Below are 115,343 nucleotides of genomic sequence, written 5' to 3'. Positions count from 1 at the left end.
TGATCACCGGCTGCGACGATGACTTCGTCTATCTGCACGACCCTGATGTCGACCACAGCCGCCAACGCGGCAGCCTGGACTGCCAGCACATGCCGGTGAGCCACACCGAGTTCCAGCGCATGAGTGCCTTTGGCCGCCAACGTGTACGTGCCGCGGTGTTGTTGCGAACGCGATGAGGCGCATGGGCTAAGACGACATTTTTACGCGCTTCTTACGGGGGAGGCGCTGGGCAATTGAGAGGGGAATGGTTTGCGCAAGGCTAGCGGCCTGGTTGATGTGTACCGCACGACGAGGCAACGCCAGGGAATGAAGGTGACGCGCTCACCGAGTGCCACCTTCATTCATCAGCAGGCCGGGGGCTGCCACGGTCTAGACGGTTCCTTTTTCTGCGTTGAAGCCGTCGAAGTTATCAAAGACGCCCATGAAGCCCGCAACGGTCGCCTCCCGCGCCCAGTCGCGCTGCAGTTCGCAGTACATCTGCACGCGGCTGATCATTTTTGCGCCCGCCTGTTCCATTCGACGCAATGCGGCTTCATGCGCGGAAGTGGAAGTTCCCCCAACCGCATCAATCGGGACATAAACCTCAAAACCTTCCTGGATCGCGTCGAGAACCGGAAAGGTCAGGCAGGCTTCAGTCCACAGTGCAGTCATGATCAATTTGCGACGCCCACAGGCTTTCACCGCTTGCTTGAATTCGGTGTCTTCCCAGCTGTTGATCGAGGTGCGGTCGTAGGTCGGCAAGTGACCGAGCACGTCTTGCAACTGCTCAATAGGCGGCTGGTTGCGACCGGTGCCGACATTGACCGTGGAGTGGATGATAGGGAGGTTGAAGTTAACGGCCGCCTTGGCCACGCTGGTTATGTTGAACACCAGTTCGTCGCGAGGCATGGAACGGATCGAAGACACTTGAATCGGCTGGTAGTCGATAAGGATAAACGCCGAGTTCTCAGGCGTCAGGAGTGCGTCGGTGTGGGGGTTACGGATCGTTTCGCTCGTCATGGCAGGTCCTCATTATGACGGTGGTCCAAGCGCTCGCTTGGGCTGGATATCGCACGCATCAGGCAACGATCGCGAACTGGCTGTGGCGAATGGAGCATGAGCCGTCAACCGGCAATACATCCGTGGCGTCGCTGCCTGTGATCAGCATTCTGTTGTTCCCTAACCCCCTTAGGTAGTGGCATCGTTCGGTTAACTGTGTCGCACAAAGGGGAACGCCAAGTTGGATATCGAAGCGCTCGAGACGTTTGTCCAGGTTGCTGATGCCGGAGGCGTTTCGCCTGCTGCATTGAGGCTGGGGGTATCAAAATCAATCATTAGTCGCAGGCTGATACGCCTGGAAACGGAGCTTGGGGTGCAGTTGCTTACACGCACCACCCGCGGCGCAGCATTGACAGAGGCCGGAGCTACGTTCCGCGACCACGCGGCCAAGGTATGTGCCGAAATGGAAATGGCCAGAGAGGCCATTCTGCCTGCTGGCCCCTTGCGTGGTCGCCTGCGAGTGGCCGCACCACTGTCTTTCGGCCCGACCCATTTCGCCCCTGTCATTGCGCAAATGGCCCGCCGCCATCCACAGTTGCAGATTCAAACCTGCTACAGCGATCGCTTTGTCGATCTCATTGCCGAGGGGTACGACTGTGGCATCCGGGTTGGCTACCTGCCTGACTCCAACCTCATTGGCAGGCGTATCGGCCCGATCGGCGTGAAACTGGTCGCAAGCCCGTCCTACATCAAGGAACATGGGTCGCCACAACGGCCGGAGGACCTGGCCTCGCATCAAGCATTGATGCAGAGCACGGAGGCCTGGCAATTTGTGGATGGCGACAGGGTCGTTTCGGTTCGCCCCCAAGGGCAATTCAAAGCCGACAACGGCGTTGCGCTCGTCGCCGCCGCAGTAGCAGGGCTCGGTGTAGCTTACCTGCCGGATTGTCTCACCCATGAAAACATCATGTCCGAGGCGTTGGTGCCAATCATGACAGCTTATCCTCCGCCTCCAGCCGGAGCGTATCTGGTGCGTCCACCAGGTGCGCATCCGGCGCGAAAAATCCGCGTCCTCACCGAGCTTCTAATCGAGCATTTCGGCACATCTCCCCATTTTGCCGGGGGCGCTTCCAACTGACCCAACGGGGGTCGCTCGTTGCCGTTTCTATTGAGGCGGCCATATTTACGGCACCTCGAAATTCTCATAGCCCAGGGAAATCGAATCGCTTCTGGGATAGCTGACATACACCATCTCGCCATAATTGCTGGCGACCAACACGTAGGGCCATTTGCCGTTGGCCTTTCGCAGATCCTCATACAAAGGCAGGAAGAAGTCCTTGGTCTGACCCTGTGGATCGTAGGGGACCTCACCGATAAAGATCGGATAACGCCCGCCGTTGCACAGCTGTACCCGCTCCAGCTTGATGCCGCTTTTCTCCAAAACGGCGCGGGCAGGGTGTTGCCAGGTGGCGAGGTCGACATCCTGGCAATCGTGGGTCTTCTGGGTGTAGAGCTCGGTGTCCGGGAGGGCTGGGTACGCCAGGGCCTGGCCGGTCAGGAGCAGTAGAACCAGGGGCAAAAGACGCTGCATGAAGAGGGTCCGAATGAGGGGAGGGTGATTGTAAGGGCTTTTGCGCGAGATCCAAGGCTTGAACCGTCGCGCAATCGCCTGTTTCCAAAGCCATCATCGATCAGTGTGCGTCAGCGTTGAAGAAAAAATCCTCCTGTTCTACGGCCGTAAACGCGGCGCCCTCGATGTGGTAGACGGTGGGCTCTTCAGAAAAATACGGCTCCAGCCCCCTCATGAATAGCCGATGGTCTTCACTCGCTTCGAACCCCGGCGTGTGATCCTCAAGTGAAGCCCAACGCACGATGAGGTTGAATTGGCCGGGGTTCTCGATACCTTGCGCGAGCAGGTGGCCGCCGTAGCCTTTTGCACGAGACAGTAAAGGCGTGACATCGGCAAAGGCGCGCCTGAAGGTTTCGATGCGGTCCTGGTGTACGGGGAGCAGGGCGATCTCATAGATCATGATGTTCATCCATTGTGATTTGAACGGTTAGTGACAGCCATTCAGGCGATCAGCGATGGCTCGACGGCAATCGCAATTTTCCCTTGGAGGCCGTTGTTCGGGCTTTCCAGCCGGGCATGAGCAAGGGGGATGTCTTCAAGTGAATAAACCGCTCCCACGTGTGGCCGTAGCTGACCGCGGTTGATCAAGGCACTCAACTCATCGAGCTTGCCACGGTTTTGTCGGGTGAAAACGAAGTGGTAGCTGGCGTTCTTGCCCCAGGCCTGGATGAGGTTCTGTGGCTGGGCAATGTCTACGATCGAGACCACGCGGCCCAGTTGAGCCAACACGTCGGGGCTGCGCGACAGCGTGTTGCCGCCGATGGTGTCAAACACCACATCGACGCCTTGGCCGGTCGTTTCGCGGTTGATGACCTCGACGTAATCCTCTTTTTCGTAGTCGATGACCACATCGGCTCCCATGGCACGGGCGAACTCGGCGTTAGCTTCGCGCACGGTGGTGAACACCCTCGCGCCGATGGCCTTTGCCAACTGGATCGCTACATGGCCAACGCCTCCCGCACCGCCATGGATGAGGATGCTTTCACCCACTCTCAGGCCTGCGCGGACGACCAGGGCCTCCCACGCCGTCCCGCCAACCAGGCTCAGGCTCGCCGCCTCAAGGTGGTTCAACGCAGCTGGCTTCTTGCCGATGATGCTTTCGGCGGCGACGTGGTACTCGGCATAGCTGCCGGGACCGTCGAATATCTGCGGGGTGTACCAGACTTCATCCCCCGGCACGAAAGACGTGACGCCAGGCCCGACGCTTTCAACGACGCCAGAGATGTCGTGGCCGGTGATGGTCGGCAGCGCCACCAGGTCGGGGTAGTCGCCGCGCCGGACCTGGTAATCCAACGGATTGATGGAGGTCGCATGCACCCGGACCAGGACGTGTCCGGGCCCCGGCACTGGCTTGGGCAACTCGCGAAGTTCGAACGATTCCGGGCCGCCAAATGAGGTGAGCATCATCGCTTTCATTGCAAAATCCTCTAATCGATAAAATTAGATATCGAGATATTTCGATATCCTATGATAAAAAAAACCTACAACTCTTTCCCAATCAGCTCGGAGAGGGCGCTGATAGTGGCTTCGTTGCGCTTGTAATAGGTCCACTGACCGATACGCCTGACCTCGACCAGACCCACCCGTTGCAGCGTTGCTAGATAACCAGACACCGTGGACTGAGACAGGCCGATGCCTTCCTGGATACTGCTGACACAGACACCCACCGTGTGAACGTCACCTTCATCCTGTGGAGGGAAGTTCTTTACGGGGTCCTTCAAGCCTTTCAGGATTTGCAGGCGAGTAGGGTTCGAGAGGGCTTTGAATATGTCGAGTAGTTCCATGCGCCCAGGATATCGAGATTTTTCGATATGTCAATACGCGAATTGCAGGCACATCAGTCAGGCCTGTCGGCGGCTGTGATAGCGCCTGTTTCAGACCGGGCCTGGGGCACACCTGGTCGGTCCTCGGCATCAAAGTTCATCCGTGCACGGCGAAAACACTCCGCGTTTTCCAACAGCCAAGTCCACAACGGCACCATTCGGACCAGAAAACTGCGCCCCAGCGGGGTCAGCTCGTAATCGACCCGGGGCGGCGTTTCGCCGTGGTCGAAGCGAGCAATCAGACCGTCACGCTGCAGTTGTCGCAAGCTACGGGTCAGCATCCGCTGGGTGACACCCGGCAGGCGTCGACCAATTTCGGCGTGACGCAGCGTGCCTGCCACGCCCAAAACATGAACGATACCCAACGACCAGCGATTGCCCGCGTGGGTCAGCACCTCGCGCTTGAGTTCACCGTCTTCGGCACCGAGGGCGTCGCACACGGCCTGGGACTGGCGGATGACTTCATCTTCACTCATTTCGTCGTGCGGTATCACGGGTGTGCCTTCTTCAGCGCGTTAACCAGGGCTGGCAGGATGCAGACATTCATTGCCGACCAACATTTGGGAGCTACAGATGCAACCGCACAATCCTGCAAAAAACCAGAAGATTCTCGTCTTAGGCGCTGGCGAGTTGGGCCTGGCGGTGGTTCGCGCACTGGTGCTCAATCCAGCGGCGGAGGTGGCGGTGATGCTGCGTCCGGTCGCACCAGAGGCGATATCCAGCGAGAGACACCAGGCTCTGCGCGAGCTGGAAAGCCTGGGTGTCGAGGTATTGGCGGGGGATGCCGTCAATGACAGCGAAGAGCACCTCGCGGCGAGCTTCAATGCCTTCGATACGCTGGTCAGTTGCCTGGGTTTTGTCGCCGGCCCCGGCACGCAACGAAAACTCACCCGTGCCGCTTTACAGTCCGATATCAAGCGTTACGTGCCATGGCAATTCGGCGTCGACTACGATGCGATCGGCCGAGGCAGCCCGCAGGATCTGTTCGACGAACAACTGGACGTACGCGATTTGCTCCGCGCTCAATCCCGGGTGCAATGGCTGATCATCTCGACTGGCATGTTCACCAGTTTTCTGTTCGAGCCGGGCTTTGGCGTGGTCGATCTGGACAACAACACCGTACGTGCATTGGGCAGTTGGGACACAGCCGTGACGGTAACCACCGCGCACGATATCGGCCGGCTGACAGCGACGATCCTGTTCGATTCAACCTTGCGTAACCAGGTGGTCTATATCGCAGGTGACACGCTCACGTATGGGCAATTGGCCGACACTGTGGAGCGGTTGCTGGGCAGAACACTTGAACGTGTCGAATGGACAGTGCCTGCGTTGGAGGCAGACCTGCGTGCCGAACCTGACGATCAACTGCGCAAGTACCGTGCGGTGTTCGCTCAAGGCAGAGGCGTTGCGTGGGATAAAGCGCGGACATACAACGGCGAGCGGAAAATCGAGACGACCAATGTGGTGCGGTGGATTGAACAGAATCTGCTTTGACAGGGGTTGTTTTGTATAGAGGCGGTCTGGAGGTGGAGGGTTTTATGGTCGCAGCTGGTTGAATTTCTGTGGGGTGTGGCGTGGTAGGTGTAATATCTTGTTACGCATAATGTATATTATGTTAAACGTCGTGTGTGCGTGCGTTTATATCGGTTTGTCACCTGCCGGCGTTACGCGACCGGCCGGGCCTGCTCCTACGGTTGCAACCTTTGTCCGCTCTGCTCATCTTTTCCGGGTAATGAGTTCACTCATGTACTGATTCAAGTCACGCAGATCGTTGATGCTCCAGGCGTGCGGAGCAATCTTCACGTTGTTTTCTCGCAAGGTTTTTGGAATCAGGCTTCCACTCGGGCGAAGAATGACCGATGAAACAATCACGCCGGGATAATCATTGAGTCGCTTCTTGAAGGCGGACGTGGTCAGGTCAGGCGTCGGCGGATTGCTCTTTTTCGCCAACGGCCCTGTTCCTTTGACGTCGGCGCCATGGCACACGGCGCATCGCTGTGTATAGAGATTCTTTCCATTGGCATTATCCGCATAGGATAACGACGGCTGAAAAGCAGATAAAAAGCCAAGCAGAACAACAGGTAATATCTTCATTTGCATTTATTTTATTCAGACGAAAAAACTATCCGCTCTTCTCGGAAGTCATGAGCGGCGCACAGTTGCTCACGACAAAGACATGCCGTGGATCATCAATCACTACACCCACCGCCACACAGGCTCACTTAAACGCTCGGCAAAAAAGTCCGACAGCGCCTTGATTTTTACCGGCCGGGTGCGCGCCGAGGGGGTGACGAAATACAAGCCGCCACGTGTCATGCTCCATTCCGGCAGCACCACGACCAAGCGCCCATCGGCCAGGTATTCGCTGGCTATGAATTCAGGCAGTTCGGCAATGGCCTGTCCCTCAAGCAACACTGGCAATAACGCATCCGAGTTGGTCACTCTTAACGGGCCGCTGGGCACCACGTCTTCTTCGGTGCCGTCTTTGTGGGTGAACCGCCACACTTGGCTGCGAGCTCGATAGGCATAGCTCAGGCATGTACGGGTCGCCAGTTCGCGGGGATGGCTGGGGTGGCCGTGGGCAGCTAGATACGCCGGTGAGGCAACCAGGTATTGGGTGACCGCGCACAGATGCCGCGCAACCAGCGATGAGTCCGGCAGTACGGCAATGCGCAGTGCCGCATCGAAGCCCTCGGCGATCAGGTCTACCGAGGCGTCTGAAAGGTGCAGGTCAATCGAAAGCTCAGGATACAGCCGGATCAATTGCGGCATCAGCGGTGCCACCCAACGCAGTCCAAACGACATGGGGATGGCCAGGCGCACCTGGCCGCGGGGCTGGATCGATAACGCCTGAGCCTCGCTTTCCACCGCTTCAGCCTGCCGATAGATCTCCCCTGCCCTGACTGCCATGCTTGCGCCGAATTCAGTGAGGGCCAGTTGCCGCGAGGTGCGGTTGAACAAGCGTCCACCCAGGCGCTCCTCCAGCCGCGCGACCGCACGCGATACCGTAGGCACCGACACGCTCATGACACGCGCCGCGCCGGCGAACGAGCCCTCTTCGGCCACCTTGGCAAACATCGCCAACCCTTCGAAATCTGGAAGCTTGCTCATTTCATTTCTGCAACGATAGGTTTCAGACAATTCTATTTTGAAACTCTTACCTCGTCGATAAGCTTCTCCCACACCACAAGTCACTCAATCGAAATACGGGAGAAACACCATGACGAACAAACTCGAAGGCAAAATTGCATTGGTGACCGGCGGCACTACCGGCATCGGCTTGGCCACTGCAAAACGCTTCGCTCAAGAAGGCGCCCACGTCTATATCACGGGCCGTCGCCAAGCCGAACTGGACGCTGCCGTCGCCGCTGTCGGCAACGCCACCGGCGTGCAGGTGGATTCCTCCAACCTCGACCAGTTGGACGCGTTGTACCGCCAGATTGGCGCGGCCCACGGCCGTATTGATGTGCTGTTCGCCAATGCCGGCGGCGGGTCCATGCTGCCACTGGGCGAGATCACGGAACAGCAGTACGACGACACCTTCAATCGCAACGTAAAAGGCGTGCTGTTCACGGTGCAAAAGGCGCTGCCGCTGCTGGCCCCCAAAGCCTCGGTGATTCTCACCGGCTCCACGGCAGGCAGCTCGGGCACCGCCGCCTTTAGTGTGTACGCCGCGTCCAAGGCCGCCGTGCGCGCATTTGCACGCAACTGGATTCTGGATTTGAAAGACCGCCAGGTACGCATCAACACGATCAGCCCCGGCGCCACGCGCACGCCTGGCCTGGTTGAATTGGCCGGCCCCGATGCCGCTCAGCAACAAGGCTTACTCGACTACTTGGCATCGCTGATCCCAATGGGACGTGTCGGCGAAGCCGAAGAAATCGCCAGCGCAGCGTTGTTCCTGGCCTCGGATGACGCCAGCTTCGTCAACGGTATCGAACTGTTTGTCGACGGCGGCCAGGCGCAAATCTGACCACTCAGCGAGCGACTCCCCCGGGACGGCGCTTATAACCGTTCATCAAACGCGGCCCACTGCTATCAACGAAACAGCGTTATTGGCGTTAAACCACAAGCAGTGGACCAACCGCAGGTAAGGAGCACGCATGACCCAAGCTTTCAACATCAGCGATCTCACCAAGCACTCCGTGCCTGACGATTTGCAGGTCACGAGCGCCAGTAGCCGGGTCAGCAAGAACCCGATCGAACTCATCGTGCAGGGTACCCCTGGCAGTGATTACCTGCGCGGTGGGCTGGCCAACGAGCTGCTGATGGGCGGGGCCGGCAACGACCAGATAGTCAGCGGGGGTGGCAATGACGTGATGGTCCCCGGTGCCGGATTCGACACCTTGTACGGTGGCGCCGGCAGCGATGTATTTCGCTTCGACCGCCTCGGCGACAGCTATATCAAGGCCGGAAGCGAGTTCACCGATGCCATCAGCTATTTTGATCCCGCCCACGATGTCCTCGACCTGTCAGCTCTGGGCTTTAGCCATCTGGGCAATGGCTACGGCGATACCCTGCACATACGTAGCGAGCCCCTGCGCGGCATCTACATTTTGGAAAACTACGAGCAAGACCATAATGGCCGGCATTTTGCCGTGCAGTTCCTGTCCAACAGCGGCCTGATTACCGATGCCAACTTGCAACCGCTGATCAACGGTACCTCGCACGACGACCTGCTGGTGGGAACCGACGCTGGCGAATCCATCAAGGCCGGCGCTGGCCGCGACACTATCGAAGCGGGTGCAGGCAATGACCGGCTATTTGGAGGCGCCGGCGGCGACACACTGAGCGGCGGCGCGGGTGCCGATACCTTTGTGTATAACCAGCTCAGCGACAGCTACCGCAACGATGCCAGTGGCAACTACAGCCGCCGCGACCTGATCACCGATTTCAATGGCAACGACCATGACATGATCGACGTGTCCGCGCTGGCCTTCACCGGGTTGGGTAACGGCTACAACGGCACGCTGAAGGTGGTCCTCAACCTGGCGGGCGACACCACCGCGCTTAAATCACTGGAGGCCGATGCCAACGGTAACCGCTTCGAAATCCTGCTCAGTGGGAACCACGTCAGTGAACTTAATGCCAGCAGCGTGCTGTTCGCCCCGCCCAGTAATGCGACAACTGTGACCACCCCGCAGCCGATCACACCGGTGAATCTGGCCGGCGACGATAAGGCCAATACCCTGTATGGCTACTGGGGCGACGATACTCTGGCCGCCGGTGCCGGAAACGACACCCTTGAGGGTAACGCTGGCAACGACGTGCTGACCGGTGGGTTGGGCGCGGACAAGCTCACCGGCGGCACAGGCAACGACCGTTTCGTGTTCACCAGCAGCGGCGACAGCTATGCAGGCAGCAGCGACCTGATCACTGACTTCATCTGGGGCGAAGACAAGCTCGACGTCTCCGCGCTCGGCGTAACCGGTTTGGGCGACGGCCGTAACGGCACCTTGCGCATGACCTACGATGAAATCAACGAACGCACTTACCTGCGTAGTAGCGAGCCAGGTGCCGATGGGCACGCCTTTCAGGTCACGCTAGCCGGATTCGATTACACGCACTTGATCACCAATGCCGACCTGGTGGTTGCCGATACGACAGAGATCGGGCTCATTGGGCACGCCACTGTTGACTACTTGAGCTAGCACTTCCCTCACAGCCGGCCATCAGCACCCACCTTTAGTTATGCAACGGCTACGGTGTGAGGTGCTGACCGCAGCTACGAGTCGAAAGCAGGCGTCTGAAATCGTCCGTTTTTTGGCCAGAAGCGGCCTTTGGCAATGGCGGCTATCGGCCAATAGCCAACATTCCATTTGGCCTGAAGTGCTACCCTCCACCGGACTTTACTTAAGACCAAAATATGGACATATCGCCTCGCTTTATCATTCATGAATCCCCCTATTGGGTTATTAACCACCGCATCGACAGTTCGCTGCCTGGCTACCTGATACTCAGCGCGAAAGAAATGACGAACTCACTGGCGGCGCTACCGACCGAAGCACTGGCGGAGTTGGGGGAGTTGCAGGCGAGAATCCAGGCATCCATCGAAGCGCACCTGCAACCAAAACGGCTATACATCGGCCGTTTCGGTCATGACGCGGGCCACTCCATCCACTTCCATTTCATCCCGATTTACCACTGGGTCGAGGCATTATTCTGGAGCGATGACAGGTACAGAGTGCTGCAAAGTTTTGGCTCACTCGACAGTAGCGCGCCCCAGACCGACGGCGCGGAACTGACGTTCTATGTTTGGCGAGAGTTTTGTGAGCGTCCTGATCCACCTATGATTGAAGGCCCAACCATTGATCACGTCATTGCGACTCTGCGCTCCCGAATCAGGGACGATGAATGAAACTGATCGAGATTCAACAGATTACGCACCTACCGGAAGAAGTTCTTATCTTGGAGAAAGAGGCGGTTGCAGAAGATTTCAGGTTTCTGACGCGCCTGATTTCGGAATGGCAATCTGGAACGAATCGCTTCGATGCGCCCGGTGAATGCCTCATGGCAGCGTATTCGGAACAGCAGCTGATGGGAATTGGAGGCCTATCAGTTGATCCCTATATCAAGCCCGGTATCGCAAGGCTACGGCGAGTGTACGTGTCACCTGCGGCAAGGAATCAATACGTCGGTCAGGCGCTGGTAAAAGTATTGGTTGCACGCAGCTCTTCACTTTCAGCAGGTGCGTCTTTGCACCGATACCTCGGGAGGCGACGCGTTTTACTTGCGCTGCGGCTTCATCCGAATAGAAGATATCCATGCCACCCACATCATGGATCTGGTCAACGTCTGATCAGGCAGCTTTCGGCCAGAAGCGGCCAGTTCCAGTTGGCGCGCAGTAAACAGGGCATGTTCAAGCCTTCCCAGGGATGCAGAAAGACTCAATCTACTGGCGTGAAAGGGACGCCACCGCAGCTAACTCACCTACCTATACCTATGCCGGTGGAGACAATCAGTCCCAATCGCGCATGGACCGTCAGGCGTTCATTAGTGGTATTTGAACCTACGGTTATCAAATGCAGGCTTCGTCCCTTCCAGAACCTTGACCACGTGGCCGTTGATGACGGGGCTTTCAATGGCACCTGCTGTGTATGAGATTTTCTGGCCATTCGCCCAGTCGAAATGGGGCCAGATGATCTGCTCTCCATCACAGACCACGGCAAGATTCGAGTTATGGGTGACCATGATGATCTGCCGACGCTTCTTGGCCTCCGTGAGCACCGGCACCAAAAGGCTCACCACAGTTTCGTTGTCGAGATTTTCTTCCGGTTGGTCGAGGATAATTGGGGTGCGTCCTTTGTCTACCAGCAGATAGAAGATCAGGAGCAAAGCTCCTCGCTTGCCTGGAGAGAGCTGCTCAATCTCCGCGTCTTGGAACATCAGAAGACAAAAGGGGGACGGATTTATTAATCGGGAGGACTGCCCGCTTCTGGCCGATTTCTGCCAATATTTATCCGCCCAAAACGACCAATTCATATCGGTCACGAATAGCACCCAGGCAAAATCTCGAGCGCCCCCCACTCTTCAGTGACGTATTTCAACACCACAAACCGGCCCTACCCTAAAACCACTCAGGAATCGCGCTGAGCCTCTTGGCGCAGCGCATCAAGCTGTTGCTGTGCATGGGCAGCCTGGCAGTAGGCGTTGAGGATATCTGCAATCTGGTCGCAATCCAGGGTGATGCCTTCATGCACCAGGCCGGCAGACAGGATGCGAATCTGCGGCTGGGGCTTTTTGAGGGCCATGGCCTGGTTGCCGAATATCTGTCGCGCGGAGCGATGAACAGGCAGGGGCGCATCGGCACGCAACATCAGTTTCTGCTCCGTCAGCCAGCCTTCGTCATTGATGGAGACGTCGACAATGTCCAGCAGATCCACCGGTGCGCTCAGCGTGTCCGCAAACAGCTGGCGGCGGGTCAAGCGCATAAACACGTGTTGCCCGGCGTTGCGGTGCTGCCAGGTGATCAATGCAAACACCACCGCCATCACCGCAGCACACACGGCCAGGCTAGTGGCCCCGCTATTCAGGGCGTACCCCAGCAAGCCTAGGGCAACCAGCAAAAACAGCGGGCTGCGCACCTTGTAGCGGCGCGAGTTAGTGAATTCGGTCTGCTCGGGTACGCGCTGGATAACCTGCTCGAGTTCGGCGATCGCACGCTCGCGCTGGGCGTCGCGGGAGTCGGCGTATTCCTGGCTGAGTGCGCTGGCGAGATCCGACAGCGGATCCGAAGGTTGGGTCATGGATCATTCTCCTTGGACAGTGGGTATCGGCGGTGATACGGGCTGCGTGGCAGCCGACGACGCCGTATGGGTGAGTTGGCTGAACCAGTGTCGGTCGTGTTCGGTGGGTACGCGGGTGGCCTCGGCCAGCAGCGCGTCATCCAGGGTTACGCCCAGTTGCTGGAGGCGGAGTGCCGTCGGCGGGTGTGTATCGAACGGGTGCGCGATGGTGTGGTTCAGCGCCGCGTCGTTCAGGCGCAGTGGCGTGTGTCGCAGGTGGTCGGCCAGGGCCTGGATCAGGTTGGAGTGGCGCTCGGCGAGCAGCGTGTTGATTTCAGCGTCCAGCGCGATCACCCGCAACAGCGCCTGGCAGAACAGGCGCTCACCGCCGATGTTGCCGCCCACCCGATCCGCCGCCAATTCCTGAGCGCGGCCCCAGTGATGCACCGCCAGTTGAAAGTAATGCAGGAAACGTTGCGTCATCCAGATCGCCGGGCGCTCGATCCAGGCCGGGTCGGCATCCTCGGCACGGATAAACGCAAAGTGCAGGCACATCAGGCTGAAATGCGCACCGATCTCGCTGCCCCGCTCGGTGTCACGGCTACAGAAATGGCCCAGCTCATGACCGATGATCGACGCGGCCTCGGCCTGGCTCAGGGTCGAGAGGTAGGTCAGCGGCAGGTAAAGGGTGCGCCCGCGGAGCAAGTCGCCGGCCGGTTGCAGGGCCACATCAACGCTGGTGACGAAAAACGATTGGTCGATGCCCACCACTATATGGTCGGGCACCGGCGCACCGGTGACTGTGGCCAGTTGCTCAATCCATGCCCACAAGGCCGGGGCTTTGTCACGCCCCATCCGGTGCCCCAGGAACGCCGAGGATGGGCTATCCAGCGCGTGCCATTGCTGGCGCAGACGCCCGATCAACAGGCAGCCCGCCCATAGCACGGCTATCAGCGGCACCGCCACCAGCAGTATGAGCCAGCCACCGGCTTTCAAATGGCTCCAGCCCCAGCTCAGCTCATACAACAGACTCAGGGCCAACGCGCCCATCAACAGCCCGGCGTAAGCCGCCAGCCAATGCCCCAAGGCACGCCAGCAGAGGAACAGGCGGTCGTAGAGAAAATCCCTGGACTTCAGCGCACGCCAGGCATCCAGCCTCAGCTTGAGCCACGTCGCAGGCCCGGCCACCAACGCGGCGAGGGCCAGCCAGTAGGCCAACCCTGCCAACACCTGACGCACGCGGAGCCAGGCGTAGTAGCCGCCGATATTCTGTGCTTCGCGCAGCACGTCATCGACGCGTCCGCTTTGCACACTGGCCCAGGTCATGAGCACCACCGGCAGCAGCAATATCGTCAGCGGCCACGACCACCGCGCGAACCGGCTCATGGCTCAATTGGCCTGCAAATAATCGGTCAAAAACGCCTGTGCATTGCCTTGGCTGGACAGGAACTCGTCATAGCCGACATTCAGCGCCTGCGATTCGCCAGGCAGGTACAGCTCGCCCCAGCCTTGTTGCAGCACCAGTACCACGAATTTCTGGCCGTCCACGGTGGTGGAATAGCGGGTGTCCTTACTGGTCTTTTCTACGGTCATCTTCTGGATCTTCATGTTCCAGTCGTGGTCGACACCCTCCAGCTGCACCAGCGCCTGATTGTCATTGCGCGCACCGATGCGCAGAGTCCAGACTTTCACGCCGCCTTCGCCGGCATAGGCCAGCACTTTTTCTGCGACTTCCGGGCGGTTTTCAGCCTGGGCGCCACCCGCGATCACGGCCAGAGCCAGGCACAGCAGCGCTGCCCACTTGCGATACATCAACATTTAGGGTTTCCTCGGCAGTTCAAAGGCCACCATTGAAATCAACGCTCAGGCGCCTGCCAAGCGGCGTGGCCGTGGCGCACAACAATAAGGCCGTGACGCACAACAAATGATCGGGCTGCCCAATGTCGATATCATGCAACGCTGCCCACCAGCCCTGACGGACACTTTGCCAATGGACCGCCGCAACCCCTATCTGGACACGCACTTCTGCTTCGATCACCCAGAGGCCCTGAACCAGGCCGGTGTATTCGATGAAAGCGCGCGGCAGGTCATGGGCAGCGCGATCGGCCATTACCGCGCGCAGACGCTGCGGTCGCAGCTGCAGTATTTCGATTGCGATCTGCAATTCCCCGAACCGTTGCGCATTCACAAGGTGCTGCCCGACAGCGTGTGCATCGTGCAGGTACTGGGTGGGCAATGGCAGCATCGGGTTGACGGTCGGCTAAATGAATACACGCCCGGCGCGCCGCATGTGCTGGGATTGAGTGAAAGTATGGAAGCCATGGACCAGATGCCTGCCGGCAGCCGTGCGCGCATGGCCGGGCTGCGCATCGGCGGCGACTATCTACGCGAATTGGCTGAAGAAGACCCGTCACTGCAATCGCTGGCCAGGCTGCTCGACGATGGCATGCACTTTTCCGAACTGCGCGGCTGTCGCGCCATCGGGAGTTTGTTCGAGCGCCTTTATCACTCACCCTACCAGGGCGCCTTGGAACGGCTCAATCAGGAGAGCCTGAGCCTGGCCGTGCTGGTCGAGCTGGCGATGCACCTGGCGCCACAGCCAGCTGAGCAGGTGGCCACGTCGCGCAGCCATTCGGACCTGGCACACGAAGCACGCTTCAAGCTCGACGCCAACCTGATGAACCCACCCGGCACTCCGGCGCTGGCACGGGAACTGGGCGTGGGTGAAACCACCCTGAGACGTGCCTTTAGCCGGGTGTACGGCCAGTCGATGCTCGATTACGTGCGCCAACAGCGCCTGGAACTGGCGCGCACTCTGTTGCGCCAGCGCAAATGGCACGTGGCGCAGATTGCCCACCGCCTGGGCTACTCCAATCCTGCCAATTTCAACCATGCCTACAAGGCGTATTTCGGCCATCCGCCAGGGGCTGAAGTCTGAGGTCGGCGACACTTGCTCTGTCGCCCTGCGCATCCATACGTCCGCTTTTGGCCGGTTAGCGACCGTCGCTCTGATTAGCCATCCTTTTCTTTCCACACGTGGAGGACTTGTCATGAACATCATCGCTACCTGCAGCCGTCAGCCCTGGAACCCGAGCTTGTACTCCTCGCGAGTGAGTCAGGATCAGCGTCACCGCTCACACGGCCCAGAGACCATCGCCTAAGCTGATACTACGCGAATGAGTGACCGGACCAGCGTAGCCGAAAGATGCCAGCGGTTATCCCTTTCCATCTCGGCGCCCTACTTGCCCAGCACGTACTGACCGAAATTATTGATGTGATCATCCAGGTTATCCTCAAGCATCATCCGGTACTGATCACAGAAATACTTCAGCAATGCCTCCCTCGCATCGGCCATTTCCGCAGCAGATTTGAAGTTCTGCGCGCTGGCCCAGGCGTTGAAACGTGATGTGCCAAACAGCATCGACGCGCTGATCTCGCCGAGGTTTCCATAGGTTTTCAGCTGTTCGTTGGACAGCTCAATATGGGCGTCTGCGCGGTCGTAGAAGGCGTGGTCGGTGGCGTCGGCCATGATAAGACTCCGATAAGCAAATGAGGGGCGTCATTGGAGCATATCCCACGGCTGGATTGCAGATGCCTGACCTCTACGCGAAGGAACGGTGAAGCCCGCCTGATCTAAGTGCCCCCCTCTCCTGCCTTCCATGCAGCCACATCAGAAATCAACAGTGGCCGATACCTTCAGCGTGCGCGGCGCCCCTTGGGTCAGATAACCACCGTTGGCCGAGGCCCAGTAATTTTCGTCGGCGACGTTCTCCAGCATTGCGTTCAAGGTCAGGGCGCGGCCATCCAGGTGCGTCCGATAGCGGGCGCCCAGGTCGACGCGGGTCCAGGCGGGGATGCTGTATTCGTTGGCGCTGTCCACGAATTGGCCGCCGGTGCGCAGTAGCAGGCCGTTCAGGCTCACCCCGGGCAAACCTGGCACATCCCAGTCGGCGCCCAGATTGAACTGGAACAGCGGCACACCCACCGCCTGGTTGCCATCGTCGCGACCGCCAGCGGTGCCGCGCAGCTCGGCTTTGGTCCAGGTGGCGCCGCTCAGCAGGCGCAGGCCGTCCAGCGGCTCGCCGAACATGCTCAGTTCCACGCCGCGATTGCGCTGCTCGGCATCCACCCGGTAGTAGCCGTCGCCGCCGAGCACGCCCTGGGGCTGCTCGATGCGGAACAGGCTAAGGCTGCCGCCGAAGGTGCCCCAATCCAGCTTGGCGCCCACCTCCGTCTGCTTGGAGCGATAGGGCGCGAACATCTCGCCGTTATTGAGCGCGGCGACCGGTGCGGTCGGCCCCTGTTGCAGAGACTCGACGCGGTTGGCATAGAGCGACAGGTACTCGGTGGGCTTGATCACCAGGCCATAGGCCGGCGTGGTGATGCTTTCCTGGTAGCTGGCGGTGCGGGCACCGCTGGCCGCGCTCCACGCATCAGCGCCGATGGATTGGCGGCGCAGGCCCAGGGTCAGCAGTACGCGGTCGTCGAGAAAGCCCAGGGTGTCGGACACCGCCAGGCTGCGGTTCTGTACTTTGGCGACAGTGTCCGGGTCGTGGATGTCGCCGGAAATGCTGGTGGCCGGCGGCTCGGCGACGGGCTGGCCCGCATACAGATTGCCGAAGCCACGACTGCCCGCCGCGGTGGACTCGAACGCGTTACGCTTCTCCTGCCAGATGCCGTTGGCGGCCAGGTTGATGCGATGGCTGACCGGCCCGCTCATGAGTTCGCCGCGCAGCCCCGTGACGGCGCTCAGGGTCTCTTGGTCCAGCGGCGAATAGAGGCGGCCGATACGTGCGTCGCCATTTTCGCCGTAGACGTAGTTGGAGGCGTATACCCCGTTCTCCCGCGTGTATTTGCCGCCTGCGCTCAGGTAGGCGGTCCAACTGGGCGACAGGTCGTATTCGGCGCTGAACATGCCATAGGTGTCTTCCAACTGCGACCAGCTCCAGGGCTGCGCGTAGTTGTGGTCTGAGTCCGGTGCCGACGGCGTCTTGCCGTTGAGCGTGCTGGTAGGCCCCGTCGTAGTCAGATAGACCACCGAGCGCCCCTCATTGACCCGTTGCTTCTGGTACCCGACATCCGCAGACAAACGTAGATCGTCACCGCGGTAGTCCAGGCCGAGGGTGGCCAGGCTGAAGCGTGAGTGCTCATCGTCCACCGCCGTCTCGCCCTCACGCTGGGCCAGGTTCACCCTTACGCCAAAGCGGTTGTCCTCGCCGAAGCGCTGGCCCAGGTCGAGGTGCCCGCCCACTCGGCTGTCGCTGGCATAGTCCAGGGTGGCGCTGCGGGTAGGAGTGTCCTCGGCGCGCTTGGAGACTACGTTGATCGCCCCGCCGACACCGCTGCCCGACGGCGATACACCATTGACGAAGGCGTTTGCGCCCTTGAACACTTCGACCCGCTCGACCGACTCGGTGGAAATGATCTGGCGCGGCAAAATGCCGTACAACCCGTTGAAGGCAATGTCGTCGCTGAACAGCTGAAACCCGCGCACGACGAACACCTGGGAGAAGTTGCCAAAGCCGAACGACTGCCGCACGCCTGGATCGCTGGCCAGCACATCGGCCAGGGTCTGCGCCTGGCGCTTCTCGATCAGCTCGGAGGTGTAGCTGGAGAAAGCGAAAGGCACATCCTGCATGTCCTGGTTGCCCAGCACGCCGATGCGCGCACCCCGCGCCGCTTCCCCGCCGGCGTACTCGGCCGGCAGGTCGACACGGCCTTCGGCGGTCCCACTGATAGTGATCGATCCCAGCTCCAACACGCCCTGCTCCGGCAGCGGTACTAGCGTGAAGGTGCCGTCATCGCCGTTCTGGAAGGTCAGGCCGCTGCCCGCCAACAACCGCTGCAGGCCGTCGACCACCGAATAATCGCCCTTGAGCGCCGGCACCACACCGCTACCACGGGTCAGGCCGGCGTCATAGAGCAGACGCACGTCGGCCTGCTCGGCAAAATCGGTGAGCGCCGCGTCGAGCCGCTGGGCAGGCACGTCGAGCGCGACGGCGTGCGCCTTTGCAGCAGCCATGGCCAGGGGTAGAACGGCTAGCGCCGCGAGGAAGGAAGTCGACCGCATGCTGATGTCCTTGGCTATCAATACGAAGAAGTCGCATTTGCAGGAACGGAAGACGAAGGCGGCGATGATTTCTGAACCATCGCCGCCTAAATATTTGCTTTTTTTCTTGAGGGGCCAGGTGCGACGCGGGTCTCAGTGGCGTGAGGCGACCAGAATCAACCCCGGCAAGCGCACCAGGCGCACAGGCAAGGTGCTCTCCACGGCACTCAATACGGCCTGTGGATCGTCCAGGGCGAATACACCGGTCACCTGGAGTGTGCGAGCGGCTTCGTCGACAAACAGCACCCGTGCAGATTGGCTGCGCTCAAGCTCAGCGAACACTTGCTCCAGGGGGCGGTCGCGCAATACCAGCTTGCCGCGCTGCCAGCCCAAGCGCTGGCGCGCGTCCAGTGCCTGCGGCGCCTGCAACTCCGCGCCGCGCCACTGCACCTGCTGCCCGCCGACCACCGCCAGCGGCTCGCGCCCGTCGCTGGAGGCCAGCACTCGGCCCTCGCTGACCGCGAGGTCGACACCGCCCTCCTCCAGCCGCACATCAAAGCGCGTGCCGGTGACGCGTATACGCGCCTCGCCGGCCCTGACAATGAACGGCCGGGCCGGGTCATGGGCGACCTGGAAGTCCGCCTCGCCGCGGTACAGCCTGACCTCGCGGCGACCGTCGACAAACTGCCAGTCCAGTGCCGAATCGCCGTTGAGGGTCAACAGCGAACCATCGGCCAGGCGTAACTCGCGCACCTCGCCCGGTCGGGTGCTGATATCGGCATACAGCCCGATCCAGGTACCGCGCGGTAACCACAACGCGAGCAACAGCATCGCGGCGCAGGCCAGCGGCGCCGCCCAGCGTCGATGGCGACGTACCACGCGTGCCTGAGGTTGCTCCGCCGGACGTTCTATCTGGCCGAGCAACGACCACAGCTCTTCCACCTCACGCGCCGCCTGCTCGTGCTCGGGCGCCGCCTCGCGCCAGGCTTGCGCGGCATTGCGATCGGCAGCGGTGGCACGGCCGGAATGCAGCAGCACCTGCCATTGCCGGGCCTGATCGAGTAGTGAAGGATGAGTCACGGCTGCGGGTCCATTTGCTGCTGGCAGTGTTCAAGGGCCTTCAAGATATAGCGTCCGGCCATGCTTTCCGAGACCCCCAGGCGTTCACCGATCTCACGCTGGGTCAGCCCATCCAGGCGATTCCACAACAACGCCTGGCGCAGGTGCGGCGGCAAATCCTGAACGACGCGCTGCAGTCGCTCCAGGCGCTGGGCGTCGCTTACCGCTCGCTCCGGACCCGGCTGGGCACTGACCAATTCGATGGATATCTCCTCCTCGATGGGGCGCGCTTTCTGCTGACGGCGGTAGTCAATGATCAGGTTGCGTGCGATGCGATAGAGGAAGGCGCGAAGATTGCCGATCTCCTCGCCGGACGCTCGCCGGCGGAAGCGCAACCAGGTCTCCTGGCGCAGGTCGGCCGCCAGCTCTTCGCACTTCACCTGTCGCGTAAGGAAGCGCAGCAGTTCGCTCGAATGGTTTTCGAACTGGCCGTCGGCAGAATGAGGATCGGAGGGCCGGGACACGCAAGCGACTCGAACGGGAAAGAGCCGCGAGGTTATATAAAATGATAATGATTTGCAATTGCTGCGATGTTCGCGCCTCGCCCTTTACCTGCCGCGATGGGCGAAGCTTATTGCACTTAGGCTGAAAATTCTCGTGCCAACGTCTATGGTAGACAGTTGCAGCTGCGTTCAGCGTCTGAATGGCGCGTCGCAGTGGTGGCACTTTGCGGACTTCACGCCTGACTGGAGCATTTCATGACCCCGCATAGCACGCAGGCAACTCCCAGCGAACTTGCAGCGTTCGTCAACGACCACTTTTCGGGGCGCGGGATCCGGCCGGACGGCGTCATCGCCCAGTCCTGGTACCGCAGCGTCGTTGAGCACCGCCTCGACCCTGGCGCGGCGAGCCGCAAGAACATCCTCAGCGCCGAAGACATCCGTCGCCATCAGCAACACCATCAGCAATACCTGGCCATCGCCAGCCAGGGCGTCAGCGGACTGGCGCGGCGTGTGGTGCCGGCCGGCTTTGCGGTGCTGTTGAGCGACGAATACGGCATTACCCTGGATTCTCGGTTGCCTAGCCAGCACGATGCCTACACCCAATCAGGCTTGGTGGTGGGCGCGAGATGGGACGAATCAGTGGTGGGCACCAACGGCATCGGTACCACGCTGGCAGCGACGCAGCCATTGATCATCCACCGTGACGAGCATTTCCTGGCGGCCAATTCCCGCCTGAGCTGCTCGGTAGCGCCCATCTTTGATGCCCAGGGCCTGTTGCGCGGTTGCCTGAATGCGACCTGCATGAACAGCGACGGTCCTCGGGAAAGCCAATACCTCACCTTGCAACTGGTGATCATGTACGCGCGCATGATCGAGAATGCACACTTTCGCCAGAGCTACCGCGACCGTTTGACCCTGTCTCTCGTACCCATCGATGAGATCGCCGACCTGGGCAATGAACAATTGCTCGCCCTGGATGAAAGCGGGCGCGTCATTGGGGCCAACCGGGCCGCGTTTATCGCCCTGGACGCGACCGACACACCAACATTGATCGGTGCCTCCATCGAGCGCCTGCTCTCGATCACCGTGGATGAGCTGCTCCAGCTCACCAACGGCGGCGCCCGAGGCGTGCGTCTGCGGGGCCCTCGGCACGAATCCTTGCTGGACGTCGGCCTGCGTATCCCCTCTGAACGGCACCGCCCGCTCCCCGTCGCCCGCCCCGCTCTTCGGGCCCACCCGGATCTTCAGCAACTCGCCGGCCTGGATGCCCGGCTGCAGCAAAACACCCAGCGCGTGCGCAAGGTGATCGACAAGGGCATACCGATCCTGATCACCGGTGAAACCGGCACCGGCAAGGAGGCGTTTGCCCGTGCGATCCACCATGCAAGCCATCGCCGCGCCGGGCCTTTCGTGGCGTTGAACTGCGCGGCGATCCCCGAGACGCTGATCGAGAGCGAGCTGTTCGGCTATCGCGCCGGCAGCTTCACGGGCGCTAACCGAAAAGGCATGAAAGGCAAGCTGGAACAAGCCAACGGCGGGACGTTGTTTCTCGATGAGATCGGCGACATGCCTGCCCATTTGCAAACCCGTTTGCTGCGGGTGCTGGCGGAGCGAGAAATTTCGCCGCTGGGGGCCGAGGCGCCGGTGACGCTGGATGTTCAGGTGATCTCGGCCACTCACCAGGATCTGCATGCCATGATCCGCGACAAACACTTTCGCGAAGACCTGTTCTACCGCCTGGCCGGCATGAACCTGGCGCTGCCGGCCCTGCGCGAGCGCAGTGACCGAGCCGAACTGATCGATACGCTGCTCGCGGCCCAGCCCGGCGCCCAAGGGTTACAGCTTGACGCCGATGCCCGCCAATGCCTGCTTGATTACGCCTGGCCCGGCAACATTCGTCAGTTGCTCAATAGCCTGCGCTACGCAGTAGCCCTGGCCGAAGGCGGCGTGATTGATCGGGAGTGCTTGCCCTGTGAATTGCTGGCGCCGCAAAAGCCGTCGCCGTCAATCAGCGCCGTGGCGCAGGCCAGCCATCTGGAAGCGCAACTGGACGGTGAGGAGTCCCGCCACTTGCTCGGTACTCTGCGCCGGCATCGCTGGAACATCAGCGCCGCCGCGACGGACCTGGGCATCTCGCGCTCGACGCTGTATCGCAAGATGAAAAAGCACGGTCTTGTCGCGCCCAACGACCTGCCCTGACAGCGGGTCCCGCGGCCAATGAAAATGCCGGCGCCCGTTGCAGGCGTCGGCATTTTCCAGGGGCAGGCTATGGATCAGATCTGAATGTAGACCACGTGGGTGTGGGTGTACTCATACAAGCCGTGTTTGCCGTCCGCGCCGCCAATGCCGGATTTGCGCGCCCCCGCATGGAAGCCCTGCATCGCTTCAAAGTTCTCGCGATTGATGTAGGTCTCGCCGAAATCCAACTCATTGCTGGCGCGCATGGCCGCGCTCAGGCTACGGGTGTAGACCGAGGATGTCAGGCCGTACTCGCTGTCATTGGCCAGGGCGATGGCTTCGTCCAGGTCCTCCACGATCTGGATCGGCAACACCGGGCCGAAGATTTCCTGGCGCATGATCGCCATGTCGCTGCCACAGCCAGCCAACACCGTTGGCTGATAATGAAAGCCCGCGCCCTTGTCCGCCACCGCCCCGCCCGTGACCACTTCAGCGCCCTGCCCTGTGGCGGTCCTGACCATCTGCGCGACTTTGTCCAGCGCGGCCTGGTTGATCAGCGGCCCCATGTCCAGGTCGTCTTCAGCCAGCGGGTCGCCGTACCGGGTCGCGGCCATCGACGCGGCCATCTGCTCGATGAACTGATCGGCGACCTTGCGTTCGACGTACACCCGCTCGGCGCAATTGCACACTTGTCCGGTGTTGATCACCCGCGACGCAGTGACGGCCTTGACCGCCAGCTCCAAGTCGGCGTCCGCGAGCACGATGGCTGGCGCCTTGCCGCCCAGCTCCAGGTTGAGCTTGGTGATGTTCGGCGCCGCCGCGGCCATGATCCGCGAGCCCGTATCGACGCTGCCGGTGAAGCTGATCAGGTCGACGCCGGCGTGACGGGTCAGGCGTTGCCCCACAGTCGCTCCCGTACCGCTGACCACATTGAATACCCCAGGCGGCAGGTCGGTCTCGGCCACCAGGCGGGCAAACTCGAAGCAGTTGATGGGGGTTTCTTCGCTGGGTTTGATCACGATGGTGTTGCCGGTCACCAGCGCGGGCGCCATCTTGCGAGCGATCAGGAAGAACGGGAAATTCCACGGCAGAATGCCGGCCACTACGCCCAAGGGCTTGCGCAGCAGGAAGATGTTTTCGCCGACACGGTCGCTGGTCAGCACCTCCCCTTCAAGACGCCGTGCCCATTCGGCCATGTAATCCAGGTAATCGGCGGTGAAGTTCACCTCCACCCGCGCCAGTCCCAGCACTTTGCCTTGTTCGGCAGTGATGAGGTGGGCAAGTCGTTCGGCGTTGTCGCGCACTTTGCTGGCGATCTTGCGCAGGTAACCTGCGCGCTCGATGGCCGGACGGGCCGCCCAGTTTTTCTGCGCGTGGCGCGCCGCGGCAATGGCCGCTTCAACCTGCTCGCCGCTGGCTTCGGGCACGCGTGCCAACAGTTGATTGTTGGCCGGGTTGCGCACTTCGATGCTGGGGTCGCTGGGAACGAAGGCATTGGCGATGAAGTTCTGGTAATGGATGATTTCGGTCATGTGCTTGCTCTCGCGGACAGTGTCGAAAACGATGCAGGGGCGCCCCGCCCCTGCATCACGGGTATTCATTGGGCGCTGAAGGTCTTCCAGACACCGCCTTCCTGCTGCAGGTCGTGGGCGCGCTTGATCAGGTATTGGTGGATCTGCTCCACCTGCTCCGGCGTGAAGGCGTCGGCAAAGGACGGCATGCCGTCAGGCACCCGGCCGCCGTAGAGAATGCCGAGGAACATCTGGTGTTTTTTCGGCGTCAGCTTGCGCAGGTCCGGCAGCACGCCACCGCTGACCGCATGAATGCCATGGCACTGCGAGCAGTAGCCGTCATAGAGCTTGCCACCCGCGTCCACCGCGACGGTGTCACCGGTCAACGGCGGCGGCTTAGGGGTCTCGGCAAGCGGTGCCGGTTCGTTGAGTTTCGCGGTGCCACCCAGTTTGTAGGTCAATACCTGGGAAAACGGACGGACCCCGGCGCGCAGGGACAAGGCACCGGCAAAGGTCGAGAAGGCTCCGCCCCAGCCGGCCATGAAGGTGACGTATTGCTCACCGTCGACACTGTAGGTAATCGGCGCGGCCATGACGCCGCTGGCCGCCGGTTGTTCCCACAGTTTCTTGCCGGTATCGGCGGCATAGGCTATTACCCGGCCATCGGCGCTGCCCTCGAACACCAGGTTGCCGGCCGTGCTCAAGGTGCCGCCGTTGAAGATCGTCACATAGGGCACTTCCCAGGCCGGCTGCTGCTTGACCGGGTCCCAGGCGATCAGCTTGCCAGACCAGCCCTTGGCCATTTCCAGCAGCCCGTCAGCGTTCTCCGGCATCATCCCGGTGCGCAGGCCCAACTGGTACATGCTCTTGAATGGGTTGCGCTTCGGCGCCTCGGGGATGTGCTCGTAATAGGCGGACATGATGTGCGCCGGGATGTACACCAGCCCCGTGTTCGGGTTGAACGACATCGGCTGCCAGTCATGGGCGCCCCAAAACGCAGGCGTCACCAGTTTGCGCTTGCCGTCCTTCCAGTAGGCGGCGTTCTCGTCATCGACGATGGGCCGGCCCGTCTTCATGTCCATGCCCTTGGTCCAGCTCTGCGGCACGATGCCCTTGGCCGACAACAGCTCCCCCGTGGCGCGGTCGATCACATAGAAGAAGCCGTTCTTGGGCGCTTGCATCAACACCTTGCGCGGTTTTCCATTGATCGGCAGTTCCGCCAGGATCATGTGCTGGGTGGCGGTGTAGTCCCAGGCATCTCCCGGCGTGGTCTGGTAGTGCCAGACGTACTCTCCGGTATCGGCGTTGACCGCGACGATCGAGGACAGAAACAGGTTGTCACCCTTGGCCTGGCTGCGCCATTTCGGGTCCCACAACGAACCATTGCCCACGCCGATGTACAACAGGTTCAGCTCAGGATCGAAGGCAAAAGAGTCCCAGGCGGTGCCGCCGCCACCCTGCTCGACGAACGCGTCGCCGTGCCAGGTCTTGGCGGCGATGGCCATGGCCTTGTCTTCCGGCGGCAGCTTGGGGTCGCCCGGTACGGTATAGAAGCGCCAGGCCTGCTTGCCGGTTTCTGCATCGTAGGCGGTGACGTAGCCACGCACGCCGAATTCAGCGCCGCCGTTGCCAATCACCACCTTGCCGTTGACCACCCGAGGGGCACCCGTGATGGTGTAGCTGCGCGCGTGATCGGCCCGGGTGTCCACCGACCAGGCGCGCTGGCCGGTCCTCGCATCAATGGCTTCCAGGCGCCCATCGAGCACGCCCACGTAGACCTTGCCCTTCCACACCGCAACACCGCGGTTGACCGCATCACAGCAAGCCTCACCGGCGCGGTTGCGGTCGGACTGTGGGTCATACTTCCAGATCAGCTTGCCATTGCGTGCATCCAGGGCGTACACCACCGAAAACGGCCCGGTGGTGTACATCACGCCGTCGACCACGATGGGCGTGGCTTCGACACCACGGTCAAGATCCAACTTGTAGCTCCACGCCAGGCCGAGCTGGCTGACGTTCTGGTCGCTGATCTTGTTGAGCGGGCTGTAGCGTTGCTCATCGTAGGTACGACCGGTGCTCATCCAGTTACCGGGTTCCTGGTTGGCGGCAATGATCCGCTTGCCATCGACATTGGCCGGCATGTCCTGCGCCCAGGCCGGCATGACGCTCAGGTTCAGAGCTAACGCGACGAACAGGCTCTTGAGCGGAGCGCCGATGGGCGCGGTTCGGGGGGCGGGAGGCACGGCGAGACCAAACTGTGTCATGGGGAACTCCTGATTCTTATTAGTAGCGAAGCCATTGCGCTGCGCAGGGGGACAAGAGCAACCCCTGTGCCAGCCTTCGCCAAAGACCTGCAAGCCACGTCATACAAGGCTTGCAAGCCGGATCGCTGACTGCGTCAACCTGCGACAGGTGTCGCACCCATGGGGCATCTGTCCCACCCTTGGCACACTTGGGTTTTATTAATAGGAATGTGGTTAAAATCCGATCGCCCCACGACAGTCGCCACAGGAACCCGCTAAATTAGCGCCTCCAGACCTGATGAGGTTCTGCGTCATGCCTTTAGAGTCCGATGTCTTTCTCAACCGCCGCGGGCAACGCGGTGCAGACCTGTTCGTAGAAGTGCTTCGCAGCGAAGGTGTGCGCTACGTCTTCGGCAATCCGGGAACAACCGAGCTGGCTTTGCTCGACGCCCTCTCAGGCGCCCCGGACCTCCAATACATCCTCGGCCTGCAGGAGGCCTCAGTCGTCGCGATGGCCGACGGTTATGCGCAGGCATCCGGTCGCCCCGCCTTCGTCAACCTCCATACGGCCGGTGGACTGGGCAATGCCATGGGCGCCATGCTCAACGCCAGGATGGCGAACACGCCGCTTGTCATCACCGCCGGTCAACAAGACACGCGACATGGCGTGACCGACCCGCTGCTCCACGGAGACCTCGTCGCTCTCGCCCAACCGAGCGTCAAATGGGCGGAGGAAATTCATCATCCCGAACATATTCCGATGCTGCTGCGCCGTGCGTTTCAGGACTGTCGCACGGGGCCGGCCGGCCCGGTTTTCCTTTCCCTGCCGATTGACGTGATGGAGCAACACACGGATGTCACGGTCGGCCCGCCATCGCGAATCGAGCGCGGTGCCGTGACCGGGGCGATTGAGGAATTGGCCGCTGCCCTGGCGAACATCACCCCCGGTCGCCTGGCGATTCTCGTGGGAGAAGAAGTGATCCAGTCGCGCGCGGAAGTTGAAGCCGTGAGGCTTGCCGAGGCACTCGGCGCTCCGGTCTACGGGCCTTCCTGGCCCGGGCATATTCCGTTCCCGACGGCCCATCCGCAGTGGCGGGGAACGCTGCCTGCAAAAGCTTCCGATATCAGGGAGACGTTCTCCGACTTCGACGCGGTCTTCCTGCTCGGCGGCCATTCGTTGATCAGCTATCAATATTCCCAGGGCCCCGCTATCCCTTCTCACTGTCGCCTTATCCAATTGACCAGCGATGGACACCAACTGGGCAGAGTCCACGAGACTGCGCTAGGGCTGATCGGCGATGTAAGACTTTCCTTGCAAACGCTGTTGCCGATACTGGACAAGCGATTGGCCCCACACCGGGAGACCATCGCGACGCTGCGATACGTCGCGAGCCAAGCACGCGATGCACGTCGCGCCGACGTCGCGGCTCGCTTCAGTCGCGAATTCAGCGCGCCGGTGACAACACCTTTCGTGGCTGCCCACGAGGCCGTCCGGGCCATCGGGCCAGACGTCTGGATTGTCGACGAAGCACCCGCCACGATTCCCCATGTCCGCGCGTGCCTGGATTCCCATTCGGCCCGCCAATATCTTTTTACCCGCAGCGCCATCCTCGGCTGGGGCATGCCGGCGGCTGTCGGAACATCGCTTGGCCTGGACCGCAGCCCGGTCGTTTGTCTGGTCGGTGATGGCTCTGCCATGTACTCACCGCAGGCACTCTGGACGGCGGCGCATGAACGGCTGCCGGTCACGTTCGTTGTGATGAACAACGGCGAATACAACATTTTGAAGAACTACGCTCGTGGCCAGGCGCACTACCTGAATGCGAGCACTGACCAGTTCATCGGCATGGACCTGCGCGATCCGGCGATCGACTTCCTGGCCCTCGCCTCTTCCCTGGGGATCACTTCGCGCAGGATCGAGCGCGCCAGCGATATTGCCGGCGCGGTGGAAGAAGGCATTCGTTCAGGCGTCCCGAACCTCATTGAATTACCGATCATGGCCTGAAGATTGCCCAACCTCGAAGCGAATCCACCGCTGAAGAAAACGACATCAAGCTGGAGGCGCCTAGTGTTGTGCAACGGCCGGCGCCCCCCCGATCGTTATTGGTGAAGCTCCTACGGCCCTCAGCTATCCCAAAAGTGAGTCGATTTCCCTGGGGGATGGGAGCTGCGAGATGCCCTAAGCACCGCGGCTTCGAACTCGGCGATCATCCGGTCCCGATTATCAGCGACCAGCTTCTTGACCATGGCCGAGTAGGGTTTCGAGGGTGCAGCCCGGGCTTGCAGTTCAGCGAAAATGGTCTTGGCTTCATTGTGCAGGTGTTGGAAGAATGGTTCCCTGTGATCCATCGGGGCGGCTTTCTTGAGCGCGTTTTCCGCCTTCATCAACTGGTTCTGAACCTCCAGCATCAGCTCGGTGCGCGCCTCCACCAGGTACACTCGGTTCAAGCCAAATATTTGATAGGTGGCAAGTCCGTAAGGGTCCCAGTCATTCCCCACTTTCAGCGGAGCAATCAGACTCAGGCCCCGTTCGACGATCCATTGCAGGTGCTTATCCGGATTGCGTTGAGTGGGGTCGATGAGACAGGCATCCTCGGCCTTCAGATCATCGCCTTTAGCCATGGCACGCCGCCCACGAATCGGGAAGGCATCATATTTGCCGAGCTTATAGGCGCTCCCCTGCATTTTTTGCGTGTAGGGCTGTTCAGCCGTGAAGGTTTGAACTTCATGGTATTCAGAACTATTGCAGTGGATACAGCTGGGCAGCAGATTGGTCCAATCGGACGCCAGCCACCAGTAGCCCGTATGGCCAGGATGGTCGATGACCCGGTTCTTGGGCCGAAAGTGTTCAACCTGGACAGGGCCCACCGCTTTGTAACTGGATTCGCAATAGGCACATTTTTTATGGAACAGCTTATTCAACGCCTGCCTTACGTCTTTTGCCCCATAGGCCTTGAAGTTGAATTTCTTGGTTTTTTTAGCTTGTTTGGCTGTCTTCCCCTTGGCTTTGGCATTTGTTTTCGGAGGCGCCGGCTGAGTGGCTCGGGCCGCATAAAAAGCGGCCGCTCGGGTACGCTCCTTGGCCGCCGGGCTGTTCAATTCGGCAAGCGATAAGGGCTCGTCGACATCCTCGCGCTTAACATAAATCATTGTCCGGCCTCGCCAGCTTCGCGAAGCGTCTCCAGGATCAGGCGGACCGATTCCTCACGCACTTCTGCCCGGTCAAGCCGATTGGAGTGAAACTGTTCGACGATGTGCCGGCGCAACGCTTCATTCACGACCTGGCGTTCCGGGGTGTCGCCAATCATCGAGAACGCGTCCAGCCGCTCGGAAAACTGCTCTTGTGGCTCAAGGCTACGGGATTCGGAAAGCAGCAACCGATCGATACGCCGAAGAGTCTCGGGCTCGGCGGTACTGGCGAGGCCGAAGTATTCGGACGTCAACAGTTGCTCGGCCCGCATGGCACTGACATCGGGCAACCCGGTCATTTCAACGACGGCCCGGTCCTCATCGCGGACCAGTACATGCACTTCACCATCGAGCATCCCCCTCAAACAAAGCGGATCGTGGGTGGTGAAGATGAACTGGACCTGCGGCAACGCACGACGCAAGGCGCCGACTACCTGCATTTTCCAGCGTGGGTGCAGATGGATTTCGATTTCGTCGATCAACACGATGCCCCGTGAGTTCTCCAGGTCACCCCATCGCTTCACCATGTTGCGGATGATGTCCAGCGCCATGGCGAATAACGATCGGTAGCCATCGCTCAACCTCGACAGTGGTATGTCTTCGCCGTGCTTGCTGATCATCAGCCCGGAGCGCTCCGTGCGGATGATCTCGTCCTCGTCCGTCAAGTTGAGGATTTCCCGAAGTGCTCGGGCCACCGTTGGAAAGATTTTCTCGTCAAGTGATTCGAGCCAATCGGCCGAATGTGGTAGCACGCGTTGTTTGTTGAATAACGAAACGATGCTCGAGACTGGCTTGATGTTCTTGTAGTTCGTCGGTTGTTCGCTGAACTGTCGATGGGCCCCATAACCAAGCACCAGCGCACTCTCGAAAGACACGTCATGGATCTCGCCACCCCGCAGGATGTGCACTTCATTGAAGCTGCCGTCGTCAAATTCGATCCGAATACTGGCCTGAGTCGCGCCTTTGTTGCCGGAGAGCTGTTGCCAAACCTGGTCTGCGCGGCCTTGCGGCTTCCGAAGAAAGGCATCGAAGTCTGTCTTGACCTGGCTGCGCAAATGCCGACCCATTGTGCCCAAGGCAATGGCCTGGAGCAGAGAGCTTTTGCCCACCGAATTCTCCCCTAGCAGCACCACCGCCGGCGCGATGCCCTGCTCGGCCACGGACCGACTGGAAAAATCCAGGGTAAAGCGTTTGAACCCTTTGAAGTGTTTGACATCGATCGAGCGGATACGGGCGAACTTGGTCGTCTGCACCTCGCCCACCGCGTCGACGAGATCCGACCGCAGCATGCGCCGGGGCACGTGTTCACCCTTGAGGTGATCGATGAACCGGCGCCACATCGGCGGATTGCAGAGGCTGATGAAACCTGCCAGCTCACTGAAAAACTCAGCCTCGCGTGGCGGTGTGCTCCTCTCTGAGGTCGCCAGCAACGAGTCACTGATCCAAATCCTGACCGCCCCGACATGAGCACGGCGATCATCCAGCCGGTTCTCGATCTCGCTGAGGATTAGTGCATAGTCCTTGCCGCGCAGCTTTTCGAAGAAGACCACCCATTCAGAAAAAATGGCGGCACGTCGACCGACCAGTTCGCTTCGATTGAGCTTCAAGACGTCGATCGTTTCCTTGCCGCGGTCGTTTTTGCCCAGGCAGATCCCTTCGACGGTGAATGCCAGGTGCTCAAAAGGCTGGTCGTTCGAGGGGTCAATCAGGACGGGGCGTTCTTGATCGGCCAGCGCCAGCGGGGTAAAGGGCGCGACACGCTCGTGTTGCGTGGGGAACTGTGAACTCTTGTAGCGCGCACACACGGAACAGGCCAATACCAGGTTGGCCCATTCATAGGCATACCAGGCGTAATGGTCAGGGCTCGGAGTGGCCGAATAACCCAACCGATTCTTGGCGTTGAGCATTGGACGGTGGTGATGGACTTCGAAATCGAAGGGGCCGGTATCTTTCTCGCAGTAACCGCACTTCTCCTGGAAGGCCGCGACCAGCGCTGACTTTACTTCCCGGGAACTCCATTTTCGTCGGTTCAACTTTGGGCGTCGGGTCAACCGGGAGGCAGTTGCCATATCAAAGTGCTCCCGCAGGAGCGCCATTTCATCGACCAACGCCTCGGCTGTGAGCGAAACAGGTGTACTGCTGGGATCCCGCCATACAAATCTCAAAGTCAGTTCCTTTTAACTTTAGAAGGCATAAAGATCCATCAGCCATCCAGCCAACGCTGAAAATCGCTCTGGACCGCGAGCTCTGGCTCGCACCGCCGAGTGAAATCTAGCACGTTTGATGAATGGAAAGCAGGCACAACGACATCATTGATCCCGTCGCAAAAAACGCCCCTCCCTGCTCCATCCTGGCGAGGCGTACCGAATATGACGGCCCTTCTAGAACAAGCCACCCAACCTGGACAGGCTTGCCGCCAGCTCATCCTTGCGAAACGGCTTGTTAAGGCGCGGGATATCCGGGTCAAGTCCTCTGCGTTCGGCGTAACCAGAAACGAGCAAGATCGGAGTACCGGGCCGCGAAACGCGGACCGCCCGGGCCAGTTCAGTGCCGCTGATACCAGGCATCAGGTGGTCGGTGACAATGAGGTCGAATTGTTGCCCCGCCTCCAGCAATTGCAGAGCCTCTTCGCCTGATGCGGCCTCGATGACGTGGTAACCAAGGTCTGCCAGCATGTACGAGGTCGTTGCGCGTACCAGTTCCTCATCGTCGACTAGCAGCGCAGTGCCTCGCACCGATTGTCGATCCAGGGCCTCGGTATAAGGCAAGGCCGCTGTCGGCAGGGTCATGCTGCGCTGGAGCCAAAGCTCGACGTTTGTCCCTAAGCCGGGTGAACTCTGAATCGTGAGCGCGCCGTTCAGCTGGGATGCCAGGCCATGGACCATCGAGAGGCCGAGCCCCGTGCCCTTTCCGATCCCCTTGGTCGAAAAGAACGGCTCCACCGCCCGGGCCAGTGTGGTCGCGTCCATGCCAATGCCCGTGTCCGCCACCGAAAGGCAGACGTAGTGACCTGCAGGAAGATGCGAACGGTGGCCATTACCCACCACCTCGGTGCTCGCCGATATCCTCATCGTTCCACCTTCCGGCATCGCATCGCGCGCATTCACGGAGAGATTGAGAATCGCCATTTCGAGCTGGTTCGGGTCCGCCATTGCCGCCGGCAGTTCCATTGGCGCTTCGACGACCACCTTGATCTGTGGCCCGGTCGTGCTGGCCACCAGGTCACCCATTTCGCCAACCAGCTTTGCCACGTCCACGGGAACGGCTTGGAGCGGTTGGCGGCGGGCAAAGGCGAGCAATCTCTGCACCAGCGTTTTTGCCCGATCAGCCGATTGCAGCGCGCCGCCAATCAGCCTCTGTTCCCGATCCCCGCCCACACCTCTGCGCTGGAGCATGTCGAGCGTGCCAACGATCGGGGTCAGCAGATTGTTAAAGTCGTGGGCCACACCGCCGGTGAGCTGCCCCATCGCTTCCATTTTCTGACTTTGACGCAATGCCTGTTGGACCTCTTCCCGCTCGGCGATGGCATGGGCCACCCTCAATTCAAGCGTGGCGTTGAGCTCGCGCAGTTCTTCTTCGGCCACCTTGCGAGGGGTTACATCCACCGCCGTACCGGTGAAGCGCAAGCAGCGGCCGAACGCACCGAACACGGCTCGGCCCTTGGCCGCCACCCAGCGAACGATGCCATCCTCGCGACCAATCGTGCGGTAGTCGACTTCATAGAGTGCACGCCGTTGAGGGTCGATGGCCGCCGCGAATGCTTCGATCGTTGCCTCTCGGTCCGCCGGGTGCAAACCGTCATAGAAATCCTGCAACGTGACTGGCACATCAGCAGAGATGCCGAACATCGCTTTGGTTTGAGCGGGCCAGATCAGCGTGTTGTGAACGATATCCACGTCCCAGAAGCCGATATCGGCGTTCTCGACGGCCAGTCGCAGTCGCTCCTCGCTCTCACGCAAGCGCATTTCGGCGCCTACCCGCTCCACGTGCGCCCAGCAACGTTCGGCCACCTCCCTCACCCACGATATTTCGGACTGTGACCAATCCCTGGGCGAATTCTGATGAACGGCCATCATCGCGGTCAGACGACCGTCCTTGACCAACGGGCAGCAAATAATCGCGTGAATGCCAATGGACAGAAAGGTCTCCAGCCCTTCGCCGTGGGTCAGCTCCGCGGCGACGTCACGTATGATCAAGGTCCGCCCGGCGCGCATGTCGGCAGCAGCCCGTGGTCCGAAAACATCGAGGCTGTACGTCCCGACCGAGCTCTCGATGCCGGGCGCGCTGTAGTCACTGCGAATCCAGAAACGGTCATGATCGCCATCGACATCTGCATAAGCGCAGCGCGATACGTTGAGCTTCTCGCCCAGCAAGCCGGTCGCGGCGATCATCGCGTCTTCGGCCTGGTGGACGTGAAAGAGACGGCCATCGAGTTCATCGAAAAAGCGCAGTCGCGACGCGCTCTTCTCCAGCGCCGCTTCCGCTTGATGCTCGACCGTACGGTCGCGGAAGATCTTTACAAAACCGCCGTGATCCAGGGCCAATGGCATCATCAGCCCCGAACCCCAGAAACGCGTACCGTCCTTGCGCACGTGCCAGCGCTCGTTGACAGCCCGGCCGTGATCCTGGGCGATGTGGAGTTCGCCGTAAAACACCCGCTCGGCCTGGTCCAGGGCGGTATAGAAGAGGTCACCCTTACGCCCCACTACCTCCTCGGCGACGTAGCCGACGATGCGCTGTGCACCGGTGCTCCAGCTCGTGACCGTGCCTTGCGCATCGAACGTGATAATTGCGAAGTCTTCCGCGCCCTCGACGATCTGGCGATAGCGCGCCTCGCTAATGCGCATCTTGGCTTTTGTTTGCTCACGGTCCAGGACCAGCCCGACTGTCTGGACAATGAAGCCGAGGATCTCGACATCCGTCGATAAAGGCTCATGTGGTTCAGGGTGATACAACATGAAAACACCCAGCACAGCGCCTTGGGCTGAAAGAATCGGGAATGAGGAGCACGTGTGCAGGCCATAAGCGGTAGCCAGCGCCTGTAACTTGGCCGAAAGCAGATCGTTGAGTGCCCCAGGTAAAAGGCCGATATCGCTCGGCAACGGCGAGATACGGGTGGCGCCACCGCTCAAGCCCGCGATCAGTTTTTTTACCTCGTCATTGTAGGCGCGGGGAAGACTGGGACCTGCGCAATACCGCAGATTCGGGTCATCGTCGTTGAGAACCACGATGCTTCCCAGAAATCGGGACATGGACAACGCCTCGACCTCGCGAACGATCGCATCCAGCGCGACGTCGAGGGGGGTATCTTCAACAGACAGTTTCAAAATGCGGTTCTGTGCCTCCCCAAGCGCCGCCGCACGATTGCGTGCCTGGGTGAGGCGCGCGTTCTCGAGCGCAATCGTCGCCAGGCTCGCCAGGCTTTCCAGCCGCTTGATCGTATCGCGATCGGGGGTGTGAACCTGCGACCAGTACGCGCCCAGCGCTGCAACCGCAACGGGCCGGCCGATGGGCACCATGATGAGGCTACGGACGAACGTCGCGGCGTAAGCGTCCTTGGGAACGCGCGGATCCAGTAGCACGTCACGGATGACGACCGTCTCGCGATGGTGCATCGCCCACCCTGAAACACACTGGTCGGCGGCAAAGCTCTGGCCCTGCCAAAGCGCAGAGACCGCATCCTCCGCGACGTAATGACAACGCCCGTCATGCTCAATGACGACCGCGATGCCCTCAGCCCCGACGGCGGCACGTGCGGTGTCGCGGAGCACTGCAACCACGTCCTCTACCGATCCAGCGGCAGCCAATCGCTCACTGGCATCGAGCACATGAAACAGGCGGTCCTCGCCTTCCAAATCAACCGGTACAGTAGACAAACTGAGTCTCCAAATGCCGGCCAAGTGTTCTCTTCCCGGACTGGCTGAAATAAATGTGATTCATTGAGGCAATGTAAGCCATGACATCCGGAGTCGGTTCCCGTTCGATTTTGTAGACGCGTAGCACCGCGCCTCATATCGAATCGAAACCGTTCACCAGCTTGTCCGCTTGCATATTCAAACCGCTGTATGTGGGGGCTGGGCGCGGTCTACAGCATTGTAGCTGAGCCGCTCCGCCTCCAGCGTGACAGGTAGAAAGCGTGATCACTCAGAGTTTCGAGTCGCCAGGGCAACGTTGTGAGGACGTTTACCCCCTCACATCAGTCATTCAATCCAACAGCGAAGCCTGTTTGAGCAGCTCGAAAAGCCCCTCAGGTACCAGTGGGGATGTCGCGGTAAAACTGGAGCCCAGGCACCATTTGGCTCTGAACGGAGCACCATTGCTTTCATGGCCATCCAGCCAAGGACGTTCATAGACGCTTTTATCATCGAACCTTGCATCGAAGACCTGGACGATCTCATGCCCTGGTTTGCCTGCGTAGGTGAAGATACTTTCCAACGTGCCGATCAATCGAACATCACTGATCGAAAGCGCCAGTTCTTCCTGCACTTCTCGGGCAATGGCTTCGATCCCTCTTTCACCGAACTCAATGCCGCCGCCAACAGGGCGAAAGAGCGTCTGCTGTGCAACGGCGTCGTAGAACTGGTTGACCAGTATCTTTCCCTGGTGATGGAAGATACACAGAGCGAGGGGGCGAATGCGTGGTTCTGACACGAGTGAAATTCCCTTTTGATTGGACGATACGTTTCCCTCCGCGCAAAAGGCATTCAATGCTGCGTATGGCGGCCAATTATGCGATAGGAGCTCGCCCATTTCACCTCAACTGTCACGAATAGGCGTAGCACCAGCCGTGCCCGATTTTCTCAATAGCATTTAATCGCTCCGCCTTGCAGAAACGCCAACATAATGGCGTCGATTTTGACCAAATCATCAACGCAGACAATAAGTGACATTTTTCCGACGGAAGGCATCGCCGTGCCATTGCTGGAGGTTTGAGGGAAGGCTCATCATCCGCTTGTCATTGCTTCTCGCCTGGGCCTTTCGGGGCCAATGCAAGGTGCATCAATCGCATCGTTTCGATGGGAGCAATATCAGGATGATGACCGTCTACGTTATGGTTATGACCATCTGCACCGGCGGCGAAGGCTGCGTGGAAGAACGCAAGCACGCGCCCACTTACGCCACTAAAGCGATGTGCGTGGAATCGGCCAGGCACATGGCGGCGCGCAAAGGCGTGAAGTTCAAATGCCGCAGCGAGCGGTCGTGGGTGCCGAGCACTGCGTCGGGCGCGGGCGGCCAGGAGCGTGTCGTCTCGACCGACGTCAAGGCGCACCCGTGACCGTCCTCAGGAGCCCGGCATCTCCAGGTCCAGCAACGCCGCCCCCAGTGCCTTCCCATGCGCATCGAGCGCCAGCGAACGGGTAACCCCACCCCGCAAGATGCCAGGCAGGACAAAGTTGAGCGCCCGCACTTTGGGCAGTTCATAGCGACGGATCATCGGCCCTTGTGGGTCCAGCAGCCCGGCAAAATGCTCGGCGACGCGCTCCACCGTGAGCCACTCACAGAGGCGCGGATAATCTTCGGCGTTGAACGCAATCACGGAGATATTGGAGGTGTCGCCCTTGTCCCCTGTGCGGGAATGGGCCAGGTCTCGCAGTTTGAGGCGACTCATTGCAGGTCCTCCGAATGAATCTTCACGCTGACCGCGTCGCGCGGCAGTAACAACGAAGCCACCGCCACCACCTGACGCACCGATTTGTTCGCCCCGCCACCGCCGTAAGGCCCATTGGTGTAGAGGGTTTCCACTTCGTTGCCGATGCGCACGGCCGCGGCGCGGTCAGCGCAACGGGCCGCGACCCGCAAACGCACTTCCCAAGGCTCGCTGTCCGAGCGTGCGCCCAGCTCGGTGCCGTGCAGCGCGTCGACCCCGATCAGCTCGGCGCGGATCTCTTCATAGACCACGCCGGTCAGTTTCAAGCGCTCCAGCACCACCTCCCGGGCCAAACGGCCGCGCGCCAGGGCCCCCGGCCCGCCATAGGAGATCTGGCCCTCGCCGATCCAGCCATCGAGGTAACCCACCGACACTTTGAGGTCGGCGGGTCGCGCCTGGCCACCGGCCCCCTGGACGGCGACCTGGTCCGGCCCGGGCGCCGTGAACGAGACACCGGAAAAATCGGCACTGACATCGGGGGTGAGGTACGCGGCGGGGTCGTGCACTTCATAGATCATCTGTTCGGTGCAGGTCGCCGGGTCGATGCGCCCACCTGAACCTGCGACCTTGCTGATCACTGCATGGCCCGTCGCGTCCACTTCAGCCAAGGGAAAGCCCAGGCGCGCCAGGTTAGGCACGTCCTTGAACCCCGGATCGGCAAAGTAGCCTCCGCTGAGCTGCCCCGCGCATTCGAGCAAGTGCCCCACCAGCGTGCCGCGACCCAACCGGGCCCAATCGTCCGCCGCCCAGCCGAACTCGAACACCTGCGGCGCGAGAAACAACGACGGATCGGCCACCCGACCGGTAATCACCACGTCGGCGTCGGCCTGCAATGCCTCGATGATGCCGTCCACCCCCAGGTACGCGTTGGCCGATATCAGGCGCTTGCCCAATGACGCCAAGGTCTGGCCGTTATCCAGGGTCTGCCTCGAATCTTCCAGCACGGTGGCCAGCACATCGTCGCCGGTCACCGCGACCACCTTCAGCCCCGACAAGCCCAACTGCCGGGCGATGCGCCGTACTTCCCGGGCCGCGTCCAAGGGATTGGCCGCGCCCATGTTGGTGATCACCCGCAATCGGCGACGCCCCTCGGTGCCACGGCCGACAAAGGGCAGCACCCGGAGCATCCGCTCACTGAGCAACGGATCGTAGCCGGCCTGCGGATCAGCAAGCCGCGCTTGTTGGGCCAGGGCAATTGTGCGCTCGGCCAGGCATTCGAACACCAGGTAATCCAGCTCGCCGTGCTCGGCCAATTCGATCGCCGGCTCGATACGATCGCCCGAATAACCGGCACCGGAGCCGATGCGTAAGGTTTTCATTCAAAAGACTCCAATGAGCAGCGCCGTCACGGTCATCAGCACCGAGGCGGCGAACAGGAAGGGAATGGTGAAGCGTTGGTGATCGGCCAATTCGATCTTGCACAGCCCCACCAGCAGGAACGTCGCCGGGGTCAGCGGACTGACCGGGAAACCGGTGGTGTGCACGCCCAGCAGTGACGCCTGGGCCACTTGCAATGGATCGACGCCCAGGGCGCGCCCGACTTCGGCCACCACCGGCATCACGCCGAAATAGAAGGAATCGGGGTCGAACAGCAGGCTCAGGGGCATGGAGATGAACCCCACGACCATCGGGATCAATTTGCCGTGCCCGGCGGGAATCTGCGCCACCGCCACCTCAGCCATGGCCTTGAGCATGCCGCTGCCCTGCATGATGCCGGTGAAGACCCCGGCAGCCAGCAGAATGCTCGCCATCGTCAGGGCGGTTTTCGCATGGGCGTCGATGCGGGCGCGTTGGGCATCGACGTTCGGGTAGTTGATGCACAACGCCAGGACCGTGCCGAGCATGAACATCACCACCGGATCCACCACGCCCGCAATCATCACGCCCATCACCACCACGGTCAGGACCAGGTTGAGCCAGAACAGGCGTGGCTTGCGCAAGGCGACTTCCGCCTCGCTGAGCACCCGCTGCGCGACCACCTCGACGGTTGCCCCAGCGCCCAGCCCCAGGCGCTTTTCTTCGCGACGCCCCAGGTACCAGGCGCAGGCAAAGACGAAGACCAGACCGACGAGCTGCACGGGAATCAGCGGCTGGAACAGATCGGCCACCGGCACATGCAAGGCCGCCGAGGAGCGCAAGACCGGGCCGGTCCAGGGCAGGAAGTTGACCCCGGCGGCCATGGCGGTGACGCAGGCCAGGATGCGCTTGTCCATGCCCAGGCGGGTGTACAGCGGCAGCATGGCCGGAATGGTCACCAGGAAGGTCACCGCGCCGGAACCGTCCAGGTGCACCAGCAGCGCCAACAACGCGGTGCCCATGACGATACGCGTCGGCCGGGTGCCGACACGCTTGAGGATACGGTCGATGATCGGGTCGAGCATGCCGGCGTCGGTCATGACGCCGAAGAACAGAATCGCGAACACGAACATCCCGACCACCGGGGCGACGTTCTTGATGCCGGTGATGATGAATGCGCTGGTTTGCAGGCCGAAACCGCCGATCAGCGCGGCGATGATCGGCAGTGCGATCAGGGCGACCAGGGGGGACAGGCGTTTGCTCATCACACAGGCGAGCAGACAGAGGATGGTGACGACACCGAGTATGGCGAGCATGGGGAGGTCCTGTTCGGCATCTCTGTTCGCGGCGGCGATGAGATGCGCTGTTGTTGTTTTCCCCGAGTATTGGAATTGCCGGTATTCTTTGTAAATTGAAATGTTCGGTGACCTGCATTCGGAAAAACAAAATGAAGAACTCGATCCAGCACATCCGCGCCTTCCTTGCCGTGGCGCAAACCGGCAGTTTCGCCAAGGCCGCGGCGGCCCTGAACCTCTCGCCTTCAGCGCTGACCGTGCAGATCCAACAATTGGAAGACTGGCTCGGCGTCGCCTTGCTCGAACGCAGCCCGCGTCACGTGGCCCTGACCAGTGCCGGGCAGAACAACCTGCTGCCGATGGAGAAACTGCTGCTGGACCTGGACAACATCGTCAACGCCTCCCGGGACCTGGCGGCGCTGCGCCGAGGCGTCGTCACCATCGCCGCCCTGCCCTCGCTGTGTGCCGGTGCGCTGCCGCCGTTGTTGAAACAGTTTCGTGAGCAGTTTCCGGGAATCGAGGTGCGCTTGCGGGATGTCGTGGCACGCCGGATCGACACCCTGGTGCGCGACGGCGAAGTGGACTTCGGCCTCGGCGTGCGTGCGCGGACGAACCATGGGTTGGCGTTTGAAACGGTGTTGGAAGATCGCCTTTGCCTGTTTCTTCCGATCGGTCATCGGTTGGCCCGGCGACGCACGATCAAGCCAAGCGAATTGACGACCCAACCGATCATCCTCACCGGACGCGACAGCAGCGTGCGCGAGTTGGTGGAACAACTGTTCGCCGACGCCAACCTGACACTCATGCCGGGACTGGAGGCCAACTACATGTCGACGGTCCTGGCGTTGGTGCGCCAGGGCCTGGGGGTGAGCCTGCTGCCGGAATCGGCGGACGATGACCGGGCGGGACTGGTCAAGATCCCCGTGGACCACCCGGACGTCACCCGCCAGCTTGGCCTGATCACCCGCACCGGCCAGGCGCTGTCGCCGGCCGCCGAGCAGTTCATCGCGATGGCCAAGGCGTTTTTCTAAAGCCTAGGCATGCAGGCGTAGGCTCACCGCTGCACCACCGTTTGCAACGCGCCACTGGCTTCAGGCTTTTTTGCGAACAACCTCTGTGGCAACAGGAAGTACGCCAACGCCGGCAGCAGGATCAGCGCGCCGAGCATGTTCACCAGGAACATGAACGCCAGCAGGATACCCATGTCGGCCTGGAACTTGATCGGCGAGAACGCCCAGGTCGCCACGGCGATCGCCAGGGTAATGCCCGTCAGCAGGACCACCTTGCCGGTGAACAGCAGCGCCCGGTAATACGCCTCGGACAGCGAGGCGCCGGCACGCATGTGCGTGAGGATCACGCTCAGCACGTAGAGGGCGTAGTCGACGCCGATGCCCACCCCCAGGGCGATCACCGGCAGCGTGGCCACCTTGACGCCCATGCCCAGGCCCACCATCAAGGCCTCGCAGAGGATCGAGGTGAGCATCAGCGGCAGCACGGCGGCGAGCACCGCGCGCCAGGAGCGGAACGTCACCCAGCAGAGCAGGATGACCGCGCCATAGACCCAGAACAGCATTTCGCGCATGGCTTTCTTGACCACGATATTGGTCGCGGCCTCGATCCCGGCGCTGCCCGCGGCGAGCATGAACTTCACCTGCGGCAGTTGCTGTTGTGCAATGAAGGCCTCGCTGGTCTGCACCACCCGCTCCAGGGTGTCGGCCTTGTGGTCGGCGAGGTAGACGTACAGCGAAAGCAGCGAACAGCCCTGGTTGAACAGCTCCCGTGGCGCCCGCGTCTGCACCGCGCCCAGGGCACCGTCGTTGGGGATCAGTTCGTACCACTTGAAGTTGCCTTCGTTGTAGCCGGCGGCGGCGATCTTGCTCAGGGCGGCCATGGAGTTGGTCGACTCGACGCCCGGCAGTTGCTCCAGTTGCCAGGCCAGGGCGTCCACGGCGGCCAGGGTCGAATAGCGGGTGCACTGGTCTTCTGGGGTTTTGACCATGACCACGAAGATGTCCGAACTGGCCGCGTAGTTTTGCGTCATGAAGGCCGCGTCGCGGTTGTAGCGTGAGTCGGGACGTAACTCCGGGGCACCCGGGTCGAGGTCGCCGATCTTCAAGTGCAGGCTGATCGCGAACCCGCCGACCGCCAGCAGCAGGCCTACCAGGCAGGCTACATAAGCCCAGGGCCGTTGGGTGAACAGGTCGAGGAAGCGCCACAACGGGTGCTTGACGTTCGCCTGCACCTCGGCGGTTTCCGCCCGCAGGCTGCGCGCCGCCGCCTGGCTGCCAACGCCGATGTAGCTGAGCAGGATGGGCAGCAGGATCAGGTTGGTGAAGATCAGCACCGCCACACCGATGCTGGCGGTGATCGCCAGGTCCTGGATGACCCGGATCTTGATCACCATCAGCACGGCGAACCCGACCGCGTCACACAGCAGCGCGGTCATGCCGGCGGCGAACAGGCGGCGGAAGGTATAGCGCGCAGCGACCACCCGGTGCGTGCCGCGACCAATGTCCTGCATGATGCCGTTCATCTTCTGCGCACCGTGGCTCATGCCGATGGCGAACACCAGGAACGGCACCAGCGCCGAATAAGGGTCCAGGTCATAACCGAGCGTGGCCAGCAAACCCATCTGCCAGAGCACCGCCACCAGCGAGCACAGCACCACCAGCGCGGTGCTGCGGGCGCAACGGGTGTACCAGTAGAGCACGGCCACGGTCACCAGCACCGCGACCACGAAGAACAGCATGACCTGCAGCAACCCGGCGACCAGGTCACCGATGATCTTGGTGAAGCCAGTGATGTGGATCTGGATGCGCTCGTTCTGGTACTTGTCGCGCAAGGCCTCCAGTTGCCGCGAGAACGCGCCTGCGTCCAGGGCCTTGCCAGTCTCCGGGTTGATTTCCAGCAACGGCACGAAGATCACGCTGGACTGGAAGTTGCCGGCCACCAGTTGGCTGATCTCGCCGGAGCGGGCCACGTTAGTGCGCACCTGTTCCAGGCTGGCCGGCGAACCGTCGTAGGTGTCGGGGATGACCGTGCCGCCATCCAGCCCTTCTTCGGTCACTGAGGTCCAGCGCGTGGTCGGCGTCCACAGCGACTTCATGTAGGGCTTGTCGACGCCCGGCAGCAGGTAGATTTCGTCGTTGAGCCTGGCCAGGGTGTCCAGGTAGTCCTTGTCGAAGATGCTGCCCTCGGTGACCGCCACAGCGATGCGGACCGAATTGCCGAGGCCACTCAGTTCGCTGCGCTGTTCCAGGAAGTTGGCGACGTAGGGATGGGAGGTCGGGATGGTCTTTTCAAAACTGGCATTGAGGCCGATCTTGCTGGCCTGGTAGCCCAGCACCAGGGTCGCCAGCAGGCAGAGCAGGATCACCCAGGGACGGTGATTGAAGATCGCCCGCTCGCCCGGGTTGCCGGAACGCGGATCGAAATCCTCCAGGCGGGCGATCACCACTTGCTGTTCGAGGGCAGGATTATGCTCGTTCACATCGGACTCCGAATACGGCCACAGGGGGCGCGGGTACAGTGCGCGCTGGCGAGTTGCTCAACGTTGCGCCGAAGAAAAAAGGACATGGTCGAGGCGGGTCGGACCGTTCAGGCCGACGCATACCAGGCTGCCGTCCGGTGCCGCCACCACGCCAGCGATGGAGGTCGCGGCCGGGGCCGGTGAACGTCGAAAGTGACGTCCCGGGTCAAGACTGAGCAGCACGTCGCCGGCCTGGCTGGCCAGGACCCAAGTGCCATCCGCCAATCGGGTGGCGGCGGACAGGGCCACTTCCAGGTCGGTGTCGATCGGTTGCCAGCGGCCGCCTTGGTCCCCCGACCAATAGGCGTTGCCACGCAAACCGAAGGCCACCACCTCTCCCGTCGAACTGCCTTGCAGGCCGAAGAAGCTGCCCTCATAGGGTGATTCCAGTGCCTGAAAGCTGTGCCCGTTGTCCTGTGAACGCAGCAGCAACCCGCGCTCGCCGACGATGAACAGCGCACTCCCCGCCGCACGAATGCCGTACAGGTTGAGGTCCTCGGGGTTTTCCACCTGCCGCATCCACGGCTGCCAGTGACTGCCGCCGTCACGGGTGTGCAGGATCAGGCCATAGGCGCCGACCGCGTAGCCGGTGCGCCGGTCACTGAAGTACAGGTCGAGAAAAGGCTTGTCCGGCCCGTCGGCCACCAGCCGCTCGGCATCCTTCAACGCCTTGGGATCATCCCCTTCGCGAGCCTGGGCCAGGGCCAACTGCGCGGCGGCGACGCCGTCCAGTTGCTTGGTCCAGGATTCGCCGCCGTCGGTGCTGTGCAGGATCACACCCATGTGGCCCACGGCCCAACCTTCCTGCGCATCCACGAACTGCACCGCCGTAAGACTGACGCTGACCGGCACCTTTGCCTGGCGCCAGCTCACGCCGGAGTCATCCGACAGCAACACGATGCCGCGCTCGCCGACCGCCACCAACCGTTCACCGGCCCGGGTCACCGCCAGCAACACCGAATGGGCTGCCTTGGCACTTTGCAGCGCTGCCTGGTCGAGCAACGCAACCCGTGGGGTCGCCATCGCCCAGCCCGGCATCAGCATGACCGCCAGCAGCAGGGTCGCCGGCAGCGTGCGCGTGAGTGAAAATTTACCGATCATTGTCCGCTCCAACCGCCCAAGAAGAGTGATCCAACTGCCCGCCCGCGAGCGCCGAAGCCGCAGCCTCGGCGCCGTGCCCCAAGGCTCAGCGGCTGCTGTCGTTGGCCATGGCGTCCGGGGTGAAGAACGCCGCTGGTGGACGCGGATAGCTCTGGTACTGCACGTTCAGGTCGTTGGCCGACGAGTTGAGGAAGTAGGCCCCGGTTTCCAGGTTGTAGCTGCCCCACGACATCTGGGCCGTCAGCGCCGGCATTTCCGGTGCCAGCAAGGTCAGCGAGTAGTTGTGGCGGCCCAATTTGCCCTGGGCGTCGTAACCGTCGACCAGCAGCACCTGCCAGGAATCCTCATCCACGTAGTAGGTGCGCTTGGGCACCACGTGGCGCTTGCCGTCCTTGAGCGTGGCACTCACCACCCAGACCCGGTGTTTCTCCCAGCGCACCAGGTCCGGGTTGAGGAAGTTCGGCTTGACCAGGTCGTCGCTTTTCGCCGCCGCCGCACGGTTGTTGTTGTAGGGCACCAGCAGCTCTTTCTTGCCCACCAGCTTCAGGTCGTGTCGGTCGGTAGGGCCGAAGACCATGAACGCCTCATCGAAGAAACCGACGCCCGAGGTGACGAAGTCCGGGGTGTCGTAGGCGATGTTCGGCGCCCGCCGTACCCGACGCTGGCCAACCAGGTACTGCCAGGCGGCACGCTTGCCCGGGTCCATGTCCCAATGGGTCATCAGGCCTTCGCCGGCCTTGGAGGACGGCAGTTCCGTCGCCAGTTTGCCGATCAGGAACTTGCTCCCGAAGGTCTCCAGGCTGCCTTCCTTGAAATAGTAGGGATTCTGGTACCAGAACCGCGCCCGGGTGGCCTGGATCTTCTTGCCGCCCGCGGTCATCAGCCAGGTGTCGAACGGCGAGTAGAACGTGTCGGCGCCCTGCCAGGACAGGCGGTAGTTCCACAGCACCTCGGCGCCGTTCTGCGGCAATGGGAAAGGAATCCCGCCATAGGCGCCGCTGACTTTTTCGGTCTCCACCTCCAGGCTGGCACGGGTCGCGTTCTTCAGCGTGTTGTCGTACACCCACTGCGGCGCGGCGGCACTGCGGTGGGTCGGATAGACATCGAGCCGGTAGCCCGGATACTTCTGCAGCAAGGCCTTGGTGCCATCGGCCAACTGGTCGGCGTACTGCGCCATGTTGGCGGCGGTCACCGAGAACAACGGCTTGTCGGCGGCGAAGGGGTCGGCACGCTTGTCGCCGTTTTTGTAGCCTGCCGGCACGGTGGTGTAGCCCCCGGTCCACGCCGGAATGCTGCCGTCCTTGTTGCCTGCACGCTCGGCGCCCATAGGCGTGAGGTCACTGTTGAGCCGCGCGGCCTGCTCGGGGGACACCGCCGCCTGCACCAGGCCGGCACTGAGCAAGGCAATGGCCAGGGCCGAAATACGCAAGGAAATTTTGCTTTGCATAGCGGATGAAACCTCTTATTAGAATGTGGTTTTCACGTACATGGAAACGAAGTCGCGGTCCGCCAGCGATTGCGCATAGCTGAAGTTGCCGTCTTCGCGCAGACCCGCCGCGGCCTTGCCGAAGAAGTTCACGTAGTTGATGCCAAAGTCCCAGCGCTGCAGGTACGTGGCCTTGACACCGACACTCCAGTCACCGGCATGGGAGTTGCCGAAACCGCCTTTGCTGACGGCCGACGAACGCCCGTCCAGCCCGACGCCAAACCCCACCGGCACGCTCAAATCGAGGCCGTCGGCCACCTGGAAGTACGCTGGCTCGGCCAGCACTCGCAGCGCGGTGGCGTCGCGGGTGGTGTTGGGGTCCAGGGCAGCGCGGTTGTCCGTCACGCTGAGGGTGCGGTTCCAGGCCAGTTCGGCGAGCACCGAGCCGCCGTCCCAGAACGTGCCGGGCGACAGCAGGTAGATCGTCGACAGGTTGACGTGGGCGGTCTTGCCCTTGGCGTAGAGCGCGTCACCGCTGTTGTCCGCCGCGGTGCCCGGGGTCACCACCTGCAGATTGCTGACCAGCGGCGCGTCCCAGCGCACCGACGTTTCACCGGCGAAGTTGAACGGGCCGTAGGCCGTGGAGAAACTGGCGCCGACGGTCTTGATGTCTTCGGCGTAGACCTGGCGATAGGCATTGAGGATCGGCAATCCGGTGGCCGCCGCCGCGGCGCCGTCGAGGTAGGCGTACAGCGCACTCGGCGTCTTGTCGTGGTACTTGGCGGCGTAGAAGCCCAGCTCCAGCTCGGTGCCTTCAGGCTTGAAGCGCAACTGCATGCCGCCCTGCCCCGAGTTCCTGGCCTCGATGTCCGAAGCGTGCACGGTGGTGTTGCCGAACACCTCGGTCCAGTCACCCGCGCCTTTGCCGATGCCATCGTTGTCGCTCAGGTAACTGCCCGCACCCGGGACGTTGGAGCGTTCCCACTCGAACTGGTAGTAGGCACCGACGGACAATTGTGGGTTGATCTGCAATTGGCCGGACACTTGATTGACCGGGCGCAGGATTTCCTTGAACTGCGTCCCCGGCACGCTGAGCAACTTGACCACGTCGGTGGGCCCTTGGGCCGCGGCGATGCCGTTGCTGCCGTAGAACAGGCTCTCGCCGTAGATCAGGCTGTGCCGGCCCAGGCGCACCGTGCCCTGGCTGGTGTCTCCCACGTCGCCGCGCAGAAACACGAAGGCGTCCAGCAGTTCGGCGTCACGCCCGTGCAGCTCACGGGTGTCGTCGAGGAAATGCGGATTGGCGCTGTCGTCGGTGTCCTTGTTGTAGACATCGTCGTACCAGGCCGCGCCGCTGATGCGCAGGCCGTAGTTCTGCCGGCTCAGGTCCATTTCACTGAACAGGTCCAGGCGGTTGGAAACCAGGCCCCGGCTGAAATTCCTGTCGCCCTGGCCCTGGATCGAGGGGTACAGGCCGCCTGCCGTCGACGCATTGGTCAGGTGGTCGTCGGCACCTTGCAAGCGCCAGGCCTGGCTGTACTTGATGGTGTTGTCCCAGCGCAGGCGCCAGTCACTGTCACCGAGGTCGATTTGCGCAGCCTGGGACTGAGTGGCCCAACCGGCCAGACACACCGACAGGGCCAGAGCGTTGCGTGTAAAGCCCGGATAGCATCGAGAATTGTGCATGGTGTTCCTCATTGTTCTTGTTGTGGGAAGCCTGTTCTGTACGCGGGTCGCCCGGGACACGAGCGGCAGCGGGTTACACGAAAATGCGCGGGGTAGCGTTCTCCCTCAGATGTAAGTGGACGCCAGGCCGCCATCGACCGGCAGGTTGATGCCGTTGATCCAGCGGGACTCATCGGCACACAGAAACGCGATGGCAGCCGCCACCTCATCGGCGTAGGCCGGCCGCTTCATGCGATGGGCATCCGCCTCTACCCGCGCTTGGCCGAGCATGCTGACGAAGTCGCCGAGGATGGGCGTGAACACCGGGCCCGGCGCCACGCAGTTCATGCGCACCGAGGTTTGCAAGAACCACGGCTGGGCCTGCTGATAGCTCCAGACGATCAGCGCCTCTTTGAAATACTGGTAGCAACTGTCTTGCGGCACCGGATGCTGGTCCAGCCAGGCCTGGGCCTGGGCAAAGCCATCGATGGCGGCCAGGGTCTTGTGCAGCGCCAGCCGCTGCGGCCATTGCGCCCCCAGGATCGATGCGACGTTGACGATGCCGCCGCCGGCCCGGATGCGCGGCAGCAGCGCGGCGCACAGGTGCCGCACCCCGAGGTAATTGACCTGGGCGACCAACTGCGGGTCGGCGGTGCCCGGAACCCCGGCGATGTTGCAGAGCCCATCGAGGGACGCCGGCAGTGACTGCACGGCGGCGTCGATGGCATCCGGGTGGCTGAGGTCGGCCTGGATGAACTGGTCCAGGCTCAGGTTGGGCGCATTGCGATCCATGCCGATGACGCTCGCTCCGTGAGCACGCAGGGTTCGGGCCGTTTCGGCGCCGATGCCCGAGGAAACGCCGGTCACCACGATCGTCTTGTTGGTCAACTTCATAGCAGGTTCCCGATTCGTGCTTGTGCTGCCCGTACGGGCGGAGGCAGCCAAGCCATGTTGTTATTGTGCCGAATTAGTTAATCTCGGTAACTAGTTGTAGCAAGCGATATGCCATCTCCTGACAAACGACCGCCGACCGCTCAAGTACGCGGCATCCAGGCAGTTCAGAAGGATCAAGGCTCAGGTGAGCAGCAATGAGGGCGTTAGAAAAGTGATGATTTCAGCAATTTCGTGCTGCACTATGCGCAATATGATTAATCGAATTAGGGAATTGCGATGGCAGATAAGCTGATCTCCCTGGCCGAACTGTCCCGGGGCACGCAAAAGCAACCAGCGCGCGGCGCCAGTGAACAGTTGCCGCCCGGCGCCGCGCCGACGCTGCAGGACCTGACCGAATGCCTGATGTTCAGCCCCGGCGACGGACGCATCTGGCTGAACGGCGCGCGGATGCTGCTGATGCACAACAGTGGCGTGGGCGCCTTGCGCCGCGAACTGATCGAAAGCATGGGCCTGGCCCGCGCCCGGGGCATCATGCTGCGTACCGGCTACCATTGCGGTGCCCGGGACGCGGCGCTGATCAAGGAGCGCTTCCCCGAAGCAGACATCCTGGCGCTGTTCGCCGCTGGCCCGATCATCCATGCCATCGAGGGCGCGGTGAAGGTCGAGCCGGTGCATTTCGAATTCGACATGAACCTGGGCACCTACTACGGCGAGTTCCTCTGGCATCACTCCAGCGAAGACGACGAACACATCGCCCAATACGGCATCGGCACCGAACCGGCCTGTTGGATGCAGACCGGCTACGCCATCGGCTATACATCGGCGATGGTTGGACGGCTGATTCTCTATCGGGAGGTCGAATGCCGTTCCACCGGATCGAGCATCTGCCGGCTGGTGGGCAAGCCCGCCGAAGAATGGGACGACGCCGAAGAGGACCTGGCCGACCTGAACGCCGAACCCTTCGTCAGCACCGGCGGACGCAGCGCGGCGCCCCAGGGCCGGGGCGATAAAGGTGCCCTGCCCGCTCGCCTGCTGGCGGACCCGACACCGGCCCAGGACAGCGACATGGTCGGTATTTCCTCAGCCTTCAACGCGGCCTGCCACATGCTGCGTCGGGTGGCGCCGACCCAGGCGACGGTGCTGTTCACCGGTGAGTCCGGCGTCGGCAAGGAAATGTTCGCGCGGATGCTGCACCGCATCAGTCCGCGCCACGACGAGCCCTTCGTGGCCATCAACTGTGCGGCCATTCCAGAAAACCTGATGGAGTCGGAGCTGTTCGGCGTCGAGCGCGGCGCCTACACCGGCGCCACCCAATCGCGCGCCGGCCGCTTCGAGCGCGCCAATGGCGGCACGCTGTTCCTGGACGAGATCGCCACCCTCAGTTTGGTGGCCCAGGGCAAACTGCTGCGCGCCTTGCAGGAAGGTGAAGTCGAACGGGTGGGCGGCAGTCGCACCCTCAAGGTCGATGTGCGGGTGGTTGCCGCGACCAATGTCGACCTGCGCGCCGCGGCACAGCGTGGCGAGTTCCGCGAAGACTTGTTCTTTCGCCTGAACGTGTTCCCCATCCACCTGCCGCCGCTTCGCGAGCGCAAGGAGGACATCCCGCTGCTGATGACCCATTTCCTGCATCGCTTCACCCAGCGCCATGGCCGTCAGATCAGCGGCTTCACCCCGCGCACGGCAGACACCCTGCTGGCCTACGATTTTCCGGGCAACATCCGCGAATTGCAGAACCTGGTGGAGCGCGGCGTGATCAGCGCCCCGGACGGCGGCGCCATCGACCTGTCGCACCTGTTCACCAGCGGCGAACGCCTGGCTCTGCCGATGTTCTCCATCGGCACCCGCGGCCAACTCGCGGCTGCGCCGAACGCTCAAGCGGCGCCGCCTCAGGCTCCCGCCGCACCGATCCGGAGCGGCGATGAAGCCCTCCAGCAACTGTTCGGCGGCAAGGATTTGAGCCGGCTGTCGCTGCAGGAAGTCGAGGACGCGATGATCGACCGTTGCCTGAGCGAAGTGAAAGGCAACGTCTCCGAAGCGGCCCGCCGCCTGGGCCTGACTCGGGCACAGTTGTCCTATCGCTTGTCGCGGCGCCCAGCCAGTGACTAAACGTGGCGAGGGCCCTTTATTGCGGGATGAAGCAACGCCCGAACATGCCAAGCGCCACGTCGACCCGTTGGTCGATCTGCTCGTCGGACCAGCTTTGTTGCACGCCCAGGGTGAACAGCTTGAGCGGCTGCGAAATCAGCAGCGCGTCGATCAACTCGATGGCCGGCTCGACATCCTGCTGCGCCAGCAAGCCCTTGCCCGCAGCCTTGCCCAGCCAACCCCGCAACAGGCCCAGGCAACGCTCGGCCCCTTCCTGGTACCAGATTTGCGCAATCCCCGGCGCATGTTCGCGTCCCTGGGCGGCCATGAGGTAAAGCCCCAGCGCCAACGGCGACAGCGTCAACCGTGCCCATAACGTCAGGTACATGCGCAGCTCGCTGAGCAGATCCTCGGCGCTGTCGATGCCACTTTCCAGCAGCAGTTCAAGGGTCGACAGGTCCCGCGCAACCAACTTCGAGAGCAGTTGCTCCTTGCTCGCCACCAGTTGGTACAGGGTTTTCTTCGAAATACCGGCAGCACGGGCAATGGCGTCCATGGTGACGTTGGCAAAATGACCGCTGCCGAGTATCTGCGCCGCCGCGTCCAGCAACAGGCTCATCTGCTCTTCACGGCTGCGGACCGGCGGACGACCGCGAACGGGCTTGACGGGTTGCGAGGGGGTTGCGGGCATGGTGGGTCCTGGTGAGTGGCAGCGGGTGAGTCTGCCACAGGTTAAATCGGGCACCTAACCTGTGGCGAGGGCGCGTGCTCGCGCCCCTCCCTCAAACAACGGCCCCCTCGCCAGCGCTACCCTCCCGCGCCATCGCCGCTGCGCGAAACGCCTCGCCCAGCGCAGTTTCGATAACCCCCCAGGCCTCCTGCGCTGAAGCCTCCGGGCCGAGGTGGGTGAACATGTGATCGCAGCCTGCAAACATCCGCTCGTTGACTGCCACACCGGCCTGGCGCAATTTCTCGGCATAGGCCTCGCCTTCGGCGCGCAGGATGTCATGTTCGGCCGTGATCAGCGTGGTCGCGGGCATGCCCCGCAACGCCTCGACGCTTGCCAGCAACGGCGACACCAACGGGTCGCGAGCGTGATCGGGATCGCCCAGGTAACAGCCATTGAAAAAGCGCACCAACCCGGCACCGAGCAATGGTTTGTCGAGGCTCGAACGCTTCAGGCCGGGGTCCTGGAGCAGGTCCAGGACCGCATAGTCAATCACCTGGTGCACCACCCGCAGCCGCTGATGCCCCGTGCCAGGTTGGCCACCCCGGTGGCCAGGTTGCCGCCGGCGCTGTGCCCACCGACGGCCATGCGTTGGGGGTCGATGCCCAGGCTTGCCGATTGCCCGGCCAACCATTCAAGCACCGCGAAGCTCTGTCGCAAGCCCGCGGGAAATGGATGCTCGGGCGCCAGGACGTAGTCCAGGTTGACCACCAGGCAATCCAGATTGTGCGCCAGACGCCGACAATAGCTGTCGTCATGCTCCGGCACGCCAGCGACGAAACCGCCGCCGTGCAGGTTCAGGTACACCGGCAAGCGCGCCCCGTCCGAAGTCGCCGGCCAGTAGAACAACGCCCGCGCCGGTCCCCAGGACGTCGGGATGAACCGCGCCTCGACCGCACGCAGCGGGTACTGCGCCGAGTCGTAGACGAACTTGCCTTTCATGCGCTTGGCAAAGGCGCGCAACAGCTTGGCCTTGAGGGTTTGAGGCAACGTCATGATCAGGCTCCCGGCGGCTCAGTGGGCCGTCAACAATTGATCCAGCAGGCCGTGGACCATCGGCCCATACGGCGCGCGCATCGCCAGGTTGGATTCACCCACCGGGCTTTGCACCACCACTGCCTTGGCATGGCTGAACGTGCGGAAACCATGGGCACCGTGATAAGCCCCCATGCCGGCGTGCCCCACGCCGCCGAACGGCAACGCCTCGAACAGCACATGGCTCATGACGTCGTTGATCACCACGCCACCGGAGGTCGTGCGTTGCAGCACCTGCTGGCGCTCGCTGGCGTCCTCGCCAAAGTAATAGGCCGCCAGGGGCCGGGGTTGCCCGTTGACGTAGTCGATCGCCGTGGCGAAATCCTGGTAGGTCTTGATCGGCAACAGCGGGCCGAAAATCTCCTCGCGCATCACCTGCATGTGCTCGTTGGGGTTGAGCACCAGGGTCGGGGCGATCTTGCGGATCTCGCGATCGTTCAGGTCTTCCTGCTCCGGGTTGATCTCGATCAGCCGCGCGCCCTTGGCATGGGCATCGACCAGGTAGCCTTGCAGGCGGCCGAAATTGCGCGGGTTGATGATGGAGGTGTAGTCCGGGTTGTCGCGCAGCGTCGGGTACATCTGGGCGACGAAGCGGATGGCCTCGACGGTGAAGTCTTCCAGCCACTCTTGCGGCAGCAGCACGTAGTCTGGCGCCAGGCAGATCTGGCCGGCGTTCAGGGTTTTCACCGTCATCACCCGCTGGACCACGGTCGCCAGGTCGGCACTGCGCGAGACCAACACCGGCGACTTGCCGCCCAACTCCAGGGTCACCGGCACCAGATTGTCCGAGGCGGCGCGCATGATGTGCCGCGCCACCGACGTGCCGCCGGTAAAAATCAAGTGATCGAACGGCTGCGCACTGAACAATGCGCCGACCTCGGCCCCACCCAGCACCGTGGTCAGCTCGTGTTCGTCGAAGTAACGGGCGATCAGCTCGGCCAACAGCGCCGAGGTGCGCGGCGTCAGCTCGGACGGCTTGAGCATGGCCCGGTTACCGGCGGCGAAGATGCTGGCCAGCGGGCCGAACGCCAACACGACAGGGAAATTCCACGGGCTGATCACCCCCACCACGCCCAGCGGCTGATACTCGACCCGTGCCTCGCAACCCGGGAACGGCGCCGGATGGGGTTCGGATTGCGCCCACTCGGCCAGGTGCTCCCGGCAATGCTTGAGGCTTGCCACGGAGCCTGCGATATCGGTCAGCAGCGTCTGTTCGCGACTGCGGTGGCCAAAGTCCGCCGACACCGCCGCGACGATGGCTTCGCGGTTGTCCAGCAACAAGGCGATCGCCCGGTCAAGTCGATCACGGCGCAGCGCCAGGCTGGGCGGCCCCTCATCCAGATGGGCACGTTTCATTCGGGCGAGCGCCGCAGCGAGTTGTTCGGCGCTGACGGCCGTATCGTGGTGACCGAGGATGCTCATGGCGTATCTTCCTGCTGGTTAATTGTTATGAGTCAGTACTAAATGCCCGGCAAGACAGCCACCTCTGCTGCCTCGCCGGGCGAGTATGACAAAAAACCAGACAAAGGAAACCATTAAGTTTCCTAACTTTAAAAAAGCGACATGAGGCCTTTAACCCCATAAAACGAAGGCTAATGGCTGGAAGGGATAGCCGCGCGGTTCAGTGGCCGCAGCAAGCAAGAAGCCATCCGGATGGGTTGTGGACAGCGGCGCAATACGCAAGCTCTTGATAAATGATTAACTACATTAATCATAGATGATGACCCAGCGAAGCCAACGAGGCCTCGCCGGGATGGCAGCCCACTAATGCTGCGAGGGAAACACCGGCGCCTGGTCCTGCTGCTCAGCCGTGGCTTCCAACGACCGCCCCGCAAGCGTCTGCAGGTACAACGCAAGCACGAACCCGGGCGCTGTCGCCAAGGCGACGTCGACGGGCGGGCTGACGCTGTCGGGGATCAACTTGCCGCTCGTGTCCTGCTCCTCGTTCAGTTCCTGCTCCACCTTCAGCCCATACCGCTTGAACTGCACGAACCGCGGATCGGTGACCGCGACGGCCGCCAGCGGATCCCAGAAGTACAGGTACTTGCCGATGCCGGGGGCGATGGTCGAACTTTGCAGGACCTGGGTGAGGAACTGCGCGACCGGGTTTTGGATGCGCGAGAGCTGGGCGACGAAATCCTGGCTGATGGGGATCTGGTTGCAGGCGTTCAGCGCAACCAATTGCACCCGGTTCCCGCCGCCAAAGACGTATTGCGCGCCGAGTGGGTCAACGAAAATGTTCCACTCGGCGACTTTGTTGGTGTAGTACGGCGTGTCGCCCAGGGTATCGATGATGTTCCCTCCGGCACCGGGCTGGACGTACTCCGGCAGCAGGTTGCCACCCATCATGACGATGCGCTCGACCTTGCTGGCCAGCAGGTCTCGCAGCGTCCTGTCCGTCCTGGCCTGCAAAAACAAATGCCCCCAGGTCGTGCCGCCGCCGATCATCAGCACGGTAAAGGGTTGCTTGGCGTTCTCCAGGGTTTCCCTGAGAAAGGCCACCGCATCCGTTCTCGTGGGGTTGGGGTTCGCCCGGGGAAACCGTGCGTCGTAATGCTGGTCCGCCGCCTGGCGAGTTTCGAATGGAAAGGTGTTGCTGTAGACCATGGGCCGCTGGAAGCCGGCGACCACGGGGATCCGCTCGACTTCAGGGTCTTCGAACAGCGTGAGGAAGTGGCTGATGTTCGCCACGCCATGGCTCAGGTGCACGGCACCCACGCCGGTGACGGTGATGCCTTCGACCTTGACCGCGTGGTGCTTGAGCAAATAGCCGATGGCCAGGTAGTCGTCGAAGTCGACATCAGTATCGACGAGCACGTGTGTGAGGGGTTGTACCGACATGTTGGCAGGCCTCCTGGCAATGGATGGGATCATCCTGATGTGCCAGCAAATGCTGGCATCGAGTTAAAAGTAGCACCTCCCGAAAAAAGCGAACGCTTAATGGCGTGGATTGCCTGGGGCGACAACCAACGTGGCGAGGCACCGGCGTCCTCACCACGCAACGAGCGACCCGACTTACCAGAGCGTCATCGTGTAGCTGACGATCAGGCGGTTTTCATCCAGGTCGTTGCCGAAGTTCGAGCGCACCGATGCGTTGCGCCATTTGAACCCCAGCCCCTTCAACGTCCCGTCTTGCACGACATAGGCAATGTCGGTGTTGCGCTCCCACTCCTTGCCTTCGCCCGGTGCGGCGCGCTGTACGTTGTCGCCGGAAATGTAGCGGGTCATGAAGGTCAGGCCCGGTACGCCCAGCGATGCAAAGTTGTAGTCATAGCGGGCCTGCCACGAACGCTCGTCGATGTTGGCGAAGTCGCCGATCTGTACGAAGTTGACCAGGTACGGGTCACTGCGACTGATGTAGGGGAACGGGTCGTCGCCGCTCATGCGCTGGTAGCCCAGGCCCAGTGCATGTCCGGCGAAGCCATAGGTGAACAGCGCGCCAAAGGCCTGGTTGTCGAGGTTGCGGAAGTTGCCATCTTCGGTACTGCGCGAGTAACGCACGTCACTCTTGAGCGACTGGCCCGCCCCCAGGTCCAGGGTATGCACGAACCCCAGGTAGTTTTGCTGGTAGATGCCCTGCAACTTGCCATAGCGGTACTGCGCCGTCAGGTTCGGCAAAAATTGATAATCCGCCCCGGCAAACTGGAATTTGTCGCTGTTGCCGCCGATGCGGTTGGCACTCATGTCCTGGTAATCGGTGGAGTCGACGACATTGATCTGCGTAAACTGCCCGCCCGTCAGCTTCAACCGGTCGATTTCCTGCACGCTGGCCAGTCCCCCCTTGAAGGTTGCTGGCAGCAGGCGCGTGTCGTTGGAGCTCACCACCGGGTCCTTGATCTGCAAGGTCCCCACCTTCAGGGTGCTGTTGGACACGCGCACCTTGGCAGTCAGGCCCAGTTCGCCATAACGGTCTTGAGAACCGCCGGACAAATCCGCAGGCAACAGATTGGTGCCCGCCGTGCCGCCGCCGGAGTCCAGTTTGAAACCCGCCATGCCCAGGGCGTCCAGGCCAAACCCCACGGTACCTGCGGTGTAGCCCGACTCCAGGCGCAGCAAGAAGCCCTGCGCCCATTCTTCGGCCTTGTCCCGCGCCCCTGTCTGGCGGAAGTCGCGGTTGAAGTAATAGTTGCGCGCTTCCAGGCTGCCTTTGCTGTCGGCGATGAAATCCGCGTGGGCGCTTGGCGCTCCGGCCAGGCTCAAGCCCAGCAGTGTACCGACGGGCTTATAGATCCACGTGAGGGAGGTGAACTGTCGCATGGGTGCTCCTTTTGCGGGCACGAACGAACCCGCTCGGGGCGTCGTTTGCGTCCGATGTTTTTATTGTGAAGGCGCTGTGCTGGGAAACGGACGCAGTAGCCTGCGTCGTGGAGCGGATTCTTTGCGCCGCGCTCTGGGAGCGTCAAACGGGAAAAAAGCCGCATCGGACATAAGAAAATTTGATGCCCTGATCAAGCGGTTCTGGAGTAACAATTGCAACCATAAGAACGACAAGTACCAAGAGAGCCTTCATGAACCTCAAATTCCTCGAAACCTTCGTCTGGGTCGCCCGGCTGCAAAGCTTCAGCCTCACCGCCGAGAAAATGTTCAGCACCCAGGCGGCGATCTCCAGCCGGATCGCCTCATTGGAAGAAGAGCTGGGGCTGCGCCTGTTCGTGCGTGACTCGCGAGGGGTGTCGCTGACGCCCGAAGGCTTGAAGGTACTCGACTACGCCGAGCAGATGCTGGAGGTCCAGCGCGCCTTGAAGCAATCGCTGGACACCCGCAGCCCTCAGCAAGGCCTGGTGCGCATCGGCGTGATGGACACAGTGATCCATACCTGGCTCAGTCCGTTGATGTCGATGCTGATGCAGGCCTTTCCCGCCGTCGAAATCGAAATAACCGCCGATGCCGCGCGCAACCTCTGCGAGCAACTGCAAAAGGGTTACCTGGACATCGTGTTCCAGACCGACCTGGTCCGCCACGAAAGCGTGCGCAACCTCGAACTCGCGCACTACCCCATGCACTGGGTGGCCGCCAGCCACTCGATCTACGCTCGGCCCTATGCCTCGCTATTGGAGATGGCCAGCGAACGCATCATCACGTTCGTCAAGCAGTCGCGGCCGCACCAGGATGTGCTCAACCTGTTGTATGCCCATGGCGTTGGCGCGCCGCGGGTCAGTTGCGTCAACTCGGTGTCGGCCATGACCCGGCTGATTCGCGACGGCTTCGGCATCGGTGCCTTGCCCGCGGCCCTGGTGGCCAAGCCGCTGGCCAGCGGTGAATTGATCACCCTGGAACCCGGCACGGCTCTGCCCCAGCTTGACGTGGTGGCGTCCTGGCGCGCCGGGGTGGGGTTGGAACTGATCGAGAATATCGTCCAGATGAGTCGCCAGGTTGTCAGTCAGTACGCTATCGATGTCGGCCCGCAACGCATGGTCGCGGCACCGGGCCTGGCCGGTCATAACGTTTAGTTGTCTGTGGGTACCACTATTCCTTGTTGGACGTCATCGCCCGGCCCCTCTAAAAAATGGGCCACCCATCCCTTGGAGATACCGCGATGAGTCAACCCGCCCCGTCCTTCGAACAACTGCGCCAGTACGACCCGCTCGCCCTGCGCCAGAGCATTGCCGCCGGCCAATACCAAGGCCATACCAGTGGCCTGGGCCAGGGTCGGGTACAAGCCAACATCGTGATACTGCCCGGTGATTGGGCCACCGAGTTCCTGCGCTACTGCACCCTCAATCGACAGGCCTGCCCGGTGCTCGACGTGACAGAGCCGGGTGATCCGTTCTTTCGCAACCTCGGCGCCGCCATCGATATCCGCCATGAGGTGCCCCGCTACCGGGTCTATCGCCACGGCGAACTGAGCGAAGAGCCGCTGGACATCGAACACGTTTGGCAGGATGACCTTGTCGCCTTCGCCCTGGGCTGCTCGTTCTCGTTCGAACAACCGTTGCTCGAAGCCGGCATCTACCTCAGGCACATTGACCTGGGGCGCAACATCGCGATGTTCCGCACCAACATCGACACCCGCCCCACCGCCCGCCTCTCTGGCAAAATGGTCGTGACCATGCGCCCGATGAAAGCTGCCGCGGCGATCCAGGCGATCCAGATCACCGGGCGCATGCCCAATGTCCACGGTGCCCCGGTGCACATCGGCGACCCGTCGCTGATCGGCATCCACGCCCTCGACGCACCGGACTATGGCGATGCCGTGCCGGTCGAAGCGGACGAGATCCCGGTGTTCTGGGCCTGTGGCGTGACACCCCAGTCGGTGGTCCAGGCGTCGCGCCCACCGTTGTGCATCACCCATGCGCCTGGCTGCATGCTGGTGACCGATTTGTGGAACCGCGACTTGTAAGCGTCTAGAAGGCCGCACTCACCTGACAGGAACAGACGATGAACACCGTCCAGCAATCGATTCAAGCGTACATCAAGGCCAAGGATGGCAACCGCCCTCACCTGCTGGAGCAAGCGTTCGAGGCGCAGGCGATCCTCGACATGATCGTGCGCACCGGCGCCATCTCGTTTCCTGATCACGTCGAAGGCCGCACGGCCATCGGCGAGGTGCTGGTCAGTCGTTTCGGCCAGACCTTCGAAAACGTCTACACCTTTTGCCTGGGGTCGCCACCGGCAGCGAACCTCGACCAGTTCCAATGCCCGTGGCTGGTGGCGATGTCTGGCAAGGACGGCGGCGAGGCGCGCGTCGGCTGTGGCACCTATGACTGGCAATTCGATCCGGTGTCCAAGCGGGTCGAGCGATTGACCATTACCCTCGAACACATGAAAACCCTGCCGCCGGACAACCTGCCGGCGATCATGGCCTGGGTTTCGCGACTGGACTACCCATGGTGCAGCGTCGAAGCCGCCCTGGGCGACGTCCCCAACCTGGGCGAGCTTGGGGACGTGATCGAGTACCTGGCCAACCGGGAACACCTACGCGCGGCGCAACGGCCGTGACCCACCCAAGGAGCCGCCTCGCGTGAACATCAAGTTTCTTGAAACCTTCGTCTGGGTCGCACGCCTGAAGAGTTTTCGCCTGACGGCGGAGAAACTGTTCACCACCCAGGCTTCCGTCTCCAGTCGCATCGCGGCCCTGGAGGACGAGATGGGTGTGCGCCTGTTCGTGCGTGACGCCAAGGGTGTGTCGCTGACCTCCGAGGGCCAGCGGGTGTTGGAATATGCCGAACGCATCATGGACACCCTGCAAAGCATGAAGGCCGTGATCAAGGACCCGCGCCAGGTGCGCGGGCGAATTCGCATTGGTGCCATGGACACGGTCATCCACACCTGGCTCAGCCCTCTGGTGACACGCCTGATGGACTACTACCCGGCGCTGGAGATCGAGCTGTCGGCCGACACCGCGAGCAACCTGTGCTCGCAACTGGAAAAGGGTTACCAGGACATCATTTTCCAGACCGACATCCTGCGCCTGGACAGCGTACGCAATGCACGGCTGGCCCGTTATCCGATGCACTGGCTGGTGCGGAGCGGCTCGGCCTATGACCGTCACTACGCGTCGCTGGAAGACCTGTCCCAGGAACGCATCGTGACCTTTTCGCGCAATTCCCGGCCTCACCAGGACATCCTCAACCTGCTGCACTCGGCCAATATCGTCTCGCCGCGCATCAACTGCGTGAACTCGGTGTCGGCCATCACCCGCCTGGTTCGCGACGGCTTCGGCATCGGCGCCATGCCGGCGGCGCTGGTCCTGGGTGAGCTGGCCCAGGGCACGCTGAAACGGGTCGATGGCGTGCCGTTGCCTTCGGTGATGGACATCGTTGCCAGTTGGCGAACCGGCGCGGGCATGGAGCGGGTGGAAGAAGTCATCAGCCTGACCCGGGACGTGGTGGCGGAATTCGTCGCCGAACTGCCCGCGGAATACCAACTGGCCGCCGACTAACCCATTCATTGTGGGAGCGGGCTTGCCCGCGAAGGCGGCTGCACGTCCGACACTTCCGTTGACTGACACACCGCTTTCGCGGGCAAGCCCGCTCCCACAGGTTCTTCGGCGGGTCCGGATGGCATGTCCGACGCCCATTCATTGTGGGAGCGGGCTCGCCCGCGAAGGCGGCTGCACATCCGACACTTCCGTTGACTGACACACCGCTTTCGCGGGCAAGCCCGCTCCCACAGGTTCTTCGGCGGGTCCGGATGGCGTGTCCGACGCCCATTCATTGTGGGAGCGGGCTTGCCCGCGAAGACGGCTGCACATCCGACACCTCCGTTGACTGACACACCGCTTTCGCGGGCAAGCCCGCTCCCACAGTGTTATTGGGTGGATTCTAGATGTGTGTCCGCCACAGATCCTCTTGTGGGCTTGCCCGCGAAGCCTCTGGGCCTCATCAAGCGGCCTGTCAGTGAATTGCAACATCCCCGACTTAATCTGGATCGAGCGCACGGCGGCGACCCGCTGGATGTGCCTGTCTGCCCGCTCGCAATGGTCCAGGGAGTCCGCCATGAAAATCAGTGTATTGGGAAGTGGTTACGTAGGCTTGGTGCAAGCCGCCGTGTTGGCCGAGGTCGGCCATGACGTGGTGTGCATGGACGTTGACGAGCAGAAGGTCGAGCAACTGCGCCAGGGCCAGGTGAGCATCTTCGAGCCAGGGTTGGCGGCGCTGGTGCGGGAGGGGCTGGAGGCCGGGCGCTTGCATTTCACCAGTGATGAGTCACTGGCCGTGCAGCACGGCCAGGTGCTGTTCATCGCCGTGGGCACGCCTTCGCGAGACGATGGCTCGGCCGACCTGAGCCAAGTCATGGCCGTCGGTGAGGCGGTCGCCCGCTACCGGGAGTTGCCGCTCATCGTGGTGGAAAAGTCCACCGTGCCAGTGGGCACCGGTGATCTCCTGCGGGCTCACATCGACAAATGCCTGCTCAAGACCGGACGCTTGTTGCAGTTCGATATCGTGTCCAACCCGGAATTCCTCAAGGAAGGCTCGGCAGTCGCCGATTGCCGACGCCCGGATCGCATCGTGATCGGCTGCGAACGCGATGAAGTGCGCGCAACCATGCGCGACCTGTACGCTCCGTTCAATCGCAACCACGACCGGGTACTGTTCATGGACGTGCGCAGCGCCGAGCTGACCAAATACGCCGCCAACGGCATGCTGGCGACCAAGATCAGCTTCATCAACCAGATCGCGGAACTGGCCGAGCACCTGGGGGCCGACATCGAATCGGTGCGCCTGGGCATCGGGGCCGACTCGCGCATCGGCTATCACTTCATCTACCCAGGCTGCGGCTATGGCGGCTCGTGCTTCCCCAAGGACATGCGCGCGCTGATCCACAGCGCTGAGCAGGCCCATTGTTCCAGCGACCTGCTGCAAGCGGTGGAATCGATCAACCGCCGGCAGAAACACAAACTGTTCGAACGCATCCATGCTTTCTACAAGGGCGACCTGCGCGGCAAGACCTTTGCGCTGTGGGGCCTGGCCTTCAAGCCCAACACCGACGACATGCGCGACGCGCCGAGCCGTACCTTGCTCGAATCCCTCTGGGCGGCGGGTGCCAGTGTCCGTGCGTTCGACCCCGAGGCCATGCAGCAAACCCAACTGCTCTACCCCAACGAAACGAAGCTCATGTTGATGGGCACGCCGGAGTCGGTGCTGCCGGGGGCCGATGCACTGGTCATTTGCACCGAGTGGCAGGCCTTCAAGGCGCCGGACTTCAACCTGATCCAGCAGCGGCTCAAGGCCCCGGTGATTTTCGACGGGCGCAACCTCTACGACCCGGAGCGCATGCAAGACAAAGGCTTCACCTACTTCCCCATGGGCCGCGGGCAATCGCGCGACCTGCCCATCGCCGAGCAGTCCTGGTTTCAAGCGTCCAAGCGTGCTTGAAGCCCTTAACCTCAAAATTAATGAACTCAACCAGCATTAATATGAATTTGTAAGCGCGAGTGACGAACGGCACACTGAACGCCGTTCCTCCCCCAACTGTTGGAACACTTAAAGGGCTTTCAGGGATTCCCCCGTAAGCCCCTTTTTTTGCTCGTTTTTTGGATCGGTGCTTAATGCTCTCTCGCTGGTTCCCCGCTGCTATCAATACCCGTCCCACCGAATGGAGCCGCGCCGCCTTGGGCATGGCCTTGGGAACGATGTTCAGTATCTGGCTCTGTGGCCAGGTGTACGGCCTGGAGGTGGCACAGCACATCATCGGCCCGCTGGGGGCTTCGGCGGTGCTGCTGTTTGCCGTGTCGTCCGGTGCCCTGGCCCAGCCGTGGTCGATCGTGGGCGGCTACCTGTGCGCCTCGGTGGTGGCGGTGCTGGTGGCCCACGTGCTGGGCCGCACCCTGGGCAGCGCCTGCCTGGCGGCCGGCATGGCGCTGGTGCTGATGTGCTGGTTGCGCTGCCTGCACCCACCGGCGGGCGCCGTGGCGGCGACGCTGGTGTTGGCGGACCCGTCCATCGCGGCCCTGGGCTGGCAGGCCGTCGGTGTGACGATGCTGGCCGGCAGTGGCCTGCTGGCGTTTGCGCTGGCCTACAACAACCTGACCCGCGTGCGCTACCCCAAGCGCGCCAGCGAGCCGGTGGCGGTCATTCCGGCCGACCACCCGCCCGTCGACCGGCAGGCCATCACCGCCCAAGACCTGAAATTGGCGCTGGCGGAAATGGAAGCCTTCTTCGACGTCACCCCCGAAGATCTTGAGCAATTGGTCCATGCCAGCGAGCGTCATGCCAAGCGTCGCAGCATCACGGAGGTGCTGTCGGGTCGCGGATGATCCTGTGGCTGCTATAAATATGCAGACAGGACCTGCACGTATGCCGGTTGTGCTGTGCAAATTTGCACTGTTACGATCCCGTTCGCATACGCGCCTAAAAAATTGCAAAAGACAATAAAAGCAGGGAGTTAGCGATGACAGCTCAGGTTTCATCACAGGCCAGCGGAACGGTCGCCGCCCAGGTTTACGACGTGCTGGTGGAGGTCCGTAACCACATTGGCCACTTGACCCTGAACCGCCCTGCCGGCCTCAATGCGCTCACCCTGGGCATGGTGCGCAGCTTGCAGCAACAGCTCGATCGCTGGGCCCTCGACCCGCAGATTCACGCGGTGGTCCTGCGCGGTGCCGGCGACAAGGCGTTTTGCGCCGGCGGCGATATCCGTTCGCTGTACGACAGCCACAAGCAGGGCGACTCCCTGCATGAAGACTTCTTCGTCGAGGAATACGCCCTCGACCTGACGATTCACCATTACCGCAAGCCGGTCCTCGCCCTCATGGACGGTTTCGTCCTGGGCGGCGGCATGGGCCTGGTGCAAGGCGCCGACCTGCGGGTAGTGACCGAGCGCAGCCGCCTGGGCATGCCAGAGGTCGGCATCGGTTACTTCCCAGACGTAGGCGGCAGTTATTTCCTGCCACGCATTCCGGGTGAGCTGGGCATCTACCTGGGGGTCAGTGGCACCCAGATCCGCGCCGCCGACGCCTTGTATTGCGGGTTGGCCGACTGGTACCTGGACAGCCGGAAACTCGCCCAGCTCGACGAACGCCTCGATCGACTGGAGTGGCATGACACGCCGCTCAAAGACCTGCAAAGCCTGCTGGCCAAGCTGGGTGTGCAGCAGCTCCCGGCGCCCCCCTTGGCTGACTTGCGTGCGGTCATCGATCATTTCTTCGGCCTGCCCGATGTGCCGAGCATGGTCGAGCAATTGCGTCAGGTCACGGTCGCCAACAGCCACGAATGGGCGCTCAAGACCGCCGAACTGCTGGAAACCCGTTCCCCCCTGGCCATGGCCGTGACCCTGGAAATGCTCCGGCGCGGGCGGCACCTGAGCCTGGAAAACTGTTTTGCCCTGGAGCTGCACCTGGACCGTCAATGGTTCGAACGCGGCGACCTGATTGAAGGCGTGCGCGCCTTGCTGATCGACAAAGACAAGAACCCGCGCTGGAACCCACCCACGTTGCAAGCGCTGGACGCCGGGCACGTGGCCAGTTTCTTCGACGGCTTCGACGACCACGGGAACTGAACATGCACGACCTCGAACTGACCGAAGAACAAGTGATGATCCGCGACATGGCCCGGGACTTCGCCCGTGGCGAAATCGCCCCCCATGCCCAGGCCTGGGAAAAGGCCGGATGGATCGACGACGCCCTGGTGGCGAAGATGGGCGAACTGGGCCTGCTTGGCATGGTGGTGCCGGAAGAATGGGGCGGCACTTATGTCGACTACGTGGCCTATGCCCTGGCGGTGGAAGAGATCTCCGCCGGCGATGGCGCCACCGGCGCACTGATGAGCATCCATAACTCGGTGGGCTGCGGCCCGGTCCTGAACTTCGGCACCGAGGCCCAGAAACAGACGTGGCTGGCCGACCTTGCCAGCGGCCAGGCCATTGGCTGCTTCTGCCTGACCGAACCCCAGGCCGGCTCCGAAGCCCACAACCTGCGCACCCGCGCCGAACTGCGCGACGGCCAGTGGATCATCAACGGCGCCAAGCAATTCGTCAGCAATGGCAAGCGGGCAAAACTGGCGATCGTCTTCGCCGTGACCGACCCGGACCTGGGCAAGAAAGGCATCTCGGCGTTCCTGGTGCCCACCGATACCCCGGGGTTCATCGTCGACCGCACCGAGCACAAGATGGGCATCCGTGCCTCGGACACCTGCGCGGTGACCTTGAGCAACTGCGCGATCCCTGAGGCGAACCTGTTGGGCGCACGTGGCAAAGGCCTGGCCATCGCCCTCTCCAACCTCGAAGGCGGCCGCATCGGCATTGCCGCGCAGGCCCTGGGCATCGCCCGCGCCGCATTCGAAGCGGCGCTGGCCTACTCGCGTGACCGGGTGCAATTCGACAAGCCGATCGGCGAACACCAGAGCGTCGCCAACCTGCTGGCCGACATGCACACCCGCCTGAACGCCGCCCGCCTGCTCATCCTCCATGCCGCCCGCCTGCGCAGCGCTGGCAAACCCTGCCTGTCGGAAGCCTCCCAGGCCAAGCTGTTCGCCTCCGAAATCGCCGAGAAAGTCTGCTCCTCGGCCATCCAGATCCATGGCGGGTACGGTTATCTGGAGGATTACCCGGTGGAACGCTACTACCGCGATGCGCGAATCACCCAGATCTATGAAGGGTCGAGCGAGATACAGCGGATGGTGATTGCCCGGGAATTGAAACACTACCTGGTGTGATCGCTTAAAAAGCATCGCGAGCAAGCTCGCTCCCACAGAGTCCGAGGGCGTACACAAAGGCTGCGTACACCTGAGATCCAGTGTGGGAGCGGGCTTGCTCGCGAAAGCGCTAGGTCAGTCACTTCTATACTGGGTGTGCCGGCGTCTTCGCGGGCAAGCCCTCTCCCACAGGGTCCAGTGGCGTACACAAAAGCTGCGTACACCTGAGATCCAGTGTGGGAGCGGGCTTGCTCGCGAAAGCGTTAGGTCAGTCACTTCTATGCTGGGTGTGCCGGCGTCTTCGCGGGCAAGCCCGCTCCCACAGGGTCCGGTGGCCTACACACCCCAAATCCCCTGTGGGAGCGAGCTTGCTCGCGATGGCGCCAGTGACGGCGTCAGGTTACTTGTCCTGGAACTCCGCCGCCCGTTTCGCCACGAATGCCGCCATGCCTTCCTTCTGATCCTGCGTCGCGAATGCGGCGTGGAACACCCGGCGCTCGAAGCGCACACCCTCGGACAGGCTGACTTCGAAGGCGCGGTTGACGCTTTCCTTGACCATCATGCTGATCGGCACCGACTTGGACGCAATCAACGCCGCCGTCTTCAGCGCATCATCCAGCAGCTCATCGGCCGGTACGATCCGCGCCACGATGCCGCAACGCTCGGCTTCCACCGCGTCGATAAAGCGCCCGGTCAGGCACATTTCCATGGCCTTGGCCTTGCCCACCGCACGGGTCAGGCGCTGGGTGCCGCCCATGCCCGGGAGCACGCCGAGGTTGATTTCCGGCTGGCCGAACTTGGCGTTGTCACCGGCCAGGATGAAGTCGCACATCAACGCCAGTTCGCAACCACCGCCCAAGGCAAAGCCGTTCACCGCCGCAATGATCGGCTTGCGCCGGTTGGCCACCCGATCGCTGTCGCTGAACAAATCATCCAGGTAGATCTGCGGATAGGTCAGCTCAGCCATTTCCTTGATGTCGGCACCGGCGGCAAAGGCCTTCTTCGAGCCGGTCAGCACGATGCAACCAATCTTCGGATCGGCCTCCAGGCTGTCCAGCGCCTGGTTCAATTCACTGACGATCTGGGCGTTCAGGGCGTTCAATGCCTGGGGACGGTTGAGGGTGATCAGGCCGACGCGGTCCTTGATCTCCAATAGAATCGTTTCGTAGCTCATGCAGCACTCCTGTTCAAAGATTGCGCGAAATGACCATGCGCTGGATGTCGCTGGTGCCTTCGTAGATCTGGCAGACGCGCACGTCGCGGTAGATGCGTTCCAGCGGGAAGTCGTTGAGGTAACCGTAACCGCCCAGGGTTTGCAATGCCATCGAGCAGACTTTTTCGGCCATTTCCGAGGCGAACAGCTTGGCCATGGAGGCCTCCACCAGCGCCGGCTGGCCGTTGTCCCGCAGCGCGGCGGCGTAGTGCACCATCTGCCGGGCCACGGCGATCTGGGTCGCCATGTCGGCCAGGCGGAACGCCACGGCCTGATGCTCGATGAGGGCCTTGCCGAAGCTTTCCCGCTCCCGGGCATAGTCCCGGGCCGCCTCGAACGCGGCGCGGGCCATGCCCACCGACTGCGCGGCAATGCCGACCCGGCCACCTTCCAGGTTCGCCAAGGCGATCCTGTAGCCTTCGCCCTCCTCACCCAGCCGATTGGCCACCGGCACCTTCACGTCCTCGAAGAGGATCTGGCAGGTGTCCGAGGCGTGCTGGCCGAGCTTGTCCTCGACCCGCGCCACGGTGTAGCCCGGCGAATCGGTGGGCACGATGAACGCACTGATGCCGCGTTTGCCAGCCGCCGGATCCGTCACCGCAAACACGATCACCACCCCGGCGTTCTGCCCGGAAGTGATGAACTGCTTGCAGCCATTGAGTACGTAATGATCCCCGTCCAGTCGCGCTCGGGTCTTCAGGCTGCTGGCGTCCGAACCGGCCTGGGGTTCGGTCAGGGCGAACGCGCCCAGCATCGCGCCGCTGGCCAGCGGCGTGAGGAACCGGGCCTTCTGCTCGTCGTTGCCGAAGGTCAGGATCGGCACGCAGCCCACCGAGTTGTGCACGCTCATGATCGTCGAGCACGCCCCGTCACCGGCGGCGATTTCTTCCAAGGCCATGGCGTAGGCCAGGTAGCCGGTGTCGCAACCGCCCCACTGCTCCGGCACGAGCATGCCGAAGAAGCCCAGCTCGGCCATTTCACCGATGGCTTCCTTGGGAAAGCGGTGCTCGCGGTCCCACTCGGCCGCGAACGGTTTCAAACGCTCCTGGGCAAATTGCCGGGCGGCATTGCTGATGTGTGTCTGTTCTTCAGTCGGGAGCATGGTGGTTCCTCAATACAGGCATTCGACAGCCATGGCCGTGGCTTCGCCGCCGCCGATGCAAATTGCCGCGACGCCGCGCTTGAGGCCCTTCTGGCGCAAGGCCGACAGCAGAGTAACCAGGATTCGCGCCCCGGACGCACCAATGGGGTGACCCAACGCACAGGCACCGCCATGGACGTTGACCTTGTCATGGGGGATTTCCAGCTTGCCCATGGTCACCAGGCCCACCACGGCGAAGGCTTCGTTGACCTCGAACAGGTCGATGTCAGCCACGGACCAGCCGGTCTTCTTCAGCAGTTTCTTCACCGCGCCAACGGGAGCGGTCGGGAACAGACTCGGGGTGTCGGCGAACGCCGCATGGCCGTGAATCACCGCCAGGGGCTTCAAGCCACGCTGGGCCGCCTGGCTCTGGCGCATCAGCACCAGGGCGGCGGCCCCGTCGGAAATCGAACTGGCATTGGCCGCCGTCACCGTACCGCCGTCACGGAACGCCGGCTTGAGCGAGGCGATCTTGTCGATTCGCGCCTTGGGTGGTTGCTCGTCGTGGCGCACCGTCACCTGCTCCTTGCCGACCATGACCTGCAGCGGCACGATCTCGGCATCGAAGCGGCCGTCCTTGATCGCCTGCTGGGCCCGGGTGGTGGAGGCAATGGCGAAGGCGTCCTGGGCTTCGCGGCTGAAACCGTTGGCTTCGGCGCAATCCTCGGCGAAGGTGCCCATCAGGCGGCCCTTGTCGTAGGCGTCTTCCAGGCCGTCGAGGAACATGTGGTCGAGCACCTTGCCGTGGCCCATCCGATACCCGCTGCGGGCACGGTCGAGCAGGTAAGGCGCGTTGGACATGCTTTCCATGCCGCCGGCCACGACCACGTCGGCGCTGCCGGCAACGAGCATGTCGTGGGCCAGGATCGTCGCTTCCATGCCCGAGCCGCACATCTTGTTCAGGGTGGTGCAACGGGTCGATTTGTCGAGCCCGGCCCCCAGCGCGGCCTGGCGCGCCGGGGCCTGGCCGAGGCCGGCCGCCAGCACGCAGCCGAACAGCACTTCTTCCACGCTGTCGGCCGCAATACCGGCGCGCTCCACCGCGGCCTTGATGGCCGCCGCGCCCAATTGCGGGGCGCTGAGGCTCTTGAGTTCGCCCTGGAAACCGCCCATGGGGGTACGGACGGCGCTGACGATGACAATCGGATCGTTGGACATGACAAGTGCTCCTTATTTGGCGGCCATGCGCAAGGCACCGTCGAGACGGATCACCTCGCCGTTGAGCATGCTGTTTTCAATGATATGCCGCACCAGCGCCGCGTACTCGTCCGGTTTGCCCAGGCGTGCCGGGAATGGCACGCCGGCGGCCAGCGAGTCGCGCACCTCAGGGGTCATGCCGGCCATCATCGGGGTTTCGAAAATGCCCGGGGCGATGGTCATCACCCGGATGCCGAAGCGCGCCAGCTCCCGGGCGGCCGGCAGGGTCAGGCTGGCGATGGCGCCCTTGGACGCCGCATAGGCCGCCTGGCCGATCTGGCCGTCGAACGCCGCCACCGACGCCGTGTTGATGATCACCCCGCGTTCACCGTCGGCGTTTGCCTCGGTTTCGGCGATGGCCGCGGCCGCCAGTCGCAACAGGTTGAAGCTGCCGATCAGGTTGACGTTGATCACCTGGCTGAAGCTGGCCAACCCGTGGGGGCCGTGTTTGCCCAGGATCTTCTCGCCGCGCACGATGCCCGCGCAATTCACCAGGCCATTGAGGCCACCAAAGGCATCGACCGTGGCCTTGACCGCGGCTTGCGCCGCCGCTTCGTCGCTGATGTCCGCCACCACGCTGTGGCAACCCAGTTTCTGCGCCTGCGCCGCCACGGCGTCGGCGTTGAGGTCCACCAGCATCACCTGGGCGCCGGCCTTGACCAGCATCTCGCCAGTGGCCGCACCGAGGCCGGACGCACCGCCGCTGACGAGGAAAATCTTGCTGTCGATCTGCATCATGGTTTCCTTGGGTTCAAGCTGAAACGTTCTGCGCCGCGGCTTCTTGGGCCTTGGCGATTTCCTGGTTGCGCAAGATAAAGCGCTGCAACTTGCCGCTTGGGGTTTTCGGCAAGTCACTGACAAATTCGATTTCACGGGGATACGCATGGGCAGCCAGGCGCTTGCGCACGTGTTGGCGCAGTTCCTAGGCCAACGCCGGGTCGGCGCGGTATTGGGCATTGAGCACGACGAACGCCTTCACCAACTCGGTACGTTCCAGGTCAGGCTTGCCGACCACTGCGGCCTCGACCACCGCCGGGTGTTCGATCAGGGCGCTTTCCACATCGAACGGGCCGACGCGGTAGCCAGAGGTGGTGATCACGTCATCGCTGCGCCCGACGAAACTGATGCTGCCGTCCGGGTTCAGCTCGACGGTATCGCCGCTCAGGTAATAATCACCCACGAACGCCTTGGTCGGCCCGCCCTGGTAACCGGCGAACCAGCACATGGGCGACTGGCTGCGATCCACGGCGAGGATCCCCGGCTGGCCGACGCCCAGCTCCTGATGCTGGTCATCCAGCACCACGATCCGGTGGCCCGGCGAGGCGAAGCCCGCGGCCCCCAGGTGCACCGGATGTTCGAGCCCGTGGTGGTTGCACAGCACCATGCCCAGTTCGGTCTGGCCGTAATGGTCGTGGATGACCACGCCCAGGTGATCGGCGAACCAGCGGATCACTTCCGGGTTCAACGGCTCGCCGGCGCTACTGACAATGCGCAGCTTGCCCTTGATCGACCGGGCGAACTGCTCACCCCCGGCGATCAGCATGCGATAGGCCGTGGGCGACCCCGTGAGGTTGGTGATGCCGTACTTGTTGATCACCCGGCAGGTGCTTTCCAGGGTGAACGGGCCATCGTAGAAGGTGATCGGGTGCCCCATCGCCAGGGGACCGGTCACGCCAAAGTAGATGCCGTAGGCCCAGCCCGGGTCGGCGAGGTTCCAGAAGGCGTCTTCGGGGCGCAGGTCCACCGCGTCACGGGTGTAGCTCTGGAACGCCACGATGGCCTTGAGCGGCACCGACAGCGCCTTCGCAGGCCCGGTGGTGCCGGAGGTGAACATCAGCAGGAACGGATCTTCGCCGGTGAGCATCACCGGTTCGCACTGGTTGGAATGGTTCGTCACTTCGGCCCAGAAACTGTAGTCGCCGCGCACGATGCCTCGGCCCTGTTCACCGCCGACCGTGACCACGGTGGGGCAACCGGCGACTTCGGCGAGTTTCGGTCGGTTGACCGCGTCGGTGACCACCAGGCGCGCACCGGAACTGCCGAGGCGATGCTCGATGGCCTTGGGCCCGAACGCGGTGAACAGCGGCTGGTACACCGCCCCGATGCGCCAGGTGGCGAGCACCACGATCAGCAACTCGGCGGTGCGCGGCAACAGGCCGGCCACTTTGTCGCCCTTGCCTACCCCTTGGGCCAGCAGGAAATTGGCGAAGCGTGCGGCCTGGTCCTGCAAGTCGCGGAACGTCCAGGTCGCCTCGCGGCCATCACGCCCCTCCCAGAACAATGCGATGTGCCCCGGCAACGCATGCCGGTCGCAACATTCGACACAGGCGTTGAGTGCCTCGAGCGAGCCATGCAGGGCGGCGTTGACGGTGCCTGGGTAGTCGAATTGGGAAATGGCCGACGAGTAATCGCGCATGAGCAGAATCCCTCTGTACTTTTTATTGGTTGGGGAGCCGTAGACAGCAGGGAAATACTCGCGCCGATGGGCGGAGGCGGCAATGGTCAAAGCCATCAAGTTGCTTGACTGCTTTGGCCATGGTTCAGGGTGGGGACAGAGGCCGCTCCCACGCAAAGGCATACACCTTGTCCAATTCGGCCACCTGGCAGTGGTGGTTGTCGGCCTCGGCCCCCACCAGGAACCATTCGGCCCTGGAGGTACCGCCCACGCGACGGGCTTTCTGCGGGTCGTAGCAGCGGGCCATTTCCTTGCCAGGCACCAGGACGAAAGCCTGCGGGTGGCTGCGCAGCCACTGGGCGGAATGTTCCAGCGAATGACGATTGTAGAAACCGAAATGCACCACCGGCTGCCGGGCGAACAACCAATGCCCCTCGCGCCAACCGACCAGGGCCAGCTCGGCGCCGCCGGTCAGTTGCGCCACATCGCGCATGAGGGTTTCGTGAGGGTTGAGGCCTTCTTTGTGGGGCTCGATGAAACCACGGGCAAACCAGGCGCACAGCCAGAACACCGTCAATGCCGTGAAGACCCACCGGCCCTTGGGGCGCTGGCGGAACCAACGGCGCAGCATCCACGGGACCAACGGCGCGGCGATCAACACCAGGGCCGGCAACGCCGGGAAGATGTACAGCTTGCGCTTGCCGCTGCTCAGGCTGAAAAACAGCAACACCAGCAGCACCCAGCCCAGCAGCACCAACACCCGCCCATCGTGCTTGCGCAACTGTTTGCGCCAGGCCGGCACCAGCCAGGGCAGCATGAAGACCAGCGGCAGCCAGTACTTCGGAATCACGTGGACGAAGAAATACCAGAAGGGTTCGCGATGCTCCCAGGCGTTGGCGTAACGGCCGGCCGTCTGCTTGAACAGGATTTCCTGAATGTACGCCAGGCTGTCGGCGCCGCCCTGCCCCACGATCAGCAGCAACGGCCCCAGCCACAGCGCAATGGCGGCCAGCGCCACCAGCAAGCCCAACCACCATGCCCCGGCCTTGCCGGGCATCGGCACCACGCCTTTCCAACCTTTACGCACCGCATAAGCATAGGGAAGCAGCATCAACGCCGGCAGAAAGCCCACACCCTTGCTGATGATGCCCAGCCCCATCGCCGCGCAGGCCACGTAATACCAGCGCCAGGCGGGCCCCAGCAATAGGTGCCGGCACAGGCCATAGATCCCGAGGATGGTCCAGAGCGCGAGGAAGCCGTCGATTTGCCCGGTGCGCAAAATGCTGTAGGTCTGGTAGGTCGCCAGGAACAACAGTGCGGCGATCACCCCGATACGCCGCCCCCACAGCCGGCGCCCCAGGTCATACAGGCACGCCGTGGTCACGGCGCTCGCCACCAGCGCCGGCAGGTACAGCGCGACTTTCGGCAGATGGGTGAGCTGCACGAAGAGCGCCACCGTCCACATGAACAGCGGCGGTTTGTCTGCGTAGATCTCGCCGGCGCGGTGGGGAATGAACCACGATCCGTTCTGCAGCATTTCCAGGGCCACGCCGAGGAAACGCTCCTCGTCGACATTCATCGGTTGGCGCCAACCGAGACCGGCGCCCACCATCACCAGTGCCAGCAACACCAGGGCCAGCAGCTCCCACCGCGAAGAAGCCAAGCGTATCCGCACCGGTCAGCCCTTTTGATCCAATTCATGGTTGGCCTGCCCGGCCTGCTTGGCGATCAACTGCAAGTTGCGCAGGTACACCACGAAGCCAAACGACTGGCCGACGATGAAGACCGGATCCTGACGGTAGATGGCATAGGCCAGCAACAGTGCACTGCCGACGATGCTCAAGTACCAGAACCCTACGGGGATCAGGCTGCGCTTTTTGTACTCGCTGTAGAGCCACTGCAGGGCGAAACGCCCGGTGAAGGCCAACTGGCCGCCGAAGCCAACCGCCAGCCATATCGATTCTCTGCCCATTTCAGACCTCGGTTTCGTGTGCGTTGACGTCCAGCCGCGTGCGCTTTATCAGCCACCACACCCCAAACAGATCGAGGATGCCCACCAGGGCGCGGTCGAGGTTGCCGTAGTTGGAAACCCCGGCCCCGCGCTCACGGTGGTTGACCGGCTGCACCAGCATTCGGCCGTTGTGGCGGCGGATCAGCGCAGGAATAAAACGGTGCATGTGGTCGAAGTACGGCAGGCGCAGAAACGCCTGGCGCTCGATCAACTTGATGCCGCAACCGGTGTCGGGCGTCTGGTCTTTCAGCAGGCCGGCGCGCAACTTGTTGGCAAATCGCGACGCCCAGCGCTTGCTCGCCGTGTCCCGGCGGTTGACCCGGTGCCCGGCCACCAGCTTCACGCCGCCTGGCTGGCCTTCGGAGCCGCGCACCAGCTCAATCATCCCGGGCAGGTCGGCCGGATCGTTCTGGCCATCACCGTCGAGGGTCGCCAACCAATGCCCACGCGCCACCTCGGCAGCGTGATGGATCGACGTGCTTTGCCCCAGGGAACGGGCATGGGTGAGCACGCGCAACTGCGGGTAGTCGCCGCTGCTGTGCAGCGTGCGCAATTGCGCGGCGGTGGCGTCGGTGCTGCCGTCGTCCACCACGATGACCTCGAAGGCTTCATCGGCTAATGCGGCACGCACCTCTTCGAGCAACGGAATGAGGTTGCCTGCTTCGTTCTTCGCCGGAATCAGGACCGACACATAGGGATCTTGCTGCATGACGCTCCCGCTAGAGGATGGAAAAGGAAGGGGTTAGACGCCGTAATAGCCGCGGTACCAGTCAACGAACGCCTGCACGCCCACGGGCACCGCAATCTGCGGCCGGAAGCCCACGCGCGCTTCCAGTTCGCGGGTGTCCGCCCAGGTGTTGACCACGTCGCCTGCCTGCAACGGCATGCCATGCTTGATCGCACGAATGCCCAGGGACTCTTCCAGGCATTCGATGAACTGCAGCAACTGGACCGGCGCGCCAAACCCGATGTTGTAGACCTTGTTGCGCACCGCACCCGCCTCGGCCGGTGGCAACGGCAACAGCCGCACCAGGGCCTCCACGATGTCGTCGATGTAGGTGAAATCCCGCGACATGGCGCCGTCGTTGTAGACCTCCAGAGGCCGGCCACCCAGGATCGCCTCGGTGAACTTGAACGGCGCCATGTCGGGGCGTCCCCATGGCCCGTACACGGTAAAGAAGCGCAGGCCGGTGGTGGGAATGCCGTACAGGTGCGAGTAGGCGTGGGCCATCAGTTCGTTGGCGCGCTTGGTGGCCGCGTAAAAGGACACCGGCTGGTCGACGGGGTCATCCGTGCTGTACGGCAGGCGATCATTCAAGCCATAGACCGAGCTGCTCGAAGCGAACACCAGGTGCGCCGGCCTATGGGCCCGACAGGCTTCCAACACATTGAGGAAACCCACCAGGTTGCTTTGCGCGTAGACGTCGGGATGGTCGATGGAATAGCGCACCCCCGCCTGGGCGGCCAGGTGGACGACATGGTCGAACGCATGCCGGGCGAACAGATCCAGCAACGCCGGCTTGTCCGCCACGTCCATCCGCTGGAACTGGAATTGACTGCACGTGGCCAACTGCGCGAGCCGGGCGTGTTTCAGCTCGACGCTGTAGTAGCTGTTGAGGTTGTCGATGCCAATGACTTGATGGCCATCGCGGCATAGCCGCCTGGCGGTATGGAACCCGATGAAACCGGCGACACCGGTGACCAGGATTTTCATCGGGCGCGCCTTAACGCGATCCCGGCCAATGCATGTTCCCGCAAACCGACACAATCGTTACCCACAACGGTCATTTCCATTCACTACTCTGCTCGATGGCCTGTTTTTTCTATACCGAGGCTTATAGCAAGCAGACGTGACAGATTTATGAGCGCCGACCCGGTCGGGTCAGTGGGCGTCGTTGAGGATCAGGCTCCGGTAATGCCCAGGGTTGGACCCGGACCACTTGCGAAACGCCTTGTAGAAGGAACTGGCGTCGGCAAAGCCCAGGCGCGTGGCGATCTCGACGAAGCTGATGGCGGGCTCGGCCAGCCAGGCGATTGCCAACTCTCGACGCACGCTGTCCTTGAGGCCTTGATACGTCTGGCCCTCCTCTGCCAGGCGGCGACGCAGGGTGGACGCCGAGACGCACAACTGCTGGGCCAGGGTTTCGGTTTCCGGCCACTGTTCGGCGGGCAGTTGCCGCAGGTCGTGGCGGATGCGGCTGGCCAGGCTCTGCGGGTCGCGGTACTTGACCAGGATATTGGCCGGGGCGTGGGCCAGGAACCGCTTGAGTTCCTCGGGGCTGCGCCGGATGGGCAAGTCCAGGCACTCGGCGGCGAAGATCATCCGCGTGCGCGGCCGGTCGAAGCGCAGGTTCTGGGAAAACATCACCCGGTAGTCGTCGCAGAAGTCCGGCGCCGGGCAGCGCAGTTCGACGGAAAGAATCGGAATGCGTCGCCCCGCCAACCAACAGGCCACGCCATGGACGATCATCCAATAGGTGAAATAGGTAAAGGCCCGCTGCGGCGCCTGGTCGTCTTCGCAAAGGACGATTTCCGCCAGGCTTTGCTGGCGCACCCACTGCGCCGGCAGGTGTTCGAGCATCAGCGAAAGAAAGCCCAGCCCGGCCGTCAACCCCGCCGCCAGCGTCGGCTGCGCCATGGCGCACTGGCAGAGAAACGCCAGGCTGCCGGACCTGAGCTTGCGCGGGTCCATGCCGAAGAATTCGTCATCCAGGCGCCGCGCCAGCAAGCGCCAGAGCCGCGCATAAGCATGGGCCGGCACTCGCGCCTGAGGATCGTCCAGCAGCGCCGGGTCGATGCCGACCTTGCTCAGCACCTCGGCACTGGCCGCACCGGGGGCGCAGCTTTGCAGCAGCGCCTCGCGGACCAGTTGAATGGAGATGGTGTCTTTTTCAGACACGGCGCGGCTGTTCACAGGATCCGGTAAAGCAGCCGTTCTATCCGCACCCGGCTGACCCGTTTCAGGAACTTGGCAACGGCAGCCGGGTAATCCGGCAGGCTTTCAAGGTCCAGGAAGCGCTCGATCCGACGCGTGTGGCGGTAGATCTGCTCAAGCTCGGCCCGACGAGGTTCCAGCAGCTCACCCTTGGGATCGTCCAACAACAGGGCGTTTTCCAGGTCCAGGCGAAAGGCGCGCGGGTTGAGGTTGTTGCCGGTCAACAAGGTGTAGCGCTCGTCGACCCACATGCCCTTGAGGTGATAGGTGTTGTCGCCATCGCGCCACAGGTGCAGGTTCAACTGGCCGCTGTCGATGTAGCGCTGATGGCGCTTGGCGAAGCGCCGCAAGCTGATTTCATACAGGTAGGGCAACGCCGCGATGATCTTGAACGGTTCGCTGGGCGGGATATAGAAATCGTTGGCGGTCTTGTCGCCGACGATGATATCGATCTTGACCCCGCGGGCCAGGGCGCGATTGAGCTCGCGGGTCACGGCCAGCGGCAGGTTGAAGTATGGCGTGCAGATGGTCAGTTGCTGGCGGCTGCTGGCGATCAACTCGCCGATGACCCGGCTCAGCGGGTTGTTCTTGCCCACGCCCAGCAACGGACTGACCGACAGGCCACTCTTGTCGAGGCTGCCGGCGGTGGTGTCATAGGCCGCGTATTTCAACCGGCTGCGCAAATCGCCGATGTCCTTGCGCAGGCTGCGGGTGCTGGGCAGGTTAGGCAAGTCCAGGCGATGCACCGCCCTGGAGGTGACCAGGCCATGTTGCACCAGGTGATGCATGGAATCGGCCAGCGCGGTGTTGTGCAGCAGGTGGTAGCGGTCGTAACGATACTTGTCGAACTTGTGCAAGTAGACGTTGTTCAGGCTGGCCCCGCTGTAGAGCACGCAGTCGTCGATCACGAAGCCCTTCAAGTGCAGCACGCCGAACAGCTCGCGGGTCTGCACCGGTACGCCGTAGATCGGCACTTCGCTGTCGTGCAGGCGGGTTTGTTCCTGGTACCACGCCGAGTTGCCCGGCTGCTTCTTGGCGCCGATCAGGCCCCTCTGGGCCCGCAGCCAGTCCACCACCACGACCACGTCCAGTTCCGGACGGGCCGCCTTGGCGGCATGCAGGGCATCGAGGATTTCCTGGCCGGCTTCGTCCTGTTGCAGGTACAGGGCGACGATATAAATGCGCTGGGTAGCCTGGGCGATTTTCTCCAGCAGGCAACGGCGGAACTGGGCAGCGCCATCGAGGATGGTCACCGCCTCGGCGGTCAGTGCAAAGCTGCGCAGCTTGGGCAGCAGGGAGCGTTTGAAAAGCGACGGCATAGGGCTCGCAAAAGGTCGATTCCGAAGAACGGATGAGCTTACACCATGGATCGGCTCGGGTCTTCCCGTCGTCATGAAAAAAACATTTGACCAAGGAGAACGATCGTTCTACTGTCTATTACATGAATGAAATTACTAGCAGTGAAACACGAGACATCATTCTCGATGTCGCCGAAAAGTTGATCTATAAAAGTGGCATCGCGGCCACCGGCATGGACCTTCTGGTGAAAACCGCCGGCGTCTCGAGAAAAAGTATCTACCGTTACTTCGCCAATAAGGACGACCTGATCGTGGCCGCCCTCAAGCGCCGCGATGAACGCTGGATGCACTGGTTCAGCAGCGAGGTCGACAAGGCTCCGACCCCCGCCGCGCGCTTGCTCAACCTGTTCACCGTTCTCAAGGGCTGGTTCGACAGCGAGGGCTTTCGCGGTTGCGCGTTCATCAACACCAGCGGTGAGACCGGCGATCCCGAGGATCCGGTCCGCCAGTTAGCGAAGTTGCACAAACAGAAGTTGCTCGACTACGTCACCCGGCTGTGTGTCGACCAAGGTGTCGAAAACCCCGATGCGCTGGCTCGCCAACTGCTGATCCTGATCGACGGCGCCATCACCGTGGCGCTGGTGATGGGCGATCACGGCGCGGCCGACCAGGCCCGGGACATGCTGGGCAGCTTGCTGAAGCTGGACGAATCAAACGCATGACCCGTTGAACCGCTGTGCCCTTCATTTATCCATTGGAGATCTGCCATGTCTGCCTCTTCCGACGTTCGCCCGCCTTTGCCGCCCTTCACCCGTGAATCGGCCATCGAGAAAGTCCGCCTGGCCGAAGACGGCTGGAATTCCCGCGATCCGCAGCGGGTGTCCCTGGCCTATACGCTGGACACCCAATGGCGCAACCGCGCCGAGTTCGCCCATAACCGCGAGGAAGCCAAGGCCTTCCTGACCCGCAAGTGGGCCAAGGAACTGGACTACCGACTGATCAAGGAACTCTGGGCGTTCACCGACAACCGCATCGCCGTGCGCTACGCCTACGAATGGCACGACGACTCGGGCAACTGGTTCCGCTCCTACGGCAATGAGAACTGGGAATTCGACGAGCACGGGTTGATGGCCAACCGCTTTGCCTGCATCAACGACATGCCGATCAAGGAAAGCGAGCGCAAATTCCACTGGCCCCTGGGCCGCCGCCCGGACGATCACCCGGGGTTGTCCGACTTGGGGTTGTAAGGGCTGGATCGACGGCAGCCGCAACGAACAGGTTGGCTGCCAGGCCGTTTTCGCGGGCAAGCCCGCTCCCACAGGGATCAGGTACAGCCGCAAGAGCCAGGTCGGTTTTGAAGCCGCCTCGGCAAGCTTTTGATCTGGGGCGCCCCGTTAACCACGAGGGCCGAACGTAAGTGTTGCGCAGTGGAAAACCCGGCATGGATGCCGGGTGCTGAGCCATGAAGGGCCCTTCGCGGCCCACGGAGCCAGGTCTGCGTTCGGGCACACCGAGCCTGAGCGAGGTGCCGAGTGGTGGGGCTTGGGTTGCTATTGGCAGGTCCGGCTCCCGGCTTTTCCAAGAGTGACCGCTGTAAGACCGCAACCCTAAGCGGCCATTACGGCAGCAATGGATATGTACACAGATACACCTATACGCCAGCAGCCAAGCCTCTTCGTCAACCCCGCCTGTCAACGGCCCAGCAAAAAAGCCAATAACGTCGCCGCACAAGCTTCGATGCTTCCCTCCAGGATCAACTCATACCCATGGGTATTCTCCGTGGGGATCGCGATGCAACCGCCCTTGGCCGAGATCCCGCTGCCCATAATCGCGCTGGCGTCGCTGGCGAAATCCACCAGCAACGCAAACTGCGGCTCTAGCCCGCAGTGCTCGCCGGCACGATACAACCGGTCGACGATGTCGCGGCTATAACAGCCTTTCTCATCGCCGGTATTGATGATCGGGTTGACGCTCAGTTGCGTACCGTATTCTGCCGCCACCGGCCCAACCTCGACCGCCACGCTGACTTCCCCCGGTAAATGACTCGCCGCATACAGCGCGCCAGAGTTGGACTCTTCCTCCTGGGTGGTGAAGACAAAGTACACATCATCAGCCACCTCACCCCGGCGCAGGGCCAGTAAAGCCGCAGTCTGCAACGTCGCGACCATGGGCGCGCGGTCGTCGAGAAAGTGCGCAGCTATGGCATCGTTGACTCGAAACGGGCGGCGCCAGTGCTGGCTCAGGACCACCCGAGTTCCCGGTCGCACACCATGCTTCTGCAACTGCTCGACCGAGCAGCGGGTAATCACATGGACATCGTCCCAATGCACATTCCCCGACAGCACGTCCGCGCCCTGGTGGGTTTCGCCCGTGCAGTGCATTGAGCCGAACGACAACACACCAGGGATGAAACCGCGGTCGCCGAGGATGTCCACCGGGCAGACGCCGAAGTTCACCGGGTTGGCACCGCCCAAGGCCAGCACCCGCAGGGTTCCGTCGGGTTCGACGCCCTTGACCAGCATGGCGATTTCGTCCAAGTGCGCCATGATCCGCACCGGTGCGGGACTGTCGCCGGCCGCACCGATGCCCTTGATCAGCCCGATAACGTTACCGGCCGGATCGGTCCAGGTTTTATCGCAGTGGGGCTCCAGCTCTCGCAAGCATAGGCTGCGCACTTCGTCTTCCTGGCCGCCCGGACCACGGGCCATCAGCAATTCTTCCAACAGGGGCAATGTAGAGGGGTTGACGTGCATGGGTGAACGCTCTCCTTTTCCGCGCGGTTGACGCCGCTTGTCTTCTTGAGGCCGCCCTTAGGGGGAAAATTTGACTGAATCACCCTTTAACCGGACGAACGGCCTTAAGCTCGAAGAGAGGCAGGCAGACAGCCGGACGCTCGCCGGGGTTGACCACCGTGGCGCCAGCCATCACATTGCCCCTCGGAGAGCGTTTCGCTGTGTTGCCGACTGTGTGGAGCCCATGACCGCGTCGATCCCGATCCGTCCCCCCTGCCCGCCTGGCGTCTGTGATTGCCAACGCGATGAGCTGCTGCAAACGCCCGGCAGTGACTTGCGCATCCTTTGCCTCAACCGCCAGGAAGAAAAGCGCTTGCTCGAACGCCTGGAGAACATCCAGAGCCTTGACGAACTCCAGCACTTGCAACAGCGCTTGTACGAGAACCTCGGCATCCGCCTGAGCATCGAGCCCGGCTACAACGAAGTGCGCACCATGCGCGGTATCGCCATCGAGTTCCAGGCGCAAGCTGGCCTGTGCCGCAAAATTCGCCAGTCGATCCCCAGCGCCATCCGCCGCGGGCTGGAAAAGCGCCCGGAAATCGCCTGGCGCCTGCTCGATGCCCACGACCTGTTTCGCGACGCCTAGGCTCCGTCTGAAAAGCCTTGATACTCGTTCCTGCTGCGTTGAAAACCGGCTCGTGCGCGAGTCCGATCGGAATGCTCATTTACTCCAGTAAAGTCGAGCGCGACCCCGGCCGTTCCTCGCCGGTTTTCGCCTTGCCTGACCTTCGTCTCAAGACTTTTCAAACAGAGCCTAGAAGTCGACCGTCGCCGACAGCAGGTAGGTGCGCGGCGTCGACAGCGTCAAGCCCGGCTCGCTGTCATCCGAGGCCCCGGCCGAACTCCAGTAGCGCTTGTCGGCCACGTTCTCGACGTTGGCCCGCAGGGTCACGCGCTTGTCGTCGACCTTGAAGCCATAGCGTGCACCGACATCGAAGCGAACCCAGGAATCGATTTCCTTGTCGTTGGACGGGTCCAGGTACTGCGAGCTGGAGTAAATGCCGCGGCTGGTCAAGGTCAGGCCCTGCACCGTCGGCACATCCCATTCGGCGCCCAGGTTGACGTTGTACTTGGGCGTCGCCGGCGCGCGGTTGCCGTCGAAGGTCCCGCCTGTGGTATTGGTCAACTCGCTGTCGATGAACATCACCCCGCCGAGCAAGCGGGTGCCCTTGAGCGGCTCGCCGAACACGCTCAGTTCCACCCCGGTGTTCTCACGCTTGCCGTTCGGGCCGAAGACCCGTGTCGTCGCGTCGGTGGCATAGGCCGGCTGCTTGATGCGGAACACGGCGGCGGTCATGGCGAACGGGCCGGTGTCGTACTTGGCGCCGACTTCCACCTGACGGCTGATGAAGGGCGGGAAAATCTCATCCTCGTTCACCGAGGTCGAGGGCGCGATCTTGCCCTGGCTGAGGCCTTCCATGTAGTTGGCATACAGCGACAGCTTGTCGGTCGCTTTGAACAGGATACCGCCGGACGGCGAGACCTTCTCTTCATCGTAGGCGGTCACGCCCTTGACGTCGTTCGACCAGTCATCGACCTTGACCCGCTGCCAGCGCGCACCGAGGGTCAACAGCAGCCGGTCATCGAAGAAGCCCAGGGTGTCGGACAACGCCACGCCGCTGAAGCGGTTCTCGGTGTAGACCTTGTCGTCCTGGCGCGTCGGCGTGCCTGGCGTTGGCGTGTCCACCGGGTCGTACAGGTTGCTGCGACCGTTGGCATAGCGGGCGCCGCCGTTGGTGAAGTCCATGTAGAAGTAACTGGCCGCGAGGTTGACCTCATGGCTCACAGGGCCGGTGTGGAACCAGTTGCGCACGCCGGCGGTGGCCGTCCGGACGTTTTCGTCGCGGGTAAAGTCCCGGGGCGAAACGGTGAAGTCACCGGCGTCGTTGGTGACTGAAACGGCGTGGCGGAGAAAGTCGTGGTTGCTTTTGCGTGCGCCCACGCCGCCATACAGCATGACGGCATCGTTGACGTCGAATTCGGCGTTCACCGCGCCGAACGTGTCGGTGGTGCGCGCCTTGCTCCAGGCCTGGGCATAGTTGCTGCGCACATCGCTGGCGTGTGGCACCTGGGCGTTGGCGCCGACCTGCACACGCTCCTGGGGGGCGTCGGTGTCGCGCTCGGTGTGGCCGATGTCCGTCGAGAGCCGCAGGCGTTCACCGCGAAAATCCAGGCCCAGCACCGCCATCTCACGGTCGACGCTCTGGTGGTCCCATTCGGTGTCGCCGGACTGCTTCACGCCATTGAAACGCAGGCCGAACTGGTTCTCCTCACCGAAACGCCGGCCAACATCCACCGCGCCGCCCAGTTGATTGTTGGAGGCATAGCTGCCGGTGAACGAGTTGATGGGGGTGTCGGTGGCCCGCTTGGGCACCACGTTGATCCCGCCACCGACGCTTCCCCTCGGCGAGATACCGTTGATGAGCTGGGTCGGCCCCTTGAGGATATCGACGCGATCGGCCATCTCCATGTCGATGGTGTAGGTCGGCAGGACTCCGTAAAGGCCGTTGTAGGCGACATCGCTGTTGAACAGGCTGAGCCCGCGAATGGTGAACTGTTCGTAGCGTCCGCCCGCCGGGTTGGTGGCGCGCACCGATGGGTCGCTGGCGATCAAGTCACCGAGGGTACGGGCCTGCTGGTTCTTGACCGCTTCGCTGGTGTAGGTGGTCATGCTGAACGGCGTTTCCATGAAGTCCCGCGACCCCAGCAGGCCTTGGGAACCGCGCCGTGCGACCTGGCCGCCGGCGTACACGGGGGCGTCCGTCGCACCGTTGGCCCCAAGGATCGAGGTCGGCGCCAGTTGCAGGCTGCCGCCTTGGGGCGCGGGCATCAGGATGTAGGCCTGCTCACCCACCGGTTGCAATTGCAGGCCGGACCCTTGCAGCAACCGGGCGAAGCCTTCTTCGACCCCGTACTCGCCCGAGAGCCCGGCGCTGTTGCGCCCGCTCACCAACGCCGGGTCCACCGACAGGTTGACGCCCGCCAGCCCGGCAAACCGGGTCAGCGCCGTGCCCAGGCTGCCGGCAGGCACCTGGTAGCTGCGCCGAGCGGCCTCCTCGGCCTGGCTTGAAGCGATGAAGAAAGGGCTGGCGTTCAGGCTCAGCAGGAGGCTGAGGTTCAACAGCGGGCGCCAGCCGGCGAAGGCCGGGCGCAAACGCAACGGTACAACTGCGGACATGGGGAGGCGCTCTCATTTTGTTCGATTGCCTTGAATGACAAGCGAGACAAAAAAACGGGACAGGCTTCAAGCACTATTTTTTCGAAGCGTCAGGGTCACCCAGTAACGGGTGCGCAGGTGCACGTCCATCGGCAGGCTGGCCGAGAGCAGCGCCAGGATCCGGTCGGTGTTCTCCAGGCGGAAACTGCCGGTGACGCGAAGCGACTCCAAGGCTTCGTCCCAGCGCAATACACCCGGGCGATAGCGGGCCAGGTCCCGCAGGAAATCGCCCAGTGGCTGGTCCTGCGCCGTCAGCACGCCGTCGCGCCAACCCAACTGCAACATATCAAAGCGGCGCACCGAACCTGCGCCCGTGGCCTGGAAGTCGACCTGCTGGCCCGGCTCCAGCCCCAACAGCGGCCCGCGCAGCGGTTGCACCTGCGCCGCACCGCTGAGCACCGACACCCGGCATTCGTGCTCGCTCAAGCGCAGGCACGCTTCCCCCCGACTGACGCTGATCAACCCATAGGGCGACTGGATCGACAGCGGCGCGTCCCCCACCACCTTGAGGGCCATTTCGCCGCGCAGCAGCACCAGACGCCGCGTGGCGAGGTCCAGGTTCACGGCGCTGTCGGTGTTCAGTTGCAAGGCGCTGCCATCGGCCAGCGACCAACGTCGCTGCTCACCGGTGGCGGTGTGCAGGTCGGCACGCCAGACATCCAGTGGCAGCTCTCGCCCCAGCAACCAGGCAGTGGGCACCAGCGCCGCGACACCCAACGCCCGCTTGAGCACCGCACGGCGGGCCATGGCCGGGCGATCGAGGGTGGCCATGCCCACGGAAGCCGGGACCGCGGCGAAGCGCTGGCGCAAGCGCAGGGCCTTTTGCCAGGCCGCCTCGTGATGAAGACTGCTGTCGCGCCAGCGTTGCAACGCGGCGGTGTCGAATGCCGCGTCGGCCGACTCCAGCAGTGTCAGCCAATGGGCCGCCGCCCGGGCGGCATCGCGGGCTTCAGGTGTTGGGCCTGGGCGGTTCAAAAGTCCACCAGCAGGCAGTGTTCGTAGGCCTGGGCCATGTAGCGCTTGACCGTCCGCTCGGACACCTGCAAACGCTCGGCAATCTCCCGGTAGCCCAGGCCTTCGAGCTGGCTCCAGAGAAAGGCCCGCCGCACCAGGGGCGGCAGGCCGTCGAGCAGTTCGTCCAGGGCGTGAAGGGTCTCCAACAGCAACCAACGCTGTTCGGGGGACGGTACGCAGGCTTCGGGCAGGCTCGCCAACGCGTCGAGATACGCCTGGTCCAGGTTGCGCCGGGTGTAGAAGTTGCTCAACAGTCGCTTGCCGACCGTCAGCAGGTAGGCCCGAGGCTCCTGCAGCTCGGCCAAAGCCTGGGAGCTGGCGAGCACGCGCAGGAAGGTATCCTGGCGCAGGTCCGCCGCATCCCAGGCATTGCCCAGGCGCCGTCGCAACCAGTTTTCCAGCCAGCCGCCGTGGTCACGGTACAACGCGTGGAGGGAGTGTTCCGTCGGCGAAGCTGCATCACCCATGTCAAGAAGCCTGTGCAAGGTCTTAAATGAGACTGATTCTAATTAATGTTCATGAACGAATCCAGGCTCTTTGGCTGATGCCCTGCACGCCAGCAAAAAAAACGGCGGGAGCCGAGGCCCCGCCGTTGCGCAGTGCTTGAAGATGGGCTGCCCCAGGGATCAGTGACTGGCGTGCAGCGCCTTGGGCACTTCCGGCATGGCCGAAGAGTGATGGTTGATGATCTTCCACTGCCCGTCGAGGCGCTCGTAAAGGAAGGTGTAGCGAGCCTGGACGTCGCGCTTGGAGCCGTCGGCATTGGTCAGGGTGAAGGTGTAGACCCCACTGTCCATGGCCGCATCGGGGCCCATGTGGCGAATTTCCCGGTAGTTGATCTGCCCCACCGGCTTGCCGACCAGGAAATGGTCGAAGTAATCCTGGATCTGCGCCGGCGTGGTGCGCACCTTGTTGGACAGGGTCGGTTGCAGGACCGCATCCGGCGCGTAGAGGCCGGTCATCGCGCTGGCGCTGCCAGACTTCAGCGTGGTGTTCCAGCGGTCGAACAGCGCGGCAATTTCCTGGTCATTCACGTTCTTGGGCTGTTCGGCCACGGTGCGGTACACGTAGGGCGTGGCATCCACGGCGTGGACAAACGGCGTGGTCAGCAGGAAAAAAGCGGCCAGGGTGAAGGTTTTCATTTTCATCGCAGGGTTCCTTTGGGTTTCAATGGCCCCACTTTGCCGGCCCGCGCTGGCGCCGCCATCGGCCAACCGGTGCCGCTCGCCTATGCCATTCGGCAGATAGGCCCGGTGCCGTCGACACGTTTTAATGACGTCACCGCGAACCCTTGCAGTCCCTTTTCACGCTGGAGCCCCCCATGCAAAGCCCGCCCCATGACCCCGGCAGCGCCCTGGCCATCCGTAGCCAGTACCGGCAATCCCAGAGCCGCGCGGCGCGCCTGGGCCTGTTGCTGGGCACCGGGCATGAACTGACCCAGTTGCCCCTGGCACAGATGCGCCAGCGGGCGGTGCAGCGGGCCTGCGCGTTCATGGCCATGGACCACGGCCTGCTGCTGGAATGGACACCGGAGGCGCCGGTGCGCGCCATTGCCAGCCACGGCAGCGGCGAGCGCCTGGAACTGCTGGCCAGCTTCGCCCAGCCGCCGTCGCCCGGCCCGCAATGGCAGGAGCACCCTGGCAGCGCCCTGCCCCAGGTCTTGCGGGTGCCGTTGCGCGCCTCCGACGGCGCGGTGTTCGGCGCGTTGATGCTGGGCAACAGCGTGGCCCTCGGGGCGCCGGACAACGAGGACATCGAGTCGCTGCAACTGCTGGCGACCCTGCTGGCGGCGCACCTGGAAAACAGCCGGCTGCTCGAAGCGCTCCAGGCCCGCGAGCGCACCATGTCGGAGCTGGTCCATCGCCTGTTCAGCGCCCAGGAGGCCGAGCGCAAGCGCGTCGCCTACGACCTGCATGACGGCCTGGCGCAGAACCTGGCCGGGTTGCATCAGCGCCTGCAAGGGTTCGCCGGTCGCTGCCCGACCCTGCCACCGGCGCTGGCCAGCGAGCTGCGCACGATTCTCGACCTGGCCCAGGGCTGCGTCGGCGAAGGTCGGCAACTGATCGGCGGCCTGCGTCCCCACGTGCTCGATGACTTCGGCCTGTACAAGGCCGTCGACAAGGAAGCCGATCGCCTGCGAGAAGCCGGCCTGGCGGTGACCTGGGCCGAACACAGCACCGCTCGCCTGCCCGGCCACGCCGAGATCGCCCTGTTCCGCATCGCCCAGGAAGGCATCAATAACATCCTCAAGCACGCCCAGGCCCGACACGTGAGCCTGGCGCTGGCAGTGGACGATGATTACGCGGCGCTGCGGGTGGAAGATGACGGTCGCGGCTTTGCCCTGGAACAACCCATCGAGGCCTGTCACCTGGGGCTGGCGGCCATGCAGGAACGGGCAAGCCTGCTGGGTGGCCAGCTGTCGTGCATCAGCCAGCCCGACGCAGGCACCCGGCTGTTGGCCCGCGTGCCACTGCCGGCCCAGGGAGTACAGCCATGAACCGCCCCCTGCGCCTGTTGCTGGCCGACGATCACGAAGTCACTCGCACCGGGTTTATCAGCATGTTGGCCGGCAGCCCGGGGTTCGAGGTCGTCGGCCAGGCCCGCGATGGCCAGGAAGCCCTCGACCTGTGCGAACGGCTGCAACCGGACATCGCGATCCTCGACATCCGCATGCCGGTCCTCAACGGCCTGGGGGCGGCGCGCATCCTGCAGCAGCGCCAGCCGGGCATCAAGGTGGTGATCTTCACCATGGACGACAGCCCCGATCACCTGGAAGCTGCAATCGGCGCTGGCGCGGTCGGTTACCTGCTCAAGGACGCCAGCCGCGATGAAGTCCTCCACGCCCTCACGCGGGTCGCCGCGGGCGAAGAGGCCCTGAACAGCTCAGTCAGTGCCCGCCTGCTGCGACGCATGGCCGAGCGCGGTGCCACGGGCGCGGCGCCTGTCCAGGCTCTGACCGCCCGGGAACGCCAGGTGCTGGGCCTGGTGGCAGCCGGTTTCAGCAATCGGGAGATCGGCGAAAAACTCGGCATCGCCTCCGGCACCGCCAAGGCCCACGTGGAGCGTGTCATCGGCAAGCTCGGCGCCGCCGACCGGACCCAGGCCGCCGTGCGCGGCGTGGCGCTGGGGCTGGTGGCGCAGCCTTCGGGGCAGTGGCCATGAGGTTCCTCGCCGCCCGCCGTTGGGCCGACCTGCCATTGCGCGGCAAGGCCCTGGTGGTGATCTCGCTGCCGCTGGTGGTCCTGTTGCTGTCGCTGGTGCTGATCTACATCACCGAACGCCAAACCGCGCGCGCCGAGGAGGACGTGCGCCGGGTGTTGCTCGTGCAGGGCGATATCCAGACCGTGCACACCCTGCTGGCCGAAGCGGCGGCCAGCGTGCGCGGCTACCTGCTGACCCGCCGCGAGGACTTCCTGCCCAGCTACGAGCAGGCCACGCCGCTGATCCAGGCGGCGTTGCAGCGCCTGGACCACAACATCCGCGATGCCCGGATGCGCGAGCACCTGCAGACCATCACCCCGCTGATCGCCGACAAACTCGCCGGACTGGTTGCGTTGCGCGCCAACCACGGCGACGACCCCGAAGCCATCACCGCCATCCTGATCGAGAACAAGCAGGTGCTGGACGTCTTGCGCGAGCAGATCAGCGCCATGCGCATACGCGAAGACGCCCTGCTCGCCGACCGCAGCGCCGCCGCCTCGGCCACGCGCATGCGCCTGTTGTTCGCCACCTTGCTGGCCGCTGTGTGCGGCCTGCTGGGGGCGATTGTCGCGGTGCTGTTCCTGTCCAAGGGCATTGTCGCCCGGGTGCAGCAAGTGCAAGGCAACGCCCAACGCCTGGCGCTGGGCCAACCCTTGTTGCCACAGCCGCCGGAGCAGGATGAGATCGGCCAGCTCGGCACGCGCCTGATCGAGGCCGGGCAGTTGCTGGCCGAACGCGAACGGGCGCTGCGCGACAACGAGGAACGCCTACGCCTGATCATCGATGGCGTGAAGGACTACGGGATCTTCGCCCTCGATGCCCAAGGCCACGTCACCACCTGGAACGTCGGGGCCGAGCGGATCAAGGGCTACACCGAACAGGAGATCCTCGGCCGGCACTTTTCCCTGTTCTACCTGGCCGAGGAGTGCCCGGAGCACCCGGACATGGCCTTGCGCGAGGCCACGCGGGACGGGCACTACATGGAGGAAGGCTGGCGCTGTCGCAAGGACGGCAGCCGTTTCTGGGCCAGCGTGGTCATCACCGCCCAATACGACAGCACCGGCGCGCTGCGCGGTTTTTCCAAGATCACCCGCGACATCACCGACCGCCGCGCCGCCGAGATCGCGCTGCGCACGGCGCGCGAAGAAGCGGAAAGCGCCAGCCGGGCCAAGAGCGAGTTTCTTTCTCGCATGAGCCACGAACTGCGCACGCCGCTGAACGCGATCCTCGGTTTCGCCCAGTTGCTGGACATGGACTCCAGCGCCGGCCAGCGCCCCCAGGTCAGCCACATCCTGCGTGCCGGCCAGCATCTGTTGGCGTTGATCAATGAAGTGCTGGACATCGCTCGGATCGAAGCCGGACGCCTGCCGTTGAACATCGAGCCGATCGCCCTGGCGACGGTGTTGCACGAAGCCCTGACGCTGGTCTCTCCCATGGCGGCCGATGCCGGCATTCGCCTGGTCGAGTTGCCGCCCCTGGCTGACGACAGCGGCGTGCTCGCCGACCGCCAGCGCCTGGTGCAGGTGCTGCTCAACCTGCTGTCCAACGCCATCAAGTACAACCGCCCCGGCGGTGAGGTGCGCATTGAAGTGAGCGTGCGGCAGCGACAGGTGAGCATCGCCGTCATCGACACCGGCCAGGGCATCGACCCGGCCCTGATGGACCAGTTGTTCAAGCCTTTCGAGCGCCTGGGGGCCGATCCCAAGGTCGAAGGCACCGGCCTGGGATTGTCCTTGAGCAAAAGCCTGCTGGAAATGATGCAGGGCCAGCTCCAGGTCCACAGCGAGCCGGGCCACGGTTGCTGCTTCACCCTGCAATTGCCCGCCACCCAGGTGGCCGGCGCCCGCCTGCCGCCCATCGCCACCCTGGCAGTGCCCCACGCGCCGGTCGAATACCAGGGCAAGGTGCTGTGTATCGAGGACAACCTGTCGAGCCTGGCACTGATCGAGACCCTGATGCAGCGTCGCCCCGGCATCCAGCTGTTGTCGAGCATGCAGGGCCAACTGGGTCTGGACCTGGCTCGCCAGCACGCCCCGCAGTTGATCCTGCTGGACGTCACCCTGCCGGACCTGGAAGGCCTGGAAGTCTTGCGTCGGCTGCGCCAGTCAGCGGCCACCGCGTCCACGCCGGTGCTGATGATCACCGCCGACGCCAGCGACCTGACCCGGCGCGCCCTGCACGAGGCCGGCGCCACGGCGATCCTGACCAAACCTATTCATATCCAGGCCTTTCTGGGCCACCTCGCACAGTATTTACCGGAGCCCGCATGAATCGCGACTTGCGCATCCTGATCGTCGACGATCAACGCCCCAACCTGGACTTGATGGAACAACTGCTGGCCCGCGAAGGCTTGCACAACGTGCTCAGCAGCACCGAGCCGTTGCGCACCCTCGACCTGTTCAACAGCTTTGAGCCGGACCTGGTCATCCTTGATCTGCACATGCCGGCGTTCGATGGCTTTGCCGTGCTGGAACAGCTCAACCGGCGCATTCCGGCCAACGACTACCTGCCGATCCTGGTACTGACCGCCGACGCCACCCGCGACACCCGCCTGCGCGCCCTCGCCCTCGGCGCCCGAGACTTCATCAGCAAGCCCCTGGACGCACTGGAAACCATGCTGCGCATCTGGAACCTGCTGGAAACCCGGGCGCTCTACAAGGCCTTGCGCGAATTGATACCGTCCCAGCAGATCGAGCTGCTGCGCCAGCACCGGCCCACTGCCGAGTCTCGCTAGCGCGATGGCCGTTCATGAAGAGTCCGGTCCTGTGGCGAGGGAGCTTGCTCCCGCTCGGTTGCGCAGCGACCGTCAGGCGATGCAACCACTGCACCGCCTGGCGCTAGCAAACGCCCTCGCCACAAGAGTCAGGAACCTGGGAAAAGACCGCGCGCTCAATGCCCGCGAATGTAATGCTCCAACTGCCGAATCAGGTCTGCCTGTTCAACAATGGCTTGCTTGACCAGGTCACCAATCGACAACAAGCCGATCAACTGGCCGTTATCCAGCACCGGCAGGTGCCGCAGGTGGCTGTCGGTCATGACTTCCATGCAGCGCTCGATGCTCTGCTGGCTGTCGGCGGTGATCACCGGCGTGCTCATGATGGTGCGCACCGGGGTGCCCACGGACGAACGCCCGTGCAGGACCATTTTGCGTGCGTAGTCACGCTCGCTGAACACCCCCACCACCTGCCCGTCTTCGATCACCGGCAAGGCCCCGACATTCTTCTCGGCCATGATCTGCAACGCTTCGAGTACGGTTTGTTCCGGCGCGATGCTGTGGACCTGCTGGTGCAACACACTTTTGAGTTTCACCAGTTGAGCGGCGGTTTTCATGGCAAATCCCCGGTTTGAAATAATGGCGTGCTTGTAAACCCTTGAGTGGCAAAGGCACTTGCGCCCTCGCCACTCCGTGCTCGCAGGTCAGCTTTCACCAATCTCCACCACGTCACCGTTCAAGCGCACCGGCCATACCCGCAGGCGCTGCTCCGGGTATTCCAGGCAATGGCCGTCTTCCAGGCGAAAATGTTGCTTGTACATCGGCGAGGCAATCACCAACTCGCCCTTGATGCTGCCCAACAAGCCACGGCCGATGACGTTCGCCCCGGACTTGGGGTCGCGATTGTCGAGGGCGTACAGCGGCTTGTCCTGCTGCTCGGGCAGGTACAGCAACGCCACCTGGCTGCCCTCGTGCCAGGCGACCACGCCGGAGTTGGCCACCAGATCCTCGCGGCTGCACAGGGCACGCCATTGCACAGGGGCCTGGGCGACTTCGCGAGTGGAAAGACGAACGACGTTTGACTGGCTCATCAGAGCACCTCCTCGGTGACGGGAATCAGGTGAAGTTCGCCGGCGTGAACCGGCCGGCGCTGGCCGCGTTCCCTGACGAAATGAACGTCCGGATCGCCGCGACCATCGTTGACGAAGGTCCGGAAACGCTTGAGTTTGTCCGGATCCTTGAGGGCGTTGGCCCATTCGCATTCGTAGCGGTCGACCACCAACTGCATCTGGGCTTCGAGCTCGGCGCCCAGGCCCAGACTGTCGTCGATGATCACGTCCTTGAGGTAGTCCAGGCCGCCTTCCAGGCTTTCGCGCCAGACCGAGGTCCGTTGCAGCTTGTCGGCGGTGCGGATGTAGAACATCAGGAAGCGGTCGATGTAGCGGATCAGCGTGGCGTCATCCAGGTCCGTGGCGAACAGTTCGGCGTGGCGCGGACGCATGCCGCCATTGCCCGCCACGTAGAGGTTCCAGCCCTTCTCCGTGGCGATCACGCCAACGTCCTTGCTCTGTGCTTCGGCGCATTCGCGGGTGCACCCGGAAACGGCGAACTTGAGCTTGTGCGGCGAACGCAGGCCTTTGTAGCGATCCTCCAGGGTCAGGGCCATCTGCACGCTGTCCTGCACCCCGTAGCGGCACCAGGTGCTGCCCACGCAGGACTTCACCGTACGAGTGGATTTGCCGTAGGCATGACCGGTCTCGAAGCCGGCTTCGATCAGCTCGGCCCAGATGTCCGGCAACTGGTGTAACTGGGCGCCGAACAGGTCGATGCGTTGGCCGCCGGTGATCTTGGTGTAGAGGTCGTATTTCTTCGCCACCACGCCGATGGCGATCAGTTTGTCGGCCGTGATCTCGCCGCCGGCAATGCGCGGTACCACCGAATAGGTGCCGTTCTTCTGCATGTTCGCCATGAACGTGTCATTGGTGTCCTGCAATGGCACCAGGGACGGGTCCATGATCGGCTGGTTCCAGCACGACGCCAGGATCGAACCCACCGCCGGTTTGCACAGGTCGCAACCGGTGTGGCCGCGACCGTGCTTGGCCAACAGTTCATCGAAACTGATGATGCCTTCCACCCGCACCAGGGCGTACAGCTCCTGGCGGGTGTAGGCGAAGTGTTCGCACAGGCTCTTGTCGACGCTGACGCCACGGGCGACCAGCTCGTGCTCGAACACCTGCTTGACCAGCGCAGCGCAGCCCCCGCAACCGGTGCCGGCCTTGGTGTCGCACTTGAGTTGGCCAAGGTCCGTACAGCCACTGTCAATGGCCGAGCAGATCGAACCCTTGGTGACGTTGTGGCACGAACAAATGGTTGCCGCGGCGGGCAATGCGGCCGGGCCCAGGGTCGGCGCGCCTTCGGAGGACGGCAGGATCAGGCTGGCCGCGTCCTTGGGCAACGCGATGCCGTTCTGCATGTATTGCAGCAAGGTGTCGTAGTAACTGTTGTCACCCACCAGCACCGCGCCGATCACGCGCTTGCCGTCGGCGTCCACCACCAGGCGCCGGTAGCTGGCGCTGGTTTCGTCGATGAACTGGTAGCTGCGCGAACCCGGCGTATTGCCTTGGGCGTCGCCAATGGAGCCAACGTCGACCCCAAGCAACTTGAGCTTGGTGGACATGTCGGCGCCGGTGAAGGCTTCGCCGTGTTCACCGCACAGTTGCGCCGCGACGCTGCGGGCCATCTGGTAACCCGGAGCGACCAGGCCGAAAATGCTGCCGTTCCAGGCCGCGCATTCGCCGATGGCGTAGATGTCCGGGTCGCTGCTCAGGCATTGATCGTCGATCACCACGCCGCCGCGCGGGCCGATGTGCAGGTCGCTTTGGCGCGCCAGGGCGTCCTGGGCGCGAATCCCGGCGGAAAACACGATGAGGTCGGTTTCCAGGAAGTCGTCGCTGCCGAAATTCATCCGATAGCGGTACTGTTCGCCGGCGCTGATGGACTGGGTGCCCTTGGACAGGTGCACGCCGACGCCCAGGGACTCGATGCGGGCCTTGAGGGCCAGGCCACCTTGCGGGTCCAGTTGCACCGGCATCAGGCGCGGGGCGAATTCCACCACATGGGCTTCGAGGCCGAGACTCTTGAGGGCATTGGCCGCTTCCAGCCCCAACAGCCCGCCACCGACCACCACGCCACGCCGGGCATTGTTGGCGGCGGCCCGGATGGCATCCAGGTCTTCCAGGGTGCGGTAGACCAGACAGGCATCCCCTTCGGCGCCGTCGATCGGCGGCACGAACGGGTAGGAACCGGTGGCAAGCACCAGTTTGTCGTAGCTGATGCGCTCGCCGGCGATGACGACCTGACGGGCCTGGCGGTCGATCTCCAACACCGGCACGCCCAAGTGCAGCGTGACGCCAGGCGTCTTGTACAGCGCGGCTTCGCCCAGGGCCAGGGATTCGGCGTCGCGACCGGCGAAATACTCGGACAGGTGCACGCGGTCATAGGCGCGCATCGGCTCTTCGCTGAACACATGCAGGCGGTAATGATTGAGGGCACCGCGTTCCACCAGTTGCTCGACGCAATGATGGCCGACCATGCCATTGCCGATCACGATCAGCGTTTGCAGCTTGTTCAGAGACGCAACGTTGGAATTCATAAAAGCACCCGACAAAAGCCCATCACGATTTTGAAAGCAAAAAAAAGACGCCTGAAACCTTGCGGTTCCAGGCGTCTTTGCCTGTTCTGTGCGGTATCGACCCGGCGACTGCGCCCCGATCTACCGATATCCCCCGGCCTGCTGGCGCTCGATCTTCGTTGACCGACGGGGCTGCCCACTCGAGTGTGTTCGCGGTGGGCCTGGACAGGCTCTTGCAGCGAGCGTGCCAACCCACGCATCGCAACGCTGCACGCCGTTGCAGCCCTTGCGGGCATGGGTTTACGGGCACCGGCGCCGGGGCTGCAAGCATTCAGGCCTCAGGCCAACGATTGCATTCCCATGGTGCGAGCCGGTGCAGTTGGCTTCATAAAAGTGCAGCCTGCCGGTGCACGGCAGACCTCATCCTTTGAAGAGGCAGCCGCTATTCGCGGGCAAGCCCGCTCCCACAAGGGATTTGGGATATACGCAGCCTTTGCATACCGCCCAATCCTGTGGGAGCGGGCTTGCCCGCGAAGACGGCGGCACATTCAGCCTCTTCATGACAGACACACCGCATTCGCGGGCAAGCCCGCTCCCACAGGGGCTGGCGCTGTTTGGGTTCTTTCACAAACAGCGGCTATACGGCCCGAGACGACCTCAGAGTGCCCGCCCCCGGGCCGCCGACAGCGGAGCATCGCGCCCATAGACATCGGGGATGTACACCGCCTGGCCTTGGTTGTCTGCCTGCACCGTCCAGTAACCCAGCAGGATCGGCATCGGCTTGGCCAACCTGAACTCGTGGGTCAGTTCGGTGGCCAGCAGCGTGTCGGTGCGGGCGCGCTCGGCCGGGGTCACCAGCAGATCCCGCAGGTGCAGCACTTGCTCGATGCGCACACAGCCCGAACTGAACGCCCGTGGCCCTTTGCTGAACAAGGCCTGGCTGGGGGTGTCATGCAAGTACACCGAGAACGGATTGGGAAAGCGAATCGCCATTTTTCCCAGTGGGTTCTTCGGGCCAGGATCCTGACGCAGCATGAGGTTGCCCGGATGCTCCCAGTCGATCTGCTCGGCGGTCAACGGCAGGCCATCACGGTCGAGGATCTTCAGGTTGTGCCGGTTGAGGAATTCCGGGTCGCGACGAATCTCGGGCAGCTTGTCCTCGCGCATGATGGTCGGCGGGATGGTCCAGGTCGGGTTGAGCGTCAGGCGGGTGACCCGGGACTTGAGCAGCGGGGTCTGCCGTTGGGCGCGCCCCACCTGGGTACGCGTCTGCCAGACCGGCGCGCCGCCCTGGTAGACCGTCAACTGGGCGGCCGCGACGTTGACCAGGACGCTGTCGGGTTCAAGGTCCTGGGCCAGCCAGCGCATGCGTTCGAGGTTGATGCGCAACTGCTCGCGGCGCATCGCCGGGCTGATGTTCAACTCGGTGACCGTCCACGGCCCTACCACCCCATCGGCTTGCAGCGAATGCTGGAGCTGGAAGCGCTTCATCGCGTCCACCAACGTGGGGCTGTAGTGCTCGTCATCCACGGTCGGCGGCGCGCTCAGGTAGCCTTCGTTGTACAACCGTTGGGCCAGGGCCGGGATGCGGGCATCCTGCTTGTCCGGTTGCAGCAACGGCCCCCCGGGCACCGGTTGCCAGTCGGACAACGGCTGTTGGCGCAATCGTGCATAGAGGCTGCGCAGGTTGCGATACAGCTCCAGGTTCGGCCGCGCCTGCTCGAACGCCTTGGGCAGGTCCTGCACACCGGACACGGCAATGGCCAGCACCAGGGCCGGACGGTCGACGGCCTGCGGGTCGGCTTTCCACACCGGCTCCAGCCGGTCCTGGGGCAAATAGCCGAAGCGCAGCTCGTACAAGGCTTGCAGGTAGCGCTGAGTGATGGCGATGTCGACGCAATGGGCGCCCTGCAGCGAGCCGGCGGCAGGCAAGCCGTAGCGCGCCGGATCCAGCCCGTCATCGGCCAGTTGCTGCAACTGCTGGTGCAACGCCTCCAGTCGCTCGTCGGTCGACCAGACCTCCTGGCCTGCGTTTTGCTGATAGAACGCCTGCAAGTTGATCATCGTCGAAAAGTCGACGCTGGCCGCGACTTCCGGGCATGTGACCGACAGTTGCGCCAGTGTGGTCTGCACCAGCGCCGGGTCGCCGTCCTCGGCTGTTGCGACCAATGGCGCGGTGAGCAACAAAAGGCTCAGGTAACATGCGGATTTTTTGAACAACTGCTTTACTCCACTCCATGGCCGTCTCGTTGACGGTCAAACATTGCGACAGGTACGACCCGCCATTATGCAAACGAACAAGACCGGACGGGATGCCGCACACACACACCGCCGTGGGAATTTTTCAATCGTGTCGGGCCTGGTGCGCCGACTCGGCCTGGTCATGACCGCATTGGGCATCACGTGCAGCCCGGCGCTGGCTGGCCAGCCGAATTCCCAACTCCTTTACAACAGCCTCGCCCACGCGGCGCCGGAACTCAATCCCCAGGCGTTGAAAAGTGCCTTGAGTGCCATGCAATGCGCCGTCGCCAACGGTGCCACCCAGGCCCGCCACCTGGCGGTGATCGACTATTCGCAACCGTCCACGGCGCGCCGCCTGTGGATCTTCGACCTGCGCCAGAAAAAACTGGTGCTGCGCGACCTGGTGGCCCACGGACAGAAATCCGGGGAAAATTTCGCCACGCAATTCTCCAATCAACTGGGCAGCTACCAGTCCAGCCTGGGCCTGTTTCGTACCCAGGAAAGCTACCAGGGCACCCACGGCTACTCGCTGCGCATGGACGGCCTGGAACCGGGCTTCAACGACCAGGCCCGCGACCGGGCGATCGTGATCCACGCCGCCGACTACGTGAACCCGCTGTGGAGCGTGCGCCAGGGCCGTATCGGCCGAAGCCAGGGATGCCCCGCCGTGCGTCCCAAAGTGGCACGCCAGGTCATCGACAAGCTCAAGGACGGGCAATTCATGTTTTCCTGGTACCCGGACCCAAGCTGGCTCAAGCGTTCCGCCTACCTGAACTGCCGACCACAACAGGTGGCGAGCATCCTGGCGACCCGTGGCGGTTGAACCCCGCGGGTAAATCCCCTCGCCACAAGGATTGCACCTGACCGGGCTATCGCTAAAATGCCGGCCTTTCGACTCGCCGGCGTTGCCTGATGAACCCTGAAGCCCTTCACACCCTGCAGACCCATTTGCTGACCGCCCTGGCCTGCGTGCCGGAAGAAACCCGCCGCCTGTTCCATGGCCGCGGACGCTGCTGGCCAGGGCTGGAACAGCTCACCGTCGATTGGCTCCAGGGCGTGATGTTGGTCTCGGTGTTCAAGGAGCCGGAACCGGCGCAGTTGCAGGACCTGTTTTCGACCCTGCTCGCCCTCACGACTACGCCGGCCTGGCAACAGAGCCAGGCCCATACCCTGGCCGTGCAACACCGTTACCTGCCGCAGAGCCTCACCCAGTGGCTGGTGGGCGAGCCCATCGACGAGTGGACCCTGACCGAAGGTGGCCTGCGTTACCGGATCGACCTGGGCAAGAAGCAGAACAACGGCCTGTTCCTCGACATGCGCTACGGCCGCGACTGGGTGCGGGCCCACGCCGCGGGCAAACGCGTGCTGAACCTGTTCGCCTACACCTGTGGTTTTTCGGTGGCGGCCATCGCCGGCGGCGCACAGCACGTGGTCAACCTGGACATGTCCCGCGCGGCCTTGAGCCGGGGCCGCGACAACCATCGCCTGAACGGCCATGACCTGAGCCAGGTGAGTTTCCTCGGCCACGACCTGTTCAAGTCCTGGGGCAAGGTGATCAACAGCGGCCCCTACGACTTGGTGATCATCGACCCGCCGACCTTCCAGAAAGGCAGTTTCCTGCTGACCAAGGATTACCAACGGGTGCTGCGCCGGCTGCCGGAACTGTTGACTGCCGACGGCACCGTCCTGGCGTGCAGCAATGACCCGGCCACCGGCACAGAGTTTCTGATCGACGGCGTCACCCGCGAAGCCCCCGGGCTGGCCTTCAGCGAACGCCTGGCCAACCCGCCGGAGTTTCCCGACATCGACCCTCAGTGCGGCCTGAAGGCGCTGGTCTTCAAAGCGGCAGCACCGGCCACCAGGCATTGACCAGGCCCATGGTGACCCGGCGTACCAACGCCTCGACCTCGCGGCTCTTGACCGAACGGTAAATGGCCATGGTGCGACGCAGTTGGTCCTCGGTGAGGGTCACTGGTCGGCCGGCGACCCAGTCCACATCTGCGACCGCTTCCAGCCCCGTGCGGCGCCAGACGGTTCGCTCGCCCTCCGTGACCGGTTCCAGGGGGCTGGGCAGCTCCGGGTCCGGGTGCACCAGGTTGTCCAGCATCGCCTGGGGCCATCTCGCTGGGTTCACCGGCCCGCTGAAGGCATTTACCAGGTCGTCATCGAGGGTTTCCCAGATCGCCAGCCCTTCCGCCCATTGGGGCGACATCAAGCCCAGGTAGGGCCGCCACAGCATCTCGCCCACGCTCGGGGCTTGATCGTTGCTATTGAAGGTGTCCTGCGCGCCGCTGAGCCAGTCGATGAACGCGTCCCGGGTCATCTGCGCCTCCAGTTGCGCAGCATCGGGGAAGCGCGACATCAGCGCGTATTCCCAATTGGCGTGGTGCTCGGCCAGGAAGCTGGCGAACGGCGCGCCGTGGCGGGACAGGCGCGCACGCATGACCGACTGGAACATCCGAAAGTGCAGCTCCAGCTCGGGAAGGTCCGGTTGCTCCCGGTCCAGGGTACGGGCCTGCAAGCGCGAACGCAGTTGCCGCAATTGCTGGTCGAAGTCGCCGATCAACGTCGGGAGGCGGTCGTAGGCGCCTGGATAGCCCATGAAATGCTGCAAGACCGCGGCAGCCCGCTGGCGGACGCTGAAGGCCAGTCCGGCCATCGTGCCGTTATCGGCGTCGCGCACGAGCGTCGAGAACCAGTCGATGAAGCTGCGCATTCCCGGATCGTCACGGGCGACCTCCAGCGCCCTCTGGAGCGAGGGCGAAATGTACAGCCAATCATCGACGGTATAGCGGAAAGACTCAGGGAAAATCCTTCGCAGGGCATTGACCTGGGCGCTGGGCAGCGGGTTGTCATCGAGCCACACCCCTAGCGAATCATTATCGGCCAAGGGCGCAAGCGACGGCAGCAGGTCCGCGTCGATGCGGGTGATGCGATTGCCACTCAGGTCGACGACGAACGTGTCGAAGATGGACACCTCGGTGTGCCTGGACAGCACGGTCAAGGCCAGTTGGGGCACTCGTTCGAGCCCACTGCGGCCCAGCTCCAGCGTCATCAGGTTGACCAGTTCCGGCAGCTCGGGCAGGTCGCGACAGTTGTTTTCGTTCAGGCGCAGTTCCCGCAGTGCTGTGGCGGCGCGCAGGAAGGCGCTGCCCTCCTCATCCAGGCGCAGGCCACAGCGCCCCAGGTTCAGCGAGAGCAGGTCCGGCAACGAAGTGGTCAAGGTCTGCAACTGTTCAGGCGTGAACCCCAGGTTGTCGGTCCAGATGATCTCGCGCAGGGACCGCTGTGCGGCCAGGCTACTGATGGCGGCGATCACCTCGGCATCGGTCCCGGCCTGGGCGCTGCCGATGCCGGAAAGGTCCAGGCTCCAGAGAGGGATAGAGGGGTCGCTGCCCAGCAACGGCGTGAACACATTCGCGTCCAGGTGCAGCGGGTTGCAGCTCATCGACAAGTCCACCAATGCCGGCAACTGCGCCACGGCGGCGGGGACGCGGGTGAGATGATTGTCCCGCAGGTCCAGTGAGTCGAGGCCAGGGAACATCCGCAGGAAATCCGAAGGGTCTTCTACCAGCCCCAGGTTGGCCAGGATCATCGTTTCGATGTGTTCCAAACGAACGGCGACCGGAGGCAGCCGACCGATAGGCATGTTTTCGATCCGCACGACCAACTCACTGCCCTCGCTGCCCGGATCGGGGGCTCGCTGCCAGGCACGACGGATGACCCGGGCGACGCCGCGGCGTTGCGCCAGCAGCGCTTCACGGTCCAGCGCCTGCTCGACGGGATGATGAAAGCCCTCGTGCTCCTCCCACTGGCGCAACCCTTGGTCCAAGGCCGTCCATTCGTTTTCCAGGCGGCTGACCAGATCGTTGAAACGAATGCCATCGCGTTGTGCCTCACCTGTCAGGCCCGATCGCAGGCGTGCAAGGGCGTCCCCCGCGTGGGCGGGAAACAGCTGTTCAAGCCGCCGGTTCAAGCTGGCGTTCCACTCCGACAGCGGCAGCCGGCCACGGCCGCTGAGTGGATAGGCCAGGTGTCCGTTCAACCACTGCGGCGTCGAGCCGAGGCTGTCCAGGCTGCGCATCGCCAGGTAGGGACGCAAGGCTGGGCGGTCGTCCAGGGCTTGGGCCAATAGCTGGCTGCGAAGCTTGTCCGCCTCCCAGATGTTCACCCCCAGCGCCTGACGGGCATCGTCCGGCATGGCCCTGAGCAGCGCATCTTCGAGTCCCATGGCGCTCGCCAGCTCCTCGCCGGTTTCGTCGAAGGGCCGATACCGGTCGCCTTCCTGACGGATGACTTTGAACGCGTCACCCTGCCCCACTTCGATCGGGTCCGGCAGCTCGCGCAACCACAGGCGCAGGTGCAGGCGGCCGCGCAGTGACGGGGTATCGGCCAGCAGATGGATGACGATGCGGTCTCGATCGACCGTACTCTCGCCCCGCGCCAAGGCACGCACGGCCCGGCTCAGGCGCAGTTCACGCAGGGCCTCGGCACCCTGTCTGCCAAGGTCTGCGCTCACCCGGCCTTCAAGCAGGCGCTGTCGATCGAGACCTGATACACCGCGAACCAGCTCGTTGGCGAGGGTGTCAGGCAGGCCCGGGAAGGCCCGGCTCAAGGGCACGGCCAGTGGGTCAAGCCCGGTGGCGCGGGCCATGGCCCGGGTCAGCCGCAGGGCGTCGCGCTCCAACCGCTCGGCCCAACGCCCGGCCAACAGGCGACTGCGCTCCAGCGGGCGCAAACCGAGGCTGTTCTGCCCCAGCAGCGCGCTCTGTTCGTCCGCCCGCAGTCCGTCCAGAACCCGCGCCGCCCAGGCGTCGTCGGCAAGGTCAGCCCGAGTCAATAAGGTAAACCGCGTATCGGCCAGGTCGCCCACGGGGTACAACCTTACGCCATCGTAATAGCGCAACGTCATGTCCTCGGGCCAACCCGGCAACTCCGCCAGGGTCTGGACGATACGAAAATGCATGCCCTGGGGCGCTTCGCCACGGCGCAGGCGCTCGACTGTGTGTCGTACCCATTGCCAGTTGCGCGCTTCATCCAGGGCATCGGCCAGGATGGCCGGCATCGGCTGCGCCTCGACTTGCAGGTAGCGCAAATGCGCTTCGCTGACCCCAACCTGGCGCTGCACCGCGAGGATCGTGGGGGTGTCGAGTTCAGCCGGCGTCTGGGCAAACATGCGCAACAGGTGCGGATTGCTGCGCTGCAACGGGTTGCGATGCGCCCATTGCCAGCCGCGGGCGCGGCTCCATTCCAACGGCGGATTGACGCCCCGGTGCCCGGAGGGCAGACGCAGGCTCAATTCGCCCTGCGTGCCCTGCACTTCAAAGTAACGGCCCTCGATCTGTACCCAGGCATCGTCGGGCGTGCGCCAGACACCCCAGGCGTCCTGCTCGGCCTCCAGCGGCGGCAGGCGGCGCGCCTCGAACGCTCGGACGTCGCCGTTCCACAGCCGGACACTGCCATCGGCCACGGGCATCGGCTCGATGGCTGCGCCCACAAAACCCAGATAGGCGCCTTGGGCAACCCCGAACAGAACGTTGAAGAGATGATCGATCCCTTCTTGCGCGTGGCCTTCGTTGAACGCCTGGATACCTTCAAAGATTTCGTACACCAGGCGCACCCCGCCGACCACCGCCGCCGCCATGCCAATGGGCGCGCAAAACGGGAAAAAGGTCGCGGCGAGCATCAATGAGCGCTCCACCAGGCTTTCCCAATACGCGAACTTCGCCAGCCACGCCCGCCAATCCTGATCCCGGGTCGGCACCATCAGCGCCGCGGCGTTACCCAGCGCATGGCCACGCCATTCATGGTAGGCGGCGTGCCAATGATCTTCGCGCATCTCATTCAGGCTCCAGGCCACCTTGGGCACGGGAATGCGGATGCGTCGGGGGTTGTCGTCCTCGCCCCGTTCTCCCTCGCGCCAACCGGTGATGCGCGCGTGGATTTCCTGGAAGAGATTGGGGTTGTCCGTGATCGTCCATTCCACTTGGTCATGCAGGGCCGGGCCCAGGCTGGCTTGCAGGCGCTGAGGGAAATACTTCACCAGACCCTCGCGATAACGGCGCTTGCGCACCCGTTCGGTCAGTTCTGCCGACAGCGCCTGCAAACTGGCGAACTGCTTGAGCGGTGCCACGGCATCGTGGGGGATATGCAGGACGATGGGCCGAACCCCGTTCGCATCGCCCGCCAGCCCCCAATACACTCGGGCACCGAACAGCGGCGCAGACAGCAATGCCAGCGCCTTGACCTCGCAGGCCAAGGGCGCAACCGGTTGAGCCTCCAATTGGACGCCAGCGTGGGCCAGCAACCGCTCGCCGATGTCGTCCAGGCGCCCCGCCAGCTTCGCCTCGTAGGCGTCATGCACCAACAGGCTGTGGGCGTAGGCGATGTAGGTGGCCGCCACCAAGGGAACCTCGTCGACGATACGAGGCAGGCGCTGTTCGAGCTTGTGCCGGTAGGCCCCGCCGACGTCCATCTGCCGGCAAAGGTTGGCGAAGCTGGCTGGGCTCATGCCCAGGGGCGCGCTGTCCGATGGGGCATCGCCGTGGCCGAACTCCCCTCGCCGGCCCTGGATGAACAGCTCGCCTTTCTGGTCGAAATCCCCGCCGACAATCGTGTCGTCGGGCGAATAGTTGGCCATGGCCGCCTCGATTACCGACATCGACGGATCGGTCACGGATGGCCCGCGTCGCACCCGTGCCCGGCGCAACGCGTCGGTGACGCTGCCGCCGCCATTGACCAGGTGCCAGCCTTGCACCTGCGGCTGCACCTTGAGCCGGTCGAGGGTGAAGACGTAAGGCGAAGGCAGGTCGCCCAGCAACGCGTTCAAGGCGTCGCTGTCGCGCTGCAACTGCCGGGTAAGCGCCTTGAAACGTTCCTGCCGGGGCCGTGTGGCCTGCTTCAGCCAAACGGGCAGCCTGGCTTCGATGAACTCGACATGGGTATCGAGGGTAGACATGGTGGACCTCCATCCTTGGGGGCAATGCGTCGTTCGACGGGTAGCGCCGGCCGAACCGGCGCGAACGCGATGCTCCAAGAAAAGGCCGCTGTTTAAAACTCTCCAACCGTTGCAAGGGGTTGCCGGCGCCGAGCGTCTAAACCAACAGCGTCAGCCACGCCGACAGCAACAGCAGCACCGCCATGGCCCGATTGAATCGCCCCATCGCCACGGAGGACCGGCAGAACTTCGCGGCGCCAAGGCCCAGGCAGGCCCAGACGGTCAAACACGGAATGGAAATCGCGAAAAATGCCAGGGACAGCCAGAGCACCCGTACCGTGCGGTCGGCGTCGGTGCCGGCAAACACGCTGACCACCGCCAGCGCCATCATCCAGGTCTTGGGGTTCACCAGTTGCAACGCGGCCGCGCCCGCCAGGCCCAGGCGCGGGCCTTCCACTGGCTTGGCCGGGTCGATGGCCTCGGCCGGGGTACGGAAAATCTGCCAGGCCATCCAGCTCAACCAGGCGATGCCGGCCCAGGACAGCAGCGTTTGCAGGGTCGCATGGCGCGCCAGCACATCCCCCAACCCGGTCCCCACCAACAGCACCAGCAACGCCGCCGCGGCGCAGGCTCCCAGAATGATTGGCAAGGTGGTCGCCAGGCCGAAGCGGGTACTGTGGCTCAGTACCAGGATGTTGGTGGGGCCGGGGGTGATGGAGGCGACAAAGGCGAACAAGGCAAACGGCAGTAACTGGTCCATGGAGCAACATCTCGGTGGGTGATCGTGTGTCGATCATCCCGATCCGCAAGTGCTCAGTCTGGAACAATTGAGCAGCGTTTGCGGTAGTCCGCCGGGCTCAGCCGATAGGCACGCTGGAACCAGCGCCCCAGGTGACTCTGGTCGGCGAACCCGAGCAATGCCGCCACCGCGACGGCGCTTTCGCCACGGGCCAGCAAGCGCCGGGCGCGAGCCAGGCGCAGCTGGATCAGGTAAGCGTGGGGCGCCAGGCCGAACGCGGCCTTGAACGCACGGGTCAGGCGAAAACGATCGACGCCGGTGACCTGTGCCAGGTCGTCCAGGCCGATGTCTTCGTGCAGGTGACTGTGCAGGTAGTCGCGGGCCTGCTGCGCCACCAGCGGCAAGCGGGGATCGGGATTGATCCGCGCCCGCCAGTGCAAATGCTGGGTCAGGTTGGCCAGCAAGGTGTCGAGCGCCGTTTGCCGGACGATGCGGATTTCCTGGTCGTGCAGACTCTGGAACGCCATCGCCGTTGCGCTGGCCAAGCGCGCATCGTCGGCCAGGGTGGCGGCGAATCCCAGTTGCCCATGGTCCGGCGCGACGTCGAACAACGAGCGCAACTCACGCTCCAGCCAGAGAGGGTCGAGGTACAGGGTGCGGTAGGTAAAGCCTCCGGCCTGGGGTGCATTGCCGTCGTGGAGCTCGCCGGGCTCCAGCAGAAAGACCTTGCCGGGCGTGCTGTTGTGTTGCTGGCGGCGGCAATGAAACTGCTGCAGGCCCTGCTCGGTCACGCCCACCAGATAAGCGTCGTGCCAATGGGGGTCGTAGGCGTGCCCTTCAAAATGCGCGCGCACGGTCTCGATACCGGACGTGGCGTCCTGCTTGAGATCGATCCAATTGTGCGCCGTCATGCCTCGTCCTGCTCGTTGTAGGTGCCCTGGCAGATTAACCGCTCAGGCCGATGGCTGTCTGGAAGATTTGTGCAATCGAACGCTCCCACCAGGATGATTCCAAAGGGTTCAGGCATCCGGCGTGATCACCGGCAGCACCGTCTCCAGCGCCAGCCGGGCCAGTTCGGCGTCCTGCTCGGACTTGACCCCGGACACGCCGATGGCGCCGATGCACAGGCCGTCGTGGCGGATGGGCACGCCACCTTCGAGCATGCCTTGCAACTGCGGTGCGCTGAGAAACGCGTAGCGGCCGCCGTTGATCATGTCCTCGAAAAATTTGCTGTCCCGTCGGCCCATGGCGGCGGTACGGGCTTTTTCAGTGGCGATGTAGGCCGACAGCGGCGAGGCATCGTCCAGGCGCAACAGGCCCAAGGGATGGCCGCCGTCGTCCACCACGCAGACCGACACGGCCCATTGCCGTTGATGAGCCAGCTCCTTGGCCGCGACCAGCAATTGTGCAACGTCTTGTTCGGTGAGTACGGCTTTGGTTTTCATCAATCACTCCATGCCATGCAGGAAAGGCGTGCCGAGTATTGTGCTTCGATCCGCGGTGAGCCGGCAAAATTCAAACAGGTTAAGGTACTCAACCATCAATGGATCCATTGAAAGCTGCATATCGTCGATAAAACCCTGAAAATTGTTGACAAGAAAATTAGTTAAGAGTGTTAATGGATCCATAGACAAGAACAACATCCGCCTGGAGATCCGTCATGTACCCCAAGAATGCCTGGTACGTTGCCTGCACCCCCGATGAAATCGCCGACAAGCCCTTGGGGCGCCAGATCTGCGGCGAGAAGATCGTTTTCTACCGCGGCCACGAGGGCAAGGTTGCCGCCGTGGAAGATTTCTGCCCCCATCGCGGCGCCCCGCTCTCCCTGGGCTACGTCGAGAACGGCAACCTGGTGTGCGGCTACCACGGCCTGGTCATGGGCTGCGATGGCAAAACCGTCGAGATGCCCGGGCAACGGGTCCGCGGCTTTCCTTGCAACAAGACGTTCGCGGTGCAGGAGCGCCATGGGTTCATCTGGGTCTGGCCGGGTGACCAGGCGCAGGCCGATCCGGCGTTGATCCATCACCTGGAATGGGCGCAAAGCGATGAATGGGCCTACGGCGGCGGGCTGTTCCATATCCATTGCGACTACCGCCTGATGATCGACAACCTGATGGACCTGACCCACGAAACCTATGTGCACGCCTCCAGCATCGGCCAGAAGGAAATCGACGAGGCTCCGCCGCAGACCACCGTCGAAGGCGACGAAGTGATCACCGCGCGGCACATGGAGAACATCATGGCCCCGCCTTTCTGGCGCATGGCCCTGCGCGGCAACAACCTGGCCGACGACGTGCCGGTGGACCGCTGGCAGATTTGCCGCTTCACCCCGCCCAGCCACGTCATGATCGAGGTCGGCGTAGCCCATGCCGGCAAGGGCGGCTATCACGCCGCGCCGCAGTTCAAGGCGTCGAGCATCGTGGTGGATTTCATCACCCCGGAAACCGAAACCTCCATCTGGTATTTCTGGGGCATGGCCCGGCACTTCCAGCCGCAGGACGAGGCCCTGACCGCAAGCATCCGCGAAGGCCAGGGCAAGATCTTCAGTGAAGACCTGGAAATGCTCGAACGCCAGCAGCGCAACCTGCTGGACCATCCGCAACGCAACCTGCTCAAGCTCAACATCGATGCCGGTGGCGTACAGTCGCGCCGCGTGCTGGAACGCTGGATTGCCCGGGAACAAGAGGCGCAGGCGGCGCTGATCGCCAGTACCCAGCCGCCCCACCACGCGGAGCAGCGGCCATGATCGAAGTCCAGGTCACGGCGCGGCACAGCGAAGCGCTGGACATCTGCAGCTATGAACTGACCCGGGTCGATGGACAGCCGTTGCCCGCCTTCACCGCCGGCGCCCACATCGATGTGCACCTGCCCGGCGGCTTGATCCGCCAATACTCCTTGTGCAATCACCCCGAGGAGCGCCATCGCTACGTGATCGGCGTGCTTCATGACCCGGCGTCGCGCGGCGGCTCGCGCAGCCTGCATGAACAGATCCAGACCGGCGCGCGGTTGCTCATCAGTGAGCCACGCAATCTGTTTCCCCTCGCCACGCAGGCCCGGCGCAGCCTGTTGTTTGCCGGTGGCATCGGCATCACTCCGATCCTGTGCATGGCCGAGCACCTGGCCCAGGCCGGTGCGACGTTCGAACTGCATTACTGTGCCCGCTCACGGGAACGTGCCGCCTTTATCGAGCGCCTGCGCCTGGCGCCCTACGCCGACCGGGTGTTCCTGCATTTCGACGAAGAACCCGAGACGCGGCTGGACACCGCCCGACTGCTGGCCGCGCCCGCTGACGATGTGCACCTGTATGTGTGCGGCCCTGGCGGATTCATGCAGCACGTGCTCGACACCGCCAAGGCCCAGGGCTGGCAGGACACCCAACTGCACCGCGAATACTTCGCCGCCGCGCCCGTCGACACCGGCGCCGATGGCGCTTTCTCGGTGAAGCTCGCCAGCAGCGGCCAGGTGTTCGAGATCCCAGCGGACCGCAGCGTGGTGCAAGTGCTGGAGAGCCATGGCATCGAGATCCCGATCTCTTGCGAGCAAGGCGTCTGTGGCACCTGCCTGACCCGCGTCCTGGAAGGGGTGCCGGAGCATCGGGACCTGTTCCTGACCGAGGCCGAACAAGCCGGCAACGACCAGTTCACCCCCTGCTGCTCCAGGTCCAGGACACCGTTGCTGGTGCTGGACCTCTGAGCAAAGATCCCCTTCGCCAGCCCGCTGGCGAAGGCGGTCTTCCAGCCCGGTAACAAACAACCGCCCCACCGCATTGAGCAACAGGCCAGGCCGCTCCCCGAAATCATCACTCGGAACGAAGAATCACCGTCATCCGCTCATCCGCCAGGGTCGAGCCGAACACTTCGGCGTAGCGCAAGGTGGCATTGGCGTGCTCGCGCATGATTGCCTCGGCGCGGCTGCCCTGGCGGTTGATCAGGGCGTCGAACACCGAGTGGTGCTGCATGTGGGCGTAGTTGAAGCGGCGAAACTCGCCGGCCATGTTCTGGCGATCCACCGCCAGGGCCGTGACGGAGGCGAAGGGCAGGTGGTCGTTGCGGGCCAGGGCCACGGCAATCGCCGGGTTGTGGCTGCCTTCGACGATTACCTGGTGAAAACGCATGTTGAGGTCGTGGTAGACCTCCAGGTCATCCTCGGTCACGAAGCCTTTGGCGAACAGCGCATCGCCCTGCACCAGGCACCGTTCGAGGGTCGCCCGGGCCTCGTCGGACAAGCCGCGCTCGGCCGCCTGCCGGGCGGCCAGGCCCTCCAGCACACCTCGCACCTCCACGGCCCCGGCGATCTCCTCGGGGCTGACCGAACGCACCTGGAAGCCTCGCCCGCCAAAGCGCACCAGCAGGCCTTCCTGCTCCAGCGTGCGAAAGGCCATGCGCACCGGCATGCGTGACACGCCGAACAATTCGGCCGTGGGAATTTCCATCAGGCGCTCACCGGCGGCCAACTCCCCCGAGGCGATCATTTTACGCAGCGCAACCAGCACCGTTTGACCGGGCTTACTCATCCAGGCGATTTCCCCAAGAAACAGCCGTCATAGTAGAAGGCTGGCGGTGACGTGTCACGGTGGCCACCCCGAGCCGACCTAGGCCAGCGCCTGCAATTGCGCCAACGTCTGCTCATCCAGCGGGATGCCCTGCTCGGCGGATTTGGCCCGTTCGCGATGCCGGCGATCCCCGGAAGCCGTCGCAGGCCGACACCGTGCATCTGCCTGACCAGTTCCTGGCTGCGCTCGGCGAAGTCCTGGCCGGCGGCCTTGCTCGGGTCGATGACGATCAGCAACTGGCCGGTCCACGGCGTCTTGGCCCCCGGGTGGTTGCTCCAGTCGAACTCAAACGAAAAGTGCCCGCCAGTCAGCGCCGCGGCCAGCAGCTCGACCATCATCGACAACGCCGAGCCCTTGTGCCCGCCAAACGGCAACAGTGCGCCGCCTTCCAGGATGGCCTTGGGGTCACGCGTCGGCTGACCGAGGCTGTCCACGCCCATGCCGGGCGGCAGCAACTCGCCCTTGCGCGCGGCGATCTGCACATCACCGTGGGCGATTGCGCTGGTGGCCAGGTCGAAGACAATCGGCTCGCCATCGGCCCGTGGCGCGGCGAAGGCGATCGGGTTGGTGCCGAACAGCGGGCGATCCGCGCCATGGGGCACGACGCAGGTCATGCTGTTGACCACGCTCAGCGCCACCAGTCCTTCGTAGGCAAACGGCTCGACGTCCGGCCAGAGCGCGGCGAAGTGATGGGAGTTACGGATCGCCAGCACCGCAATGCCGGCGCTGCGGGCCTTTTCCACCAGCAACGGGCGCGCTGCGGCCAGGGCTGGCTGGGCAAAGCCGTTGGCGGCGTCGACCCGCACGAAGCCTGACGCCACGTCCTCGACCACCGGCACTGCCCGCCCGTTCACCCAGCCGCTCTTGAGTGTCGAGACATAACCGGGGATGCGAAACACCCCATGGCTATGGGCGCCGTCGCGCTCGGCGCCAGCGCAGTTTTCGGCCAGGACCCGGGCGACCTCGGCAGAAGTGCCGTGCCGCAGGAAGATTTTCTCCAGCAAACTCACCAGGGCATCGAGGGACAGGGGGCGAGAACCAGCGTGTTCGGATTGCGCAGACATCTGAAGCTCCAGAGTGATTGTTGGAGGTAGCAACAGCGTAAGTCGGACCAGCCCATGATTAAACACCGCTTCGCGCGCGCACTGTCAACTGTTCACGCGATAACTATGTACCGCCTCACGGTCGTCGTTCTTGCCCACGCTGGCCGCTTCCCATGGACGCGCCGCCCCACGGCGCCAAGATCGAGAAGCAACGATGACGACTGCCCCCACGCCCCTGCTGTTTCCCCACGTGTTGGACGCCAATCGCCTGGACCAACTGGACGACAGCCACGGCTTGACTCAGGCCGATCTGGAATGGCTGCACCATGCCGCACTCCCCAGCCACACCCTGCGCCAGGCGCAGACACCAACGATGGAGGCGCAGACCATCCACCTGCAGGCCGAGGATAAACCCTCGGTGCCCCTGGCCGGCTGCCTCACCCTCAAGGCCTTGACCGATAAAAACCCAGCGGCCGTCAAACCGGCCTTTCTTTACACGCCCTACGGCGGGATCCAGAAATTCGACAGCCCCGAAGCGTTGGATAGCCACCTCGAAAACCTGCTCAAGGACAAGGCCCAACGTGACGAACTACTTAGGTTGCTCTCGATTCCCCAGCGCAGTGAACTCAACGGTGCATCCGTCATCACCTCGTCCAGGCAAACCATCCGCGGTGACGTTTTCGCCACCTTGATCGAGTCCGTCGAACAGGCCCAGGGCCTCAACGCCCAGGCGATGGTGGGCGAGTTGGTCAAGCTGCCGTCGCTGGCCGTCATGCTCGACCAGGTCTTGGACGAGGTGCTGTCGAATTTCGATCACAAACAGGCCCGCGTCGCGCTCAGCGCAGACGCCGGTCCGGGCACGATGGGCGCGGGCCGGGTCGCCCGCAACCTGTCACTGGCCGAGGCCGTCCTGGTGTACTTTCACCATCAGGGTCGGCCCGCCGGGCATGACGTCGACTTTATCCATCCAGGCATCACCACGACGCCGTCCAACCGCCAGCAGTGGCAAGCCATCCTGCGGGATACGGCCCGGAACCTGCTCCCCAAGCTGGCCGCGCGCCTCGACGCCTATTGGGATGCCATCGCGCCGTTCCATGCCCCGCGCCGGGACTTTCTCGCGCAGGTCATCAGCGACGGCTTTCGCGCCGCCGTGTTCATCCAGCGGGAGAAGCGGCAACTGACCGAAGCGCAGAGCCAGGAACTGCTGCGCCTGTACCGCTCCTCCGGCCCGCAGGAACCGCTGTTGTTCGTAGAGTCGGTTCGCCTCTGGGAGTACGCGCCGCTTTACGTGGAATTGGCGGGCTCATTGATGATCAGCGGCAAAGAGCATTACCTGTATACCCCTCACCACGGCCTGTCGAGCGTCGACGGCCACCTGGGGTTCAAGGCCGCGCTGCTCGGTGCGCCCACCTCGGTTGCCCGCAAGGACGCGCTCTACAGCCTGCTGAGCCTGCAAGAGCGCAACCGTTTCCTGCGTCTCGACGAGCCGCACGTGTCAGGCAAGACCCTCTCATATCCGGTGTTCGAGTCCCTGGCCGAGGCCATCATCGACAAGCAGATGAACAACCTGCACTACGCGCTGGAAATGTCGCGCCAGGGCGACATGGACGTCCACGCACTGGTCGACAAGGCGCTGGACATCCGCAGCCTGATCAACGGCAAGTTGCTGGAACACCAGGCACACGGACACTGGGGCACCCAACCGTCGTTCTATGGCGAACTGCGCCTGTCCAACTTCATGGCCGACCGACTGGAACGCCAGGGCAACAGCTATCAATCGGTCGAGCAGGCCTTCAACGGCCTGTTCAGCCAGTTGCCGCAATCCACCGATGTGGCACTGGACGACGAACTTCGGGCGCTGCTGCCGGAACTGACCCACGTGTTCTCCCAAGGCTTGCGCGCGGAAGCCGAACTCAGGGAGCTCAATGGCACGTTGCCGCCCGCCGCGCACGACCTGATCCGCAACGTCTTCGCCTTCGACGCCGAAAACCCGGACCGCTCCCAGCGCCTGGGGGTCAAGGGTTTCCGGCCTGACGTCTATTCGTTGCGACTGAGCTGCACCCTGGACGGCTCGACTGTCTCCCTGCCCCTGCCCAACTGTTTTCTATTGACCGAACGTGGCGGGCTGGACACGCCCTACTCCGGCCTGGGGATTTTCTGGTCACCCGCCGATGGCTTGCGGGCCTTTTCCTCCGTTGAATTGGCCGAGCAGCAATTGAACCGATACCTGCTGGACTCGCAAAGGCGCTTCGGCCTGCTCGCCAACCTGCCGCCGGCGCAACGCAAGCCTCACGGCCTCTATCGCCTGGCGTCGTTCGAGCTGATCGAGGACAACGTGCTGGTGAACCGGATGAATTCGTTCATCGGTTATTTCGAGGCCGAGCATGGTTACCTGAGGCAATTGAAGGCCGGTGACTGGCGCCTGGCCGGCCCCGCGCTGGTAGACAGTCTGCGCGCCCTGGTCAGGAAAGGCGCACCCACCAACCTGATGCGCGCAGCGCAAATCGCCGAGGCCGACCGCTGGCAACAGAAGCTACCCGCCTGGCTCGGCACCGCCGCCCTCGAAGACCAACGCCTGCACATCGATCTGCTGGAGCAATACAAGGGCAGCGTCAGCGACGGCAAGGATTACCTCGACGGCGTCGAGCCACTGGCCGTCTATGTGAACGCGCGGCTCAAGACCCTGCTGACCGCACGCTTCGCCAATAACAAACTGGACCCCGCCACGTTGCTGGTCACACCAAAGCTGGCACTGGCTGGGCCTGCCAGGTCGCTGACAGAGTTTGCCCTGAGCCACCTCAACATCACTGCCCTGCCCGGATTCAAGGTGTCGTCCAGCACCGGACAAAAGCTGCCGGACAACTTGAACGAAACCGCGATCCGGCAAATCCTGTTGTCGCTGGACATCTCTGGCACTTACAAAAACCAGGTGCTGGAACACTTGTCGGACACCGGCGCGGGTGTCGAAGACCGCAAGCGCAGGTTCCGTCGGCAGGTCCCTTGGCAACTTCTGCAACACGCGCATGCGCGCCACCTGCAACAGCACCTCTCGCCCACCGCCTTCGACCTGATCCGCCAGGTACTGGACATCCCCGACGGCCTGGCGCGCCAGGCCGTGGAAGGCGCCGATGCCGTGATTCGGCCGTTGGAGCTGATCAAGACCGCGGGCGCCACGGCGGTCAAGGCGTTGGGCCTGTACCTGATCGGCCGAGGCGCCAACGGCACCGGACCGCAGATTCTGTATGCCCCCTACCACACGGGCCACAGCTTTACCGAGTTCAAGGACGAAGCCAGCGTCGTCAGCACTTTCAACACCCCAGGGGCGCTTCAGGACCTGCTGCTTCGCCGCCTGCCGGAGCACCAGCAAGCCACGTTCAAAAACCTGTTCGCCAGCACGGTTGGGCACCTGTCGGAAATCACCCTGGCCGCCAACCCGATCCAGACCAACCTGCTCGACACCCTATTCAATGACAACCGGCAACTGTTGTCTCAGATGCTCGACACGCAAACCGACCGGCACCGTCAGTTCGATTGGGAGACGGTCCTGCATCTGTTCAGCGCCGGGGTCAAGTTCGTCGGTCGGCAATTGCAGGGCAAACTGGCCTTCATCGAAACGCTCTGGGAAAGCTACCAAGACTTCAAAGCCTCGGCCGAAGCGTTACAGCAACACGATTGGAAAGCCGGGCTGCACAATTTTATCGCCGGCGCCTCCGAGATGGTGTCATTGGGATGGATGAACCGCGACGACACCTTCGGCCTGCTCGCTCCCGTAGAACCCGTGGCGCAGGATATCCGTGCGCTGACACCGCCGCGCTGGCAGGACATCGCCTCCACGGCTCCAACCCGCACTAACCTGCGGGTCTTCCAGGCCTTGGGTGTGAGCCTCGCCGATCTCCAGCAAAGCGCCACCGATGGCATTTACCGGGCCCAGGCGTCCGGCCGGTTCTACACCAGCGTGGCCGGCCAGGTGTTCGAAGTGGCCAAGGCCAACCGCACCTGGCGGGTGGTCCATGAAAATGGCGAAGGCCCGTTGCTCACGCTTTCCCACGACCGCAGAAAGTGGCTGATCGACCCACAACGGCAAACCATCCGCTACGGCAAGGTGATGTCCACCCTGGCCAACGCCTACAGCGACCATAAGGCAGGCGAAACCCTGAACATCGAAGCCCGGGGCATGGACAAGATCCGACGCAAGTATCCGCGCCAGGCCACCGTCATCGTGCAGGCCCTGGAAACGGCGCGGTACTACTGCGCCAACGCCCTCGACAATCTTGATCGCATCAAGCAAGGGGTGTCTGCGGGCTCTCGGCTGGACACGTTCTTCAAGGCCTTCTTTGGCGTCTACACCGTCGATGTCGCGCTGATCAAGAAGGTCCACGCCGCGATCTCTCCGCTGTGCCAGGCGCTGGCGAACCCGGCCTGGGAATGGCAGAACGGCCAGCGCATCGTCATCGGCAGCCTCAAGGACCCTGCCGACGGCGCCACGGCGTTCGTGCTCGAACCTGAGGAGAAAGGTCGGATCTACCTCACCCAGTTGTTCTTCGACCCGGGGCTCGATGGCTACAAAGCACTCGTCCCGCAGACGTTCAATGTCGACGCCCATGCCCAGGCGGCCACACTCATCCACGAAATTTCCCATCAACTGCACGACACGCTCGACATCATCTACCTGGACGCGCCACTGCCCTTCCTCGACCTGATATCCAGGAGCACGCACCTGGGACGGATGGCCTATAACCAGCAGGAAGAACTGCAGCGCCACGGACTTTCGCTGAGCACGCCACGCAGCAAGCTGTTCCGGGAATGGGACAGCGCCGCCAAGGAGCTCAGGAGCCTGGAGTTCTTTCCTCGCCACCAGGATACGGTCAAGGCCATCCTGGAAATGACCGGGGCAGCGAGCCTGGATCAAGCCCGTGATGCCTTCCTGGACCCGCATCTGCCGAAAAAACGCATCGACGTCATCCTGCGCAACGCCGACTCCATGACGTTGCTGGTCTGCGAGCTGGGCAGGCAGCTCGATGCGGCATGATTGACAAAGGCGTTGGCGAGCGGCGTTGATCTTTTTTTCACGACGCGTGTGCGAAGGTAGGCCTTTGTTCGCGTCTTTGGGTAAAAACCGGCTCATTTGATGTTCAAACGCCATGACGGCAGTTCTCGGCAGCGCCTGCCGAAGGTTAGAATGCGGCAAACCAGGAAGAGTCAATGACCGAACCTACACTCTCGGAAGCCGAATACGACGCCATTACCGATGCAGCCGCCCATTGGTGCATGCGCTTGCATGCCAGCGACTGCACCGATGCCGAGCGACGGGCCTTCAAGCAATGGCACGATGCCGATCCCCTGCATGCGTTCGAATATGAGGCCATGCTGGAGATCTGGGCAACGGCCGATCACCTGCCCCGCGTCGAGCCGCCCGCCACCCTCGCATCCCCGGCGCCCCGGCCTCGGTCCCGCTGGAGCCGGCTGGCCGTTGCGGCGGCAGTGCTGGCCGTCGGCTTGCCCCTGGCGGCGTTCACGGGTTGGCACCTCGGCTGGGTCGCCAATTCCTATGAACACTTCGAGGCCGGCGCAAGCGTGCGCCATATCACCTTGAGCGACGGCAGCCAGGTGGAGCTCAACCTGGGCAGCGAGCTGGTATTTGCCAATTACAAGCATGAGCGTCGGGTGACGCTGGAAAAGGGCGAGGCATTTTTCGATGTCAGCCATGACAAGCAGCACCCCTTTGTCGTCCGCGCAGGCCAGGGCCAGGTGCGCGTGACAGGCACTCGCTTCAATGTCTGGATGTACCAGGATCAGGTGCGGGTCACGCTGGTGGAAGGTTCCGTGTGGGTGACCAGCAACCAGGCGCTCGCCAGCACCGGTTCGCAGCTGACCCCAGGCATGCAGGCCAGCTACAAGGCCGGCGACTACC

General features: G+C 63.0%; 93 protein-coding genes and 3 pseudogenes (2 of these 96 cut by a window edge). 34 read left to right on the top strand and 62 right to left on the bottom strand.

Annotation, left to right across the window (positions count from 1 at the left end):
* Positions 1–176 carry the 3' end of a GNAT family N-acetyltransferase/peptidase C39 family protein gene (locus tag KI241_RS12885; protein WP_212803799.1) on the top strand. It extends 919 nt beyond the left edge of the window, so 176 of the gene's 1,095 nt are visible here — the last part of the coding sequence; its start codon lies off the left edge, out of view; the stop codon is at positions 174–176.
* A gap of 193 nt (positions 177–369) precedes the next feature.
* Here the strand turns inward: KI241_RS12885 and KI241_RS12880 are convergent, their stop codons facing one another.
* Positions 370–999 (bottom strand): hydrolase, encoded by a 630-nt coding sequence (locus KI241_RS12880; RefSeq protein ID WP_212803798.1) that lies wholly within the window; start codon positions 997–999, stop codon positions 370–372.
* Positions 1,000–1,219: 220 nt separating this feature from the next.
* Here KI241_RS12880 and KI241_RS12875 point away from each other — a divergent pair, with 220 nt between their 5' ends.
* On the top strand, positions 1,220–2,116 hold the full coding sequence (locus KI241_RS12875) for a LysR family transcriptional regulator (RefSeq protein ID WP_123579022.1): 897 nt from the start codon (positions 1,220–1,222) through the stop codon (positions 2,114–2,116).
* 45 nt (positions 2,117–2,161) lie between these two features.
* On the opposite strand, the gene KI241_RS12870 is transcribed toward KI241_RS12875, so the two are convergent.
* The 5 genes from KI241_RS12870 to KI241_RS12850 form a co-directional block, all read right to left on the bottom strand.
* Positions 2,162–2,569 carry a hypothetical protein gene (locus tag KI241_RS12870; protein WP_212803797.1) on the bottom strand — a complete coding sequence of 136 codons (408 nt, stop codon included), beginning with the start codon at positions 2,567–2,569 and terminating at the stop codon, positions 2,162–2,164.
* Positions 2,570–2,669: 100 nt separating this feature from the next.
* Complete coding sequence (locus KI241_RS12865; protein ID WP_212803796.1) at positions 2,670–3,008, bottom strand: antibiotic biosynthesis monooxygenase; 339 nt, start codon at positions 3,006–3,008, stop codon at positions 2,670–2,672.
* 41 nt (positions 3,009–3,049) lie between these two features.
* On the bottom strand, positions 3,050–4,024 hold the full coding sequence (locus tag KI241_RS12860; protein WP_047738528.1) for a zinc-dependent alcohol dehydrogenase family protein: 975 nt from the start codon (positions 4,022–4,024) through the stop codon (positions 3,050–3,052).
* Positions 4,025–4,089: 65 nt separating this feature from the next.
* Complete coding sequence (locus KI241_RS12855) at positions 4,090–4,392, bottom strand: metalloregulator ArsR/SmtB family transcription factor (RefSeq protein WP_042728573.1); 303 nt, start codon at positions 4,390–4,392, stop codon at positions 4,090–4,092.
* 53 nt (positions 4,393–4,445) lie between these two features.
* Complete coding sequence (locus tag KI241_RS12850) at positions 4,446–4,907, bottom strand: helix-turn-helix domain-containing protein (protein ID WP_212803795.1); 462 nt, start codon at positions 4,905–4,907, stop codon at positions 4,446–4,448.
* Between the two features lie 97 nt (positions 4,908–5,004).
* On the opposite strand from KI241_RS12850, the gene KI241_RS12845 reads away from it, so the two are divergent.
* Complete coding sequence (locus KI241_RS12845; RefSeq protein WP_212803794.1) at positions 5,005–5,925, top strand: aromatic alcohol reductase; 921 nt, start codon at positions 5,005–5,007, stop codon at positions 5,923–5,925.
* A 222-nt stretch (positions 5,926–6,147) separates the two neighbouring features.
* On the opposite strand, the gene KI241_RS12840 is transcribed toward KI241_RS12845, so the two are convergent.
* On the bottom strand, positions 6,148–6,525 hold the full coding sequence (locus KI241_RS12840) for a c-type cytochrome (protein ID WP_080922022.1): 378 nt from the start codon (positions 6,523–6,525) through the stop codon (positions 6,148–6,150).
* A gap of 102 nt (positions 6,526–6,627) precedes the next feature.
* On the bottom strand, positions 6,628–7,542 hold the full coding sequence (locus KI241_RS12835; RefSeq protein ID WP_212803793.1) for a LysR family transcriptional regulator: 915 nt from the start codon (positions 7,540–7,542) through the stop codon (positions 6,628–6,630).
* 109 nt (positions 7,543–7,651) lie between these two features.
* Here KI241_RS12835 and KI241_RS12830 point away from each other — a divergent pair, with 109 nt between their 5' ends.
* The 4 genes and pseudogenes from KI241_RS12830 (at position 7,652) to KI241_RS12815 (ending at position 11,230) form a co-directional block, all read left to right on the top strand.
* Positions 7,652–8,404, top strand: coding sequence for an SDR family oxidoreductase (locus tag KI241_RS12830; protein ID WP_212803792.1), 753 nt, complete (start codon positions 7,652–7,654; stop codon positions 8,402–8,404).
* Positions 8,405–8,534: 130 nt separating this feature from the next.
* Complete coding sequence (locus KI241_RS28000) at positions 8,535–10,082, top strand: M10 family metallopeptidase C-terminal domain-containing protein (protein WP_212803791.1); 1,548 nt, start codon at positions 8,535–8,537, stop codon at positions 10,080–10,082.
* Positions 10,083–10,297: 215 nt separating this feature from the next.
* The gene (locus KI241_RS12820) at positions 10,298–10,789 is read left to right on the top strand and encodes a hydrolase (RefSeq protein WP_042728554.1); all 492 of its coding nucleotides are present in this window, start codon (positions 10,298–10,300) and stop codon (positions 10,787–10,789) included.
* Positions 10,786–11,230: pseudogene (locus KI241_RS12815) on the top strand (GNAT family N-acetyltransferase). Before KI241_RS12820 ends, KI241_RS12815 begins: the two are co-directional and overlap by 4 nt.
* 194 nt (positions 11,231–11,424) lie before the next feature.
* Here the strand turns inward: KI241_RS12815 and KI241_RS12810 are convergent.
* The 4 genes from KI241_RS12810 to KI241_RS12795 all read right to left on the bottom strand — a co-directional run bounded on the left by KI241_RS12810 (position 11,425) and on the right by KI241_RS12795 (position 14,474).
* Entirely contained in the window at positions 11,425–11,922 is a 498-nt protein-coding gene (locus tag KI241_RS12810; protein WP_212803790.1) for an ATP-binding protein, read from the bottom strand.
* 86 nt (positions 11,923–12,008) lie between these two features.
* Complete coding sequence (locus KI241_RS12805) at positions 12,009–12,677, bottom strand: hypothetical protein (protein WP_047739295.1); 669 nt, start codon at positions 12,675–12,677, stop codon at positions 12,009–12,011.
* A 3-nt stretch (positions 12,678–12,680) separates the two neighbouring features.
* Positions 12,681–14,042, bottom strand: coding sequence for a M48 family metallopeptidase (locus KI241_RS12800; protein WP_053144491.1), 1,362 nt, complete (start codon positions 14,040–14,042; stop codon positions 12,681–12,683).
* Between the two features lie 3 nt (positions 14,043–14,045).
* Positions 14,046–14,474 (bottom strand): hypothetical protein, encoded by a 429-nt coding sequence (locus tag KI241_RS12795; protein ID WP_053144490.1) that lies wholly within the window; start codon positions 14,472–14,474, stop codon positions 14,046–14,048.
* A gap of 172 nt (positions 14,475–14,646) precedes the next feature.
* Between KI241_RS12795 and KI241_RS12790 the strand changes: the two genes are divergently transcribed.
* The gene (locus KI241_RS12790; protein WP_053144727.1) at positions 14,647–15,594 is read left to right on the top strand and encodes an AraC family transcriptional regulator; all 948 of its coding nucleotides are present in this window, start codon (positions 14,647–14,649) and stop codon (positions 15,592–15,594) included.
* A gap of 300 nt (positions 15,595–15,894) precedes the next feature.
* Here KI241_RS12790 and KI241_RS12785 read toward each other — a convergent pair whose 3' ends face one another.
* From KI241_RS12785 to KI241_RS12770, 4 genes are all read right to left on the bottom strand, one after another.
* Positions 15,895–16,185 carry a DUF3144 domain-containing protein gene (locus KI241_RS12785; protein WP_047739296.1) on the bottom strand — a complete coding sequence of 97 codons (291 nt, stop codon included), beginning with the start codon at positions 16,183–16,185 and terminating at the stop codon, positions 15,895–15,897.
* A gap of 141 nt (positions 16,186–16,326) precedes the next feature.
* Positions 16,327–18,726, bottom strand: a complete 2,400-nt coding sequence (locus KI241_RS12780) for a TonB-dependent receptor (protein ID WP_212803789.1) — start codon at positions 18,724–18,726, stop codon at positions 16,327–16,329.
* 132 nt (positions 18,727–18,858) lie between these two features.
* Positions 18,859–19,785: a FecR family protein gene (locus KI241_RS12775; RefSeq protein WP_042731767.1), complete on the bottom strand. Its 927-nt coding sequence runs from the start codon at positions 19,783–19,785 to the stop codon at positions 18,859–18,861.
* Entirely contained in the window at positions 19,782–20,288 is a 507-nt protein-coding gene (locus tag KI241_RS12770) for a sigma-70 family RNA polymerase sigma factor (RefSeq protein ID WP_042731766.1), read from the bottom strand. Before KI241_RS12770 ends, KI241_RS12775 begins: the two co-directional genes overlap by 4 nt.
* 234 nt (positions 20,289–20,522) lie before the next feature.
* Here KI241_RS12770 and KI241_RS12765 point away from each other — a divergent pair, with 234 nt between their 5' ends.
* On the top strand, positions 20,523–22,466 hold the full coding sequence (locus KI241_RS12765) for a sigma-54-dependent Fis family transcriptional regulator (RefSeq protein ID WP_212803788.1): 1,944 nt from the start codon (positions 20,523–20,525) through the stop codon (positions 22,464–22,466).
* A 74-nt stretch (positions 22,467–22,540) separates the two neighbouring features.
* Here the strand turns inward: KI241_RS12765 and aldA are convergent, their stop codons facing one another.
* Together aldA and KI241_RS12755 are read right to left on the bottom strand one after the other, a co-directional pair.
* Complete coding sequence (gene aldA / locus KI241_RS12760; protein WP_047739653.1) at positions 22,541–23,977, bottom strand: aldehyde dehydrogenase; 1,437 nt, start codon at positions 23,975–23,977, stop codon at positions 22,541–22,543.
* A 65-nt stretch (positions 23,978–24,042) separates the two neighbouring features.
* Positions 24,043–26,220: a PQQ-dependent dehydrogenase, methanol/ethanol family gene (locus KI241_RS12755; RefSeq protein ID WP_212803787.1), complete on the bottom strand. Its 2,178-nt coding sequence runs from the start codon at positions 26,218–26,220 to the stop codon at positions 24,043–24,045.
* Between the two features lie 292 nt (positions 26,221–26,512).
* On the opposite strand from KI241_RS12755, the gene KI241_RS12750 reads away from it, so the two are divergent.
* On the top strand, positions 26,513–28,204 hold the full coding sequence (locus KI241_RS12750) for a thiamine pyrophosphate-binding protein (RefSeq protein ID WP_212803786.1): 1,692 nt from the start codon (positions 26,513–26,515) through the stop codon (positions 28,202–28,204).
* A 119-nt stretch (positions 28,205–28,323) separates the two neighbouring features.
* Here the strand turns inward: KI241_RS12750 and KI241_RS12745 are convergent, their stop codons facing one another.
* From KI241_RS12745 to KI241_RS12730, 4 genes are all read right to left on the bottom strand, one after another.
* Positions 28,324–29,349 (bottom strand): hypothetical protein, encoded by a 1,026-nt coding sequence (locus KI241_RS12745; RefSeq protein ID WP_212803785.1) that lies wholly within the window; start codon positions 29,347–29,349, stop codon positions 28,324–28,326.
* Entirely contained in the window at positions 29,346–31,457 is a 2,112-nt protein-coding gene (locus KI241_RS12740) for an AAA family ATPase (RefSeq protein WP_160310735.1), read from the bottom strand. The genes KI241_RS12745 and KI241_RS12740 overlap by 4 nt, the downstream gene beginning before the upstream one ends.
* Before the next feature lie 312 nt (positions 31,458–31,769).
* Complete coding sequence (locus tag KI241_RS12735) at positions 31,770–35,264, bottom strand: GAF domain-containing protein (RefSeq protein WP_212803784.1); 3,495 nt, start codon at positions 35,262–35,264, stop codon at positions 31,770–31,772.
* 328 nt (positions 35,265–35,592) lie between these two features.
* Positions 35,593–36,039: an NUDIX hydrolase gene (locus tag KI241_RS12730; RefSeq protein WP_080964420.1), complete on the bottom strand. Its 447-nt coding sequence runs from the start codon at positions 36,037–36,039 to the stop codon at positions 35,593–35,595.
* Positions 36,040–36,421: 382 nt separating this feature from the next.
* On the opposite strand from KI241_RS12730, the gene KI241_RS12725 reads away from it, so the two are divergent.
* Positions 36,422–36,664, top strand: a complete 243-nt coding sequence (locus KI241_RS12725; protein WP_212803783.1) for a hypothetical protein — start codon at positions 36,422–36,424, stop codon at positions 36,662–36,664.
* Positions 36,665–36,670: 6 nt separating this feature from the next.
* Here KI241_RS12725 and KI241_RS12720 read toward each other — a convergent pair whose 3' ends face one another.
* From KI241_RS12720 to KI241_RS12710, 3 genes are read right to left on the bottom strand one after another with little or no spacing between them, the layout of a single operon-like run.
* A complete protein-coding gene (locus tag KI241_RS12720; protein WP_042731507.1) occupies positions 36,671–36,997 on the bottom strand; it encodes a hypothetical protein in 327 nt (108 codons plus the stop codon).
* The gene (locus KI241_RS12715) at positions 36,994–38,355 is read right to left on the bottom strand and encodes an acyclic terpene utilization AtuA family protein (protein WP_212803782.1); all 1,362 of its coding nucleotides are present in this window, start codon (positions 38,353–38,355) and stop codon (positions 36,994–36,996) included. Before KI241_RS12715 ends, KI241_RS12720 begins: the two co-directional genes overlap by 4 nt.
* Complete coding sequence (locus KI241_RS12710; protein WP_042731505.1) at positions 38,356–39,648, bottom strand: citrate:proton symporter; 1,293 nt, start codon at positions 39,646–39,648, stop codon at positions 38,356–38,358.
* A gap of 131 nt (positions 39,649–39,779) precedes the next feature.
* Here KI241_RS12710 and KI241_RS12705 point away from each other — a divergent pair, with 131 nt between their 5' ends.
* Positions 39,780–40,658 carry a LysR family transcriptional regulator gene (locus KI241_RS12705; protein ID WP_212803781.1) on the top strand — a complete coding sequence of 293 codons (879 nt, stop codon included), beginning with the start codon at positions 39,780–39,782 and terminating at the stop codon, positions 40,656–40,658.
* A gap of 23 nt (positions 40,659–40,681) precedes the next feature.
* On the opposite strand, the gene KI241_RS12700 is transcribed toward KI241_RS12705, so the two are convergent.
* The 5 genes from KI241_RS12700 to KI241_RS12680 all read right to left on the bottom strand — a co-directional run bounded on the left by KI241_RS12700 (position 40,682) and on the right by KI241_RS12680 (position 48,242).
* On the bottom strand, positions 40,682–43,117 hold the full coding sequence (locus KI241_RS12700; protein WP_212803780.1) for an MMPL family transporter: 2,436 nt from the start codon (positions 43,115–43,117) through the stop codon (positions 40,682–40,684).
* Between the two features lie 57 nt (positions 43,118–43,174).
* Positions 43,175–44,257: a YCF48-related protein gene (locus KI241_RS12695; RefSeq protein ID WP_244868275.1), complete on the bottom strand. Its 1,083-nt coding sequence runs from the start codon at positions 44,255–44,257 to the stop codon at positions 43,175–43,177.
* An 85-nt stretch (positions 44,258–44,342) separates the two neighbouring features.
* A complete protein-coding gene (locus KI241_RS12690; RefSeq protein ID WP_042730976.1) occupies positions 44,343–45,704 on the bottom strand; it encodes a DUF1329 domain-containing protein in 1,362 nt (453 codons plus the stop codon).
* A gap of 18 nt (positions 45,705–45,722) precedes the next feature.
* Entirely contained in the window at positions 45,723–47,369 is a 1,647-nt protein-coding gene (locus tag KI241_RS12685; RefSeq protein WP_042730977.1) for a DUF1302 domain-containing protein, read from the bottom strand.
* A 105-nt stretch (positions 47,370–47,474) separates the two neighbouring features.
* A complete protein-coding gene (locus KI241_RS12680) occupies positions 47,475–48,242 on the bottom strand; it encodes a coniferyl-alcohol dehydrogenase (RefSeq protein WP_212803779.1) in 768 nt (255 codons plus the stop codon).
* Between the two features lie 276 nt (positions 48,243–48,518).
* Here KI241_RS12680 and KI241_RS12675 point away from each other — a divergent pair, with 276 nt between their 5' ends.
* Positions 48,519–50,348 carry a sigma-54-dependent Fis family transcriptional regulator gene (locus KI241_RS12675; protein WP_212803778.1) on the top strand — a complete coding sequence of 610 codons (1,830 nt, stop codon included), beginning with the start codon at positions 48,519–48,521 and terminating at the stop codon, positions 50,346–50,348.
* Positions 50,349–50,364: 16 nt separating this feature from the next.
* On the opposite strand, the gene KI241_RS12670 is transcribed toward KI241_RS12675, so the two are convergent.
* From KI241_RS12670 to KI241_RS12650, 6 genes are all read right to left on the bottom strand, one after another.
* On the bottom strand, positions 50,365–51,018 hold the full coding sequence (locus KI241_RS12670) for a TetR/AcrR family transcriptional regulator (RefSeq protein ID WP_080922114.1): 654 nt from the start codon (positions 51,016–51,018) through the stop codon (positions 50,365–50,367).
* A 91-nt stretch (positions 51,019–51,109) separates the two neighbouring features.
* Positions 51,110–51,550, bottom strand: coding sequence for an alpha/beta hydrolase fold domain-containing protein (locus KI241_RS27995; RefSeq protein WP_280529468.1), 441 nt, complete (start codon positions 51,548–51,550; stop codon positions 51,110–51,112).
* On the bottom strand, positions 51,547–52,050 hold the full coding sequence (locus KI241_RS27990; RefSeq protein ID WP_280529467.1) for an alpha/beta hydrolase fold domain-containing protein: 504 nt from the start codon (positions 52,048–52,050) through the stop codon (positions 51,547–51,549). Before KI241_RS27990 ends, KI241_RS27995 begins: the two co-directional genes overlap by 4 nt.
* A gap of 18 nt (positions 52,051–52,068) precedes the next feature.
* Positions 52,069–53,511, bottom strand: a complete 1,443-nt coding sequence (locus tag KI241_RS12660) for a coniferyl aldehyde dehydrogenase (protein WP_123578999.1) — start codon at positions 53,509–53,511, stop codon at positions 52,069–52,071.
* Between the two features lie 342 nt (positions 53,512–53,853).
* Positions 53,854–54,930, bottom strand: coding sequence for a nucleoside hydrolase (locus KI241_RS12655; RefSeq protein WP_042730981.1), 1,077 nt, complete (start codon positions 54,928–54,930; stop codon positions 53,854–53,856).
* A gap of 174 nt (positions 54,931–55,104) precedes the next feature.
* Positions 55,105–56,346: an OprD family porin gene (locus KI241_RS12650; RefSeq protein ID WP_042730982.1), complete on the bottom strand. Its 1,242-nt coding sequence runs from the start codon at positions 56,344–56,346 to the stop codon at positions 55,105–55,107.
* Between the two features lie 251 nt (positions 56,347–56,597).
* On the opposite strand from KI241_RS12650, the gene KI241_RS12645 reads away from it, so the two are divergent.
* The 8 genes from KI241_RS12645 (at position 56,598) to KI241_RS12610 (ending at position 65,183) form a co-directional block, all read left to right on the top strand.
* Complete coding sequence (locus KI241_RS12645) at positions 56,598–57,539, top strand: LysR family transcriptional regulator (RefSeq protein WP_047739308.1); 942 nt, start codon at positions 56,598–56,600, stop codon at positions 57,537–57,539.
* An 86-nt stretch (positions 57,540–57,625) separates the two neighbouring features.
* Positions 57,626–58,429, top strand: coding sequence for a putative hydro-lyase (locus KI241_RS12640; RefSeq protein WP_047739309.1), 804 nt, complete (start codon positions 57,626–57,628; stop codon positions 58,427–58,429).
* A 38-nt stretch (positions 58,430–58,467) separates the two neighbouring features.
* A complete protein-coding gene (locus tag KI241_RS12635; protein WP_212803776.1) occupies positions 58,468–59,028 on the top strand; it encodes a hypothetical protein in 561 nt (186 codons plus the stop codon).
* A gap of 22 nt (positions 59,029–59,050) precedes the next feature.
* The gene (locus KI241_RS12630; protein WP_123578996.1) at positions 59,051–59,971 is read left to right on the top strand and encodes a LysR family transcriptional regulator; all 921 of its coding nucleotides are present in this window, start codon (positions 59,051–59,053) and stop codon (positions 59,969–59,971) included.
* Between the two features lie 556 nt (positions 59,972–60,527).
* Positions 60,528–61,907, top strand: a complete 1,380-nt coding sequence (locus KI241_RS12625) for a UDP-glucose/GDP-mannose dehydrogenase family protein (RefSeq protein WP_212803775.1) — start codon at positions 60,528–60,530, stop codon at positions 61,905–61,907.
* 173 nt (positions 61,908–62,080) lie between these two features.
* Positions 62,081–62,788 carry an HPP family protein gene (locus KI241_RS12620; RefSeq protein ID WP_042728092.1) on the top strand — a complete coding sequence of 236 codons (708 nt, stop codon included), beginning with the start codon at positions 62,081–62,083 and terminating at the stop codon, positions 62,786–62,788.
* A gap of 134 nt (positions 62,789–62,922) precedes the next feature.
* The gene (locus KI241_RS12615) at positions 62,923–64,029 is read left to right on the top strand and encodes an enoyl-CoA hydratase/isomerase family protein (RefSeq protein ID WP_123579977.1); all 1,107 of its coding nucleotides are present in this window, start codon (positions 62,923–62,925) and stop codon (positions 64,027–64,029) included.
* A gap of 2 nt (positions 64,030–64,031) precedes the next feature.
* Positions 64,032–65,183, top strand: a complete 1,152-nt coding sequence (locus KI241_RS12610) for an acyl-CoA dehydrogenase family protein (protein ID WP_042728094.1) — start codon at positions 64,032–64,034, stop codon at positions 65,181–65,183.
* 379 nt (positions 65,184–65,562) lie between these two features.
* Here the strand turns inward: KI241_RS12610 and KI241_RS12605 are convergent, their stop codons facing one another.
* From KI241_RS12605 to pssA, 11 genes and pseudogenes are all read right to left on the bottom strand, one after another.
* Positions 65,563–66,336, bottom strand: coding sequence for an enoyl-CoA hydratase (locus tag KI241_RS12605; RefSeq protein ID WP_024617255.1), 774 nt, complete (start codon positions 66,334–66,336; stop codon positions 65,563–65,565).
* A gap of 13 nt (positions 66,337–66,349) precedes the next feature.
* On the bottom strand, positions 66,350–67,477 hold the full coding sequence (locus tag KI241_RS12600) for an acyl-CoA dehydrogenase (protein ID WP_047738207.1): 1,128 nt from the start codon (positions 67,475–67,477) through the stop codon (positions 66,350–66,352).
* Positions 67,478–67,486: 9 nt separating this feature from the next.
* A complete protein-coding gene (locus KI241_RS12595) occupies positions 67,487–68,674 on the bottom strand; it encodes an acetyl-CoA C-acyltransferase (RefSeq protein WP_212803774.1) in 1,188 nt (395 codons plus the stop codon).
* Between the two features lie 12 nt (positions 68,675–68,686).
* Positions 68,687–69,448 carry an SDR family NAD(P)-dependent oxidoreductase gene (locus KI241_RS12590; protein ID WP_047738204.1) on the bottom strand — a complete coding sequence of 254 codons (762 nt, stop codon included), beginning with the start codon at positions 69,446–69,448 and terminating at the stop codon, positions 68,687–68,689.
* A gap of 16 nt (positions 69,449–69,464) precedes the next feature.
* Positions 69,465–71,129: pseudogene (locus KI241_RS12585) on the bottom strand (AMP-binding protein).
* Between the two features lie 124 nt (positions 71,130–71,253).
* Positions 71,254–72,720, bottom strand: a complete 1,467-nt coding sequence (locus KI241_RS12580; RefSeq protein WP_212803873.1) for a glycosyltransferase family 39 protein — start codon at positions 72,718–72,720, stop codon at positions 71,254–71,256.
* A 66-nt stretch (positions 72,721–72,786) separates the two neighbouring features.
* A complete protein-coding gene (locus KI241_RS12575; RefSeq protein ID WP_047738201.1) occupies positions 72,787–73,080 on the bottom strand; it encodes a lipid-A-disaccharide synthase N-terminal domain-containing protein in 294 nt (97 codons plus the stop codon).
* A gap of 1 nt (position 73,081) precedes the next feature.
* The gene (locus KI241_RS12570) at positions 73,082–73,828 is read right to left on the bottom strand and encodes a glycosyltransferase family 2 protein (RefSeq protein WP_212803773.1); all 747 of its coding nucleotides are present in this window, start codon (positions 73,826–73,828) and stop codon (positions 73,082–73,084) included.
* Positions 73,829–73,861: 33 nt separating this feature from the next.
* On the bottom strand, positions 73,862–74,833 hold the full coding sequence (locus tag KI241_RS12565) for an NAD-dependent epimerase/dehydratase family protein (protein ID WP_212803772.1): 972 nt from the start codon (positions 74,831–74,833) through the stop codon (positions 73,862–73,864).
* Positions 74,834–75,001: 168 nt separating this feature from the next.
* Complete coding sequence (locus tag KI241_RS12560) at positions 75,002–76,018, bottom strand: AraC family transcriptional regulator (protein ID WP_042728122.1); 1,017 nt, start codon at positions 76,016–76,018, stop codon at positions 75,002–75,004.
* An 11-nt stretch (positions 76,019–76,029) separates the two neighbouring features.
* A complete protein-coding gene (gene pssA / locus KI241_RS12555; protein WP_042728103.1) occupies positions 76,030–77,373 on the bottom strand; it encodes a CDP-diacylglycerol--serine O-phosphatidyltransferase in 1,344 nt (447 codons plus the stop codon).
* 122 nt (positions 77,374–77,495) lie between these two features.
* Here pssA and KI241_RS12550 point away from each other — a divergent pair, with 122 nt between their 5' ends.
* Positions 77,496–78,074 (top strand): TetR/AcrR family transcriptional regulator, encoded by a 579-nt coding sequence (locus KI241_RS12550; RefSeq protein WP_047738196.1) that lies wholly within the window; start codon positions 77,496–77,498, stop codon positions 78,072–78,074.
* A 45-nt stretch (positions 78,075–78,119) separates the two neighbouring features.
* On the top strand, positions 78,120–78,599 hold the full coding sequence (locus KI241_RS12545) for a nuclear transport factor 2 family protein (RefSeq protein WP_042728105.1): 480 nt from the start codon (positions 78,120–78,122) through the stop codon (positions 78,597–78,599).
* 444 nt (positions 78,600–79,043) lie between these two features.
* Here the strand turns inward: KI241_RS12545 and KI241_RS12540 are convergent, their stop codons facing one another.
* Complete coding sequence (locus KI241_RS12540) at positions 79,044–80,105, bottom strand: M42 family peptidase (RefSeq protein WP_212803771.1); 1,062 nt, start codon at positions 80,103–80,105, stop codon at positions 79,044–79,046.
* Between the two features lie 223 nt (positions 80,106–80,328).
* On the opposite strand from KI241_RS12540, the gene KI241_RS12535 reads away from it, so the two are divergent.
* On the top strand, positions 80,329–80,730 hold the full coding sequence (locus KI241_RS12535; RefSeq protein WP_042728106.1) for a hypothetical protein: 402 nt from the start codon (positions 80,329–80,331) through the stop codon (positions 80,728–80,730).
* Positions 80,731–80,898: 168 nt separating this feature from the next.
* Here KI241_RS12535 and KI241_RS12530 read toward each other — a convergent pair whose 3' ends face one another.
* From KI241_RS12530 to KI241_RS12515, 4 genes are all read right to left on the bottom strand, one after another.
* Positions 80,899–83,322: a TonB-dependent receptor gene (locus KI241_RS12530; protein ID WP_212803770.1), complete on the bottom strand. Its 2,424-nt coding sequence runs from the start codon at positions 83,320–83,322 to the stop codon at positions 80,899–80,901.
* Between the two features lie 66 nt (positions 83,323–83,388).
* The gene (locus KI241_RS12525) at positions 83,389–84,336 is read right to left on the bottom strand and encodes a FecR domain-containing protein (RefSeq protein ID WP_042728108.1); all 948 of its coding nucleotides are present in this window, start codon (positions 84,334–84,336) and stop codon (positions 83,389–83,391) included.
* Positions 84,333–84,842, bottom strand: coding sequence for a sigma-70 family RNA polymerase sigma factor (locus KI241_RS12520; protein WP_212803769.1), 510 nt, complete (start codon positions 84,840–84,842; stop codon positions 84,333–84,335). The genes KI241_RS12525 and KI241_RS12520 overlap by 4 nt, the downstream gene beginning before the upstream one ends.
* Positions 84,843–85,001: 159 nt before the next feature.
* Positions 85,002–85,523: an SgcJ/EcaC family oxidoreductase gene (locus tag KI241_RS12515; protein ID WP_047738189.1), complete on the bottom strand. Its 522-nt coding sequence runs from the start codon at positions 85,521–85,523 to the stop codon at positions 85,002–85,004.
* Positions 85,524–85,696: 173 nt separating this feature from the next.
* On the opposite strand from KI241_RS12515, the gene KI241_RS12510 reads away from it, so the two are divergent.
* The 4 genes from KI241_RS12510 to KI241_RS12495 are packed head-to-tail and all read left to right on the top strand — an operon-like array spanning position 85,697 to position 90,310.
* Complete coding sequence (locus KI241_RS12510; protein ID WP_042728111.1) at positions 85,697–86,872, top strand: sensor histidine kinase; 1,176 nt, start codon at positions 85,697–85,699, stop codon at positions 86,870–86,872.
* A complete protein-coding gene (locus KI241_RS12505; protein WP_042728112.1) occupies positions 86,869–87,537 on the top strand; it encodes a response regulator transcription factor in 669 nt (222 codons plus the stop codon). The genes KI241_RS12510 and KI241_RS12505 overlap by 4 nt, the downstream gene beginning before the upstream one ends.
* Positions 87,534–89,846, top strand: a complete 2,313-nt coding sequence (locus tag KI241_RS12500) for an ATP-binding protein (protein ID WP_042728113.1) — start codon at positions 87,534–87,536, stop codon at positions 89,844–89,846. The genes KI241_RS12505 and KI241_RS12500 overlap by 4 nt, the downstream gene beginning before the upstream one ends.
* Positions 89,843–90,310 carry a response regulator gene (locus KI241_RS12495; RefSeq protein WP_042728114.1) on the top strand — a complete coding sequence of 156 codons (468 nt, stop codon included), beginning with the start codon at positions 89,843–89,845 and terminating at the stop codon, positions 90,308–90,310. The genes KI241_RS12500 and KI241_RS12495 overlap by 4 nt, the downstream gene beginning before the upstream one ends.
* 155 nt (positions 90,311–90,465) lie before the next feature.
* Here the strand turns inward: KI241_RS12495 and KI241_RS12490 are convergent, their stop codons facing one another.
* The 4 genes from KI241_RS12490 to KI241_RS12475 all read right to left on the bottom strand — a co-directional run bounded on the left by KI241_RS12490 (position 90,466) and on the right by KI241_RS12475 (position 96,140).
* Complete coding sequence (locus KI241_RS12490) at positions 90,466–90,906, bottom strand: CBS domain-containing protein (RefSeq protein WP_042728115.1); 441 nt, start codon at positions 90,904–90,906, stop codon at positions 90,466–90,468.
* Between the two features lie 87 nt (positions 90,907–90,993).
* On the bottom strand, positions 90,994–91,380 hold the full coding sequence (gene nirD, locus KI241_RS12485; protein WP_042728116.1) for a nitrite reductase small subunit NirD: 387 nt from the start codon (positions 91,378–91,380) through the stop codon (positions 90,994–90,996).
* Positions 91,380–93,941: a nitrite reductase large subunit NirB gene (nirB, locus tag KI241_RS12480; protein WP_212803768.1), complete on the bottom strand. Its 2,562-nt coding sequence runs from the start codon at positions 93,939–93,941 to the stop codon at positions 91,380–91,382. The genes nirD and nirB overlap by 1 nt, the downstream gene beginning before the upstream one ends.
* A 636-nt stretch (positions 93,942–94,577) precedes the next feature.
* Complete coding sequence (locus tag KI241_RS12475) at positions 94,578–96,140, bottom strand: L,D-transpeptidase family protein (protein ID WP_212803767.1); 1,563 nt, start codon at positions 96,138–96,140, stop codon at positions 94,578–94,580.
* Positions 96,141–96,303: 163 nt separating this feature from the next.
* On the opposite strand from KI241_RS12475, the gene KI241_RS12470 reads away from it, so the two are divergent.
* Complete coding sequence (locus KI241_RS12470; protein ID WP_042728123.1) at positions 96,304–96,984, top strand: murein L,D-transpeptidase catalytic domain family protein; 681 nt, start codon at positions 96,304–96,306, stop codon at positions 96,982–96,984.
* An 89-nt stretch (positions 96,985–97,073) separates the two neighbouring features.
* The gene (locus KI241_RS12465; protein WP_212803766.1) at positions 97,074–98,030 is read left to right on the top strand and encodes a class I SAM-dependent methyltransferase; all 957 of its coding nucleotides are present in this window, start codon (positions 97,074–97,076) and stop codon (positions 98,028–98,030) included.
* Here KI241_RS12465 and KI241_RS12460 read toward each other — a convergent pair.
* From KI241_RS12460 to KI241_RS12445, 4 genes are all read right to left on the bottom strand, one after another.
* Positions 97,999–103,119: a leucine-rich repeat domain-containing protein gene (locus KI241_RS12460; RefSeq protein WP_212803765.1), complete on the bottom strand. Its 5,121-nt coding sequence runs from the start codon at positions 103,117–103,119 to the stop codon at positions 97,999–98,001. The genes KI241_RS12465 and KI241_RS12460 overlap by 32 nt on opposite strands.
* A 136-nt stretch (positions 103,120–103,255) precedes the next feature.
* Entirely contained in the window at positions 103,256–103,858 is a 603-nt protein-coding gene (locus tag KI241_RS12455; RefSeq protein ID WP_212803764.1) for a LysE family translocator, read from the bottom strand.
* Between the two features lie 53 nt (positions 103,859–103,911).
* On the bottom strand, positions 103,912–104,748 hold the full coding sequence (locus KI241_RS12450; RefSeq protein WP_042731820.1) for an AraC family transcriptional regulator: 837 nt from the start codon (positions 104,746–104,748) through the stop codon (positions 103,912–103,914).
* 108 nt (positions 104,749–104,856) lie between these two features.
* The gene (locus KI241_RS12445) at positions 104,857–105,282 is read right to left on the bottom strand and encodes a heme-binding protein (RefSeq protein WP_042731821.1); all 426 of its coding nucleotides are present in this window, start codon (positions 105,280–105,282) and stop codon (positions 104,857–104,859) included.
* A gap of 215 nt (positions 105,283–105,497) precedes the next feature.
* Here KI241_RS12445 and KI241_RS12440 point away from each other — a divergent pair, with 215 nt between their 5' ends.
* Both KI241_RS12440 and KI241_RS12435 read left to right on the top strand, forming a co-directional pair.
* Entirely contained in the window at positions 105,498–106,583 is a 1,086-nt protein-coding gene (locus KI241_RS12440) for an aromatic ring-hydroxylating dioxygenase subunit alpha (protein WP_042731823.1), read from the top strand.
* Positions 106,580–107,530 carry a PDR/VanB family oxidoreductase gene (locus tag KI241_RS12435; protein ID WP_212803763.1) on the top strand — a complete coding sequence of 317 codons (951 nt, stop codon included), beginning with the start codon at positions 106,580–106,582 and terminating at the stop codon, positions 107,528–107,530. The genes KI241_RS12440 and KI241_RS12435 overlap by 4 nt, the downstream gene beginning before the upstream one ends.
* Positions 107,531–107,636: 106 nt before the next feature.
* Here the strand turns inward: KI241_RS12435 and KI241_RS12430 are convergent, their stop codons facing one another.
* Both KI241_RS12430 and KI241_RS12425 read right to left on the bottom strand, forming a co-directional pair.
* Complete coding sequence (locus KI241_RS12430; protein WP_053144376.1) at positions 107,637–108,350, bottom strand: GntR family transcriptional regulator; 714 nt, start codon at positions 108,348–108,350, stop codon at positions 107,637–107,639.
* A 78-nt stretch (positions 108,351–108,428) separates the two neighbouring features.
* Positions 108,429–109,453, bottom strand: a pseudogene (locus KI241_RS12425) (Ldh family oxidoreductase).
* A gap of 193 nt (positions 109,454–109,646) precedes the next feature.
* Here KI241_RS12425 and KI241_RS12420 point away from each other — a divergent pair.
* Entirely contained in the window at positions 109,647–114,461 is a 4,815-nt protein-coding gene (locus tag KI241_RS12420; RefSeq protein ID WP_212803762.1) for a DUF6543 domain-containing protein, read from the top strand.
* Between the two features lie 173 nt (positions 114,462–114,634).
* Positions 114,635–115,343: the 5' portion of a FecR family protein gene (locus tag KI241_RS12415; protein ID WP_123579966.1), read on the top strand. The gene runs 299 nt beyond the window's last position; the window shows 709 of its 1,008 coding nt (coding positions 1–709); the start codon lies at positions 114,635–114,637; its stop codon lies beyond the right edge, outside the window.

It is taken from the genome of Pseudomonas sp. Cab53 (assembly GCF_018325965.1).
GTDB lineage: Bacteria > Pseudomonadota > Gammaproteobacteria > Pseudomonadales > Pseudomonadaceae > Aquipseudomonas > Aquipseudomonas chlororaphis_E.
This window is presented reverse-complemented; position numbering and strand designations above follow the sequence as displayed.

Coding starts and splice junctions, on each gene's coding strand:
- KI241_RS12880 (WP_212803798.1), bottom strand. CDS start 999: ATGACGAGCGAAACGATCCGTAACCCCCACACCGACGCACTCCTGACG.
- KI241_RS12870 (WP_212803797.1), bottom strand. CDS start 2,569: ATGCAGCGTCTTTTGCCCCTGGTTCTACTGCTCCTGACCGGCCAGGCC.
- KI241_RS12865 (WP_212803796.1), bottom strand. CDS start 3,008: ATGATCTATGAGATCGCCCTGCTCCCCGTACACCAGGACCGCATCGAA.
- KI241_RS12860 (WP_047738528.1), bottom strand. CDS start 4,024: ATGAAAGCGATGATGCTCACCTCATTTGGCGGCCCGGAATCGTTCGAA.
- KI241_RS12855 (WP_042728573.1), bottom strand. CDS start 4,392: ATGGAACTACTCGACATATTCAAAGCCCTCTCGAACCCTACTCGCCTG.
- KI241_RS12850 (WP_212803795.1), bottom strand. CDS start 4,907: ATGAGTGAAGATGAAGTCATCCGCCAGTCCCAGGCCGTGTGCGACGCC.
- KI241_RS12845 (WP_212803794.1), top strand. CDS start 5,005: ATGCAACCGCACAATCCTGCAAAAAACCAGAAGATTCTCGTCTTAGGC.
- KI241_RS12840 (WP_080922022.1), bottom strand. CDS start 6,525: ATGAAGATATTACCTGTTGTTCTGCTTGGCTTTTTATCTGCTTTTCAG.
- KI241_RS12835 (WP_212803793.1), bottom strand. CDS start 7,542: ATGAGCAAGCTTCCAGATTTCGAAGGGTTGGCGATGTTTGCCAAGGTG.
- KI241_RS12830 (WP_212803792.1), top strand. CDS start 7,652: ATGACGAACAAACTCGAAGGCAAAATTGCATTGGTGACCGGCGGCACT.
- KI241_RS28000 (WP_212803791.1), top strand. CDS start 8,535: ATGACCCAAGCTTTCAACATCAGCGATCTCACCAAGCACTCCGTGCCT.
- KI241_RS12820 (WP_042728554.1), top strand. CDS start 10,298: ATGGACATATCGCCTCGCTTTATCATTCATGAATCCCCCTATTGGGTT.
- KI241_RS12805 (WP_047739295.1), bottom strand. CDS start 12,677: ATGACCCAACCTTCGGATCCGCTGTCGGATCTCGCCAGCGCACTCAGC.
- KI241_RS12800 (WP_053144491.1), bottom strand. CDS start 14,042: ATGAGCCGGTTCGCGCGGTGGTCGTGGCCGCTGACGATATTGCTGCTG.
- KI241_RS12795 (WP_053144490.1), bottom strand. CDS start 14,474: ATGTTGATGTATCGCAAGTGGGCAGCGCTGCTGTGCCTGGCTCTGGCC.
- KI241_RS12790 (WP_053144727.1), top strand. CDS start 14,647: ATGGACCGCCGCAACCCCTATCTGGACACGCACTTCTGCTTCGATCAC.
- KI241_RS12785 (WP_047739296.1), bottom strand. CDS start 16,185: ATGGCCGACGCCACCGACCACGCCTTCTACGACCGCGCAGACGCCCAT.
- KI241_RS12780 (WP_212803789.1), bottom strand. CDS start 18,726: ATGCGGTCGACTTCCTTCCTCGCGGCGCTAGCCGTTCTACCCCTGGCC.
- KI241_RS12765 (WP_212803788.1), top strand. CDS start 20,523: ATGACCCCGCATAGCACGCAGGCAACTCCCAGCGAACTTGCAGCGTTC.
- aldA (WP_047739653.1), bottom strand. CDS start 23,977: ATGACCGAAATCATCCATTACCAGAACTTCATCGCCAATGCCTTCGTT.
- KI241_RS12755 (WP_212803787.1), bottom strand. CDS start 26,220: ATGACACAGTTTGGTCTCGCCGTGCCTCCCGCCCCCCGAACCGCGCCC.
- KI241_RS12750 (WP_212803786.1), top strand. CDS start 26,513: ATGCCTTTAGAGTCCGATGTCTTTCTCAACCGCCGCGGGCAACGCGGT.
- KI241_RS12745 (WP_212803785.1), bottom strand. CDS start 29,349: ATGATTTATGTTAAGCGCGAGGATGTCGACGAGCCCTTATCGCTTGCC.
- KI241_RS12740 (WP_160310735.1), bottom strand. CDS start 31,457: ATGGCAACTGCCTCCCGGTTGACCCGACGCCCAAAGTTGAACCGACGA.
- KI241_RS12725 (WP_212803783.1), top strand. CDS start 36,422: ATGATGACCGTCTACGTTATGGTTATGACCATCTGCACCGGCGGCGAA.
- KI241_RS12720 (WP_042731507.1), bottom strand. CDS start 36,997: ATGAGTCGCCTCAAACTGCGAGACCTGGCCCATTCCCGCACAGGGGAC.
- KI241_RS12715 (WP_212803782.1), bottom strand. CDS start 38,355: ATGAAAACCTTACGCATCGGCTCCGGTGCCGGTTATTCGGGCGATCGT.
- KI241_RS12710 (WP_042731505.1), bottom strand. CDS start 39,648: ATGCTCGCCATACTCGGTGTCGTCACCATCCTCTGTCTGCTCGCCTGT.
- KI241_RS12705 (WP_212803781.1), top strand. CDS start 39,780: ATGAAGAACTCGATCCAGCACATCCGCGCCTTCCTTGCCGTGGCGCAA.
- KI241_RS12695 (WP_244868275.1), bottom strand. CDS start 44,257: ATGATCGGTAAATTTTCACTCACGCGCACGCTGCCGGCGACCCTGCTG.
- KI241_RS12690 (WP_042730976.1), bottom strand. CDS start 45,704: ATGCAAAGCAAAATTTCCTTGCGTATTTCGGCCCTGGCCATTGCCTTG.
- KI241_RS12685 (WP_042730977.1), bottom strand. CDS start 47,369: ATGCACAATTCTCGATGCTATCCGGGCTTTACACGCAACGCTCTGGCC.
- KI241_RS12680 (WP_212803779.1), bottom strand. CDS start 48,242: ATGAAGTTGACCAACAAGACGATCGTGGTGACCGGCGTTTCCTCGGGC.
- KI241_RS12675 (WP_212803778.1), top strand. CDS start 48,519: ATGGCAGATAAGCTGATCTCCCTGGCCGAACTGTCCCGGGGCACGCAA.
- KI241_RS12670 (WP_080922114.1), bottom strand. CDS start 51,018: ATGCCCGCAACCCCCTCGCAACCCGTCAAGCCCGTTCGCGGTCGTCCG.
- KI241_RS27990 (WP_280529467.1), bottom strand. CDS start 52,050: ATGACGTTGCCTCAAACCCTCAAGGCCAAGCTGTTGCGCGCCTTTGCC.
- KI241_RS12660 (WP_123578999.1), bottom strand. CDS start 53,511: ATGAGCATCCTCGGTCACCACGATACGGCCGTCAGCGCCGAACAACTC.
- KI241_RS12655 (WP_042730981.1), bottom strand. CDS start 54,930: ATGTCGGTACAACCCCTCACACACGTGCTCGTCGATACTGATGTCGAC.
- KI241_RS12650 (WP_042730982.1), bottom strand. CDS start 56,346: ATGCGACAGTTCACCTCCCTCACGTGGATCTATAAGCCCGTCGGTACA.
- KI241_RS12645 (WP_047739308.1), top strand. CDS start 56,598: ATGAACCTCAAATTCCTCGAAACCTTCGTCTGGGTCGCCCGGCTGCAA.
- KI241_RS12640 (WP_047739309.1), top strand. CDS start 57,626: ATGAGTCAACCCGCCCCGTCCTTCGAACAACTGCGCCAGTACGACCCG.
- KI241_RS12635 (WP_212803776.1), top strand. CDS start 58,468: ATGAACACCGTCCAGCAATCGATTCAAGCGTACATCAAGGCCAAGGAT.
- KI241_RS12625 (WP_212803775.1), top strand. CDS start 60,528: ATGAAAATCAGTGTATTGGGAAGTGGTTACGTAGGCTTGGTGCAAGCC.
- KI241_RS12620 (WP_042728092.1), top strand. CDS start 62,081: ATGCTCTCTCGCTGGTTCCCCGCTGCTATCAATACCCGTCCCACCGAA.
- KI241_RS12615 (WP_123579977.1), top strand. CDS start 62,923: ATGACAGCTCAGGTTTCATCACAGGCCAGCGGAACGGTCGCCGCCCAG.
- KI241_RS12610 (WP_042728094.1), top strand. CDS start 64,032: ATGCACGACCTCGAACTGACCGAAGAACAAGTGATGATCCGCGACATG.
- KI241_RS12605 (WP_024617255.1), bottom strand. CDS start 66,336: ATGAGCTACGAAACGATTCTATTGGAGATCAAGGACCGCGTCGGCCTG.
- KI241_RS12600 (WP_047738207.1), bottom strand. CDS start 67,477: ATGCTCCCGACTGAAGAACAGACACACATCAGCAATGCCGCCCGGCAA.
- KI241_RS12595 (WP_212803774.1), bottom strand. CDS start 68,674: ATGTCCAACGATCCGATTGTCATCGTCAGCGCCGTCCGTACCCCCATG.
- KI241_RS12590 (WP_047738204.1), bottom strand. CDS start 69,448: ATGCAGATCGACAGCAAGATTTTCCTCGTCAGCGGCGGTGCGTCCGGC.
- KI241_RS12580 (WP_212803873.1), bottom strand. CDS start 72,720: ATGGTGGGCGCCGGTCTCGGTTGGCGCCAACCGATGAATGTCGACGAG.
- KI241_RS12575 (WP_047738201.1), bottom strand. CDS start 73,080: ATGGGCAGAGAATCGATATGGCTGGCGGTTGGCTTCGGCGGCCAGTTG.
- KI241_RS12570 (WP_212803773.1), bottom strand. CDS start 73,828: ATGCAGCAAGATCCCTATGTGTCGGTCCTGATTCCGGCGAAGAACGAA.
- KI241_RS12565 (WP_212803772.1), bottom strand. CDS start 74,833: ATGAAAATCCTGGTCACCGGTGTCGCCGGTTTCATCGGGTTCCATACC.
- pssA (WP_042728103.1), bottom strand. CDS start 77,373: ATGCCGTCGCTTTTCAAACGCTCCCTGCTGCCCAAGCTGCGCAGCTTT.
- KI241_RS12550 (WP_047738196.1), top strand. CDS start 77,496: ATGAATGAAATTACTAGCAGTGAAACACGAGACATCATTCTCGATGTC.
- KI241_RS12545 (WP_042728105.1), top strand. CDS start 78,120: ATGTCTGCCTCTTCCGACGTTCGCCCGCCTTTGCCGCCCTTCACCCGT.
- KI241_RS12540 (WP_212803771.1), bottom strand. CDS start 80,105: ATGCACGTCAACCCCTCTACATTGCCCCTGTTGGAAGAATTGCTGATG.
- KI241_RS12535 (WP_042728106.1), top strand. CDS start 80,329: ATGACCGCGTCGATCCCGATCCGTCCCCCCTGCCCGCCTGGCGTCTGT.
- KI241_RS12530 (WP_212803770.1), bottom strand. CDS start 83,322: ATGTCCGCAGTTGTACCGTTGCGTTTGCGCCCGGCCTTCGCCGGCTGG.
- KI241_RS12520 (WP_212803769.1), bottom strand. CDS start 84,842: ATGGGTGATGCAGCTTCGCCGACGGAACACTCCCTCCACGCGTTGTAC.
- KI241_RS12515 (WP_047738189.1), bottom strand. CDS start 85,523: ATGAAAATGAAAACCTTCACCCTGGCCGCTTTTTTCCTGCTGACCACG.
- KI241_RS12510 (WP_042728111.1), top strand. CDS start 85,697: ATGCAAAGCCCGCCCCATGACCCCGGCAGCGCCCTGGCCATCCGTAGC.
- KI241_RS12505 (WP_042728112.1), top strand. CDS start 86,869: ATGAACCGCCCCCTGCGCCTGTTGCTGGCCGACGATCACGAAGTCACT.
- KI241_RS12500 (WP_042728113.1), top strand. CDS start 87,534: ATGAGGTTCCTCGCCGCCCGCCGTTGGGCCGACCTGCCATTGCGCGGC.
- KI241_RS12495 (WP_042728114.1), top strand. CDS start 89,843: ATGAATCGCGACTTGCGCATCCTGATCGTCGACGATCAACGCCCCAAC.
- KI241_RS12490 (WP_042728115.1), bottom strand. CDS start 90,906: ATGAAAACCGCCGCTCAACTGGTGAAACTCAAAAGTGTGTTGCACCAG.
- nirD (WP_042728116.1), bottom strand. CDS start 91,380: ATGAGCCAGTCAAACGTCGTTCGTCTTTCCACTCGCGAAGTCGCCCAG.
- nirB (WP_212803768.1), bottom strand. CDS start 93,941: ATGAATTCCAACGTTGCGTCTCTGAACAAGCTGCAAACGCTGATCGTG.
- KI241_RS12470 (WP_042728123.1), top strand. CDS start 96,304: ATGACCGCATTGGGCATCACGTGCAGCCCGGCGCTGGCTGGCCAGCCG.
- KI241_RS12465 (WP_212803766.1), top strand. CDS start 97,074: ATGAACCCTGAAGCCCTTCACACCCTGCAGACCCATTTGCTGACCGCC.
- KI241_RS12460 (WP_212803765.1), bottom strand. CDS start 103,119: ATGTCTACCCTCGATACCCATGTCGAGTTCATCGAAGCCAGGCTGCCC.
- KI241_RS12455 (WP_212803764.1), bottom strand. CDS start 103,858: ATGGACCAGTTACTGCCGTTTGCCTTGTTCGCCTTTGTCGCCTCCATC.
- KI241_RS12450 (WP_042731820.1), bottom strand. CDS start 104,748: ATGACGGCGCACAATTGGATCGATCTCAAGCAGGACGCCACGTCCGGT.
- KI241_RS12445 (WP_042731821.1), bottom strand. CDS start 105,282: ATGAAAACCAAAGCCGTACTCACCGAACAAGACGTTGCACAATTGCTG.
- KI241_RS12440 (WP_042731823.1), top strand. CDS start 105,498: ATGTACCCCAAGAATGCCTGGTACGTTGCCTGCACCCCCGATGAAATC.
- KI241_RS12435 (WP_212803763.1), top strand. CDS start 106,580: ATGATCGAAGTCCAGGTCACGGCGCGGCACAGCGAAGCGCTGGACATC.
- KI241_RS12430 (WP_053144376.1), bottom strand. CDS start 108,350: ATGAGTAAGCCCGGTCAAACGGTGCTGGTTGCGCTGCGTAAAATGATC.
- KI241_RS12420 (WP_212803762.1), top strand. CDS start 109,647: ATGACGACTGCCCCCACGCCCCTGCTGTTTCCCCACGTGTTGGACGCC.